The sequence below is a fragment of the Alginatibacterium sediminis genome, from assembly GCF_003610775.1.
GTDB classification, from domain to species: Bacteria; Pseudomonadota; Gammaproteobacteria; order Enterobacterales; family Celerinatantimonadaceae; genus Alginatibacterium; species Alginatibacterium sediminis.
In genome coordinates this window covers 1-115,343 of sequence record NZ_RAQO01000006.1, presented here as the reverse complement: position 1 = coordinate 115,343, position 115,343 = coordinate 1, and the positions used below count along the sequence as shown (strand labels likewise).

Annotated in this window: 91 protein-coding genes, 2 rRNA genes and 3 pseudogenes (1 of these 96 running past the window's edge); 30 read left to right on the top strand and 66 right to left on the bottom strand. The window is 41.6% G+C overall.

All coding sequences use genetic code 11. From position 1 onward, the window contains the following. On the top strand, positions 1-114 hold the final stretch of the coding sequence (gene fur / locus DBZ36_RS11335; RefSeq protein WP_120355070.1) for a ferric iron uptake transcriptional regulator. It extends 315 nt beyond the left edge of the window; only the last 114 of its 429 coding nucleotides appear in the window; the start codon falls outside the window, past its left edge; its stop codon occupies positions 112-114. A 65-nt stretch (positions 115-179) separates the two neighbouring features. Here the strand turns inward: fur and DBZ36_RS11330 are convergent, their stop codons facing one another. After that, positions 180-797, bottom strand: a complete 618-nt coding sequence (locus DBZ36_RS11330) for a flavin prenyltransferase UbiX (RefSeq protein ID WP_120355069.1) — start codon at positions 795-797, stop codon at positions 180-182. A 139-nt stretch (positions 798-936) separates the two neighbouring features. Here DBZ36_RS11330 and DBZ36_RS11325 point away from each other — a divergent pair, with 139 nt between their 5' ends. After that, positions 937-2,163: an HD-GYP domain-containing protein gene (locus DBZ36_RS11325; RefSeq protein ID WP_120355068.1), complete on the top strand. Its 1,227-nt coding sequence runs from the start codon at positions 937-939 to the stop codon at positions 2,161-2,163. Here DBZ36_RS11325 and DBZ36_RS11320 read toward each other — a convergent pair. Continuing rightward, positions 2,153-3,211, bottom strand: a complete 1,059-nt coding sequence (locus DBZ36_RS11320) for a galactose-1-epimerase (RefSeq protein ID WP_120355067.1) — start codon at positions 3,209-3,211, stop codon at positions 2,153-2,155. The two genes, DBZ36_RS11325 and DBZ36_RS11320, sit on opposite strands and share 11 nt — an antisense overlap. Before the next feature lie 441 nt (positions 3,212-3,652). Between DBZ36_RS11320 and DBZ36_RS11315 the strand changes: the two genes are divergently transcribed. Together DBZ36_RS11315 and malZ are read left to right on the top strand one after the other, a co-directional pair. Beyond that, a complete protein-coding gene (locus tag DBZ36_RS11315) occupies positions 3,653-4,369 on the top strand; it encodes a pseudouridine synthase (protein ID WP_158589085.1) in 717 nt (238 codons plus the stop codon). 9 nt (positions 4,370-4,378) lie between these two features. Further along, positions 4,379-6,208 carry a maltodextrin glucosidase gene (gene malZ / locus DBZ36_RS11310; protein ID WP_120355065.1) on the top strand — a complete coding sequence of 610 codons (1,830 nt, stop codon included), beginning with the start codon at positions 4,379-4,381 and terminating at the stop codon, positions 6,206-6,208. A gap of 10 nt (positions 6,209-6,218) precedes the next feature. On the opposite strand, the gene rmuC is transcribed toward malZ, so the two are convergent. Continuing rightward, positions 6,219-7,733, bottom strand: coding sequence for a DNA recombination protein RmuC (rmuC, locus tag DBZ36_RS11305; RefSeq protein WP_120355064.1), 1,515 nt, complete (start codon positions 7,731-7,733; stop codon positions 6,219-6,221). Between the two features lie 69 nt (positions 7,734-7,802). Between rmuC and DBZ36_RS11300 the strand changes: the two genes are divergently transcribed. Both DBZ36_RS11300 and DBZ36_RS11295 read left to right on the top strand, forming a co-directional pair. Then, positions 7,803-8,087, top strand: coding sequence for an HlyU family transcriptional regulator (locus DBZ36_RS11300; protein ID WP_120355063.1), 285 nt, complete (start codon positions 7,803-7,805; stop codon positions 8,085-8,087). An 8-nt stretch (positions 8,088-8,095) separates the two neighbouring features. Continuing rightward, positions 8,096-8,779, top strand: a complete 684-nt coding sequence (locus tag DBZ36_RS11295; RefSeq protein WP_120355062.1) for a fumarylacetoacetate hydrolase family protein — start codon at positions 8,096-8,098, stop codon at positions 8,777-8,779. 68 nt (positions 8,780-8,847) lie between these two features. Here the strand turns inward: DBZ36_RS11295 and DBZ36_RS11290 are convergent, their stop codons facing one another. Then, positions 8,848-9,639: a response regulator gene (locus DBZ36_RS11290; RefSeq protein WP_120355061.1), complete on the bottom strand. Its 792-nt coding sequence runs from the start codon at positions 9,637-9,639 to the stop codon at positions 8,848-8,850. A gap of 164 nt (positions 9,640-9,803) precedes the next feature. Between DBZ36_RS11290 and DBZ36_RS11285 the strand changes: the two genes are divergently transcribed. Continuing rightward, on the top strand, positions 9,804-10,652 hold the full coding sequence (locus DBZ36_RS11285) for a tetratricopeptide repeat protein (protein WP_120355060.1): 849 nt from the start codon (positions 9,804-9,806) through the stop codon (positions 10,650-10,652). A gap of 99 nt (positions 10,653-10,751) precedes the next feature. Here the strand turns inward: DBZ36_RS11285 and DBZ36_RS11280 are convergent, their stop codons facing one another. The 3 genes from DBZ36_RS11280 to DBZ36_RS11270 are packed head-to-tail and all read right to left on the bottom strand — an operon-like array spanning position 10,752 to position 17,296. Continuing rightward, positions 10,752-11,678: a hypothetical protein gene (locus tag DBZ36_RS11280; RefSeq protein ID WP_120355059.1), complete on the bottom strand. Its 927-nt coding sequence runs from the start codon at positions 11,676-11,678 to the stop codon at positions 10,752-10,754. Between the two features lie 48 nt (positions 11,679-11,726). After that, on the bottom strand, positions 11,727-15,605 hold the full coding sequence (gene tamB, locus DBZ36_RS11275) for an autotransporter assembly complex protein TamB (protein WP_158589084.1): 3,879 nt from the start codon (positions 15,603-15,605) through the stop codon (positions 11,727-11,729). Continuing rightward, positions 15,602-17,296, bottom strand: coding sequence for an autotransporter assembly complex protein TamA (locus tag DBZ36_RS11270; protein ID WP_147395022.1), 1,695 nt, complete (start codon positions 17,294-17,296; stop codon positions 15,602-15,604). Before DBZ36_RS11270 ends, tamB begins: the two co-directional genes overlap by 4 nt. 213 nt (positions 17,297-17,509) lie before the next feature. On the opposite strand from DBZ36_RS11270, the gene DBZ36_RS11265 reads away from it, so the two are divergent. The 4 genes and pseudogenes from DBZ36_RS11265 (at position 17,510) to DBZ36_RS11250 (ending at position 23,098) form a co-directional block, all read left to right on the top strand. Then, entirely contained in the window at positions 17,510-19,648 is a 2,139-nt protein-coding gene (locus DBZ36_RS11265; protein WP_120355057.1) for an FAD-dependent oxidoreductase, read from the top strand. Positions 19,649-19,981: 333 nt separating this feature from the next. Then, positions 19,982-20,683: a hypothetical protein gene (locus DBZ36_RS11260; protein ID WP_120355056.1), complete on the top strand. Its 702-nt coding sequence runs from the start codon at positions 19,982-19,984 to the stop codon at positions 20,681-20,683. 161 nt (positions 20,684-20,844) lie between these two features. Further along, positions 20,845-21,894, top strand: coding sequence for a UDP-N-acetylglucosamine--undecaprenyl-phosphate N-acetylglucosaminephosphotransferase (gene wecA, locus DBZ36_RS11255; protein WP_120355055.1), 1,050 nt, complete (start codon positions 20,845-20,847; stop codon positions 21,892-21,894). Between the two features lie 138 nt (positions 21,895-22,032). After that, positions 22,033-23,098, top strand: a pseudogene (locus tag DBZ36_RS11250) (IS3 family transposase). A gap of 312 nt (positions 23,099-23,410) precedes the next feature. Here the strand turns inward: DBZ36_RS11250 and DBZ36_RS11245 are convergent. The 34 genes from DBZ36_RS11245 to msbA form a co-directional block, all read right to left on the bottom strand. After that, complete coding sequence (locus DBZ36_RS11245) at positions 23,411-24,544, bottom strand: SDR family NAD(P)-dependent oxidoreductase (RefSeq protein WP_120355054.1); 1,134 nt, start codon at positions 24,542-24,544, stop codon at positions 23,411-23,413. 239 nt (positions 24,545-24,783) lie between these two features. Continuing rightward, positions 24,784-25,794, bottom strand: a complete 1,011-nt coding sequence (locus DBZ36_RS11240; RefSeq protein WP_120355053.1) for a lipopolysaccharide biosynthesis protein — start codon at positions 25,792-25,794, stop codon at positions 24,784-24,786. 43 nt (positions 25,795-25,837) lie between these two features. After that, on the bottom strand, positions 25,838-26,392 hold the full coding sequence (locus DBZ36_RS11235) for an acyltransferase (RefSeq protein ID WP_199711839.1): 555 nt from the start codon (positions 26,390-26,392) through the stop codon (positions 25,838-25,840). After that, a complete protein-coding gene (locus DBZ36_RS11230; protein WP_120355052.1) occupies positions 26,385-27,584 on the bottom strand; it encodes a hypothetical protein in 1,200 nt (399 codons plus the stop codon). Before DBZ36_RS11230 ends, DBZ36_RS11235 begins: the two co-directional genes overlap by 8 nt. Further along, a complete protein-coding gene (locus DBZ36_RS11225; RefSeq protein ID WP_120355051.1) occupies positions 27,577-28,920 on the bottom strand; it encodes an O-antigen polymerase in 1,344 nt (447 codons plus the stop codon). Before DBZ36_RS11225 ends, DBZ36_RS11230 begins: the two co-directional genes overlap by 8 nt. Then, positions 28,913-29,785 (bottom strand): TIGR00180 family glycosyltransferase, encoded by an 873-nt coding sequence (locus tag DBZ36_RS11220; protein WP_120355050.1) that lies wholly within the window; start codon positions 29,783-29,785, stop codon positions 28,913-28,915. The genes DBZ36_RS11225 and DBZ36_RS11220 overlap by 8 nt, the downstream gene beginning before the upstream one ends. Further along, positions 29,782-31,167 (bottom strand): lipopolysaccharide biosynthesis protein, encoded by a 1,386-nt coding sequence (locus tag DBZ36_RS11215; RefSeq protein WP_120355049.1) that lies wholly within the window; start codon positions 31,165-31,167, stop codon positions 29,782-29,784. Before DBZ36_RS11215 ends, DBZ36_RS11220 begins: the two co-directional genes overlap by 4 nt. Further along, a complete protein-coding gene (locus tag DBZ36_RS11210) occupies positions 31,157-32,431 on the bottom strand; it encodes a protoporphyrinogen/coproporphyrinogen oxidase (RefSeq protein WP_158589083.1) in 1,275 nt (424 codons plus the stop codon). Before DBZ36_RS11210 ends, DBZ36_RS11215 begins: the two co-directional genes overlap by 11 nt. After that, complete coding sequence (locus DBZ36_RS11205) at positions 32,419-33,309, bottom strand: NAD-dependent epimerase/dehydratase family protein (protein ID WP_120355047.1); 891 nt, start codon at positions 33,307-33,309, stop codon at positions 32,419-32,421. Before DBZ36_RS11205 ends, DBZ36_RS11210 begins: the two co-directional genes overlap by 13 nt. Beyond that, positions 33,306-33,848, bottom strand: a complete 543-nt coding sequence (locus tag DBZ36_RS11200) for a dTDP-4-dehydrorhamnose 3,5-epimerase family protein (RefSeq protein ID WP_120355046.1) — start codon at positions 33,846-33,848, stop codon at positions 33,306-33,308. Before DBZ36_RS11200 ends, DBZ36_RS11205 begins: the two co-directional genes overlap by 4 nt. Before the next feature lie 62 nt (positions 33,849-33,910). Continuing rightward, positions 33,911-35,224 (bottom strand): lipopolysaccharide biosynthesis protein RfbH, encoded by a 1,314-nt coding sequence (rfbH, locus tag DBZ36_RS11195; RefSeq protein ID WP_120355045.1) that lies wholly within the window; start codon positions 35,222-35,224, stop codon positions 33,911-33,913. Positions 35,225-35,227: 3 nt separating this feature from the next. After that, the gene (rfbG, locus tag DBZ36_RS11190; RefSeq protein WP_158589082.1) at positions 35,228-36,316 is read right to left on the bottom strand and encodes a CDP-glucose 4,6-dehydratase; all 1,089 of its coding nucleotides are present in this window, start codon (positions 36,314-36,316) and stop codon (positions 35,228-35,230) included. After that, a complete protein-coding gene (rfbF, locus tag DBZ36_RS11185) occupies positions 36,317-37,090 on the bottom strand; it encodes a glucose-1-phosphate cytidylyltransferase (RefSeq protein ID WP_120355044.1) in 774 nt (257 codons plus the stop codon). 12 nt (positions 37,091-37,102) lie between these two features. After that, the gene (locus DBZ36_RS11180) at positions 37,103-38,044 is read right to left on the bottom strand and encodes an FAD-binding oxidoreductase (RefSeq protein ID WP_120355043.1); all 942 of its coding nucleotides are present in this window, start codon (positions 38,042-38,044) and stop codon (positions 37,103-37,105) included. Between the two features lie 32 nt (positions 38,045-38,076). Further along, complete coding sequence (locus DBZ36_RS11175; protein ID WP_120355042.1) at positions 38,077-39,018, bottom strand: Gfo/Idh/MocA family oxidoreductase; 942 nt, start codon at positions 39,016-39,018, stop codon at positions 38,077-38,079. Positions 39,019-39,025: 7 nt separating this feature from the next. Continuing rightward, positions 39,026-40,009, bottom strand: coding sequence for a Rossmann-fold NAD(P)-binding domain-containing protein (locus DBZ36_RS11170; RefSeq protein WP_120355041.1), 984 nt, complete (start codon positions 40,007-40,009; stop codon positions 39,026-39,028). Between the two features lie 68 nt (positions 40,010-40,077). Continuing rightward, complete coding sequence (locus DBZ36_RS11165; RefSeq protein ID WP_120355040.1) at positions 40,078-40,848, bottom strand: oxidoreductase; 771 nt, start codon at positions 40,846-40,848, stop codon at positions 40,078-40,080. Further along, complete coding sequence (locus DBZ36_RS11160; protein ID WP_120355039.1) at positions 40,845-41,537, bottom strand: acylneuraminate cytidylyltransferase family protein; 693 nt, start codon at positions 41,535-41,537, stop codon at positions 40,845-40,847. Before DBZ36_RS11160 ends, DBZ36_RS11165 begins: the two co-directional genes overlap by 4 nt. Positions 41,538-41,546: 9 nt before the next feature. After that, complete coding sequence (locus DBZ36_RS11155; RefSeq protein WP_120355038.1) at positions 41,547-42,518, bottom strand: Gfo/Idh/MocA family protein; 972 nt, start codon at positions 42,516-42,518, stop codon at positions 41,547-41,549. Continuing rightward, positions 42,518-43,579: a nucleotidyltransferase family protein gene (locus tag DBZ36_RS11150; protein ID WP_120355037.1), complete on the bottom strand. Its 1,062-nt coding sequence runs from the start codon at positions 43,577-43,579 to the stop codon at positions 42,518-42,520. The genes DBZ36_RS11155 and DBZ36_RS11150 overlap by 1 nt, the downstream gene beginning before the upstream one ends. 6 nt (positions 43,580-43,585) lie before the next feature. Continuing rightward, the gene (locus tag DBZ36_RS11145; protein WP_120355036.1) at positions 43,586-44,236 is read right to left on the bottom strand and encodes an acetyltransferase; all 651 of its coding nucleotides are present in this window, start codon (positions 44,234-44,236) and stop codon (positions 43,586-43,588) included. Continuing rightward, positions 44,229-45,302, bottom strand: coding sequence for an N-acetylneuraminate synthase (neuB, locus tag DBZ36_RS11140; RefSeq protein ID WP_120355035.1), 1,074 nt, complete (start codon positions 45,300-45,302; stop codon positions 44,229-44,231). The genes DBZ36_RS11145 and neuB overlap by 8 nt, the downstream gene beginning before the upstream one ends. Before the next feature lie 5 nt (positions 45,303-45,307). Further along, complete coding sequence (neuC, locus tag DBZ36_RS11135) at positions 45,308-46,462, bottom strand: UDP-N-acetylglucosamine 2-epimerase (protein WP_120355034.1); 1,155 nt, start codon at positions 46,460-46,462, stop codon at positions 45,308-45,310. A 42-nt stretch (positions 46,463-46,504) separates the two neighbouring features. Then, positions 46,505-47,650: a LegC family aminotransferase gene (locus DBZ36_RS11130; RefSeq protein ID WP_120355033.1), complete on the bottom strand. Its 1,146-nt coding sequence runs from the start codon at positions 47,648-47,650 to the stop codon at positions 46,505-46,507. 52 nt (positions 47,651-47,702) lie between these two features. Continuing rightward, on the bottom strand, positions 47,703-48,893 hold the full coding sequence (locus DBZ36_RS11125) for a UDP-N-acetylglucosamine 4,6-dehydratase (RefSeq protein WP_120355032.1): 1,191 nt from the start codon (positions 48,891-48,893) through the stop codon (positions 47,703-47,705). A 498-nt stretch (positions 48,894-49,391) separates the two neighbouring features. After that, positions 49,392-50,258 (bottom strand): aldo/keto reductase, encoded by an 867-nt coding sequence (locus DBZ36_RS11120; RefSeq protein ID WP_158589081.1) that lies wholly within the window; start codon positions 50,256-50,258, stop codon positions 49,392-49,394. 10 nt (positions 50,259-50,268) lie between these two features. After that, positions 50,269-50,985 (bottom strand): glycosyltransferase, encoded by a 717-nt coding sequence (locus tag DBZ36_RS11115; RefSeq protein WP_120355030.1) that lies wholly within the window; start codon positions 50,983-50,985, stop codon positions 50,269-50,271. Next, positions 50,982-51,965 (bottom strand): glycosyltransferase family protein, encoded by a 984-nt coding sequence (locus tag DBZ36_RS11110; protein WP_120355029.1) that lies wholly within the window; start codon positions 51,963-51,965, stop codon positions 50,982-50,984. The genes DBZ36_RS11115 and DBZ36_RS11110 overlap by 4 nt, the downstream gene beginning before the upstream one ends. 40 nt (positions 51,966-52,005) lie before the next feature. Beyond that, complete coding sequence (locus tag DBZ36_RS11105) at positions 52,006-53,106, bottom strand: FAD-dependent oxidoreductase (protein WP_120355028.1); 1,101 nt, start codon at positions 53,104-53,106, stop codon at positions 52,006-52,008. 10 nt (positions 53,107-53,116) lie between these two features. Continuing rightward, entirely contained in the window at positions 53,117-54,538 is a 1,422-nt protein-coding gene (locus tag DBZ36_RS11100; protein WP_147395021.1) for a hypothetical protein, read from the bottom strand. A 323-nt stretch (positions 54,539-54,861) separates the two neighbouring features. Beyond that, complete coding sequence (gene kdsB, locus DBZ36_RS11095) at positions 54,862-55,605, bottom strand: 3-deoxy-manno-octulosonate cytidylyltransferase (protein ID WP_120355026.1); 744 nt, start codon at positions 55,603-55,605, stop codon at positions 54,862-54,864. Continuing rightward, on the bottom strand, positions 55,602-55,790 hold the full coding sequence (locus DBZ36_RS11090; RefSeq protein WP_407641487.1) for a Trm112 family protein: 189 nt from the start codon (positions 55,788-55,790) through the stop codon (positions 55,602-55,604). Before DBZ36_RS11090 ends, kdsB begins: the two co-directional genes overlap by 4 nt. Beyond that, positions 55,790-56,824: a tetraacyldisaccharide 4'-kinase gene (gene lpxK / locus DBZ36_RS11085; RefSeq protein WP_120355025.1), complete on the bottom strand. Its 1,035-nt coding sequence runs from the start codon at positions 56,822-56,824 to the stop codon at positions 55,790-55,792. The genes DBZ36_RS11090 and lpxK overlap by 1 nt, the downstream gene beginning before the upstream one ends. Before the next feature lie 3 nt (positions 56,825-56,827). Continuing rightward, on the bottom strand, positions 56,828-58,639 hold the full coding sequence (gene msbA, locus DBZ36_RS11080; protein WP_120355024.1) for a lipid A export permease/ATP-binding protein MsbA: 1,812 nt from the start codon (positions 58,637-58,639) through the stop codon (positions 56,828-56,830). Positions 58,640-59,131: 492 nt separating this feature from the next. Here msbA and DBZ36_RS11075 point away from each other — a divergent pair. Further along, a pseudogene (locus DBZ36_RS11075) lies at positions 59,132-60,324 on the top strand (IS3 family transposase). A 50-nt stretch (positions 60,325-60,374) separates the two neighbouring features. Here DBZ36_RS11075 and fcl read toward each other — a convergent pair. The 4 genes from fcl to DBZ36_RS11055 all read right to left on the bottom strand — a co-directional run bounded on the left by fcl (position 60,375) and on the right by DBZ36_RS11055 (position 67,058). Then, complete coding sequence (gene fcl, locus DBZ36_RS11070) at positions 60,375-61,340, bottom strand: GDP-L-fucose synthase (RefSeq protein WP_120355370.1); 966 nt, start codon at positions 61,338-61,340, stop codon at positions 60,375-60,377. Between the two features lie 11 nt (positions 61,341-61,351). After that, positions 61,352-62,485, bottom strand: a complete 1,134-nt coding sequence (gene gmd, locus DBZ36_RS11065) for a GDP-mannose 4,6-dehydratase (RefSeq protein ID WP_120355023.1) — start codon at positions 62,483-62,485, stop codon at positions 61,352-61,354. Between the two features lie 346 nt (positions 62,486-62,831). Beyond that, positions 62,832-64,280 (bottom strand): mannose-1-phosphate guanylyltransferase/mannose-6-phosphate isomerase, encoded by a 1,449-nt coding sequence (locus tag DBZ36_RS11060; RefSeq protein ID WP_120355022.1) that lies wholly within the window; start codon positions 64,278-64,280, stop codon positions 62,832-62,834. Between the two features lie 483 nt (positions 64,281-64,763). Continuing rightward, entirely contained in the window at positions 64,764-67,058 is a 2,295-nt protein-coding gene (locus DBZ36_RS11055; RefSeq protein WP_120355021.1) for a DNA internalization-related competence protein ComEC/Rec2, read from the bottom strand. A gap of 37 nt (positions 67,059-67,095) precedes the next feature. Between DBZ36_RS11055 and DBZ36_RS11050 the strand changes: the two genes are divergently transcribed. From DBZ36_RS11050 to DBZ36_RS11005, 8 genes are all read left to right on the top strand, one after another. Beyond that, complete coding sequence (locus tag DBZ36_RS11050; RefSeq protein ID WP_120355020.1) at positions 67,096-67,608, top strand: DUF2062 domain-containing protein; 513 nt, start codon at positions 67,096-67,098, stop codon at positions 67,606-67,608. A 90-nt stretch (positions 67,609-67,698) separates the two neighbouring features. Further along, positions 67,699-68,811 (top strand): hypothetical protein, encoded by a 1,113-nt coding sequence (locus DBZ36_RS11045; RefSeq protein ID WP_120355019.1) that lies wholly within the window; start codon positions 67,699-67,701, stop codon positions 68,809-68,811. Next, complete coding sequence (locus DBZ36_RS11040) at positions 68,801-69,145, top strand: hypothetical protein (protein WP_120355018.1); 345 nt, start codon at positions 68,801-68,803, stop codon at positions 69,143-69,145. The genes DBZ36_RS11045 and DBZ36_RS11040 overlap by 11 nt, the downstream gene beginning before the upstream one ends. Further along, positions 69,138-69,584, top strand: coding sequence for a toxin-activating lysine-acyltransferase (locus DBZ36_RS11035; protein ID WP_120355017.1), 447 nt, complete (start codon positions 69,138-69,140; stop codon positions 69,582-69,584). The genes DBZ36_RS11040 and DBZ36_RS11035 overlap by 8 nt, the downstream gene beginning before the upstream one ends. Before the next feature lie 152 nt (positions 69,585-69,736). After that, positions 69,737-70,042: a hypothetical protein gene (locus DBZ36_RS11030; protein WP_120355016.1), complete on the top strand. Its 306-nt coding sequence runs from the start codon at positions 69,737-69,739 to the stop codon at positions 70,040-70,042. A 947-nt stretch (positions 70,043-70,989) separates the two neighbouring features. Next, positions 70,990-72,699, top strand: a complete 1,710-nt coding sequence (locus DBZ36_RS11015; protein ID WP_120355013.1) for a peptidase domain-containing ABC transporter — start codon at positions 70,990-70,992, stop codon at positions 72,697-72,699. Further along, positions 72,687-73,997 carry an HlyD family type I secretion periplasmic adaptor subunit gene (locus tag DBZ36_RS11010; protein WP_120355012.1) on the top strand — a complete coding sequence of 437 codons (1,311 nt, stop codon included), beginning with the start codon at positions 72,687-72,689 and terminating at the stop codon, positions 73,995-73,997. The genes DBZ36_RS11015 and DBZ36_RS11010 overlap by 13 nt, the downstream gene beginning before the upstream one ends. 43 nt (positions 73,998-74,040) lie before the next feature. Then, a complete protein-coding gene (locus tag DBZ36_RS11005; RefSeq protein ID WP_120355011.1) occupies positions 74,041-75,138 on the top strand; it encodes a cupin-like domain-containing protein in 1,098 nt (365 codons plus the stop codon). Between the two features lie 88 nt (positions 75,139-75,226). Here the strand turns inward: DBZ36_RS11005 and DBZ36_RS11000 are convergent, their stop codons facing one another. Continuing rightward, complete coding sequence (locus DBZ36_RS11000; protein WP_120355010.1) at positions 75,227-75,688, bottom strand: YHS domain-containing (seleno)protein; 462 nt, start codon at positions 75,686-75,688, stop codon at positions 75,227-75,229. Between the two features lie 490 nt (positions 75,689-76,178). Between DBZ36_RS11000 and DBZ36_RS10995 the strand changes: the two genes are divergently transcribed. Further along, positions 76,179-77,045, top strand: a complete 867-nt coding sequence (locus DBZ36_RS10995; RefSeq protein WP_158589080.1) for a glycosyltransferase family 2 protein — start codon at positions 76,179-76,181, stop codon at positions 77,043-77,045. Between the two features lie 19 nt (positions 77,046-77,064). Here the strand turns inward: DBZ36_RS10995 and yegS are convergent, their stop codons facing one another. Together yegS and DBZ36_RS10985 are read right to left on the bottom strand one after the other, a co-directional pair. Beyond that, complete coding sequence (gene yegS, locus DBZ36_RS10990) at positions 77,065-77,973, bottom strand: lipid kinase YegS (protein WP_120355008.1); 909 nt, start codon at positions 77,971-77,973, stop codon at positions 77,065-77,067. 36 nt (positions 77,974-78,009) lie between these two features. Next, positions 78,010-78,732 carry a Crp/Fnr family transcriptional regulator gene (locus tag DBZ36_RS10985; RefSeq protein ID WP_120355007.1) on the bottom strand — a complete coding sequence of 241 codons (723 nt, stop codon included), beginning with the start codon at positions 78,730-78,732 and terminating at the stop codon, positions 78,010-78,012. A 376-nt stretch (positions 78,733-79,108) separates the two neighbouring features. On the opposite strand from DBZ36_RS10985, the gene DBZ36_RS10980 reads away from it, so the two are divergent. After that, positions 79,109-80,290: a 3-phenylpropionate MFS transporter gene (locus DBZ36_RS10980; RefSeq protein WP_120355006.1), complete on the top strand. Its 1,182-nt coding sequence runs from the start codon at positions 79,109-79,111 to the stop codon at positions 80,288-80,290. Positions 80,291-80,329: 39 nt separating this feature from the next. On the opposite strand, the gene glgC is transcribed toward DBZ36_RS10980, so the two are convergent. The 6 genes from glgC to DBZ36_RS10950 all read right to left on the bottom strand — a co-directional run bounded on the left by glgC (position 80,330) and on the right by DBZ36_RS10950 (position 87,488). Further along, positions 80,330-81,631 (bottom strand): glucose-1-phosphate adenylyltransferase, encoded by a 1,302-nt coding sequence (glgC, locus tag DBZ36_RS10975; RefSeq protein ID WP_120355005.1) that lies wholly within the window; start codon positions 81,629-81,631, stop codon positions 80,330-80,332. 300 nt (positions 81,632-81,931) lie between these two features. Next, entirely contained in the window at positions 81,932-82,921 is a 990-nt protein-coding gene (gene oppF, locus DBZ36_RS10970; protein WP_120355004.1) for a murein tripeptide/oligopeptide ABC transporter ATP binding protein OppF, read from the bottom strand. Further along, a complete protein-coding gene (gene oppD / locus DBZ36_RS10965) occupies positions 82,918-83,892 on the bottom strand; it encodes an ABC transporter ATP-binding protein (protein WP_120355003.1) in 975 nt (324 codons plus the stop codon). Before oppD ends, oppF begins: the two co-directional genes overlap by 4 nt. A gap of 30 nt (positions 83,893-83,922) precedes the next feature. Beyond that, positions 83,923-84,831, bottom strand: coding sequence for an oligopeptide ABC transporter permease OppC (gene oppC, locus DBZ36_RS10960; RefSeq protein WP_120355002.1), 909 nt, complete (start codon positions 84,829-84,831; stop codon positions 83,923-83,925). Between the two features lie 12 nt (positions 84,832-84,843). Next, complete coding sequence (gene oppB, locus DBZ36_RS10955; protein ID WP_120355001.1) at positions 84,844-85,764, bottom strand: oligopeptide ABC transporter permease OppB; 921 nt, start codon at positions 85,762-85,764, stop codon at positions 84,844-84,846. 95 nt (positions 85,765-85,859) lie between these two features. Continuing rightward, positions 85,860-87,488 carry an ABC transporter substrate-binding protein gene (locus DBZ36_RS10950; RefSeq protein ID WP_120355000.1) on the bottom strand — a complete coding sequence of 543 codons (1,629 nt, stop codon included), beginning with the start codon at positions 87,486-87,488 and terminating at the stop codon, positions 85,860-85,862. Positions 87,489-88,142: 654 nt separating this feature from the next. Here DBZ36_RS10950 and adhE point away from each other — a divergent pair. The 5 genes and pseudogenes from adhE to DBZ36_RS10925 all read left to right on the top strand — a co-directional run bounded on the left by adhE (position 88,143) and on the right by DBZ36_RS10925 (position 94,595). After that, positions 88,143-90,794 carry a bifunctional acetaldehyde-CoA/alcohol dehydrogenase gene (adhE, locus tag DBZ36_RS10945; RefSeq protein WP_120354999.1) on the top strand — a complete coding sequence of 884 codons (2,652 nt, stop codon included), beginning with the start codon at positions 88,143-88,145 and terminating at the stop codon, positions 90,792-90,794. A gap of 240 nt (positions 90,795-91,034) precedes the next feature. Beyond that, positions 91,035-91,772, top strand: a complete 738-nt coding sequence (locus DBZ36_RS10940; protein ID WP_120354998.1) for a DUF3108 domain-containing protein — start codon at positions 91,035-91,037, stop codon at positions 91,770-91,772. Between the two features lie 21 nt (positions 91,773-91,793). Next, positions 91,794-92,435: pseudogene (locus tag DBZ36_RS10935) on the top strand (PilZ domain-containing protein); the annotation flags it as partial. Positions 92,436-92,505: 70 nt separating this feature from the next. Beyond that, positions 92,506-93,087, top strand: coding sequence for a DNA endonuclease SmrA (gene smrA / locus DBZ36_RS10930; protein WP_120354996.1), 582 nt, complete (start codon positions 92,506-92,508; stop codon positions 93,085-93,087). A 20-nt stretch (positions 93,088-93,107) separates the two neighbouring features. Continuing rightward, positions 93,108-94,595 carry a carboxypeptidase M32 gene (locus DBZ36_RS10925; protein ID WP_120354995.1) on the top strand — a complete coding sequence of 496 codons (1,488 nt, stop codon included), beginning with the start codon at positions 93,108-93,110 and terminating at the stop codon, positions 94,593-94,595. A 140-nt stretch (positions 94,596-94,735) separates the two neighbouring features. On the opposite strand, the gene DBZ36_RS10920 is transcribed toward DBZ36_RS10925, so the two are convergent. The 4 genes from DBZ36_RS10920 to DBZ36_RS10905 form a co-directional block, all read right to left on the bottom strand. Further along, the gene (locus DBZ36_RS10920; protein ID WP_233558127.1) at positions 94,736-95,167 is read right to left on the bottom strand and encodes a copper chaperone PCu(A)C; all 432 of its coding nucleotides are present in this window, start codon (positions 95,165-95,167) and stop codon (positions 94,736-94,738) included. Positions 95,168-95,275: 108 nt separating this feature from the next. Beyond that, positions 95,276-96,142 carry a universal stress protein gene (locus DBZ36_RS10915; protein ID WP_120354994.1) on the bottom strand — a complete coding sequence of 289 codons (867 nt, stop codon included), beginning with the start codon at positions 96,140-96,142 and terminating at the stop codon, positions 95,276-95,278. After that, complete coding sequence (locus DBZ36_RS10910; protein WP_120354993.1) at positions 96,142-97,626, bottom strand: SulP family inorganic anion transporter; 1,485 nt, start codon at positions 97,624-97,626, stop codon at positions 96,142-96,144. Before DBZ36_RS10910 ends, DBZ36_RS10915 begins: the two co-directional genes overlap by 1 nt. Before the next feature lie 340 nt (positions 97,627-97,966). Beyond that, a complete protein-coding gene (locus tag DBZ36_RS10905) occupies positions 97,967-99,745 on the bottom strand; it encodes a sodium:solute symporter family protein (RefSeq protein ID WP_120354992.1) in 1,779 nt (592 codons plus the stop codon). 250 nt (positions 99,746-99,995) lie between these two features. Here DBZ36_RS10905 and DBZ36_RS10900 point away from each other — a divergent pair, with 250 nt between their 5' ends. Beyond that, a complete protein-coding gene (locus DBZ36_RS10900; RefSeq protein WP_407641486.1) occupies positions 99,996-101,312 on the top strand; it encodes an anti-phage deoxyguanosine triphosphatase in 1,317 nt (438 codons plus the stop codon). Positions 101,313-101,362: 50 nt separating this feature from the next. Here the strand turns inward: DBZ36_RS10900 and DBZ36_RS10895 are convergent, their stop codons facing one another. Then, complete coding sequence (locus tag DBZ36_RS10895) at positions 101,363-102,256, bottom strand: Dyp-type peroxidase (RefSeq protein ID WP_120354991.1); 894 nt, start codon at positions 102,254-102,256, stop codon at positions 101,363-101,365. Positions 102,257-102,425: 169 nt separating this feature from the next. Between DBZ36_RS10895 and DBZ36_RS10890 the strand changes: the two genes are divergently transcribed. Beyond that, entirely contained in the window at positions 102,426-103,772 is a 1,347-nt protein-coding gene (locus tag DBZ36_RS10890) for an MATE family efflux transporter (RefSeq protein ID WP_233558126.1), read from the top strand. A 61-nt stretch (positions 103,773-103,833) separates the two neighbouring features. On the opposite strand, the gene DBZ36_RS10885 is transcribed toward DBZ36_RS10890, so the two are convergent. Next, positions 103,834-105,579, bottom strand: a complete 1,746-nt coding sequence (locus DBZ36_RS10885) for a methyl-accepting chemotaxis protein (RefSeq protein WP_120354989.1) — start codon at positions 105,577-105,579, stop codon at positions 103,834-103,836. 193 nt (positions 105,580-105,772) lie between these two features. Beyond that, positions 105,773-106,747, bottom strand: coding sequence for a PstS family phosphate ABC transporter substrate-binding protein (locus DBZ36_RS10880; protein WP_120354988.1), 975 nt, complete (start codon positions 106,745-106,747; stop codon positions 105,773-105,775). A gap of 430 nt (positions 106,748-107,177) precedes the next feature. Here DBZ36_RS10880 and DBZ36_RS10875 point away from each other — a divergent pair, with 430 nt between their 5' ends. Further along, positions 107,178-107,801 carry an SGNH/GDSL hydrolase family protein gene (locus DBZ36_RS10875; RefSeq protein ID WP_120354987.1) on the top strand — a complete coding sequence of 208 codons (624 nt, stop codon included), beginning with the start codon at positions 107,178-107,180 and terminating at the stop codon, positions 107,799-107,801. A 173-nt stretch (positions 107,802-107,974) separates the two neighbouring features. Here DBZ36_RS10875 and DBZ36_RS10870 read toward each other — a convergent pair whose 3' ends face one another. The 5 genes from DBZ36_RS10870 to rrf (DBZ36_RS10850) all read right to left on the bottom strand — a co-directional run bounded on the left by DBZ36_RS10870 (position 107,975) and on the right by rrf (DBZ36_RS10850) (position 115,191). Further along, positions 107,975-110,098 (bottom strand): sensor domain-containing diguanylate cyclase, encoded by a 2,124-nt coding sequence (locus tag DBZ36_RS10870; RefSeq protein ID WP_147395020.1) that lies wholly within the window; start codon positions 110,096-110,098, stop codon positions 107,975-107,977. 184 nt (positions 110,099-110,282) lie between these two features. Continuing rightward, positions 110,283-112,400 (bottom strand): diguanylate cyclase domain-containing protein, encoded by a 2,118-nt coding sequence (locus tag DBZ36_RS10865; protein WP_120354985.1) that lies wholly within the window; start codon positions 112,398-112,400, stop codon positions 110,283-110,285. A 75-nt stretch (positions 112,401-112,475) separates the two neighbouring features. Beyond that, complete coding sequence (locus DBZ36_RS10860; protein ID WP_158589079.1) at positions 112,476-113,954, bottom strand: MltF family protein; 1,479 nt, start codon at positions 113,952-113,954, stop codon at positions 112,476-112,478. Between the two features lie 791 nt (positions 113,955-114,745). After that, positions 114,746-114,861, bottom strand: a 5S ribosomal RNA gene (gene rrf / locus DBZ36_RS10855). Between the two features lie 214 nt (positions 114,862-115,075). Continuing rightward, positions 115,076-115,191: ribosomal RNA gene (gene rrf, locus DBZ36_RS10850) — 5S ribosomal RNA — on the bottom strand. Positions 115,192-115,343 lie beyond the last annotated feature (152 nt).

Sequence of the window (115,343 nt, the reverse complement as noted above, 5' to 3'; positions counted from 1 at the left end):
GTGATAGAACAGCGTCAGTTAGATATCGCTAAGTCGCACGGCATCACCTTAACCAACCATAGTCTTTATCTATATGGTCACTGTGATAATGCTAACTGCGCTGATAACGCCTAAACGTTGCGATAACAATTAACACCAAAAAAAAGCTGGCATAGCCAGCTTTTTTTGTACCTATCATTTTAGTTTTCAGGTCGATAACCCCATGGCGTGAATAAGGTTTGTTTGACATCAATATGATCCAGAATACGAGCCACTACGTGGTCAACTAAATCTGAAATTGATTTGGGTTGATGATAAAAACCCGGCGAGGCTGGTAAAATTGTAGCCCCCAAACGCGACAATTTGAGCATGTTTTCTAAGTGAAGACTTGAGTACGGCATCTCTCGCGGCACAATCACTAACTTACCACGTTCTTTCAATACCACATCAGCAGCTCGTTCAATCAAATTGTCCGATAGACCGTGCGCAATCGAAGCCAAAGTTCCCATACTGCAGGGACAAATCAACATCGTTTTTGGTGCGGATGAACCAGATGCAACTACCGAAAACCAATCTTGTTTTCCTGGTAATAATATTTGACCATGTCTAGCGGAAAATCGTTGCTCAAAAAATTCAGGTGTATTTTGCCAGGGTTCATCAAGTTCGGTTTTAAAGACAACTTTTGCCGCACTCGACATCAATACATGAATTTGATAGTTCGCACTAACCAGCTGTTCAAGTAGCCGTAGAGCATACGGAGCACCGGATGCCCCCGTAATTGCGAGAGTAATTTGATCAGCAAACTGAGCTTGAGGCATAGTAACCAATGTATAAACAGAAATTGTCTCAAGAATAAGCTAAACTTAAAGCTTAGCGCAAGCGCTGAAACTACTTGCAGCAATTCACAAATAATTTATTATTTAAACAATAACTTACGGATTTCCATTTAGGACAAGTATGTCGAAAGCCCAGCTGAAACCAAACGACTTAGAAATTGGTCACTTTGTAGTGCTTCCGATGGGCTGGGTTGACCATCCATTTATGCGAAATCAATTTGTCATTTCAACTCCTGAACAGCTCAAAATATTAAAGCACTTAAAAGTCAGTAGCATTGATGTGGACTTAAAGCGCAGTACCCTTAAAAAACCCAAAGTGGATAATACCGAGACGGCTAAAGTTAGTACTAAAAAGTCCGAGCCTAGTCCTGAAGAGTTATGGCAGCAAAAACAACGTAGTAACATGAGAGATCTTGAACAAGACCTTGAGTTACAAGAGGAACTGTTCAAACTTGCAGTAACTCAACTTGCAATGTCTCCTACTGAGTCCTTGCAAAGTTTCAAGAACATCCTTGGCCCTGCATTAGAAAAAGTATATGACCAAGAAGGTCCACTAGTGTTAAGTGCTATCGTTGCAGAGCGAGAGTCTGAAGATGTGTTCGCGCATAGTTTAAACTGTTTACACCTAGGTTTAGTTTTAGCCAAACAAATTAAGCTTAGTCGTCAACATGCCGAAGTTTTTGGGCTCGCTTGCTTGTGCCACGATCTGGGGATGCTGAAAATACCTCAAAATATTAAACGCACTACTCAGGAACTCACTAAACAAGAGCAAAGTCACTACCGAACACACCCTACTTATTCTCAAGAAATGTTGCGTAAAGCAGCTGTATTTCCGAAAGCAATACTACCTTTATCAGCCAATCACCAAGAGTTTCTTGATGGTTCTGGCTTTCCTAAAGGCCTTAAGCAGGACAAGATCTCCCAGTTGACTCAACTGTTAAGCGTTGTGGTCTACTTCGACCAATGGGTCAATCCCTTACCTAGTCAGCGCGCGTTTACCGCACAACAAGCATTGGCTAGAGTTTTTAAGTTGGGTGGGAAGAAGCTTAATCAGAACTATTCCAAGGCTTTATTGCAGACCTTAGGCGTATATCCACCCGGAAGCTTCGTCAAACTAGATGATGACCGTATAGCCATGGTAGTTTCGACTAATCCCAGCGCTCTGATGCAGCCTCTGACACAAATTTTGGAGTCAGGTAAAAGCTTAGCCATGGCACCATTTGTCGATTTACAAGCTGAAGGGCTAAAGATTAAAGAGAGTTTTGCTAAAGAGGAATTACCCTCGACACTTCAGACACGTTTGCCTGCATTGCCAAGGGCGATACTACAATTACAAATTAACGAGTGATGAATTCGTAGCAGGTTTGGTGCCGATAAGCTTGACCCGGCTTGAGCCAAACATCGCCATGCCATTGAGGATTTGCAGGGCTATCCGGTAAAAATTGCGTTTCAAGGCAAAAACCATCACGATTTTGATAGCGAAGTCCTTTATGACCCATCGTCCCTTGCAGATACTGCCCCGTGTATAATTGAACTGCTGGTTTAGTGGTATACACTTTCATTTCAACTAAATTATCGCTAGAGACCGCGTGTGCAAACGGTTTAGTGATACTAGGTTGGTTCAAAATGTAACTGTGATCATAGCCTCTATGGGTTAAATCATCGCTAACTTCACGCCAGTTACTACGAATGTCCTTCATAGTACGAAAATCAAAGGCGGTATCACTTAAGTCGACAGGCTCTGATTCTGGTAAGCCTTGAGCATTGACCGGTAAATATTGGTCAGCATCGATACTAAGGCTATGGTGGCCAATATCGCCAGCGATACCATCTAAATTAAAGTAGCTATGATTGGTTAAGTTTACTGGGCATTCTTGATCAACGCTTGCATGATAATCTAAGGTCAATTGGTCTTTTTCGCTAATACGGTAGGTAAGCTTCACCTTACATTCGCCAGGAAAACCTTGATCCCCATCACTAGATACAAGCTCTAATGTAAGCGACTCGCTCGACTGATGAGTGACTGTCCAACGTTTTTTATCAAAACCTTGTGCACCACCATGTAAGCAGTTGTCGCCTTCATTTGCATTTAAGGTATAGGTTTTTCCGGCGCGCTCTAAACTTGCACCAGCGATTCTATTTGCAAAACGCCCAACCGTCGCACCTAAAAAGCTGCTTTGATTAAGGTAATCTTCAAGTTGATCACAGCCAAGCACTACTTCGCGTAATTCTCCGTCTGCTAAGACTAACTGCAAAGACAATAGGGTCGCACCATAATCACAAATTCTGGCCGTAGAGCCACCTTGGTTACGGATCGTAAATACGCGAGCAGGAGCGCCATCGGGGGCGAATTGCCAAGATTGGTAATCAAGCTCAGGGGCGCTTGAGTCGGACATGTAGGACTCCTCAGTAAAACCATACTCAGCGATTATTTATCACCGAGACTAAATCTGAAAATAATGTTGCCTATGATACCTATATTTAAGAGTGATCCGAGCAATAAATAGCAAAAAGGCTATGAAAAAGCTCATATCTTGAAGCAACTCTCAAACTTAAGCACTGGAGCAAGAGATCGTTATTGGATTGTTGAGTCCCTTTGCTTAACTTGCAATCAATCAATCACGAAAAATGAATAACTTAACGACCCTTGTCATGAATTTATACCGTTAACAAGCTCATATAGTATTGTACAGTTTATATACATATCTTTATGACTCGATACAGTCTTAAACCTGAAAAGGATTTCAAAATAAGTTGGTCAGACAAAAGGTGTTTTTGTTCTGTACTTCCCGTTTCAGATGGCTAGACTGAATCCAAATTGAACTATTGGTAACGCTGTGTTTTCTCTACCCTGTCGACTCGACAAATATTTGTGCCACAATTTGGTGCTTACACGCAGCCAAGTCAAAACTTTGCTGAAATCTAGCGAAATTTTACTCGACGGTGACGTTTGTAAGTTTGGTAAACAGATTATCACTCAAGAGCAAGTAGTGACCTATCAAGGCAAACATATTACGCATCGTGGTCATCGCTACTATCAGTTGAACAAACCGAAAGGCTGGGTATGTGACCGGGACAATCCGCATTATCCTTGTGCCATTGACCTTATCAGTGATCCAGTAGCCGATGAACTTCAAGTTGTTGGCCGACTAGATGCCGATACTACCGGGCTGTTGCTCATTAGTAGTGATGGTAAATGGAGTCAACTGGTACGCTCTCCGAACCAAAACAAATTTAAAACCTATCAAGTCGAGCTATCCCAATCCATTAGTGACGCACAAATAGCGCAACTAGAGCAAGGTGTTGAGCTTAACGCTGAACCCAAACCAACACTCCCAGCCCATTGCAAACGACTAAATGACAACCAAATCGAAATATCGATACAAGAGGGGCGATATCATCAGGTAAAGCGTATGTTCGCTGCGGTAGGAAATAAAGTTATTAGCTTACACCGTTGCCAAATAGCGCACATACCTCTCGACCCCAATTTAAAGCCTTCAGAAAGCCGCTTACTCAATGAAGCAGAAATCCAAGGCATACCGACAAGTAAATAGGATTACCCAATGTCTAGCTTACTATTTCACCCTCAGACTCTCGTCAATGAGGGACCGGAACTAGAAATTAAACTTTATACGCTTGCATCTCTTGAGTGCGAGCAGGTTATTTTACGTATTGAACCCGACCACGAAGAAGAACTTCGAAGCATGGAGTTCGTTGAACAACAACACGGCTGGAAACTATGGCGCGTTAAACTTAGCGCGAGCGAGCATAGTGACTTGACGCTGTATTGCTTTAAAGTCATTCATCAAAATTCTCAAACATGGTTGCATGCGAGTGGAGAGTCATCACGGTTGCCGCAAAAAACACAAATGTTTCGCATTCATCAACAACAACCGCCACTGTGGGTTCGCGACCAGGTTTTTTATCAAATATTTCCAGAACGCTTTGCTAATGGTGACGACAGCATAAGCACCAGAGCTGAAAACTATCGATTTGATACAAGCCGAAAAACGATCGTATCAAAACAATGGCATGAAGAAGTATCTAGTTCACACGCTCACACCGGAGGGTCAGAATTTTTTGGTGGCGATCTTAAAGGAATAACTCAGAACCTCGATTACTTACAGGATCTAGGCGTTACCGCGTTATATCTGAACCCCATTTTTACAGCACCAAGTAACCACAAATATGACACAGCTGACTACTTTGAAGTCGATCCTTGTTTTGGTGGAAATGAAGCCTTAATTGAACTGCGAGAGCATACGGCAGAGCGAAACATGAAGATCATGCTTGATGCTGTGGTGAACCACACCTCAAATCAGCATCCTTGGATGGACGTTTATCATCAGCATAGTAATGGAGCCGCTCGCGGTGAAGCATCCCCTCATCGCAACTGGTTTACCTTCGATGACAACGGAAGTTACTATGGATGGAAAGGGCTTCACAGCCTACCTAAGTTAAATTTTGCAAACCCTGAGGTTCAACATGTAGTTTATTCCGGTGAGAACGCTATCCTAAAACACTGGCTTAAAGCTCCTTATTCAATTGACGCGTGGCGTTTTGACGTTGTGCATATGTTAGGCGAGCACCATAATGCCCAGAACAACGCTCACTATGTACGTGAGTTCAGGAACGCTATAAAACAAACCAATCCCAACGCATATATGATAGGTGAGCATTTTTCTGAAGCAACACAATGGTTACAGGGCGACCAAGAAGACGGTGCTATGAACTATTATGGCTTCTCCCTACCGGTAAGAGCATTTCTAGTTGGCAAAGACATTGCCTTACAACCTAACCATATTTCAGCTGAAGACCTCGCCTTATGGTTGGCTCAAAGCCGTGGCTCAATACCATTTGCTAACCAATTGGCACAATTTAATTTACTTGATAGCCATGATACCGAACGCTTTCTTACTTTAGCTGGCGGCAATAGCGCTATCTTGTCGCTCGCAGCAACGCTAATGTTTACCTACATTGGGGTTCCAAGTATTTATTATGGAGACGAAATTGGACTTGAAGGTGGTGCGGATCCAGACTGCCGCCGTCCGTTTCCCTGGGATGAAAACCAATGGGATCAGCCATTACGCGCTAAGTATCAGGCATTAGCCAAGCTACGTAGTCAGCGCGAAGAGATGCGTAGCGGTGATGTGATTGACTTACACGCTAAAGGTGATGTTTATGTCTTTGCTCGTTGGACACAACAAAGCCATAGCATCGTTATCGTAAATCGTGGCGAGGCTTGTGACCTTAATTTAAGCCTTGCGGCTTTACCTGGTGCTTGCGCAACTTACCTATTTGCCAACCAGCAACAAAAGGTTACCGTTCAACAGGGTCATCTAAAGCTACAACTTAGCGCACAGCGCGCAGTTGTATTGTGCTCGGAAGGTTAAACTACGCTCTTCAAGTTTTAGTACCGATGTTGCCGCCAGACGTGAAGTCGAGCGCGGCAATATTACTGATTTGATCTTGCTCGTCTTGGGCACGCTTACTTTCGGGCTTGGCTTCAGACTCCTTCTGATTGTCGCTCACCGGCAGCGTTTTTTTAACCGGAACATGCAGTGCTTGCAGTTGCTGAGCCTGGCGAATCAAATTGCCTGGGCCGGAATTTAACTTACGAGTTGCGGCTTCATAACTTTCGCTGGCTTTTTTTAATGAGTGTCCATGTAATTCTAAATCTTCATTAAAAAGCACAAATTTATCAAGAAGCTTACTCGCCCGTTCGACAATTTTTTGCGCGTTTTGTTGTTGGTATTGCTGCTGCCACAACTGATGGATAGTTCGCAACGCGATAAGTAAGCTACTAGGGCTAACTAACAATACTTGAGCATCAACTCCCTCACGTAACAAGGCCGGTTGCTCTTGGACAGCGGCCAAAAATGCGGCTTCAATGGGAACAAACATCAGTACGAACTCAGGCTGTGTTTTACCGTGGAAGCTCTGATAACGTTTCTTAGACAAGCCTTTAAGATGACCGCGCATCGAACGCAGGTGATCTTGTATTGCAAGCTTGCGAGCAGTTTCATCGTCGCTGGCAAAATAGCGCTCATAGGCGACCAAGCTGAGTTTTGCATCAATAATGACAAAGCGCTGATCGGGTAACTCAACAATCACATCCGGTTGAATCAGCTGTTGGCTTTCATTGCGACCACTCACTTGTGTATGGTATTCATGGCCTTTACGCAGCCCTGCATCGCTTAAGACTTGCTCTAAAACTAGCTCACCCCAATTCCCTGCTTGTTTATTATCACCCTTTAAAGCTTGGGTTAATCGTTGCGCATCTTCGCTCATCTGCACATTTAGCTTTTGCAGTTCGAGCACCTGCTCTTTGAGCGCAAAACGCTGTTTGGACTCGTTTTCATAGACATGCTGGACCTGCCCTTTGAACTGTTCAAGCTGCTGGCGCATTGGGCTTAGCAATTGATTTATGTTCGATTCTGACTGTTGGCTAAAGCGTTGAGTATTTTGTTCTAAGATTTGTCGCGATAAGTTCTCAAATTGTTGAGTAAACCGTTGTTCGTTTTGTTGTAGGAACTCAATACGTTTAGTTAGAGCACTTTCTTCAACTTCAAAATCTTGAAGGCGACGGGATTGCGTTTTAAATTCGGCTTGCAGCGCTTGGTAGTTTTGTAAAGTAATTTGAGATTGCTTTAGCTTTTCGCTATCGACTCCGGCTTGAATTCGTAAATCTTGTAATTGCTGCTGACTATATTCAACTTGATCACGCAAAGCATCAGTTTCATGCAATTGTTGCTCTAAAACTTGCTGCTGCCGAGCCTCTAGGTCAACATTTGCCAACTCCGCTAATTTACGAGCGCGCCCCTGCCAAGACGCCCAAAAAATAGCCAGCAAGGTAATCATTGATAGTAATGATGCGACTAATAACGGATTGCGTTCAATTTCTTGCAGTATTTCCATTGCAGGCCCCTCTATGCTGCGGCTATTATCAAGCTCAATCGATTCAATTCAACTGCTTTAGGAGTCACTATGGGCATTCTATCATCCTTAAAATCGTTATTTTCAGGTTCGGGCGCTAGTGCCAAGGCTTATCCAAGCGAAAGCCATAAACAGTTTACCATCACCCCGGCCCCTATTGCTGCAAATGGGCAATATCGTATTGCCGGTACTATAAGCAAAGGCGAAGGAGATTCCCAACAAGTTCATCAATTTATCCGCTCCGATACTTGTGGCAGTGCCGATCAGGCAGCAGAGCTTATGTTAATGAAAAGCAAAGTGTTTATCGACCAAATGGGCGACGATGTATTTAACTAGGCACGTGTATGAGTGAATATGTTAACCATGTACCAACGCCTAGCTTAAAAATATACAACTGTACCCAGCGCTTTGCGCTACGCAGAGTCTATTGCATTGGTAGGAACTACGCAGAACACGCTCTTGAAATGGGGCATGACCCTGACAGAGAGCCTCCGTTTTACTTTCAGAAAAGTCCGGATAACCTTGACCAAACGGGTCAATTTGTTATGCCAGTCAAAAGTAATAACGTGCAACACGAAGTTGAACTTGTGGTGGCCTTAAAAAGCGGTGGTCGTAATATCAGAGTTGAAGACGCCCACCAGCATATTTTTGGCTTTGCATTAGGCCTGGATATGACGAGGCGCGATCTACAAACACAAATGAAATCCTTAGGCCGTCCATGGGAGATAGGTAAGTCGTTTGAAGGCTCTGCACCGATAGGGTTGCTGCAAACAATTGACGATTGTCCAGTACTCGACAACAGTGAAATTAAACTAACGGTGAATGGGGAGCTACGTCAGCAAGGCAATATCAATCAAATGTTGTGGAATGTTAACGAAATAATTGCTTATCTATCACAATATACTCAGCTCGACAGCGGAGACCTTATTATGACTGGCACGCCTGCAGGGGTTGGTCCAGTGGTGGCTGGCGATCAACTCGTGGCAAGCATCGGTGGTCTTTCCAACTTGGAAGTTAGCGTTACTTAAACCGCCAGATAGTTTAAACCGCCGTATTATCAATAGTCTGCCAAGCAGACTATTGATAAACCTAAAAATCAATCGAACACATGCCCTAAAATAGAACGAACAGCTTCCATGTCGAATGGCTTATCGACCAAAGCCGAAACGCCACTTTGTCGCACGCCGTCAAGTTTGGCGCCATCTCGCTCCGAGGTCACCATTAGCACAGGAATATCTTTCCACTGTTCTTTTAGTCGTAAGGCTTCAATAAAAGCTGCTCCATCCATGACTGGCATATTATAGTCGGTCACAATGAGATCAAAACTCTGACGTTCTAGAATGTCTAAAGCCTCTTGGCCATTTTCAGCGAAGCTAATATCTTTGATTCCTAAGTTTTCAATGACTCGCGAAATATGACGGCGGGCTGTAGCGCTATCATCAACGATCAAGGTGCTCAGAGATAATGTAGAAAGATCGGTCTCGATGTTGTCCGGATCGATGTAGTTAACCGTTGCATGTAAGGCATTGAGTAAATCAGTGTAAACAAAAGGCTTGGGTAGGATCGCAATAACCCCAGCCTGTTTAATCGCATCCAAGGTGTGGTGGCAGGCTTCGCTAGAAATAAGCATGAACGGCGTGTCACTGATCATTGTGCTCGCTCGCATACGTTGTACCAATTCTGTTGCAGTGCCATCTTCAAAGTACATGGCACTAACGACAAGATCTGGGCTACTGGTCTCGGCAGCTTCAAACGCTTGCTGTGCATTCTCTGCCATAAGGAAATTATCCACGCCAGCCTCATGCATCCGCGCCCTAATAATATTTCTTTGTGTCCGAGATGGTTCAACCAACAAAATGGTTAAATCTGCAAGCGTTAACGCGTCCATGGTACTTCCTTTTCATGTCATATCTAACAAGAGATCGTATTATCGGGTTACTAAACTATTTTGCACTGGTATGATCAACCTTATGATTGTTTCACCGTGCGCAGCTTCGGCTATTATAGCCAGCTAGCCGCGCATTAAAACACCTTCAAGGAAAAACTACTACCATGTCGCATGCTATTGAAATAACTTTCGAAAATGCTCAACAAGTCCTCATCGAGCAGTCATTTGAAAAGCCAATTATTGCTCAATTTTATCAAGTTGGTAGCGCTGCCTGTGAACAGTTACAACAACAGATCGAAACTATTGTTCAGCGTTATCCTGAACACTTAGTATACGCGAAAGTTAATATGGCGGAACTAGCACAGTTAGCAGGCCAACTTGGGGTTACTCAAGCACCCGCTATGATCATTTTGCGCGAAGGTCGTCCAACCGATGGTTTTGCAGAACTTCCTAGTCCCCAAGAAGTCCAAGCGATGTTAGAACGTGCCTTACCGGATCCTTCTGTGCTCAAATTAGCCGACGTACAAACAGCCATGCAACAAGAACAATATATGCTAGCTATAACATTGTGCCGAGAAATTCTAGAAGAGGACCCGAAACAAAGCCAAGCTCGTTTTGCGTTAATTAAAGCACTCATTGAGACCAAGCAAGCTAGTGATGCACAAAGCCAGCTTGAGCGCGTGCCACTTGAAGATCAGCAATCAGACTTTCAAGCTTTAGTCAGCCAATTACAACTACTCATCGAAGCATCTGACTCACCTGAAATACGAGAACTAGAATCGGCGCTTCAAGCAAATCCGGACGATCTAGATGTTTTGCAAAAGCTCGCTGTCCAATATGCTCAAGCCGGTCGTAACCAAGAAGCATTGAATTTGTTATTAGAACAGCTTAAAAGCAATGTTAATGCAGCCGATGGAGCCCTTAAAGCGAGTTTTCTGGACATACTAAACACGCTTCAAGGTGATCCGATTGCCAGTAACTATCGCCGCAGCTTTTTTAGCTTGTTGTATTAATAGGTAAATAATACTTATGAGTATAGACAGAATATGGCGAGCGGCTTAACTCGCTTGCTATATTTTCTGGATTACGATTAATAAAGCTTACAAAGCGGTTTAAAGGCACTCGCTGACACACGAAGCCTGGTAACTAATCCAATCTTCATGCCCTGGAGGCGTCAGGTTTCTAATTTTTTCAATAGGCCACTGCTGATAATCTTTGTCTAGAAGTTGCCCTAATGGAACACAGTCATAACTAGTATTACTCAATACTAGCTCCAATTGCTTAGCTAACTCCGAGGCTTTATCGCATTGTTCACGGCAGCAAAGATCTTCGACTCGCAAGGCCAATACATTTAGTTGCTGAGGTTTAATGCGCTTAGACAAATGATTGGCGTATTGCTCGATTGCAATACCTTCACATGAAAGCGCCATTTTTGGACTTGGTAACGTCACCGGAATTTGGGGCGCCATGCCTAGGGCAGGAACAAAAATCGACTCGCCATAGCAATCACTATTATAACGAAAACTAAATTGCTCTTTGGCACACAAAGCCTGATCGCTAGAACGGGCACCCACGGCTGCTGAGCACTCTAAATCCCGACCTAAAACTTTACTTAGACTTAGGTGCGCTTTTTGCAATTGTTGTTCAATTTCAACGCCACTCATCGAACCAATTCGATTAAGCCATAGGTGCTGATCCCAGGCTAAAACACCTATTTCATGATTAGATTCAGTAATATCGTGAAAAGCGTTGTTTAGGGCTTCACCTATCAGTGGGCCATCGCCAATCAAACCGCAACGTAATTTATCTGCGGTATAATTAATCGGTGGTGTATCAGAGCTTTTAATACGCTTAATAAGGTTACTTGGCCGCAGTTGCTGCCATATCTTTCGACCGGAATTATCGGGTCCGGTGCAAAAAAACAAACTAGCTCGAACCTGATATTTGGATAATAGACGCGTTAAGATCGGAAGGCCGTAGCTGGCACTGCTAACGCTGTCTATATCAAATCTAAGCCCTAGTTTGATTGCGTTACTCATGTTTGTTCACCTGCATAGCAGATCAACAACACCCATAGCGTATGAGTTTTAATCAGTTGTAAATTCATAATAAACATCCAAAGCCGAATCTAGGCCTGAGAAGGCCTCAATAAACAGACGCGGCATGACTTCATAGCGAATTGTAAGTTCATTGATGGGTTCAAATACTCCCATCCCGTACTTAACTTGTACACCCGGCAGTACATAAGCACTAACTTCCACCTGGGTGTCATTACCCGCCCCGGCTGCGCCTACAGACATGTCCTGTAGGCCTAGAGTATCACCGACTTTACCGACAACACCAGAACCTTGATTGAGTCCTGCAGTAATTAACATAGATGCAAAAGCGTTATCATCTGAGCCAGAATCTAAACCCCGCCCTCGTAGTAAATAAGAAAGCATCTCATTTTGAGACATTGATGGTTCAGAAAACAGTTCCGTTTTTGCATCGCTAGCTGAGCCTAACACTTTAATACCAGCCGTGACATTGTCTTCAATCATGTTCGGATTACGAATAGCTCGCACGTCAAGGTAGGGCTCTTCCAAAGGTCCCGAAAAGGTCAATTGGCCCTTTTCAATGACTAAGCTTTGTCCATATGCTGCAAAGGTTCCATCTTCTAGGTCTATCTGACCACTAGCCACCATGGCTTTTCCTGGTGGCTGTGTAACATTAATACTACCTGTGAGTTGCGTATCGAGGCCTAAAGCCAGCAATGAAAGGTCATCACCTAAATTTACAGTAATATCCAGTGCCGTGAGTTGGCTGGTTGATTGACCTTCAATTTCTTCTTCGATAACAATGACATCACTAGATGACTGCAGTGCAGATTGTGGTACGTTCTTAACTTGGATTTTGCCGCTATTCACTAAAACTTCGCCGCGTATATCGAGCACGCGTTCTCCAAAGCCTACAGAAATATCTGGGCTAACGACTAGACTTACCATCGGCGGAATGAGTAGCTCTAGCTTATCCGCGTCAAAAGTCACCGACCCTAAAGGTTTACCTGTGCTCCAATCAATTTCACCTAACCATTTTGCTGGTTGATTAGACGAGGTAAAACCGCCTTCAATATTGGCCTTTTGTTCACTAAATTTGATTTGTGTGGACAAATTGTCGATATCTAAAGGAAGTTGGTCACCAGCGACAAAAGTATCTTTGAGTTCTACAAGTCCATTGAGCTTAGGTTTAAGCAAGCTACCAGCAATAGCAATTTTAGCCTCTAGCAAGCCTTCTAGTCTGCTAAGTTCTGGGGCTAATGGTGCGAACTTTTGTAGCTGGATAGGAAGTATTTCCAACTCGCCACGTAAGGTTTTGGTTTTGGCTACTATCGGTGTTTCTATCCACGCTTTTAGCTCGCCAACTTCTGCGGTTTCAAACTCTAAATCGGCCCTAAGTTGATCGTTTTTCACCTTTGCTACAAGGTCAAGCTGATCATAGGTGAAGGTTTGTTTTTCATCAAATTCGTTACTTAGACTCACCTGCCCTTTTGGCATTAGAAATTTTAACTCAGCACTTGTAACCTTTGAGCCGGCAATCGTTGCAACAACAGTTGCATCAGCGGTGGCGTCAAACTCAAGGTCTTGGTCTATCAACGCTTGTAGTATTTCAAAGTCAAAGTTACGAAGCGAAGCTTTAACATCTAAAGATTCTGCAATGCTCAAGCTTTGATCAAGGCATAATTTACTGCGCTTTTGAACCCAGCAGTGTGCCCCTATATTTGGCACCCCATTTTCTAACTGTAATGCCATGGCTTGTTCGAGCTGCCAAAGACCAAGTTCTGCGTCCAAACTTGCGCTTTCCAATTGCCCCTTCCAATTGCTAGCATCCCCACTGCCGTTCAGTTTAGCGCTAACGCTGCGTTTACTTTGTTTAAGGTCAAGACTTAAGCTCTGTTGCTTAGCTTTACTTTGATAGGCCAGCTCAGCACTTTTTATTTGTTCTCCGGCGACCTTTATATTGTTTATATTGGTGTTGATGCTTCCACTAAAAGCTTGGTCTAGTTTTAGTGACGCTTGACTGGTAAATTTGTCAATAGTTACCTGGTAAGCGCTTAACCCTAGAGCACTAAGATCCCATTCAATATCAGGCTGTTGGTAGTTACCACTTACCGCAAAATCTCCACTCACTTGACCTTTATCGACCCAAGGTAATTGCTCTAATTGTTTAGCATCAATACTCCCCTTTAAGTCCATTTTTTGCGGGCTTAAAGCCCCTTTGGCGACAATGTGATTGTCTGCAAGTTGCAGCTTCAGGTCCAAGCTATTAATAATACCAGCAAGTGTTCCTTCACCAGTTGTTTTTAACTTAATGGGTAGCGCTAACCAATCGCCGTTTACTTCTATGTTATTGGCTTTCCAATTGTCGCCTATTAAGGAGACATCAAGCGCTCCATCAAGAATTGGTAGGGGCTCATCAGGTAATGAGGCGAATGGAGCCAACCATGGTTTTAAGTCGATATGATCGAAATTACCCTGAACGGCTAAAGCTATTGCATCCTTCCACGCCACATTTCCCGAAAGCTCGAGGCGTTGCGCTGTTTCTCGTGGTGTTTGAAGGCTATTGTCGACACTTTCAAGCTTAAGTTTAAATTGTGAAATGGCCTCAAGACTGGTCTTGCCTTCGACTTCGAGTAATATCTCTTCAAGCCACGAAGCAACCGCTTTTAGCTCAAAGTCCAATTCATATAAATCACCCTCACTATTAAGTGAAACAGTCTTCGGTTTAAGCTCACTAAGGCTCTCTGGCATCAAAAACCATTGCTTAAGTTGACTAAGTTCGACTTTGGACAGATCTAGCGACATATTATGTTTAAGCTTAAGATCGCTCCAATCTAGCACTCCATTTAGCGAAATTTGCGCAAGCCCCGCGGAATCCAAAGCCAATTGAGTTTGGTCTTGCGGTCCATTTAGACTTAGGTCAAGCGATTGTTTTATTCCTTGATAATTTAGCTTTGTCGCTAGCTTTAAGTTAGTGAGGTAATTGCCACTAAGGCTTTGTTCTCCATTCAATTCAAGTGAAACAGCGTCTTGCTTATAAGCAGCCTCAATACTTAAGTCGGCTAAGCTAAGTTGACTTTCAAACCACTGACCTTGTAGATGAATCTGTTCCAACTCGAATCGCTCATTACCAGCAATAATTTCGCCATTTGTTAATCTAAGCTCCAAAATGTTTAACGCATATGGAGTAGTAATTGTTGGTAAGACAATTTGCGTTTCCCGAAAATCGACATCTTCAGTTTCAATAAGCTCTGGCTGTTGCACATCCTTAGTTTGGGTAGCCACGCCGTTTATTTGGGCTACTTCACTCCCATTAACGGATGCCTGTTCATCGATTGCAACTTCATCTTGTCCCAGATCGACTTTCCATCTCTGGACGATCAACTTATCTACATCGATTTTATCTGCTTTCCATTGCCCAGCAAAATCTAAAGCATCGAGTTCTACGCCAATGCCATCAACGCTTAAAACAAAAGCTTCGAGCTTAAATTCACTAATAAGTAGTGGCCAAGGAGGGGTCCATAATTCGTTAGAATCAGTTGCGACATCACTTTGCGGTTGCTTGCTTGAACTCTCAGCTAATTTAATGGTGTCGACACTGACAATAACGTTGTCGCTTCTCAAGCTTTCAACGTGCAATAATTTGCGATCTATACCCGCCCAGTCAATCTGGGCATAGGTATTTTCTAAATCTAGCTCTAAACCATCTTGAATCCATTGAAGCTTTTCTATTGATACGCCTTGCCATAACTGACCGCGTACATTCTCAATAACTAGTCCAGAGACATTGTCACTCACCAAATCGGCAACAAAACGCAAACCCCGTTCGGTACCAACAATCATGGTCACGATGAGTAAACTGACCAAAACGCCAAATACGATAAGGCGAATCAACCACTTTAAACTTCTTAATAACACCTTTTTGATCATAAGTCGGGCCCTATTGAGAAGTGAATTTGCCATGGCGAATCAGGATTCTGATGCCCATAGGCAAAATCCAAGCGCAGCGGCCCCACAGGTGTAATCCAGCGCACACCAACACCGGTACCAATACTGATAGGGTCGGTGAAGTCATTGGTTGCAGTCCCAGCATCAACAAATATAGCTGCACGCCATTTATCCAAAAATTGATAATTATATTCAATTGTCGAAGTCGCTAAATAACTGGCTCCTAACAACTGACCTGATTCATCTAGTGGTGAAATTGTCTTATGCCCATACCCACGTATGCTTTGATCACCTCCAGCAAAAAATCGCATCGATGCCGGAATATCTTCAATGGGATCACCAAAAATACCACCCAGCTCAAGTCGTCCGACAAAACGATGTTTATTCGTAGATCTAAGTATCTTATTTACGGTGGTAAGACGCACGAAATCGACATCGGAAGCCCAAAGACTATTAGAAAACTCAGCACTGGCTTGAATGTTGTCACCCCAGTTTGGGTCTAAGCCGCCTCTGGAACGCAGTCTTGATATGTTTCCCCCCGGAATGATGAGATCTTTACTGTCAGAGGTCGAACCTTGAATATAATCTTCTCGTTGAAAGCGCAAAAATAGCGAGGGGTACCAGTCACCGTCCCAACGCCAATTGCGCGTGCCTGATGCAACATATTTTGTACTTTTGGTGTCGTTTTTATCTTCGCGCACATAACCAATTTGTAAATCGGTGAAATCATCAATTGGGTTTTCATGGGGAATTCGATATGAAGCATAAACTTGCTGCTTGGGTAAGGACAGTTCAAGCTCACTGGTTATACTGTGACCATTTGAATTGACGATTGGACGGGTCCACTTCGCGCTAGCTCGAACACCAACATCGGTTGACACACCAGCACCCAATTCGTAGCTATTTTTTTCTTTACGTACCAGGCCAACTTCAATATCAACCTTTTGCTGCTCTCGAGATTCCATTAACGGACGCACACTAATCGATTTAAAATAGTCAGTTTCGCTAATTTGTTGGCTAAACTCACCTAGCTTAACTGAATCGAAAGCGTCACCGGTCTTAAACTCTGCTAAATCGAGGATCATAGCTGGATTAACGTCTTCAGTTTGAACTTCAATGTTGCCAAAGGTGTAACGCTCGCCAGTTAAATACACCAAGTTTATATCAGCCGTATTGCGTGCCAAACTAACTTTAACCTCACTGACCTCAAAGCCCGCATCAAAATAACCATAGCGTACTGATAAACGGCTGAGTTCAGACTTAAGCTTGTCATACGCTTGGTGTGAAAATAGCTGGTTTGGCTCCAGCTGATTATTTTGTAGAATTGATAACACCTCTGGTGCTTGTGCTCCTGCTCCTTTGACAATGACGTTGGATTCACCAATAAGCAGTGGCTCTCCTAAGTCAACATTCACCACCAAACGTTGTTTGTCATCTTCTTCAAACTTAATGGTACTTTTGTAATACCCCATAGCGCGCAAAGCGTTAGTTGTTTGTTCACGGGATTCTCGACGGATCCGCCGTTGGCGGGTATTTTCACTGAAAGTTTGAGCTTGTAAATACTGCTCTACGTTATTGCGAATAGCTTTGTCATCAATATTGACCACATATTCAATTGCGTTGGCGAATGTTGGAGTCAAAAGCGCAAGGGCAAAGATAAGGATTCGAAACAAAGTAGGCAGTCCCTGCAAAATATTTTCTCATTCAGGTGAAAGAAAGCCGCGGTTAAACGGTCATATCATGTAACATCAAAACTAACAGATGAAGTTTAGCCAACAACTGATAACCGTACCTTGTCAAATCGATTGATAGTACAAGGCACCCATCAAGGTTAAAGAATCATTATTGTAAAGGATTGCAATCCTAGTTGTCTCTGGAAAATGTCTATGAATACACCAAAAAAAATATTAGTCCTGGTACTGGTCGCATTAATTTTTAGCTTCTGGGCCTTTGACTTAGGCCAATTACTTACATTTGATAGCATTAAAGGCTATCAACAACAGCTAAGTGGCTTTGTCAGCGAAAACTTCGCACTTAGCTTCGCATCATATCTAGCCATATATGTACTCGCTACCGCTGTCTCATTTCCTGGAGCTGCGCTACTCACATTGCTGGCAGGTGCCGTTTTTGGGTTATGGTGGGGTGCACTGTTGGTCTCATTTGCGAGCAGCATTGGCGCAACCTGTGCATTCTTAGTCGCTCGATTCTTACTACGAGACACTATTCAAAGCCGCTATGGTGACAAACTAGCCGCCATTAACAATGGGCTGGAGCGAGATGGAGCCCGTTATTTGTTTACCTTGCGCTTAATCCCTATCTTCCCATTTTTCTTAATTAATTTGGTGATGGCTTTAACTAAACTAAAAACCACCACCTTTTATTGGGTTAGTCAGCTAGGTATGTTGCCTGCAACGCTAATCTACGTAAATGCAGGGACTCAGCTTGCGAGCCTCGATAGCTTGCAAGGCATTTTATCGCCCAGCATGCTTGGAGCGTTTGTTCTTCTTGGCCTTTTACCGATAGTGAGTAAATTTGTTGTGAATTATTTCGAAAACAAGAAGCGTTATGCACCGTACACCAAACCGACGAGTTTTGATCAGAACATGGTTGTGGTTGGGGCTGGCTCAGGTGGGCTAGTAAGTGCTTACATTGCTGCGGCGGTAAAAGCCGAAGTCACCCTAATCGAAAAACATTTGATGGGCGGTGATTGCCTAAATACGGGTTGTGTACCGTCAAAGGCGCTTATTCGCAGCGCAAAATTCGCATACGAAGCAAAAAATGCCCATGAACTAGGCTACAAGAATGCCAGTGCTGATGTAGATTTTTCAGCTGTAATGCAACGCATCCATGGCGTTATTGCAGAAATCGAACCTCATGATTCGGTAGAACGTTACAGTAAGCTAGGTGTTAACTGCGTGCAGGGTGAAGCAAAAATTCTTAGCCCGTGGGAAGTTGAAGTTAACGGTAAGACAATTACCACCCGTAATATTGTAATCGCTACCGGCGCGCGGCCTTTAGTTCCCGGGATCCCTGGTCTGGATCAAGTGGAATATCTGACTTCAGATGATTTGTGGCAACTAAAAGAACAACCTGAACGGCTGCTCGTATTGGGTGGCGGCCCCATTGGTTGTGAATTAGCGCAGAGCTTCCAACGTTTAGGCTCTAAAGTTAGCCTGGTTGAAATGGCACCTAAGCTATTGATTCGAGAAGACGAAGCCGTAAGTAAGATAATTGAAGAGCAGTTCATTAAAGAAGGGTTAGACCTAAACCTCGGTACTAAGGCTGTTAGCTTTGGGCGAGACCAACAAGGTCAGTTTGTTAATCTCGAAGAGAATGACAAACAACGTAAAGTTTACTTCGACAAAGCAATACTAGCTCTTGGGCGCGTTGCCAACATCAAAGGGTTTGGGCTTGAAGAGCTTGGTGTAGAAATTGCTGAGCGTGGTACGGTTAAAGTTAATGACTATTTACAAACTAACTTCCCTAACATCTTTGCTGTTGGAGATGTTGCCGGACCTTATCAATTCACTCACTTTGCTGCACACCAAGCTTGGTATGCAAGCGTTAATGCACTGTTTGGCGCTTTCAAAAAATTCCGTGCCGACTATAGCGTTATTCCAGCCGCTACCTACACCTCACCTGAGGTTGCACGTGTTGGCTTGAACGAAAGTGACGCAAAAGCCCAAGGTATTGCGTATGAAGTTACCGAGTTTGATATTGCCGAACTCGACCGCGCTATTGCCGACGGCACTGCTCAAGGATTTGTCCGGGTGCTTACCGTACCCGGTAAAGACAAAATCCTAGGCGCAACCATTGTTGCCGCTGGTGCTGGAGAGTTACTTGCTGAATTTACCTTAGCGATGCGTCATAAACTGGGTCTAAACAAAATCCTTGGTACTATCCACGCCTATCCCACAATGATGGAAAGCAATAAATACGTAGCCGGCGAATGGAAGCGAAATCACGCTCCAGAAAAATTGTTAACGTGGGTTGCTAAGTTCCACAAAAAAATGCGTGGTGCTTAAAGCCTAGCAGTTTAATCAGTTAATTATCCTACGGCTCCCTTCGGAGCCGTTTTTATATCCAATGCCAAACGCCACACATCATATCGAGTAAACCTTTACCAAATCCTTAGCACTACAAGTACGCCTCTGAATTGAAAAGTAATTATTCAATATTTTACAGCTACTTAGAGGCAACAAAACACTTGTGGAGCATTTCAGTCGTACAACTAATATCTAAACACGAAATGTGACCGCGGCCTCACTAATGACAAATTTGTTAATTTTTAGTTAAACAATAAGGGATAAGTGATAATTGCCTCCTATACTCCAGTAAACCCAAAAAAGGAAAGCGCAATGATTCAAGATCAACAGTCACAACCTTTCATGCTTAACACATTACTGTATAAATCGAATCCCCCTTCTACAGCTGGTAAACCAGAAACCAATAGCGACCAAGTATGCGATGCACAACCGCATCAGCTTTATCAAGCTTATAGCGTCGAAAACTTCGCCAACACATTTGAGCAACTTGGTCTGTTTCACCAAGAACAACTCTATATCCTTTGCACTGGGACTGTTTTCCCTAGCGAACTCGCAATTGCGGCCATGTGTTACGGCCTGCAAGTAGTATTGATTGACGAACAACACATCAAGCACTGGTTGAACACTCAAAGCCATACTGACCGGTATGTTATAGCTTCGGCTGACTATCTTTATCAAGACCAAGAGTTGAGTACGCGCCTGTTGCAACACGACAGTCTTAGACTTGTGGTTTGGGATTACGGCCAGTCAATGAAGTGGGAATCAAGTGAACGACTTAACCAGTTGCTAAAGGCATCTAGTAGTAATTACAAGTTTGCATCTTTTGCATCGGGTAGTGCTGCGCTCAAAGTCTATGACTGCGCTGATAGTGGCGTTCTTGAGCTAAATCAAGAACAACTGTGTGCACTGCTTATTAACCAGAACTATGAACACAAGCGCAAAAACACTTACGTAGGTGAATACCTTGATATTATTTTTGACGGCTTGAAGGAACGGTTGAATCAACAAAACTGATATAGCAACGGCAATATCTTTTAACCCAGCAGAGTCCGAATGGCGGGGATAACTCTCTGTTCGGACCTTAATCTATCGTCAACAGTTCCTTAGGGAAATAGCCATCAGCAATCCAAAAAGCTATACTCTGTAAGCAATTAGGCAGCCAACGTAGGATACTCGTGTTCAGTGTATTTTTAGATATCGGATTTCAGTTCTTTTTTTCCCTTACCACATTGTTTTTCTTACGAAAAATAGCACAGCGAGTAGGTTTAGTTGATCGGCCAAATCAAAGAAAACTCCATAATGGAGAAATTCCACTTGTGGGCGGTCTCTCTATTTGTATTTCCATTTTGTCATTCATCTACTATCAAAAAATGGATGTTCCGCATCAAAATCTATATGCAATAAGTATTAGCATACTAGTATTTGTTGGTGTAATAGACGATAAGTACGACCTAAGTGTCAAAATCAGACTATTAGTTCAGACCTGCTTATCGATAGCAATGATGTATTTCGCGGATCTACAACTCACTCACTTGGGGAATATGTTTGGAATTGGACAAATTGATTTAGGTTGGTTAGGTTCATTAGTAACAATCATTGCTGTAATCGGTGCTATTAATGCGTTCAATATGGTCGATGGAATTGATGGTCTACTTGGTGGGCTGGCAACAGTGACTTTTACAAGTCTTGCTATAATTTTTTCGTTACATGGCGAAAGTTTACTAGCTTATCTATGCATGATGCTAGTCGTGATAATTCTACCTTACATTTTGCTCAACTTAGGGTTTCTGGGGCGTAAACATAAGGTCTTTATGGGGGATGCTGGAAGCATGCTCATCGGATTCACTGTAATTTGGCTACTTTTAGCTGGTACTCAAGCTCCTGGAAATGGTCCGATACGCCCTGTAGCTGCATTGTGGTTCATCGCTGTACCGTTAATGGATATGGCTGCAATTATGATTCGAAGAATTAGGCGTGGTGATTCACCATTCAAACCCGATAGAGAGCACTTACACCACATCTGCCAACGCTTAGGCTTTAATTCAGGACAAACACTGTGCATAATATGCTTAGTTGCTAGCCTATTTGCGGGCTTTGGAATCATAGGAGAGCAGCTGCATATACCGGAATCCGTCATGTTTATGTCTTTTATCATTATCTTTGCTTGCTATATTGCATTGCTAAATAAAATTTGGGTAATAACGGCTTGGTTACGTTCAAAATAATACTCACGAAGCTATGTTGTCAAAGTCCACAATTCTCTCCTCATAACGACACCGTTCGAGAACCTGACCTTTCCCCCAAAAGTAAAACCATGAACCCGATGAGATTTCCAACTATCCTAAAGAAATGAGGATCTCTCTATGAAAAAACGGTACACCGTAGAACAGATTATTCGAGCAATCAAACAGCATGAAGCGGGCTCAAAAGTTGATGATATTTGCCGCGACATGGGGATATCTTCCGGGACCTTTTAAAATTGGAAAGTAAGTTTGCAGGGCTTGAAGCCAAGCGCCTTCGAAAGCTAGAAGTTGAATATGGAAAGCTTAAACGATTACTTGCCGAGAAGTTGCTTGAGGTCGAAGCCATGAAGGACATCGTGTCAAAAAAGTGGTAAAGCCTGCGGGTCGAAAGCAAGTCGCTTTGTACTTGATTGAACAGTTCAACATCAGCGAGAGAAGCGCCTGTAGGTTAGCAAGTATTAGTCGTACTGCGTATCGCTATGTTGCTAAGCCCGCCACTGATAATGCGCTAAGAGAACGCCTCAAGAAGCTTGCGGCACACTACTCTCGATATGGCTACTTAATGCTTCATGGACTGTTGAAACGCGAAAAGTTAGTTAAAAACCGTAAGCACACATATTGCCTTTATATCGAAGAAGGCCTTCAAGTCCGAACCAAGACGCGTAGAAAAAATTCAACGTCAACGCTTCCCGATGGAGTTACCTAGTCGAGCAGATGAGCGGTGGTCCATGGACTTTGTCGCTGATCAATTGAGTAATGCCCGGCGCTTTCGCGTTTTTAATGTTGTCGATGACTTTACTCGTGAAATGGTGGGTCAATTGGTGTCTATATCTATTAATGGTTCGATGGTCGCGCGATTTTAGAGTCAGTTAACAGAGCAACGCTCTAAACCGATACCATCATTTGTGATAATGGACCGGAGTCTACGAGCAAAGCTATGTTCTTCTGGTCCAACGAAAACAAGGTCAAGCTTGGGTTTATTCAACCAGGTAAGCCTACTCAAAATGCATTTATAGAAAGCCTAAATAGTAAATTCAGAAATGAATGTTTGAACCAACATTGGTTCAGAACTTTAGAAGAAGCGCGTTACGAGATTGGGTAATGGAAGGAGCATTACAATCATGTTTGGCCTCATAGTTCGTTGAACTATAGGTCGCCTGTTGAATTTGCAAGTCAGGCTGCCTAATATTAATTATCTCATCGTGAGAATGGCACTAAACTCGGGGAAAGGTCAAACCTTTTAACTTTTAGGTATACTTGTGCGCAATGCCTATTCAAAACGACTGCGAAGCTAGCGCACTCCGATTTCCAGATCTAAAATGAAACAACTAACTTTAATGTCGATTTGTTTGTTTCAATAAATATAATAAAGATTCACAAATTTACAATACTAGCAGCCACCGTAATGCGCAAGTGACCATTATATCACTACCTGTCTACTCGGAAGTCAACTGAGGTTTAATCAAATATTAAGGATGAGATTGCCCCAAGACTAGAATTATTTTTTATACAACCCTTTCTTCTTCATTTCATTTATGCTGCTTTCATATTTATCTTCAACAACTTCCTGTTGATTTACCCAGCTTACAAATTTCGAAATACCTTCTTCAAAGCTTACTTTTGGTTCGAACCCAAGTTTATTTTTTATCTTTACCAAACTAGCATAATTGGATCTTATATCGCCTAATCTATAACTTCCAGTAACAGTGATCTGCGACTGACTTTTATATTCACGAACTAAAGCATTTGCTACCTTTAATACTTCTATTGGTTCTCCTAAACCTACATTGAAGACTTCATAATTAGCGTGCTCATTTTCTATACCAAGAATCGTCGCGTCTACCACATCATCTATATAAACAAAATCACGACTTTCTTCACCATCTTCGAATATGGTTATATCATTTCCATTTTTAATTATAGTTGAGAAAATGGACAATATTCCTGTGTAAGGATTTGATAACGACTGACCTGCACCATAAACGTTTTGATATCTAAGTGCTACTGAAGGAATCCCCAACGACTTCCCCATAATCATAAACATTTGCTCTTGCACTTGTTTTGTAACACCATATATAGAACTAGGGTGTATCTTACTATCTTCGTCAGTAGACATAATTTGAGCATTTTCATTACAAACCGGGCATTTAACCAGAAAGTCGCCTTTAGACATGTCTGAATCAAGTCTTTCGTGAGGATACACCAAACCATCCTTAACACATTTATACCGACCTTCACCGTATATCGACCTGGACGAAGCAATAATCATTTTCCTTACTGTATGCTCTTCATTAGCCAATATATCGAGAAAAATAGAAGTACCTTTTACGTTCACATCTGTATACTTCTGAACTTCATACATCGACTGGCCGGTACCAGTTTCAGCCGCTAGGTGTACAACTACATCAATGCCTTCCAAGGCAAGTTTCCAATCATTATAATTAAGTACGCTACCTTTAATAAATTTTACCTTGTCCTTTATCGAATTATATAGAGGCGATACCTGACTATGCACTTGTGGAGACAAGTTATCCAACACAGTAACAGCATAGCCTTTTTCGACAAGCTTATGTGCTAGATTTGAGCCAATAAATCCTGCTCCTCCTGTTATAAGTATTCGCTGTTGTTTCATTTTCATTTTCCTGAGTTACGTTCTAATTAGGATATTTTAAGGATAACAATCAAGTTATTTTGGCTCTTTCACTGATGTTAAATTTTCGACGAAAACATATCTACTCTCGCATGCAAGACGCAAATACATCGTGCATCACCAGCTTGAATCTTTAGACCTGCGAACATCAACTCCAAAATCAGAGTCATTTACTGAAGAAGCGGTCTAATTCATGAATTCAATGAAGATTTAAACCAACATCACTTGCTATTGTCACTAAAAATTGTCGATATCCAGTTGTTTAATGAGTATTTCTCGTAAATCGAAATATCTAGAGGCTCATAATCTGTATCAAAAAAATCATCTTCAATGTTGACATTAGATCGGTCTATAACAAGTATATTATTTGTGTTGTAGAAATCATATTTGAGAACATTTTTATTTGTCGTAATCAACTTACGCTTTGCACCTAGCATTTCAATAGTCCGCATTGTCAAACCGGTTTGAGACGGGTGCTCTATATCCAAAATAGCCTTTGAATTAGTTATCTGTTCACAAAGCCAATCAGGACTAGCAGATTTGAAAGAAACTTCACTATAGCTTTTAGGTTGACTATTTTTAGAGAAAACTTTTCGCCCAAAGTATAGAATTCTGCTCGGGCAGAAGAGAAAAATAGAAACAATCCTTCCTTTTCGTAAAAGTTGTTTCTTAACTTCACTTACCAAAGCGTAACGATCACTGTGAATCGTACCGACAAACAAAACATCGATACTCCTAGAATTGCTAACCTCGGAGATTCTGGCGTAGTCTTGCGTATAAAACAAAGGCAAAAATTTGACCCTAGAGTCTCGAATAACATCATTTGAATCAAATGAATAAAAACTATCACTGATCTCAATCAATTTACTTGAATTTTTCTTATTAACTATTGAATCCCACATATACGTAAGGACTGTAATACTCGGATGCTGATTTTTAAAGGATGTGATAATATCTTTATTAATTGCTTCAGGATTAACCAGGAATAAATAATCAAAAGAAGTATCCTTCGTTTCATTCAAGATGCTATCGTAATAGCTATAAATATGTTTTCGAATGACAAAAGATAGACGTAAACGAATACATGATTTCACAAAAAAGCTATTTTTTGGTCGTTCATTATACAAACTGACATTTGCACCAAATTGTTCCAAAGCCTTTTTAATACTCATTTCGTATCCAAAAAAACTTGGCGCTAACACTAACACATTTTTATCTTCTAAAGACTTCATAAACTAATACCTAAGGGAGTACCAAACGGGAAACAAACATCTTTCATTTATCCATCGTTTTCCAAACTTGAGTTGAAGAGTCGTATAATTTTATAATTTTTGCAGGTACGCCCGCTATGACACACCGCTCAGGAAATACACCTTTTACGACAGAGTTAGCACCAACTACACAGTTACTCCCTAAGCAAGTGCCCGCTTGTAAAACAGAACCTACACCTAAAAAACAATTATCACCTACAGTAGTTTCTTTAACGATCAGAGATTGAGACATCACACTACTAGAGACATCCGCATAAGAATGATCCACATTAGTTATTAAAACATTGGCTGAAATTGTAGTACCGGTACCAATATGTAAACTAGCACCAGAAATCACGTGAAAGTTTTGGCCAATTGAAACGTTATCGTGGATTACAATTGACGAGTTACTATCAAGAACTTCCATTCTAAAGTGCGGAAATATTCTGACCTTGTTACCAATAAAAATGCGTTTAGGGTTTGATAGGAACAAAGGTTTCCCCATGTAACACAGACGCCCTACTTTCCCCATCAGTAATTTGTACTGCAATGCGCGAATAGCCCAGAAAAATTTAATCATTATGTAAATGGTCCTTTTGTACCTCAAAACTTGAAATCTTTCTCACCATGTTACTTCGCTCTTCAATTGAAGAGCCTTCCAAGAAAAAAACACGAATTCCTAGGCTTTCATATTCGAAACCCAAAAACGAGTTAAAAGTAACCATCACATCACAAAGCGGGAAGGATTTATTGTCCAATAGAAATAGCCGGTTATCGTCAAAATCATGGAAGGCGTTGCCTGGATACTTGTATTTAGGATGCTTTTTAAAAAGAACACAAATATTATTATCAAGGCACTCTTGAACAAATTGTTGTTCCAATTCGATCGAAACCGGGGAAGACGCCAAGAAAACTTTAGGAGTTAAACCATCTGATTCCAAGTGATTTTGCAGCGTAAGAGCCGATTTGACAATGACAAATCTGCCAACCTTGTAGATTCGTAAAAATAATTCTCGAAATCTCTCGGACAATATCCAGGCCGTACCAATCTCGCCAAAGGCATGCTTGAATTGAACAGATGCGTCAAGGTAACCATGCTGTACTAAATTTGAGCGCTTATATTCCACGGTGTGGCTGATCAAATAAGCCCAACGTTGAATATGTTGATCAAAATATATATTTGGGTCATTTTTGCTTAGTTTCTGTATTACAAGTAAAAATGCGGCGATCTCAACTAAGTCCACACAGTGGAGTTTCAGCTCAAAGTAAGACAGCCGTTCCAAATTCTCTGACCTTTTTTTAAGAAGGTCATTGGTTTCATATACAAGCTTTAATAAAGACCCAATTTCTTTTAATTCCAAAAAGCTACAAACATTTTTCAAGTCTTTATAAAGAACAACATTGTTGTTATCAAAAGAAAATTTGTCATTCACTACCTTGAAGTTCTTTAGGCTCAACAACGTATCGGTGATATAAAAATTTTGTTCTTTGAGTATCTTTGTGTTTTTCTTACTACTTAATATATAAAAACTACATTGTAGAGCTTTGAAAAAAAATATCAAAGGGAGGAGATTTGATACGAGAAGAAAACATAACCTCAGTGCTCTAATTCTATTGGTGTGTGAAACGAATACCTTCAAAAGCTTGTAACGGGGTAACTGATGCTTTCTAACTAAATTCTTGTCGACTAATCCAATATCTATTGACCATTGTTCAATACAGATTTCGTTCTCGTACGCTTCAATAATTCGATTGGATGAAGCCTTATGCATTATTAACCTTCCTAGTAAATGCAATCATAAAAAAACAAGTGCATATATAAAAAATGAGAACTAAAGGTAATGTCCAAGGAAGCATGCTCCCTCGAAGGGTTGAAAATATTCGAATAAACTCAGCGATGAAAATGAAGCTCAATATGTGACTCCCTAAATAAGCTCGGTTATACAAATAAGAAATTAGAACTGAAATCAACAACACTGGTAATACAAAAAATTGCAAGCCTCCAAAGTTGAAGTATAACTCCATTTCCAGAGGCCACTGTTGAGTAGCGTTTCTCTCCCAAGTCTCTGGGAAGTAAACATCCGTCAACCAATAGCTAATATCCAGGTATTCTCCATTTGATTCATACCCTAAGGCTTGAGTATATTTTTGGGACGAAAACCACAATGTTCGCATATAGTCTGAAGGAAAATCGTTCATGGTTGTATCTAATAAAATGTAGGTATTAAAATAGGACAACAAGTATTCAACTAATTTTGGAAAAGAATCATAAAATCCGTTAGAGCGAAAATACATAGAGACCATAAAAAAAGATATGAATGCCAAGAATAAAACTACACCGTTAAACATTTTTAATCGAGAATTAATCAATACTGGAAAAAGAAAAAACAAAGCTAATATAGGTACTCGGCTTTTAATCCCTTGAAAATAACAAACGACTACAACTGAAAATATCAGTAGAAAGATTAACAGCTGTCTTCTAACTCCCTTAATGCCATGTTTCGAAAAAAGAGCTATGCCACAAATAAAGAAAACGAAATGAGCATAGTTTATCAACAGAAAATTAAGCCATCCGACTCCCGATTTACCTGATACGTACGTATTTGAGTAATCAGATAACCAAAGGCCGATGCCGCCCGTTTTTGATACAAACAAGGCCATACCAAATATCAATATCACAATCAAGCTGATACATATGCTGTACGGAACATAAATATTGTTGATACCGGTGTGCTTGTTCAACCTTGGTTTGTCCTGGTTAAAAAATATAAGCGACAAAAAAAGCAAAGAAAAGGTACAAAAGACAAGAGCAAACGCATTAGGCGAAACTTGATCCCAGTTACTTATTCTCCCCCATGGCAATATATATTCCCACGAAATAAACTCCAAAACATAGAACAAGCAAATAGGCAATATTAGGTACATAGCATAGAATGCAAACACCATGTTCGAAGGATGGAGCAAGCGCTGGTCTCTGTTTATAAAAAAAATGACTAAAACACCAGTAGCTACAAGTAAAGCTGATTCGTTAAGGACAAAAACACCTCCCAGAACTAAAATTAGAACAAATAAATTTAAACAGATTTTTAACAGTACCAGTTTATTCATGGGCTTTATTTAAAATAGATAGAATTTCACTAAGGGTGTAGTCGATAGAACCGTGTGAAATTGGTTTCCTGAATCGACTTATTCTATGCCTTACTTTCCGTGATAACGATTTTGACAAATAGTGCTCAAGGGCGACTTGGCACAATTTTTTCTCAAAATCATTTTCTCCGCTATCGATGAACTTTGTAAATTCGAGGGGATCGTTTTTTGAAATCGCTTTGTGTCTTGATCCCCAATGTTCGCCTAAAGCTCTTTCGCGAACCCCCCAAAAACTATTTGTATGATTGACAGTTCCTTTTGAAAAAGCTGTAGTCGCTATTGTTAGTTCAATAAAATTATCGTTTACGTAGTCGGCTTTTGCTACTTTTTTAAACGCACTCAACAAGGTTTCTTTACGGTACAAGGACCACAACAGTTGCTCAAAGTTTGCTACAAAGTGTTTCAGTTTGCTTTCTGCGTTTGCCACCCCATGATAATAATCAGGATTTCTATTCAAAACAGGAATTGGCTCCAGCGAACTAACATTCCCTTCATTGAAACTGAGGAAGTAACCAAAACTAATCGATATCTCTTCCGCCTGCTTCATTCTTGTTACAGCTTTAAATAACGGTTTTTCCAAAATAAAATCATCATCTGCTACCAGAGCAACTAGCTCGTTATCACAATCTCGAACAGCCGTTAAAATTTTCTCCGCGAAGTTCAATGTTGGTTTATACAAATACCTAACATTAGATGGGTAATTTCTCTCATAAATAACTTCAGATGAGTCAACAACGATAATTTGAGAATCAAATTCACTGTAGTAATTAATAGCTCTGTCGAGCTTTTCATGCCTATTGTGCGTAGGAATAATTATTGTGATCATATAATCTTCTTAATAAGAAACATGCGTTTGGATATAAAAGCTAACGCGATAATTGCTATTGTTAATTTTAAAACTATTGTTTCGATGGATAACGGTATTTGATGCACAAAAATTCCATATGAAATAGCTGACAACAAGCCTAGAAAATGTCTTCTCCATTGAAGTTGCAAGTAGAAGCCTTGCTTTGAGTAGTAGCATTGAAAAATAGACAGCAAAAAAGTTGCGATCAACAACGATGCCGCAGCACCATATACTCCATATTTCGGAATCAATGAATAGTTAAGTACAACAGAAACTAACGCCGAAACGATACTCGCGGCTAGATTGAGAATAGAACGTTTGCTTTGCAATATATACAATACAAATGTAAAACTATTAAACACAGAAACATAACAAGCAATCGATATAATAAAAACTAGTCCACCGATCGAACTATACTTTGTGTCTAGAAAATAATGAATTATCTCAGCATTAAAAGTAAGAAAACCAATCAAAAGAGCAAGCAAAAAATATAGAATAGTATTAGAAGTGTTTTCAAGAGATTTCTCCTCGGAGTCCCCTAGCGCAGCATTTCTATAAAAGTACGGTGTATATGCCATGTTTATTGCAGCCCCAATAACTAGAATTACTGATGATAACTTGTACGCCATCGAGTAAACACCAACGTCAGCGATGTCACCATAGAACTCTAAGAATATGCGACTGGACAGCACAATCACCCAAGAGATGAGTAATGTTGGTACAAAGGGAAGCGCAAATTTCAAACCTTGTTGTAGATACTTATATTGGAAGTTTATACCAAAAAATCTTATCGCAATAAGAAAATGTATAAAAAAAGCTATACCAGAAACTACTGCATCAGAAGCTAATTTTGTCTCTGCAGTTGCGGAATAGAAATACAGAGTATAAGAGATTAACGCGACATTACTAAGTACTGTAGTCAATTTAATCGCAGCATAGGCGATGGGTTTTTCTGAAAATTGGAAAAACTGAGTACTAATCAGTCCATTTACGGTGAAGAAGCAAAATAGTGTTGCATATATAAGTGCACCAGAAGACCTTTCCGGGTAAAAGGATAACACCAAGAAAAAAAAGAGCATCGAGCAAGTAGAGAAAGCAAGAACTGAAAAATATAACGTGGACAGAACGTTCTTTCGTTCTTGATCCGAATGATCAAAGAAAAGCCTTTGAGCCGCTCTATCTAAACAAAGTGAAAAGAAGACCGCTATAATAAATGTGTAAATTTCGTACTTGGCTACAAGCCCATATTCTGCTTTGGTTAAAATGAAACTATAAAGCGGTAGAAGTAAAAAAACACCGCCTTGGCTTACGATGTTTGTGATTCCATATATTAAAGAAGCGCGAACCAGCTTATCCTTCATCTAATGATTCTGCTGCATTTTTTCCACTCATGAAACTTTGATCGCTCCAAAGATAAGCCCATTCACCGAACCTACCGCAACTCTTGATATTCTGGGAGTCCAAATAATCAAGCACAATGTCTCGCCGATCTTCCATACCATGATCGTAAACTACATTCCCAAACGGAAGATGTTTGTGGTCCATAAACAAAATGTCACTTTCTTCACACACATTCATTTCAAGTAGTGTTGTCTTTAAATTCTCTATAAGTGCTTTAGAGGTTAGCCTTTCCTTAGTCGATAGATTATAAATCTCAAACTGCAAGGATGAATGGCCTTCCGGAGCATTGTTTGGAGATTTCCAAGAAGGAGAATATCCCCTAGAGGCTACTTTGTCCTCATCATAGATGTAAAACCACAAATACGGGGGAACTTTTTCCTTGTTAAATCCTATAGAAACCAGATCAACTGTAGTCCATAACAGGCTTTTAGTTGCATTGAGAACACGCTCTGGTACCTTAGGAGAAATTAAGGGAATCAGAGAAGGTAAAGGTAAAGTATTAATCAGTTGATCATATTCCGCGGTCGATCCATCCTTGAAAGTGATTTCTTTCTTTTCAACGTCAACAATTACAACTTCTTTATTGACTTGTATCGGGCAGCTTTCAGCCATACTTCTAACAAATTCAAAATAGCCACCTTGTTTTGGGTATCTCATTTCATTTGCGTAATAATGGTTCTCCTCTCGGGGCTCCATAGCTCCAGCTAGTATTTCGTCTATCTCCGCTCGACGCACACGATTTCCAATCCATGTTGTGGATAGCTTTTCTGCCTCGCATCCCCAATACTTCAAGGTATACTTTTTGGGATACCTTTGTGCAATCGCATCTCCGTATTGATGATCAAGCCACTGAGAATAGTCTTCAGGCAACTTAGATGGCCGCTGCGTGAATGATCTAATCAAAGCAACTTTCTCTTCAGTTTCTAGAGGATACAAATTGTTTTGAACAGGATGCTTTAGCCATTTCCCGTTTTCAAGACAATAGGCATTTGGAGAGTGTGTATAGGACTCAGTTTGATTGAAGAGTTCTTTGACCACCGGCTCTTTGGAAAAAGATAAGTGGATAGCATTGTCAAAGCGAAAGCCTTGAATTTCAAAGTTTGAGATCAATCCACCTACATGTGTTGACTTCTCATAGCAGTTAACGTCATAACCTTTAATCTGAGCATAATAAGTCGCAGATATCCCAGTAATACCAGCTCCAAGAACGACTACTTTGTCCATTGCTTTTTGCACCCAACCATATCGACAACAAACTCTTTTAGGCATTCTCTGCGTGGCTGATATAAACTGTTAGTGTTACTTACACTAAGCGCATAGTTCCCAGGAACCCGTTTTCCGCAGACTCGTACTTTCACATTCTTATCAAACTCTTCATTAACGATCCCACCGATTCGGTGAGCGAAATCCTCAATGCTAGTGTTCAATTCTCCGTAACAATTAATAATTTCTTCACTTCCAACAAATTTTAAACAATCAACAACTTCTTTCACAGATACAAAGTTTCGATATTGTTGACCGCTACTATTGATGACAATTTCGTTAGTCATTAACGCTTGTTCCAGGAATTGAAATGGAACCAAGCTTTTTCGATTAAAAGATGATATGTCACTAGGCCTGCCATATATATTGGTGGGCCTAAGAATCAAAAAATCAATACCATTTCTCCCACAAGAAACTCTCACAATTTCTTCTGATAAATAATGGGTTAGGCCATAATCATTTATTGGATGCATCTTATTCTTTTCGGTAATTTCACCACAAGAAGTCCCATATACGTGAAAAGTGCTGACATAAATAAAACTACTCACACTTAACTTGACAGCCATTTCGATTAACAAACGTGTTAACACCACATTGACATTATAGGTGTTAACAATATCTTTTGCGATTTCGACTTCATTTATGGCTGCACAATGTACAACTAAATCAATTTTAACCAAAACATTTATGAGTTTTGTAATATTAAAATTGGTAATATCCAAGTTGATATCGTTCTTTGGGCTGCGCCCCAAAGTAACGACATCATGCCCCTGGGATCTATAGTGATTAGTTAACTCTTGTCCTAAATAACCAGTTGCACCGCAAACTAAAACTTTCATATAAAATCACTTTCAAATTCACTAAGTGAAATAAATGCCTTGTCTCTTTCCGAAACAATAAAATCATCATTAGGCAAAGTCAAACCGATGCTAGACCAAAGAATGCCACTATCGTTTTCTGGAGAGTAAACACTGTCTGTCTTATAAAGTAGAGTCGCCGACTTCGAGATAGTTAGAAACCCATGTGCTATTCCTTTCGGTAGAAACAGTAATTGCGGTGTTTCGCTATCGAGCTCCATGGAAATATGCTTTTTGTAGCTAGGTGATGAAGCTCTTAAATCAAGACAGAAATCCAATACCTTCCCATCAATACACGACACTACTTTTGAGTGGGCTGCCGGGTTATTTTGAAAATGTAAGCCACGAAGCACATTTTTTTTTGATATCGTGTAGAACTCTTCTTGAAGGTCAAATTCATAAAGTTCCGTGTTAGCAAAGAGTTCCTTGTTAAAGGTTTTAACAAAGTGCCCTCTCTCATCGATAGAATGTGGAAGAGATATCAACTGGCACCCCTCTAATGCTAAGTCTTTAATATTCATAATAATTTAACCAACAATAGTTCGTTCACAAATGGGCGTGTATTTCGAATTTTTCAATTTCACTAAAAACTTAAACCAAAAAACTCTTCGAATTTCTCAATCACAAAATCTAAATGTTGTTTTGTCAAACCGGGATAGACGCCAATCCAAAATGTATTATTCATAATAAGGTCGGTATTAGTTAATTCTCCGACAACACGATATTTAACATCTTTAAAGTAAGGTTGTCGCGTCAAGTTACCCGCAAATAATAAACGGGTACCTATTTTAAACTCATCCATAAACTTAAGCAGTTCGACACGATTTATCCCAGACTCGGGCTTTAAAGTAATTGGAAAGCCAAACCACGAAGGATTTGAGTTTTTGGTTGCTTCAGGAAGAATCAAAAACTCATTGCACGACGCTAGGCCCTGTTTAAGGTGCGCATAATTTTCCTTACGGATTTGTACCAACTCTTCCAAGCGGTCCATTTGAGCTAAACCACAAGCGGCCTGCATATCCGTGATCTTTAGATTATAACCCAAATGAGAATAGGTGTATTTGTGATCATAGCCTTGCGGTAACGATCCAAGTTGCTGGTCAAAACGTTTATTACAAGTATTATCGCAACCAGGGGCACAATAGCAGTCCCGCCCCCAATCTCTGAAGGACTCAATGATTTTTCTTAAATCGTTGTTTTTTGTAAAGACGGCCCCACCCTCTCCCATTGTTATGTGATGTGCGGGGTAGAAACTAACCGTAGAGATGTCTCCAAAGGTCCCAACCATTTGGTCATTGTAAGTTGAACCAAGAGCGTCACAACAGTCTTCAATTAACCAAAGATCATATTTATCGGCAACACGGCGAGCTTCACTTAAATCGAAAACGTTTCCTAAAGTATGAGCGACCATAATCGCTTTGGTTTTGTCCGAAATTGCAGCTTCAATCATATCGGGTTTAATTTGGTAGGTAGGTATATCAACATCAACAAAAACCGGAACAAGCCCATTTTGTATTGTTGGGTTAACTGTCGTTGGGAAGCCGGCTGCTACCGTGATGACTTCGTCGCCGGGCTTTAGTTGTCTATTCCCAAGTTTAGGAGATGTTAAAGCTGTTAGGGCGAGAAGGTTTGCAGAGGATCCTGAAGTTGTTGTAAGCACATAAGGAACACCTAAGTAGTCACCTAAACGCTTCTCGAATGCATCGTTAAATCGACCGGTTGTGAGCCAACCGTCTAGTGAGGCTTCAACCATCATCTTGAGTTCGTTCGCACCAAGAACTTTACCTGAAGGCGGTACCACACTTTCGCCGGCAACAAATGTTTTAGGTGCATATTCTAACTCGGCGTATTGCTCAACAAGCTTTGCTATTTGACTTCTTAGTTGTTCTTTCGACATTATTTACTTCCTACTCTTAGCTCTTGCGGCCATGTAATCTTTAATTTCACAAATCGTATATTGGTTCATGTCTTGGTTTTCAAGCCACGCTTTTTGCCAGTTTACAATTTTCTCTAATGTTGTACTTAAGTCCCAAACAGGCTGCCAGTTCAAGCGCATATTTGCTTTCGAACAATCTAGCTTTAAGTAGTGGGCTTCGTGAGGGTGTTCACCATCACTTAAACACCACTGAGCTCCTTTCCCCCAAATCGATGCTAGTTTTTCAACAATCCACTCGACCGACTTTGCATCATCGTCTTTAGGTCCAAAGTTCCATCCTTCAGCAAAATCAGGCCCCAAAATATACAGCTTTTCGGCGATGGTGATATAACCAGAAAGAGGTTCTAATACGTGCTGCCATGGCCGTATGGCATTAGGGCTTCGTATTTCTACTGGCTTTTGGCCCGAAAATGCTTTTAACATATCTGGAATCAATCTATCAGCAGCCCAGTCTCCCCCGCCAATAACATTACCCGCTCGAACTGAAGCTAAGGCACAACCATGTTGTGCGTGTTCACTTGCGTTAAAAAACGATTGTCGAAAGGAAGCTGCAACGAGTTCTGCACACCCTTTACTATTGCTATAGGGGTCATACCCTCCCATAGGTTCGTTTTCACGGTAGCCCCACGCCCACTCTCGATTCTCGTAACACTTATCAGACGTTATATTTACGATTGCCTTAACGCCGCCTACCTGTCTTATCACTTCGAGTAAATGGACCGTACCCATGACATTTGTTGAGTAAGTCTCTATCGGGTCATCATATGATAATCGGACTAAGGGCTGCGCCGCCATATGAAATACAATTTCTGGTCTGAAAATATGAAATTCTTTAAGAAGATGATCGAAATCTCGAATATCTCCTTCAACACTATCCATGTCAGCGGCAATGTTCGCAATTTCAAATAAACTAGGACTGGTTGGGGCTGATAGTGAATAGCCTTTGACTATTGCTCCCATTTCTTTAAGCCATAGCGATAACCAGCTGCCTTTAAAGCCGGAGTGCCCAGTCAGAAAAACTTTTTTTCCTTTCCAAAAACTTGCATCCATCATTTATATCCACGTTTTCCATGGCGCATTACCCTGCTGCCAAAGCTCTTCTAAGTATATTTTGTCTCGAAGAGTATCCATCGGTTGCCAGAATCCGTGATGCTCATAAGCCATTAATTCCCCACTTTCTGCAAGTTGATTAAGAGGGTACTGTTCCCAAGTACTACTATCATCATCGATGTATCGCAAGACTTTTGGCGACAACACAAAAAAGCCACCGTTAATCATTGCACCGTCACCTTTCGGTTTTTCTTTAAAGCTATGGACTTGACCCGACCGAATGTCTAAGGCGCCAAAACGCCCAGGAGGATAAGTGGCAGTTAAAGTAGCTTCTTTCCCATGAGACTTGTGAAATGCAATCGTCGCGGCTATATCAATATCGCTCACACCATCACCGTAGGTAAAACAAAATGCTTCTTCACCTTCAAGGTAATTAGCTACGCGCTTTAGCCTGCCTCCGGTCATGGACTTCTCTCCAGTATCGACCAAAGTAACAGTCCAAGGCTCCGCGCGCTTTTGATGTACTTTCATCTCATTTTGCTTCATGTCGAATGTTACATCCGACATATGCAGAAAGTAATTAGCGAAGTACTCCTTGATAATATACCCTTTGTAACCACAGCAGATGATGAAATCAGTAATTCCATGTGAGGAATATTGCTTCATGATGTGCCATAAAATTGGTTTACCACCAATCTCAACCATCGGTTTAGGCTTGACTGTGGTTTCTTCGCTAAGTCTAGTACCTAGTCCGCCAGCAAGGATTACTGCTTTCATTAATATCTCCAGCTAAGTCTGTAATTGTTTCGCAGGTAAAAACGCATCTGAATGAAATGCTTTGTGCTTTAGACATTTTACATAAAACTTCTCTCGCGCATCATCAATCATTTTTAATGAACCGCAGGCATAAACATCAAATCGTTCCAACGAATCAAAATGTTTACAAACAATATCTTGAACGTAACCTGAGTAACCATTTTCATTCTCTTCTTGCGAAGTCACGCTGAAAAAATGAAGCTGTTTTAATTGCTTCGAGAGAATCTGAAAATATTCATCATAAATTTCGTTAGCGTAGCGCATTCCCCAAAAAATATATATTTCTCTAGGATCCGCAGTTGCCACTAGCTTTTCTACCATCGCCTTGATTGGTGCTATCCCAGTACCGGTGGCTAAGAACAATAAAGGTTTTTCACCTTCTCTGACAAAAAAGGTACCTTTCGGACCTTCTAAGCGCATTAATTGATCGGTTTTAACGTTCTCAAAAATAAGATTCGACATCTTTCCGGAATGAACTCGTCGTATATGAAACTCTAGTTCCTTTGTCGCATTTTTAGCATTCGCGATTGAATAACTACGAACAACTCCCTTAAAACTTAAATCAACATACTGACCAGGGAGATAATTAAAATTTGACGATGGTGGGAGCCTAAACTTGAGAGCTACAATATCTTTTGTAAGATAAGTAACTTTAGAAACCTTGCAAGGTACTGTTTGCTTTCTCAGCGCATCTAGTTCAGGGTAATAATTTGCACTGACAACCACATTCGATAGCGCTTTCGATTGGCATGCGAGAACATGTCCCTGTGTTACAACTTGTCTGTTTTCATTCATGACCGAACCAGATAACACTTCACATTTACAAACACCACAATCGCCGGTCTTACAGCTATGCTCCAAGCTAATATTTTGAGTTAATGCATCTTCAAGTAAATTTGCTTCTGAGTTATACATAATCCCTGCGGGTTCGATTCGAACGTTGTACACTACGAATAACCAGCAATTTTGCTGTACACTTTCGCATTCTCATTTTGCGCGGCTAAGGTACATAGATTTTGCTTCTCATTTCGCAAAAATGATTCAACTTGCTTGTATAAACCCGCCTTATAATCTTTGTCTATTTGATCATCAATTTTAGTAAATTCTTGCGCAACACTTCCAATACTCTGAATTTGCAACTGCTCCATAGGGCGGAAAATCAGTCGATGCTGGCTCGTCAATATTTCTACACTCCATCTTCCTGGAGCCCCCCAATTACCGTGGTAAGCAAATAAGGCTCCACTGTCTGAAATTCCTGCCCCCGCAAAATTCGATGATCGTGAATGCCAGGGAGTACAACCCGTAGTAAAACTGCTCAGTTGTTTTGGGAATCCACCTAAAAAAAATGCTAAATCTACAACATGAGTGGTATTTCCCATGAACCAGTTTTCTTTAACCCCTTCGGCTTTCGGGATACCAGCTATGACATGACCCCACTCTGTTAATTCAAAGTTAAAGCTTTGAACTCCGCCGTCTTGTTCAATAATCTCTATAGCCTTTTGCACAGAAGCGTAAAAGCGACGGTTATAAGCTACGAAAACCTCAGCAGCATGCTCTTGAGCAAACGAGGTGAGCGCATCAATCTGTTTGGCATCGATTCCGCCAGGCTTTTCAATCAGAAGTTGCTTAACTCCGTTCTCGATCAATAACCGAGTAGTTTCTGCGAGTTGTTCAACACCAGTGGTTACTATCGCTTTGGAGTAATTAGCTAATTCATTGCTATTGCAAAAGTTTTTTAAGCCTCCAACATACACTGTTTGCCCGGAGGCAAGTTCAAACTCATCAGCAGAAGCTTGACTTCGACCGATAACTCTAAAGCTCTGCTTTTGTGCTTGTAGTACTTTTGCGTACTCTTGCGCCATTGGACCGGCACCAATTAATAAAATCATTATATCCTCACGTAATTGGAGCGATCTTATGCTCAATACCAGTTTGACTTGTGAATTGTTTACACGTTTTATCTAAAAACTCTCTATGGAGCATTGCGGAGTCTGTCAAAGTTGTTAATTGGCATCGTCCAGTTTCAATCATTGAAAGAACGACTTTGTCGGTAGTTTGGCTCTGATACAAGATTTGCAACGGGATTGTACTCTCAATTTCCCCGCACTCATCTAACCATCTAATTTGACCTTCACTTTCTAAAAACTCTACTACTTGTTCATCAAAACAGGCTTTAATCGATAACGACGGTACTTTATCTTCTGTTAAATTACACGTCAACTTCAAGCGGTGCTTACCGTCGTTTGAAGATGCATTGAGGCTACCTACAAGTTCTTGATACCCAGGTCTTTTACTGCTAACTACTTTAGTATCTGGTTCATAGTCAATCTGGTAACTAGTAAAACCAGCGAATTGATGCCACAAATCAAGAAAATGAATCGCGTTGCAGGCAAGTCCCCAATTCGAGCCATCGACTTCAATGGAAATACTGCTACATCCTTGATATCTCAGAGCAAGTTGTTGATATGCAGTAAACAATCTTCGCGGACAATTTACCCATGTTGTAATACCCGCTTTTGAAATTATTTCCTGAGCATTTATTAACTGCTCAGTCGACTGAAATAAAACTTTTTCAAGTAGTAGAAACTCTAGTTCCAACTGCTCAGAAATCGTGCGAATAATTTCGAACCTAATATCAGCATTGCTCGCGATTATAGCCACTTTAAAAGTCTTAATACTTAAACTATGAATGGTTTGCTCATAGTGGACAATTGGGGAATGCTCATGTTTAACTTCTAAGTATCTTTGTTCCGCAGTACTCAGAGATGCAGTACTCGGATCAACTACATATATGTCAAAACTTTCGTTGAGGCTAGCTAGGGCTTGTAAATGCCTACTTCCAAGCTGCCCAGCTCCAACAATTAGGATATTTGTTTGCATTGAATTTCCTGAATTCCATTAGTCTGAAATGAATAACTTTTGTATTTATCAACCGTTCATTCGATAACTTACAAGCAAAAACCATCATCAATAATTAGGTTTTGACCAGTAACAAAAAGAGATTGCGGACTAATTAGATAAAGCACTGGTCCAACAACATCGTCCACATCTAACATCCCAGTTCCATTGGTATTAGATTTGTAAGCCTCTAAGAATGGCTCTGGTTGATTATCCAAAATCCCGCCAGGACTAACACTATTGACACGAAAACGGCTGTCATTGATATAGCGTGCGACATATTTGTTGAGATGTAATATAGCTGACTTAATAGCGGCATACTCTACTGGAGTTGTCATCGATGTATTCTGATAAATCTCAAATTTAGGTGCAACCACGCCATAAATAGATGAAATATTGACTAAGGAAAAAGCTTGTTGATTACGAGTGAAATAAGCAGCACATTGTTGCGTTACTAGAAACGCACTACCTAAATGCAAAGCCAAATTTTCATTGAAACTTTCGAGAGTTACATCGAGAAAATGGGTTCCGTAGGACTTATTACGAGGGTAGGTACAATTTACAGCAGCTGTTATCCCGCTTTGAGTATGGAAAAATGATTTCACTGCTTGTTCAGAAGTAACATCCAACTCGAACAAGGACACATTAGAATCATCGAGATCAATTCCCTGTCGGTGCAGTCTAACCTGTAAATCCTCTATTTTTAAATCAACCGCGATAACTTGCGCGCCCTGCTCTAAAGCTTTTTTAGTTATTTTACTACCTAGAAACCCTCCGGCTCCCAAGACCAACACTTTTTGTGCACTCAGTAAATTGTTCATTCTTCGTTTGCCTGTAAAATTGCTTCGGCCAATTTAAAATCATATATGTCATCAATATCCACAGCTCGTTCTTTAGGAACTTCTATGCTAGTAACCTTACCCGAGAATAATCCGTATCGATTTAGCACAAAATTCGGACTAATTACGTAAATTACTGTCGTTATGTCAAAAACCTTCGGAGCATCTTGCCGACGAATAATGTCCGAAACAGGACTATTAACTAGTTCAACCAAATCTTCGCCCAGGTATTTCACCATGTTAAAATATGGGCTTCGACTAGCAGGCGAAATCGAAATGCAAATATCTGCATCGACAACCTTGAGCCTTGAAATAGCACTTTCCACATCTTCAACGCTACGGAGCGGACTGGTGGCTGGTAGGCTAACAAAGCCATCAAATGTCCCATAGTGCTCATTGACCCACTCGATAGCATGACGCCATGATAGCCATTCAGGGCTTGTATCTGTTGCAAGTTCGGAAGGTCTATCGATAACAACAACGCCAGCGTCGTTTGCTACTTTCGCGATATCAAAATCGTCAGTTGAGACAAATACTCTATCGATTGAAGGCGAATTGAGTGCGGTATCAATTGAATATCGAATTAAAGGTTTTCCTGCCAAAGGTTTAATGTTCTTCCCAGGGAGACCTTTCGAACCTCCGCGAGCAAAAATAAACGCATAGTTTTTCATTAGTATTCTCTATAAATATACTGCTTTGCTCTTAATTTCATCGATCAAAAACACCGTAGCATTGGCCTCTTCAACTAGAACGCAGTTATGTCCGTTTCCTTGGATTTGTTTTACAAAGTCGGTCACCATTGCTAAGTACATTTTATTTTTATCCCATTCAGGATCATGATATATCGTCTTTACTTCTGCTGCAGTGGTTAAAACAAGTTGATTTTGAATAAGATCCCAGTCAATTCTACCTTCGCTACCTATAAAGCTGCACTTTCGATGGGCTTTTTGTTGCAGAAAGTCTAAGTGTATAGTCGCAACTTCATTATTTTTGCCAATCGCAATGATGTCTGCAATATCTTCAACTTCCAATCCCAATTCTTGTGAAGAGCGCAGAGTTGCATGTTGAAAGCGTAAGGGCCCAAGTAACCACTGCGTATAGTCTAGCTCATGACTCAATTCGTACAACGCGCCCCCCCCTAAGCTCTGTCTAGCGGAGACACAATCTCGATAGTCTTTATTCGGACGCCACTGGGGCAAGTACTGACCAATTTCGACAAATGCATTGTAAACTACCCCAATCGTTTGCTGTTGGAGTAGCTTTCTTAGCTTTTGAGCTGACGGCAAGTATCTCAAACAATAACCAACTGCTACAGGAGTACGATATTTGTTAATAGCACTTTGAATGCGTTTCGCATCGCAAACAGAGGTTGTGACCGGTTTTTCGATCAGTGTTGGTATGCCAGCTTCAATCAATTTAATTGCATGCCTAGCATGGAAAGGAGCAGGAGACGCAACGATTACTAGCTCAATTTGTTCAACGATGAGCTCATCAATACTTGAGACTACCTGATCGCAATTGCAAACAATCTCAACAGGCAATCTACCGCTAGCAGACATCGCATACAATTTCGAGGATGGAAACAGCTGCTTAAGATTACGTCGATGGCGGATAGCAATATTTCCTAATCCAACAACAGCAACTCTTTTCATCAACCTAGACCCAAAGTTTGAATGTCATTTTGGGCACGATTGAAGTCATCCATACGACCGATATCAAGCCAATACTCATGGATTGGAAACATAAGAATATTTTCGCGTTCAACCATATGCTTTTCAAGTAACGTTGGCATATCAATAGAGTGATTTTCAGGAACAGATCTAATTACCCGAGGAGAGACTACATAAATTCCAGCGTTTACGAAAAAGCGCTGAATCGGCTTCTCAACCATACTTTTGACTTTACTGGCGACACCAGTTACAACACCATAAGGAATTTGATATTCATATTCTCGGACACACATAGTTGCATCAGGTTTATTTTCATTATGGAAGTCCAACAGACGACGAAAATCAACTTTTGTAAGTACATCGCCGTTCATCATTATAAGAGGAAGATTCTTGGGCAAGTCTTTCGGCAGTAGTCCTAGAGCGCCTCCTGTACCCAACGGTTTATCTTCATGGACATAGGCAATTTTCACACCGAAGCTAGCCCCATCACCAAAATAACTCTTAATCTGGTCGGGCATATAATGAGTAGAAATATAAAAGTTAACAAAACCTGCTTCAATGAATCGAAGAAGCACGGTTTCAAGAATAGGCTTGTCACCTATGACTAACATTGGTTTCGGACATGTATCTGTTAACGGTTTTAATCGAGTACCGAAACCACCCGCCATAATGAAAACGGGGTTCTGATAGTTTGGACGATCGTTCAGAGCACCATGCAAAGTTTCCAAACCAACTAGAACCTTCCCATCCAACAAAGGGATAAATAGCAAATCAAGCCGATTCATTTTCTCGATTAGAACATCACGTTGTGTGCCAACGGATGCGATAACTGGAGAGGAATTCATCACATCTTCAACATTCGTATTTAGGCCTTTATCACTAAGCAATGCACGGCGTATGTCTCCATCAGTAACGACTCCCTTTAAGTGACCAATTTCGTCAACAATTAATGCCACCCTTAACGCTTCGGAATCAATAATCAACAATGCGTCCTTTATGGTAGCTGACGGTGGTAAAATTGCGTTTTCCCAACTATTTATCATTAATGATCAACTTTTCTCTATATGACTATTTGACGAAAATGCTACAACGTCCCTATTTATGTTTCTCACTATTGTAGCTCCTGCTCCAATTACACAGTTTTGTGCAAGACAAACGCTTTGGATGACTGTTGCGCCAGCACCAACGAAAACATTTTCTTCAGTCAAAACTTGCCCACACAAAGTCGCTCGAGGTCCAATATGATTGTAATCTCCAACAACACAATCATGCTCAACTATGCTCCCAGTGTTAGCAATGGTGTGAGCTCCGACTACCGCACCAGTCTGTATAATAGCGCCTGAAAGTATTTGTGCCCCTTTATCTATTCTAGCGAAGGGAGAAACATATGCATTGTCCGCAACTACCGTCTCGAACTGATACCCAAGTGACAGATAATATTGGTTTACTCTACGTCTTAGTAAATTTTTGGGTAACATACCGATACCATTAACAAGATTGACTTCTTTGCAATCGTACGAATGTATATCTATATCATTTGATAAACGCTTGAATTCTTCGAAAATACTTCGCTCGCCATTTTTTTCTGGAGAAATAATAGCGATTATAGTTCTCTGTTGAGATAATAAAATGTCAACTAGAACACTTGCGTGGCCTCCCCCACCAATAATGACGAGAGGCTTTAGCTCCAAATTACTCAATTATCAACTCACCAGACTGGTATGATTTCGTAGATTTCTGATTCATCAAACTCCAAAATAAGGAGGGTGTCATTCCGGAACCAGGACGCATAATTGCTACATTACTCTTGTTAAAAACTTCACCAGCTTTTATGGGCTGCTTAGCAACTAAACTTTTGCGAGCCACAACTATATTTTTCGCTTCCGAAACCGTTGGGCTTTTTACTCCAGTACCCAAAGCAACTTCAACTTGCCGTATAGCGCGTATCATCGAAGAAAGCTCATTCGGATCGAGTGATGCTTTATGGTCTGGACCTTCCATATTGCGATCCAGTGTAAAGTGTTTTTCTATGATTACAGCTCCTCGAGCTACTGCTGCTATAGGGATAACTATACCTTCGCTATGGTCTGAATATCCCGCTGGTAACTCAAATGCTTTCCCAAGAGTATCCATCGCTCTAAGATTTATCTCAGGCATTGGAGCTGGATATTCCGTGGTACAGTGTAGGATAGTCACTTTTTCTTTTAAAGCTTTCTGCCCCTCTTTAGAGGCATAAGCTTGCTGAAAAGCTATTTCACATGGCTTTTCCGTTTTATCGGTGGTGTATCCAAAAGCTATAACTCCTAGTACAGCTTCGACTTCGGCCAATGTAGCCATCCCAGTAGAAACTATTAAATTGCAATTTGTGCGAGCGTGCTCTAACACTAATGGTGCGTTAGTGATCTCTCCTGAAGGTATTTTTAATCGATTTAGACCTAAATCATTCACCAAAAAATTTAGGCTTTCAGAGTCAAAAGCGGTCGACAAAAACTCGATACCAATTGACTCACAATGCTTAACAAGTTGGTGGTGAAATTCATAAGAAAGCTCCAAACGCTTAAGCATCGATAATTGCGTCTCTTGTTTTTGAGTATTAGCGACTTGGTAGTCTGCTTGCTCTGCAGTTTCCGAAGCTAGGTTTTTTGCTTTAAACGTTTGAAACTTGATAATATCGGCTCCAGCTTCTCTTGCAGCATCAATCAAGGCGAACGCTGTCTTTTCGTTTCCGTTATGGTTCACACCAGCTTCTGCAATAATTAAGGTCATTATATTTACTCTAAATCGTAAAATTGTTTACTTGGCGTAAAATCGAGTTCTTTTATCATCGATATTATTTGCGAACTCGCATCGCCTTTGCCGTAGGGGTTTTCTACTATACTTCCGCTAGCTTTATAGTTTTTCGAGACTGCTACAGAAATCGCATCTGCAATGGCTTCTCTATCAGCATTACAGTCGATGACACTTTTTGCTGCCAAACGGCCTTTTTGTCTCTCACCAATATTGACCGTTGGTATGTTAAACGAAGGTACCTCGATAATTCCGCTAGAAGAGTTTCCAATCACTGCCGTCGCATGGCTTACAGCGCTTAGATATCGAACTTGCCCAAGGGATGCAACTGCTAAAACTCGCTTGGGATTTCTGTGCGCGTATTGTTCAAGTAGCTGGATAATACTTCTCCCACCATCATCCGCATTAGGATACGTTATAATAACTTGGTATTCGGGGAAGTCATCTAAGGCATCAAGAAGACTCTGAAAACTATCCAAAGGAACTTCATTTCCTAATGTCACAGGATGGTAAGTCACAACAAAGAAATCACGTTCGAGTGTAAATTCAAGTGTTTCTGATAGTTCGTTAATGCTCAAAAAGTTTGCACGACTTAAATGATCTAGACCAACTGCCCCAACATTTTTGACACGGTTGGGATCTTCCCCTAGCTGAATAACGCGTTTGCGATATTCTTCAGTAGACGTAGCATGCAAGTAACTAAGTTTAGTAATTGCATGTCGTATTGCATCGTCATATGCACCCTCGGTAATCTCTCCACCATGTAAATGAACGATTGGAATACGCATGATCATTGCCGTTTGAGCTGCAGCCAATGCTTCAAAACGGTCACCAAGGATAACCAGCACATCCGGTTGCAAGCGTGCAAGTGCATCAGAGAACCCTAACACTCCAAGCCCCATGCTTTTGGCTATTCCTACTGCAGAATCCGACGAAAGAAGAATTTCTATTCTTTCATCGATAACAAAACCATCAGCTTCTATCTGTTGGTAGGTTGCTCCAAACTCTGGCGATAAATGCATACCAGTGACTAATAATTGCAATTGGAGTTCTGGATCATTTTGAATGTCTTTTAAAAGCCAAAAGAGCAAACCATACTCTGCTCTGGTGCCAGTAAAAACCGCAATTTTTTTGCTCATATTAAGTCAGTCATCCGGAATGAGTATTTATTTGACACACCATTAAGGAGCAATGGGACTACTTGGTAAGTTAATCAAGTGGGCTTCAATATGCTCCGACTGAGTTAAGTCACCTCGAGGTGCGTTTTTGAACATAGGTAAGCGATGCATCAGCTGCCAGATTGGTCGTATCATTACACCAGTATCATTCCCTTGCTTTAGCAATTCATCACGGGCTTCTACGGATGGACAAATTACAGCATTAAGCCAGTAGTTCGACTTCGCGTATTCAGGTTCAATCATAAATTGATAGTCACTTTTATCAAAGAACTCTTGGTAACGGTTTGCCAAAACTCGCTTGGCTTCTAAGTATTGCTCAAGAACTTCCATTTGAGCACAACCTAATGCTGCATTCAGATTTGGCATTCGATAATTAAAGCCGGGTTCATCGTGAAAAAATTCATAAGGATGTGGAACCTTAGCAGTTGTCGTAACGTGTTTGGTCCGAGCGCCCAGCTTTTCCGTTTTGCATAAAACCATCCCACCTCCACCAGTGGTGATGATCTTATTCCCATTAAAACTTAAGGCTGAGAATTTGCCTAATGTGCCTGTGTGTTTGCCTTTATAAAATGAGCCCAAGCTTTCAGCAGCATCTTCAACTAAGGTCAAATTCCACTTGCTACAGACTACAATCAGCTCATCCAGTTCTACAGGGTGCCCGAAAGTATGCATAGGAACAACAGCACGAATCCGTCTCTTCGTTTGTTTATGTATGCAGCCTGCCTCAGTTACATGCGCATGTTGAGTTAAATACTCATCAACAGCTTTGGGACAAAGACCTAAACTAACAGGAGAAACATCAACAAAAATTGGCTCAGCCCCCATATGGTACAAAGCGTTACAAGTTGCCACGAAAGTAAGAGCCTGAGTAATAACGAAATCACCTCGTTCAACACCGCCCATATATAGCGCAGCATGAAGTGCTGCTGTACCATTGACTGTAGCAACAGCTTTTTCAGTCCCTGTATAAGTCTCAACTGCTTTTTCAAAGTCGTCAACAAATTTACCGACGCTAGATACAAACGTACTTTTAATCGTTTCTAGTACATACTTTTGCTCATTGCCATCAAATGTTGGTGCATGCAATGGAATGAAATCATTTGTTTGGTATACATCGCGAACAAACTTAATGATTGATGGCTGACTCATGGTTTATTTCTCTATTTTATATGGGATAGCTATTTCAATAATGCGCGCTTTACTACATCTTACTATCAAGGTACTTACCAGTCTCTTTGTGGCCAAAATCAGGGAGCATGGTGAAAAAGAGAGCCACCAAGTCTTCTTTAGACCATTCCAGATTAGATTTCATTTGACCAATTTTTTGTTCGAACATCTTTAACAATTCTTGTTGGTATAGCGCTTCGTTTTTGATGATACCCAAGTTTTCAAACCGACTCATATCAAGCACCTCATTATCAGTAAAAAACTCTTCAAAGTCTTTTTCACCGGTGGTATCGCTTGATGTAAAGAGGCATGGCCATTTACCTTGTGCAGGAAGTGTTTTCACTAATTCACGAGCTTCATCTTCACTTTGGCATAAGAAGGGTTCAAAGCCACTTTGCTCAAGGTATTTTACCGCAATATCTGCAAAGGAAATCAGATGTAGAGCCTCACTTAGCTTTGGAAAAAATATATCGCGATTTTCACCAAACACACATGACATTAAGCACAGTTCACCTGACTCTTGCGGTGTCACAAAGTAACGCTTGATATCATTTGGGGCGACAATTGGCTGGTTCTTTTGAATTCGTTGGTTAAATCCATGTAGTAGTGAACCGTCTGAGAACGCTACATTCGCAAACCTCGCTGTTGAAATCGCCATTTGTTCGCTTCTACGCATCAAGAACATTTCCATGATACGTTTCGATGCTCCCATCATATTTACTGGATTCGCGGCCTTATCGGTTGAAACACAGAAGTACTTCTTTGCCCCTGAGTCGATAGACTGTTGAATGGTTTTATCTGTGTTGAATACATTCACATCTATCATTCGCATCAGTGTAAATGGATCTTTTTCACTGCGTACATGCTTGAGTGCCGAGAGATTTAAAACATAATCGTATCGACCATCGGCCTTGATAAAAGCATCGTATTCGGTAGAGCCAATATCTAACGCGAAAGTTTGGAAATCACCGGCAATATATCCAAACGAACTGCGAATGTCGCGAACGAGTTCCACCATGTTGTTTTCGCTAATATCAACAACATGCAGCTTCTTAGGATTACGTTTGAACACTTCTTTCGTTACAGCTTGCCCAATAGAGCCAGCACCACCGAGAACAAGAAACCTTGATTCAAATACAATCCGAGCCAATGCGCTATTCGAACGTTCAATATCATCAGAGAAAAGCTCATTTTTTCTACCAATTAGCGACAATAAATTATTCATACAATTCCGTTAAAAGTTAAATTAAACAGGCTTTAGACAGTCAACACTACGATTACAAGCATAACGACTAAAAGTCAGTTTTCCGTATACATAACACCGCTCATACAACACGGTTAAGTTCAAAGGCTTTGAGTTCCTATCGATAAATCACATTAGTAAAGCGATTACTTAAATATGAATTTGTAAATAAAAAAGCTAAAGCAACTAATAATAACCATACTAAGAACTTGCGCTATAGGAATAGGATAGCCGAGATTGGTATAAAACAACTCTATCAGTAACCGGTTTAAACCTAGCATTGCGATGTTCGTGAGCAAAAAAAACCAAAACTACCATGTGCGTTCTTAAATACAAAGCTTCTATTTAACAAAATAGCTAACTAACATCGCCCAACTATAAGAACAAATCAAAGCAATTGTAATGTTATCTGTAAGCCCGTTAACTATTAAAAAACACAAATAGGAATTCAGGCCATTGAAAATACCAACGAAAATAAATCTAGCTATTCTCACTGTTTACACTTAGACAATTATTCCAACGAGATCTAAATTCACATATTTTCTTCATTTGATTACTACTACTAGGTGCAACTATATAACCAAAAAACCTCTCATCCTTCTCTTTGACAAGCATCGAATACTCATACAAGTTATCGACTAAGTTACTATTTTCTATAAACTCTCGTACTAAATCCACATTAACGCGTCTAAACTGCTCGGAATGAAAACTCGCAGGTCTTACTAATTTCACATAGCTATCACGTCGATACTCTGTCTCATCAAGCTTTAACCCGCTTCCGGATATTCCATATGCCCACAACCGACAACTTGAAAACGAAAAAGAATCCACGTCATCCATCAAAAAAGAATGCTTGACTTGATGATCAATATCTATCAGCTTAAGATCTACCAAAGCCGTTTGATATAGAGATATTTCTTTTATACCGGACAAACCAACTCGAAAAGAGAACTGTGAGCTAATATTTTTTAATTTGTCTAGCGTAGAACTAATTTCACTTCGATTCTTGCGGTCATCCCAATGAATCATCATAGAGTAAATATTGCCACCGAAACGATTATTGGCAAACTCATACATGGATTCGATGTAACTTTCAGTCAAATTTGGCGGCGTTCCCAAACTGTTATCGACACTTCCGAACTTGAATATGACTTTGAGATCAGCAACTTTGCGGGTGCGTAACCAGCAAGAAATCAATTTTGAGGAAAACGATAGCTTGCGAGGGTCCGTATTAATAGGATAGTTAAATGCTGTGTCGATATATCTACCACCGGCTGAATAAAAAATATCTAATATTTTAAGAGCTTCAGCTTCATCTACACTCCAGCCCCACATCGCTGTACCCAAACACATCTCTTTAAGCATTGCGTTTTAAAACCCTCATCGCCTTCAAGTACTCAATAGCTAGCGGGACAATCTTAACCTTGCTTTCACTGTCATCCGTCCAAGCAACGGGCAACTCAGCTACATTTAAATTCAGTCTCTCTGCGACTACCAATAACTCCGTACAAAAAAACCATCCGTCACTACTAGCCCCATTTCGAATAATGTCATCGACATAACTTTTATGAAGGAATTTAAATCCACACATGCCATCACTAAACCTGGAACCGATATAAGTCTTTAAGATCAGATTAAAAACTCTGCTTGAAAATTCCCGTTTTAAAGTTCGCCCAATAACTACAGACTCCGGATGTAAACGAGTGCCATATACGAAATTCGCGGTGGAGCTTTCAAACAAATTGATCACTTCATCTAAATGCTTTAGATCTGTTGCCAAGTCCAGATCCATATAGCCAACAACGGAGGCTGCGCTCGTTCGCCAAGCTTGCTTTAAGGCTAACCCGACTCCCCTTCTCCCTACAGAGACAAACCGTAATAATTTAGGGTTTTGTGCAACAAGTGATTCTGCAATAGCTCTCGTTCTATCAACCGAACCATTATCAGCGATAACTACAGATATGCTTCGTCCCTTAGACTCTAGACTCTTTATACGACACATTACCGTATTAATTTGTTGTTCCAATGTTGCTTCTTCATTGAGAACAGGTATAGCTATTTCGTACAATATCATTGCGAGCGTTCCATTACGTTATATCGGTCTTCGTCAACCATGACCTTGCTGTGTAATTCATTCACAATCCAGTAAGGCCTTCCTTTATTAGTTTCATCTAACATCCGTGACATGTACTCAGCCATAAAGCTCAGTATAATAAAGAGGATCGTGAACAGTAGTGAAATCAGCATAATTGTTGAGGTCCAACCCTCGACAGTTTCACTATCAAAAAACTTCATTAAAAAGCTATACGAAGCAAATAAAAGGCTAAATGCGCTTGCTGTAGCACCAAGTGCCGCCATGTACTTCAAAGGCTTCACAGAATTAAATATCAGCATGTTAAATGCAAGCGGAACAGCATTTAAAACTGTCTTGCGAGTATAATTACATTGTTGACCTTGACTATATACAATGCTGGTCATTTCGAAGAAGCACTGTCCTATTTTGACACGTAGATTATACTTTTTACTACTTGCTAACGTAATCGTATTAGCTGCATTCCTTGAAAGACAATAGAAATCTGTTGAGTTTTTTTCATGGTGAGAACCGATGAGAACAAGTATTTTGTTAATTAGAGGCCTTACTATCTTGTAGAAAATAGAACTATTAGGTGTGCTGTTAACACCAGTCACAACATCATACCCTTCTTCGTTCCTTTCTACACCTTGTTCAATTAATTCCAATGGGTCGACTGAAGGATTTATAAGAACTACATGATCCCCAATTGCATTCTCTAAACCTACAGAAAAGGCAAGCTCGCGATCCAACTGATTTGAAACTTGAATCACTCTTATTGAAGGCAAGTTCAAGAGTAAATTCTTCCATATAACTCGATGACTATTAGAGCTGCCTTCTTGAATAATCAAAATCTCATAATCAGAATATCGACTAGAGAGATAAACGCTAGTACTTTCTATACAACTTTCAAGCTGACCGTTCTCAATGTCTTTTTCGACAATAACAACGGATACAAAGGATATTTTTTTAAGACAACTCATATAAACGTTCTACCCAAGACAATAATAAAAATAGTTATCACTAGACAACCATACCGTATTCTTCTATCAGTTTTATAACATCATAGATATTGTCAATTTTCCCCCCCATTAGGCAATGATAACCGTCAATACCATAATTAGGTTTGAACAAAATAGGTCGACTATCATCATGGTCGCTAGCAGGTAAAATTGTTTTTGTTTCCCAAAGTGAACTCTGGTATTCACAAGAGCTTAATACAGGCATATAGCGCTTGGCATCTTGAATGATTTTCTGCCAATTCGACGAGTGCTTAGCATTTAGAACCTTGTTCGAATGTATAAGTGTTGTATTATCAGCATCTGTCCAATCAAAATGTGGAGTGTACCGGACATGAGACAAAGTGCTATAAGGTGTTGATGGAAAAGGCATGATCGAAAAAAATGGGCCACACATAATAGTAAAGGAGAGATGATTTATCTCTTCAGGCAACTTTACAAGGCACATTTCTGTTAGTTCATGACGCAATGGTATCAAGTCTATATTGGATTTTTTGTTGATCACATTTATATTGGAATAGGTACAATTAAACACTTGGTTAGCACTGTGCGATTCGCCATCAGCTGTAATAACAACAAGTTCCCCAGAGTGGTGACTCTCAACCTTAGATACTTGAGTGTTTTCACGTAATTTCACACCTGCCTCTAACGCTCTGCTGATCATTACTTGTTTTAACACCACGGCATCAAAAGCAATTTCCTCGGCTTCATAAATTGCAGAGATATATTGTCGATTAACAAGAGATTGAATCTGGTTATCAACGACCTTAAGTGGTGCTTTTATTCGTCTGCAAAACTGTTCGAATTGATAGTTAGATATCTTGCCTAGAGGTTGTCCAATCATATAGTACTTTGTGAACTCATCGTAGATAGCTTCTTTGAACTCGTTCTTAAAAATTGGGTATGACATCCTAGACCTAAGCGCTGTTAATGTGCTCCTAGGATAATGATACCCATTATGGACTCTGGCTTGATTGTTTAATGAAGCCCTTTGCATGAAGTCACTCCTCTCTTCAAAGAGAATTACCTCATGATTGTTTTTAGCTAAAAACTCAGAGATATATAGACCATAAAAACCGCCACCAATTATGATAGTTTTCTTCATTTAACCCTCTCTAACGTATACTTAAGGAGTATGAATACTGATCATTAAGCAATATCTCATGCATCGCTAAACGGTAAGTTTCTGATGTGTATGTTACCTTGTTTAAACAATCAGGTTTAGTTATGGATTGAATGTACTTATCGCGATATATGGGCTCTTTAAATATTCCACCAGGCCCATTATCACTAGCGTAGGTGTAATGCCTTTGATTAAACGACTTCCAAGCAATATAATTTAACTCATAAGTAGACAATGCCCTATACTCCGGAGGAAGAGACACCTCTAACTCTATACCACAGGCTTCCAGCTTCGATTTGTAGGCTTTGAACAGCTCTACCATCTCAGTTTTTAAAGCAATCGACTTAACTTTGACCTCGGTTGAAAGGTAGTATCGATAGGTGACAAAAACCAAGCTGCATATAATCGACACATAGGCAACTTGGTTCCAAACTCTTTTACTAAAGCTGTCTGATACTTGCCATAGATAGCCAAAGATTATTGCAACAATTACCGTGATAGTTATTGACTGTCGTTGGTTCCAGCCCCCAACAATATCTAGATGAGACTCAGCAGTTGTTTTGCCCACAAGTATGAATGGAATAGCGTTCATAACGATAAGCATCATAAAAGCAAAAACACACTTTCTTTGATCTTTTGATTTGACAAAGACAATTCCTAACAACAGTAAAACTGCAGGATAAACTTTGACAATGTAATCTAGGTATGACGAGTACAAGTGAGATTTAAACAAATTGGTCAAACTAATATTATTATAACCCGCATATAGACCGTGCGCTGGGAATAGGTAGCTAGTTAACGTAAAATATCCAATTGCGCAAACAAAGTAAGCAGCTGCATACTTAGACTTACGCGGTTCAAACTTCATGAATAGCATAAATATAATAATTGAAAAAATTAGCGGAGGCATAGACGCTTGTTGAAAGGTAACAAAACTCAATAAAGAACAAAGAACGAAACTGCTTAATTTGAACTGTAACATTTTGTTTAAACAAAATAGAGCAAGAGCTAGAGTAATAGAATGCATCAGGAATACAGAGGAGAAGTATATATTCCAGATTGGGTTTAGTGCAAAAAAACAACAGCAGATCAATGATGAGCTATCGCTGAAGTTAAAGTGCTCTCTAGATAGAACTCTGACTTGACGAATAGAGAAAAGATGCGAAAACAAGAATAATATATGAAGACTAAAAGGGAAGTAGTCTCTACCTATGTAGTAAAACACATCATAGAATAACGGAGTTAGAAACCACCCTGACTCACTAAACCAATTCCAGTAGATGTCTCTGTTTTCGCTCTCAAATGCATGAGCTATAATAACACCATCCCAAAGATCGCTATTTAACATAAATAGCGGAATAAAAAACAATACCACCATAAAAATCAAGATATTATTATATTTAGTTATACCCATACAGTTTTAATAGTTCCCAATGTGAATTGGTGCTTATCCTTTTCATTTCAGTTTCAGTCGATACATACAGATCGACCTTTAATAAATGTCATCACGGTTCGCTCTAATCACGAACAGTTTACAGCACACATATTGTAAGAAAGCTGACTTCTGCTCACAGTACTTTTCGAATCAAATAATTTAGATTAATCAGAAAGTGAAACTCTCTTTTGATTTAACTATAAATCATCTCCAACTCTCAAAGAGGTTTAATACGGCTTTAGTATTGATCCTAAATTTCTTCATAAGCTTTGAATGCTGATTAGGATTGCTCCAAAGCTTCACTAACGATGTGTTTTAAACCAAGACCTGACCTTATCTAAATCAGCTTGCGTATCAACACCATGTGCTGGTGATTGAACAGCCCTAGCGATTTTAATGACATAGCCGTTGGAAAGCGCCCGTAGCTGTTCGAGTTTTTCGAGTTGCTCTAAGCTCGATTGCGTCAACTTCGGATATTTGCTAACAAAGCCCGCTCGATATGCATAGATCCCAATGTGCCGTTGATAGCTTTCAACCTTTGGCTCCGAGTCTCGCATGAAAGGAATTGCGGCGCGACTGAAATAGAGCGCGTTATGATAATGATCGCTCACTACCTTTACAACATTCGAGTCATTAATCTCACTAATATCAGTTAAATCTGTGCTCAAAGTCGCCATAGGCGCATTAGAATCATCTACCAGCAGTTTGGCTACTTGATCAATAATCACAGGGGGGATTAGCGGCTCATCCCCTTGGATATTAACGATTATTTCTTGCTCCGCAAAACCTAGCTTCTCAACAACCTCCGCGAGGCGCTCTGTACCACTTTGATGTTCACTACTGGTCATAATCACTTGCGCGCCAAAATTCTCCGCTGCGCTTTGAATACGTCCATCGTCAGTGGCAATCAGCACACGCGTGGCTTTTGACAAACAAGCCTGCTCGTATACATGTTGCAGCATCGGCTTGCCTGCAATATCAAGCAAAGCTTTGGCGGGTAAGCGGGTACTTTGATAGCGTGCTGGGATTATGACGGTGAATTTCATCGGCTAAGTTCTTCACCAACTAATTCGCGAGCTTTATCGCTCAATAATACCGGAATACCATCATCAATTGCGTACGCCAATTTGTCTACTTTGCAGATAAGTTCTTGATTATCTTTATCGTAATGCAATTTGCCTTTACACAATGGGCAAGCAATGATTTCTAATAATTTATGGTCCAATGACATTACAAGTCCTTTAGATTTGTTGGTGATTTACAGTTAGCCAACTTAGTCGATAGTAATTGATAGAACTCAGCGGAAAGCTTGGCGTTTACAGGAAGATAATACCAATGTTCACCCGCATATTCGGGGTATTTCATCGCATCTTTTTCTGTCATCAAAAGCATTTGTTCGGTTAGCTTTAACAACTGTTCTTGTGTTAAAGCGCTATGATCCCCAAGCTCAATAAAGTCCTGAACATCTAAGCCTTGAGCAGCTAAGGTTTGATAAAAACGTTTGGGATTTCCGATTCCAGCCATTGCTGTTGGTTTCGACGTTGAAGCGTTTAACACATCCGACATCGATACTGAAATAGGTGCTAGTGACCGAACTTTGCACCAAGAACCTGGCTCTAGCTTCATTGCAAAGGACTTGTGGTCATCTTTCTCGATACTCGCAGCTGCGCCATTAAAAACCAAGAGATCAACTGAATCCAAGCGACTTGGTTTTTCACGAAGAGGACCGGCTGGTAAAAGCTCACCATTTCCGAGCAAACGCTGTTGATCTTGAACAACAATTTCGATATCACGCTGCATTGCGTAGTGTTGTAGGCCGTCATCGCTGACAATGCAATCAACATTGTCATTATCAAGCAATCGTTGAATAGCACGGCTACGATTGGGATCAACCATAACCGGAATACGGCATCGTTGGTAAATCAGTAAAGGTTCATCGCCACTTTCGATGCTAGATGAGTTAGAGTTCACAACATAAGGGTAATGTTCTGATTTACCACCATAACCACGGCTTACAACACCAGGTGAATAGCCTTGTTGCTTAAGATATTCAACAATGGCTATTACTGTAGGCGTTTTCCCAGTACCGCCTACGTTAATATTACCAACGACAATAACCGGGACCGGTGCTCGATAGCTTTTCATGATGCCATTTTTGTATAGCCAACGACGCAGCGCACTAACGCCACTAAACACTATCGCTAATGGAGCTAATAATATCGATTTTAGTTTAGCGGCATTGTCGCTTTGGTACCAAAAGTCCATGTTCTAGCTTAGCTCATTAGTTTTAGACGCGAAGATAGCATCCTGCGATTCGTCATCTCGGTTCTCATCAGTTTGTCCAAACTGTTTTTGATGCAGCTGATAGTAGGCTCCTGTTAGCGCCATTAATTGACTATGCGAACCACGCTCAACAATTAGTCCTTCGTCAACCACTAGGATCTCATCTGCTTTTTCAATTGTTGATAAGCGGTGGGCGATCACGATTGCTGTTCGATCTTGAACAACATGGTCAATAGCTTGTTGGATTTTACGCTCAGACTCAGTATCCAGTGCGGAGGTTGCTTCATCAAGTATAAGCACCGGCGCATCACGAAGTAGCGCCCTTGCGATAGCAACACGTTGCCGTTGACCGCCGGATAGCATTACTCCGCGCTCGCCAATTTCAGTATCAAGACCGTTTTCCATAGTTTTAGCAAACTCCATGACATTAGCCATGCGCGCTGCCTTTTCTATATCTTCGCGTTTCGCTTCAGGAAAGGCATAAGCAATATTGTCTGCAACGCTGCCATTGAACAAATGTACCCCTTGTGAAACCTGTGCAAACTGCTTACGTAGCGACGTAAGTTTGTACTCACTAAGCTCAATGCCATCAAGCAGTATTTTGCCGTGTTGTACATCGTAAAATCGCGGTAGCAGGCTGGCAATTGTGCTTTTACCACTTCCTGAGCGGCCAACTAAGGCTATTGTTTGCCCAGTCTTAATCTCAAAACTAATGTCTTTTAGTACATTGTCTTCTTTACCAGGATAGTGAAAACTGACGTCTTCAAACTTGATATTACCTTTGGCGCGAGTAACGTCGCGGATACCGGTATCTTTTTCGGTATCCATATCCAAAATCGTGAACAAGCTGGTACAAGCGGCTAGCGCTTTTTGAATCTCGTTGTTCACACTGGTAATCGAACGCAGAGGCTTCATTAACATCATCATTGAAGTAACAATAATAGTGAATGTGCCCGGAGTCATTTCTTCCATGATTGCAGGCTTGGAGGCAATAAAAAGTACCACTGCAAGCGCAATCGAAGCGATAAATTGTATTGCTGGATTAGCAATAGCCGATGCTGAAGCTAGTTTCATTTGATGACGCCGAATCATATTCGACGCACCTTCAAAACGCTGATTTTCTATAACGTGTCCACCAAAACTAAGGACTTCACGGTGACCATTCAACATTTGTTCTGAAGTCGTCGTCACATCCCCCATCGCGTTTTGCAAATTGGTACTAATTTTCCTAAATCGCTTACTGACAACACGGATAGCGACAGCAACAATGGGGCCAACAATGAAAAATATAAGCGAGAGCTGCCAAGAGTGATAAAACATCATTGCCAACAGGCCAATAATCGTTGCTGATTCTCGAACAAGAGTGACTAAAGAAGATGTAGCTGCGCCGCTAACTTGGTTAGTGTCATAGGTGATCTTAGACAACAATGTACCAGTATTATGTTCATCAAAAAATGACACCGGCATATACATTAGTTTGCTGAAAATCTCGCGCTGTAAGCGCATCACCAAATGCCCGCCAGCCCAAGCCATACCATAGCTTGTGGCAAAAGAACAAATACCACGGACAAACACAACTCCAAGAACGAATATTGGCATGTATTTTAGAACACTGGGGTTATTTCCCGTTAGGCCTTCGTCCACTAAGGGTTTAATCGAATACACAAACAAAGTGTCGATTATCCCATACCCAATCATACCTAGGATGGCGCCGAACAATCCCAGCTTCAGGTCTTTAACATAGCCAAGTAGGCGTTTGAAATTAGCCTTAGAATCGGTGGCTGTTTCTGAAATCATAAATCACACTTTATAGTAAAACTGGCGCTATTCTAGCAAACATCCGCTAAGCCTCCATGAAAACTTACTTCGCTTCGGCATTTTTCGGTTAAAACTAGTATTTCAGTTGGACATAGTCTTTATACTAATCCTAATAGGTTTTTTATTACGAACACCAGAAACCTCGAGGTCGTCTGGAAAGAACTCGACCTCTAACGCCCCGTCAACACCGGTGTTCCACTGCCTTGAATGACTTTCTCCATTAGATACTTCGTCTTTTTGAAACATTCAGAGATTATCGCTATGAATTACCTTCTACGCTGCACAAATGTTGTCTAACAAATTTTTGCAACATATATCAAACGGCTATGGGTAGCACAGCGATCAATGGGACATTTAAAGGCTTTAATGTTGTGTTACATAAAAAATTCAAACTACAACTTGCTTTTCTTAGAAGAACTATAACCCGTCCTTAATAAGGTGACACTTTCCATCCGCAATATGGAGAGTGTTATGAAACCAGTAACTAAGAAAACTCGCCGCGACCATTCTCTCGCTTTTAAATTGGCCGTCGTAGACGAAGTAGAAAAAGGAGAACTGACTTACAAACAAGCGCAGGACAAGTATGGCATTCAAGGATTTTCTACTGTTTTGGTTTGGCTTCGTAAGCATGGTCGACTAGATTGGTCTAAATGAACACCCAAATTTATGCGTAAAGGTGAGTCTATGGCCGAGTACAATTCCCCTCCCACTCCTGAACAACGTATTAAGCTGCTCGAAAAACAACTTAAGGATGTGCAACTCAAAGCTGACTTTTTTGAAGCTATCATCAACGTCATGTAACGTGACTGCGGAGTTCGCGTGATAAAAAGCACAAAGAAGCATTGTCCAAGAGAAAACCATAGCCCGATTAACAGTGACGAGGTTTGCCAACTCGTAAATATAACCAAGCAAGTCTTCTATAAACAGTGCCAGGTTGAGATTAACCGTACTCAACAATCCAATGCAGTGCTCCGCTTTGTCCGTGACGTCAGAGTCAAACAAACTCGAAAAGGTACTCGAAAGCTGCAATACCTCGCACTACAACAAGGGCTTACTATTGGCCGAGATAAGCTTTTTGACCTACTCCGAGTGATTCGACTTCTAGTCCAGAGTCGGCGCGCATATCATCGCACGGCTAAAAGCAATAATCGATACTACTGTCATCCCAACAGTGTAAAAGAAGGACTAACCCCAACCAAACCAGAGCAGTTGTGGGTGGCTGACATCACCTATCTTCCAACACGGAGTGACGAAAGCAACATCAGTTTAGTGACAGATGCGTATTCAAGGAAAATTGTTGGGAACTATGTAGACTAAAACATGAGAACGTAATCGGTGAAGAAAGCTTTTATATCAGCACTGAAATAACGCCAGAGTACTGGGTTTGTTAATCACTCAGATAGAGGGACATAATATAGCTCGAAAGCCTACCAAGATATCCACCAAAAGCATCATGCTCAATGACTGATGGATACGACTGCTATCAAAATGCACTCGCTGAGCGTATCAATGGGATATTGAAGATGGAGCTCTTGTTGAGCAAGCCTAATGATTTAGAGGAGGCACGAAAAATGGTTGCAGAGTCAGTCAAGATCTATAATCAAATGAGGCCGCATACGTTCTTAAAGTACAAAACGCCCGATGAAGTTCATCGAGCATTTTAACTAGAAGTGTCAACCCGTATCAGGACGGGTCAACTATTTAAAATAAAATTCTAAACCTGTCTAACTTCGAGAGCATGCTTAATAAACCACTGATAAGTCATACTTAAACCTGCTTCTAATTTGACTGATGAGCGCCACCCCAAATTTCCGAGCCTATCGACATCCATTAGTTTTCTGGGTGCTCCATCAGGCTTGCTTGAATCAAATCTGATCTTGCCTGTAAAACCGACAACTTTAGCCACTGTTTCAACCAATTCTCTAATAGTACAGTCTGTTCCAGTACCCACATTTATGTGGCTCAGCATCGGTTCCGTATTATCAATATACTCCTCGACTGATAGATTCATAACGTAAATAGATGCCGCTGCCATGTCATCTACATGTAAAAACTCTCGCTTGGGCTTACCGCTCCCCCAGGCTATTACTTCTTTGGTTCCATTTATTTTTGCCTCATGAAAACGCCGAAGTAATGCAGGTAGAACGTGGCTATTATCAGGATGAAAATTATCATTTGGTCCATACAAATTGGTTGGCATCACACTTCGGTAATCTCGAGCATATTGACGATTGTAACTCTCACATAACTTAATGCCTGCAATCTTTGCTATCGCATAAGGTTCATTGGTTTTTTCCAAATATCCAGTCAATAGAGCGGACTCTTTCATTGGTTGAGAAGCTAGCTTTGGATAAATACACGAAGATCCTAGAAATAGAAGCTTCTGAACATTATGGATATGAGCGCTGTGGATGATATTGGATTGAATCATCAAGTTCTCATATATGAATTCCGCCGGGTAAGTATTGTTTGCCACAATTCCACCAACTTTAGCTGCAGCCAAATAGACATGATCGATATCTTCCAACTCAAAAAACTTAGCTACTGACTTTTGGCATGTTAAGTCTAATTCACTCCTCGTACGCGTAATAATGTTTGTATAACCACTTGCTTCAAGATTACGGATAATTGCGGAACCGACCATTCCATGATGTCCTGCAACATAAATTTTGGGTCTGATATCCGCCACGTCTAACCTCGATTGTCAATAGCAATTGAAACTTCATGACCATGAGCTTTTAGCAACGCTTGTTGTTTCGCTTTACTTAGATCATGCTGTACCATTTCGGCACACAATTGCTCAACAGTTATTTGTGATTCCCACCCAAGCTTCTCTTTGGCTTTAGAAGAGTCCCCTACTAGCGTTGCTACTTCCGCAGGTCGAAAATATCGAGGATCAACACGAACTATAACATCACCTATACTTAGTGCAGGCGCATCATGACCTACTATAGATTTAATCGTGCCGACCTCTTGCGTGCCGTTACCAGAAAATTCGAGCTCAATACCTGCTTCTATTGCCGATAAAGTTACAAACTCTCGCACACTAATTTGTTTACCTGTTGCGATAACAAAATCTTCAGCTTGCTCTTGCTGCAACATCATCCACTGCATACGCACATAGTCTTTGGCATGCCCCCAATCACGTAACGCATCCATATTACCTAAATATAGGCATTTCTCTAAACCTTGAGAAATGTTAGAAATGCCTCGGGTGATCTTACGTGTGACAAAGGTTTCTCCTCGACGCGGCGACTCATGGTTAAACAATATACCATTACATGCATACATTCCGTAAGACTCACGGTAATTAACAACGATCCAGTAAGCATACATTTTGGCGACCGCATACGGAGAGCGCGGATGAAATGGAGTCGTTTCTTTTTGCGGAATTTCTTGAACTTGCCCATACAATTCAGAAGTTGAAGCTTGGTAAAATTTGGTTTGCTTTTCTAAACCCAAAAATCGTATCGCCTCTAATAGCCGCAAAGTTCCCATTGCATCAACATCAGCTGTGTACTCAGGACACTCAAAAGAAACAGCAACATGAGACTGCGCCCCTAAGTTATAAACTTCATCTGGCTGCACATTCTTAATAATGCGAGTTAAATTTGACGAGTCAGTGAGATCCCCATAGTGTAAAAAAAATCGCTTATCCTGCTCATGAATGTCTTGGTAGATATGATCGACTCGCTCAGTATTCAAAGAAGAAGATCGTCGCTTTATGCCGTGCACTTCATAACCTTTTTCTAGTAACAATTCAGCTAAGTAAGAACCATCTTGCCCTGTAATACCTGTTATTAGTGCTACTTTGGTCTTTGACATTTCGCTTTCCAATTCGATAGTGTCCTATTTTTGTTCGGGCTGTCTACGTACTATTGATTAATACTCAGACTACGCCAAACCTGATATATTCTGAAACAATTCGGTGTACAAAAACGTCTCGAAACTTCGCTAATCGATAGCTGCAAACACAAGCGGTGAATGCTAAACATGTAGTTAATACGGTAAGGTACTTCTATGTTGCGAACCTCATTAGCTAATGTACTCAGCACTATAAAATTCTGTCCAGAATAAATGAGAGCAAACAAAGTCAATGTTCCGATAGCGTTTACGTTTTTCGACTTATACATTTACATAGCAATCTTTAAATAGTTTGGAGTGAATTACTTCATTGATTTAGACGGCCATAACGGTCTTCAAATCGAACAATATCGTCTTCTCCGAGATAGCTCCCTGATTGCACTTCAATCATCTCTAATGGCACTTTACCTGGGTTTTCTAAAGAGTGAATGGCTCCCACGGGGATATACGTCGATTGATTCTCAGTTAACAAACTTTCCTCTCCACTATTCGTAACTTTCGCAGTACCAGAAACAATGATCCAATGTTCGGCACGATGGTGATGCATTTGTACGCTTAGCTTAGCTCCAGGTTTAACGGTAATTCGTTTGACTTGAAAACGGCCACCAGTATCGATAGTGTCAAATTTTCCCCAAGGACGGTAAACCTCTCGATGGTGTTGCCACTGACTCCTTTCGTCAGATTTGAGCTTTTCAACAATTTTTTTCACCTCTTGCACTTCGGGCATAGCTGATACCAAAACCGCATCTTTTGTTTCGACAACCACCACATTATCCAATCCGATTACAGTCACGAGTTTCTCACTTGCATGAACATATGAGTTATTAGTGTTTACATACATAACATCGCCAAAGAATGCGTTACCGTATGCATCTTTGTCTTTAACTTCCCATAAAGAAGACCAACTACCAACATCACTCCACCCACAATCCATTGGGATTACCATGACGTTGCAAGGACCAGACTCTTTGCAAAGAGGTTCCATGACTGCATAATCGATAGAGTTACTCGGACAGGATTCAAACGCATCTTTATCCACTCGAATAAAGTCGTCGTCAGTTTGGGCTAGCTCAATTGAACGTTTACATGATGTAACAATTTCCGGGCAATATTTTGAGAGGACTTCAATATATCGACTAGCTTTAAACAGGAACATCCCGCTATTCCAGAAGTATTCTCCACTATTCAAATAGGACTCAGCTGTAACCAAGTCAGGTTTTTCTACAAACTCATCGACATTATATCCAGGATCGAAAGATGCTTCTTCCGTTGTTTTTTTCTCACCTCTCCGAATATAACCGTAACCTGTTTCTGGTGACGCCGGAACGATTCCGAAAGTAACCAGTTTGTCGTTTTCTGCTAAGTTTTCGGCGTTGATAACGGCACTACAAAACTTTTTCTCGTCTTTAATAATATGGTCTGCGGCTAACACCAGTAGCAATGGGTCAGTGCCATTTCTTAATGCGGTTAAGGCCGCGAGCGCAATTGCAGGAGCAGTATTTCGCCCCGCAGGCTCTAGGATTATACCGCTGTTCTCCAAGTTATTAGCTCTGAATTGCTCTGCTACGGTAAACCTGTGAACCTCGTTGCAAATTACAAGAGGAGCTAAATGTTCGATTCCACTTAAACGTTGCACGGTGCTTTGTAACATTGAGTCACTACCATCAAGAGTTAAAAATTGCTTCGGAAATTGTTGACGTGACAACGGCCACAAACGAGACCCAGATCCCCCAGCCATAATTACTGGTAATATCATTTATATTTCCCTTTAAAAAGCTTCAAACCATGAGTAGTCAAAACTGAATGAGTATGTATTAGTTTGAAAGTCACACTTTCAAAAATTCCGACTTCGGAAATACCTAGTTTAAATCTAGATCAAGCTCACAATTAAGATGGCTTGAAAGCAAAAACTGAGAACCGAATTAATCTCTTTTGCTACTACTTCCGGATACTATCGCATATCATATTGCTTTTAGTAAACTAAGCTTCGAAATCCACCTACTTCCACAAACTTTTGTCTGCGGTCGTTTCGTGATGTTTGCGATATAAACCCCTTAAGGGAAAGCAACCTATTAACAAAAAACTTTTCAAATTTTCATGCGTCAAATTCAACTAACAACACTATTGCAACCTAGCTATATACCAAAACATAGCCATTCGGAATTCACATGAATAAACAACATTATTTTCAACTGCTCGCTCATAAAATCCAGTAAGTCATTAATACGTAAACGTAAAACTAGTAACTCAATTCAACTAGATCTAGGTACCATGCGGAATTTGCTTTACCGCGCACGCTAGAAACCTTCAGGCTATTCTGATAGAACTCGACCTCAATTGCGCCGTCGACACCGGTTACCCACTGCATTGAATCGCTATAGTTAGCGACCACATGCAGATTGGGAAACTTATAGCGATTATAGCTACCGGCGCTATGAATAACCTGCTGGGGAGCCACCGCATTTATGAACTGCTTACTCGACGAGCTTTTGCTTCCATGGTGGGGGGAAAGCAATATATCGCTAGCCTTAAAAGCGCTTTGATCTAATAAAAACTGTTCAGCGGCTATCTCTATATCGCCGGTGAGTAAAACAGAATGTTTGCCAGAGCTTATGCGCAAAACACAGGACTGATTGTTAGTTTTTTTAAGCCAAGCAGGTTTCGCAGGCCCATGGCCAAACTTCTCTTCAAACAAATTTGGAGGGCTTACAAACTCCAGTGTTAAGTCTAGCCAAGAATGAGTTCCCATGCACGCGCGTTGACTGGTGTTCAGCTTCAGCCCTGTTGGCACAACCGCCTGAGCAATTTTTAACTTTTGATTTAAGTCGCCAACACCGCCGGCATGATCATTGTCTTTATGGCTAATGACCAGCCAATCTAAACTAGAGACACGCTGTTGATCGAAAAAAGGCAGCAAGACACTATTTGCATAGCTATATCCGCCCCGAAATCTAGCACCGGTATCGTAGAGTAAGTAGCTTTCGGCTTGCTTCACCAGTATTGAACTGCCCTGCCCTACATCAAAGGCCAACACGCTCCATATTGGTTGATGTTGATTTAACCTAGCCGTAAATCCAATGCTCGCGATAAACAACACAACGTATTTGGATACCTGTCCAAAACATAGAAAGACAATCAATACTAACAATGAAAGCCACAAGTAGCTTTGCTGCTCAGACGAAACCTGCACACCGAATGGAAATACATCAGCTAACGCAAATAGTAAGCGAAATGAAAAGTCCAAAATTTTATCACAACCCCCTAAAATCAGAACTGTAGCACTCTGGTAAAGAACACTGCACAGCATTGCTAGAATCAACAATGGGACAAGCAACATCGAGAACAGGGGGATAAACACTAGATTTAAAACCAGACCAACAATTGGAAAGTACGAGAACACCGCCAATTGCAAAGGCAACATTCCGAATCCAATGCTAAATTGAACCGCTACAATCTGCCGCCAGCCTTGAAGACTCCAACACCATAAGCTCCACAGCACCAACGAGAACGCAGTAAAACTAAGCCAAAATCCTATAGCGTAAACACTCATGGGCCAAATTAGGCAAATGACACTAGCACTAACAAGAACGATATTTGTATTTGATAATCGAATATCACTGACCTTTGCAAGCAACACAATTAACAACACAACATATGCGCGAAAAGCCGAAATAGGCCAGCCGATAAACCAACAAAAACCGCCACATAGTATAAGTGTCACAACACCAGTAGCGCGCAGCGAAACACTTGGAAGTACGAACCGGAGTGCATACCAAGAAAAACTTGCCAATAGTCCAATATGTAAACCAGACACAACAAACAGATGACTCAAGCCACTATCTTGTAAGATCTGAGTCTGTTCCGCGGGCATCGTTGTTCTATCTGCAGCTATCAACGCCAATAAGGCGGCTTTATGTGGCAGACCCTCTAGTTGCTCGTCTAAGTTATCTCGAAGCTGTAAACGAAACTTTGTAAGGCTATCTTTCAAACTGTCATCGTCATCAAGTAAGCTCCACGATTTAACGCTGCCAGTACCAACGACACCTTGTGCAACCAACCATTTAGATTTGTTAAACCCTGCAGGATTAGCTAGCGATCGCGCTGGTTTTAGGCGCGCTAGAACTGAAATGCAGTCTCCTTGTATCAAATTCGATGTATTTATGCTCAAGTCGTCAGCTTTTCGGTAAAGATAAAGTGACAAGTTGCTGGCTTTAAGATAGATTTTTTGCGAATTAAATTTTTGTAGCTTCACCTTTAAGTGTTGGTAGTTATCGTGCTCCCTAAGCTCAACAATACACGCCTCTAGTTGATGCTCAGCTTTACTTGCAATGTTGGTTTGCCAGTCGCGGTAATGTGACATGTGCAGGTATATCCAAAACAAAGCGCAAACTACCACGATTGCACTCGACTTTGAGTACCAAAATAAACCGATTGCGGCTAGTATGGTGCATGCTAAAAACGCCAAGCTTGGAATTGCTGGCCAGAAAGGTGAGCTGCCGATAACAGAAAGCCAAAGGATACAGTAGCGGTTCATAGCCACCTAATAACAAAAGAGTCAATTAGTAAACTATATGCCAAAAAAAACACTCTTGCGTATTATGCCCAAGCCTGACGCGCTAAAAAATCACAAGCATTTTAAGATTTTTGGCGACTTGCTACATAATCCCAACTTATGGCATCTGAATCGCCGCTCGGCTGCGGGGGCATTTGCAGTTGGACTTTTCGTAACATTCATCCCATTGCCATCTCAAATGATTATCGCAGCAGCTTTTGCTATGTTGTTTCGTGTTAATCTTCCCCTATCCGTAGCTCTAGTTTGGATTTCAAATCCTATTACGCTACCGGCTATATTTTTTCTTTGTTACTTTGTCGGGGCTAAGCTTTTATCCCAGCCCATCATTCACTACCACCTAGACTTCAGCTTAGACGGTACACTTGAGCTTCTTGAAACCCTAGGGCCGGCATTCTTGCTCGGTAGTTTAGTTATGGCCATCATTTGCTCAAGTTTGGGTTATCTCGTTATCAATAACTTGTGGCGTTACAACACCATGCGACGCTACAAAAAGCGCCACTATTTCGATTAACGGCCCGTTACTGATAAAAAACTCAAAATAAATTTGCTTTACCCCAAATAGCTTCTAACCTTAATAACACTTCTGTAATTAAGGTGTCATATGCAAGCTCCTACACATTTAGCGGTACAAGAATTTAATCGCCAATACCTTGGTTTGCTTACCCTACATTCATCAGCAAACATGCTTGAGCAGTGCTTTAACGACTACACGCAAATTGATATTCAGCTGTTCAATCAGTATTTATCTTGCCGTGGCCGCCTACACCAATCCAATACTAAAGATGAAATTTCTAGCCTCGTAGAGAAAATTATCTGGGCCTGGCCAATCTTTCAATTAGCTGACGCAGCGCAGAATATCAGGCCCTTGATTTGCTTTGAGAACAATGCTGGTTTAGCCGAGCACCAGTTACCAAATCAATTGTTGATGAAGATTTGCATCAGTCAAACATCTGAGCTTAAATCTTATGCGCAAAATACAGGCGTGCGTCCAGAATACCCATTGGGTAAGCTAATCTTGAAGCAATTAGTGAATGAGTACTTAAAAAGCAAATCCACAACACAAGCTTACACACCAATTATTTGTCTTTTGTTAAGCCTACATGTACCCCAATTCTACGACTTGTACTTTGGTGAAAACGGCTTAGTAAAGCAATCTGATACGCTAGTATTGAGCTCTAAAACTAAGCGTAGTCGAACTGAAGTTTTGAGTTACGGAGCTGCACCCAAAGTCACAGTCCAACAATCCAATCCCCACCAAGAATGCCTAGAGCTTGCCCATGAAATAGGACATTACACCCACTATTCTTGCGCAATGAAACACCAACACTTTTATGGCTTCGAACCCTGTACTCTGGTCAAAGAAATTCTCGCATTTAGTATTGAATCACTTGGTTTAGTTTTGTTAAGCCATGTACAGCCTTTATTCTCAACTTCATTATTCGAAAACTATATCGCTCAAAGTAAGTATTATTTCCTTCAATCCAGTAGTTCTCGTCTACGTGGCGTTACCACGAACGATAATCCAGTTCCCTCTGTTTTTTCCAACCAAGATGTTTACCCACTCGCTCGTGTCGTTGGACAAAGGCTTGCTATTGGTTTGCTGGACGCAAGAATAAGCACCAGCGAGTATGCCGCTCTATTTTCAAAGGGCGCGCACCTCAGTGTCGAGGAACTAATTAGAATGAGTCAACTCGGAGAAACCAATGTCGAATAACAAATACGATGACTACTACCGCAGTTTAGGTATTAGTGCACAACTGATTTGTGAGTACCCTAATTCTGGGATGAATCTATTTGAGGCCTACTCTATGCTTCGCCATGCAATCAATAAACAGTTATGTTTCATATTGTTAAACGCTAAAGGTGATGGTCTTGGGCTAATAGTTTGGAGCACAGATCAAACACGCCAGCGCAAATACACGATTAATTTATTAGTTGCACCTTATGGAGACCAGTTAGCTTTGCTAGAGAAATGGCAATCACATTTATCAATTTCACAACAAGACTTTGTTATCGACCTTACTTTCCAAGGTGAGTCAAATGAGTGAACTTGATCGCTATCAAATCCAAGGGATATGCCTCGAATTACTAGCTCAGTCGAAGCAACATAAACATGCAAAACTAAGCGAGTATTTAGACTTGGAAATACTACCAGCGATTGAATATAGACAACTTAGAATTTACAAAAACGAAGCTAATCAAGCTATTGGATTTGTAACTTGGGCGTGGCTGAACCAATCAAATCTATCGCAACTTTTGGCAAGCAATAGTGCCCTAAATTTCGCGCAATGGAATAGCGGAGAGATACTGTTTTTTAACGACTTTGTTGCTCCCTATGGCGGAGTACGCTTTATATTGAACGACCTATGTCGCAATGTTTTCCCAAGTTATAAAGCAACCAGTTTTAGCAGAAACCTAAATGGTCAAATAACTAAACAACACTATTGGTTCGGAAAAGAATACCGAAAAAACAAAATGCAAAAATAAGGAGGAGATGAGTTACTAAACAAAATATATTTATGTAAAGAGTTAAGAAATGAACTAGTTTTATAATCATAGGCAAGATAAATAAGCGATGGGCGTCACGCCAATGAAGACCCATCATTTATCTATTTACTAACAGCGAAAAGGAAACTGTTATGTCGAGAGTATACAAAATGATCTGCGAAAAAGACACCAGCACCGGCTTAGCTTTTGGAGGTGGCGGTGGCGGAGGAGGAGGTGGTGCAAGGTATAGCCGTCGAGTGAATCACAACACTCCAGTTGGAGCTCATCGCCGTGGAGAAGATCGAAGCCCCGTGACTGCGCGGATTGAGAACTATCCAGGTGATGGGGGTAAAGCTTTCAAAAAAGTCGCTTGTAAAACCGGAGGAGTCGTTTCTTTCGTCGCTCCAAAGGCAGTTGCCGTACCAGTTGGTGTAACAACTGTCCTTCTCTGTAACTAAAAAAGCGCCGAAAGGCGCTATTCTCTGGAGAGCATGATATTGAAATATATATATAAGTACTTCTTTTTAATTCAAATATCTATGACGCTTTACGCCTTGTACATCGTGAATAAGTACTATGGTACAGACATTTTCCCGCTCATTATGTTCGGCGTTTTATATATTAACTACACGCTCATTTACGATGCGAAGAAGAAACATGATAAAGACAACGAAGTTGAGTAATCGCTAAAAAGTACAACATCGAATTCAGATAACCATCAATAGATATGCAATCATCTGTTTGATGATAATAGTGAAATATGAAGATCATACAAGCAATTGCCAGCTCATAAAACCTCTGTGGGGAATTATGGCGCGTTCATTTTTTCCTTACAAAAATGGAAGACACATCAATCACATACTATCAATAGTAAAGATCATCATTGGAGCTATCCTCATGGCACTTGCTTTAATTTTTGCATTGGATTTCGGAGCCAAATCTGCAACTTTAATATCTATACTACTAGCCGTTTTCTTTTCTGAATTCAATAAACGAAACTAGAGATCTGCTATTCGATATTCGAAGCTAAATTAATTCATATACAGTTAGGCGAACTTTCTGGGTGAGCATGCCTTCTCTACGCTTTCGATAGGCAACTTATGAAACAAGGTCGTGTAGAATTTTCCTATATGCTTGGAATCAAGTTCTAAGGTTTCCCAAAAAAGACCGTAATTCGTCGAATCTAACATTAGTCACTTCGATCGTAAAAAGTAATGTTTCTTACTCACTGTTATTCTCTACAAGATATAGTTCAACAACTATGAATTCGCCGCTTCAATTAATCTATTCCTAGGATCAAAGAAATTACTCCCCTCAACAACATTTCTGTTAAACGAAAACAAAAACTTGTATTGATAGAAAACTCAACTAATCTTTATTTATTGATTATTCCATCAGTATAAATATGATTGCTACCTTATTTGAAATTATCACCCTCAAGTATCAACGGGCCATAATCCTCAGTATGCTTGCTAGTACGCTTGCTTACGTGTTGTCCTTAGCAGTGCCATTGTCGTTTATGGCTGTCATTGATCGTGTTTTAAGCTCTAACGGCTATGCTTCACTTAAGGTTGTCTTTGTAATTTTGATCGTAGTGGCACTTTGCGAATGCTGCATTGGATTTCTCAGTGGACGCTTACTTAATTGGTTGGGATGCTGCCATAGCGCGGAAATAACCGCCCTTTTCTTCGACAAACTATTTTCTCTGGATTTGAGTAAACACAAAGCGCTTTCATCGGGCGAAGCCCTATCGCGTTTGGGTGAAATCGATAGCCTAAAAAGTCAAATCAATGAATGGATATCTCAGTTCAGTCTAGACCTGGTTTTTATGCTTATATTTATATTTGTGGCCTATAGCTTGAGCCCGCAACTAACGCTTCTTATCATTCTCACAACACCGCTACACTTGGTACAATACTTCTTATTCCAACGCAGTATCAAGCGAAAAAGTGATACTCAATTTGAAGCTAGTATTAAGTATCACAACCTGTTCGTTGAAAGCGTACAATCCTTGCCCTTTATCCAGTCGAGTTGTACCCAAGAAAAAGCCAAATCAAAACTATACAACTCGTTTAACACTCAGGCCCAAGCCACATATAGCTTATCGAATACCTCACTAAAATCAGCCCAGCTCAGTCAAGGTATTAGCAGCTTATTAGACGCTCTAATCCTATTCTTTGGTGCAAGTTTAGTCTTAGATCAGAGCCTAAGCCTAGGTGCACTAGTAGCCTTTAACATGATCAAAGATCGCGTTACCGACCCATTGCTTAGAATGGCGTCCATTTGGGAGGAGTGTTTAAGTTTTAGCATCGCCTTATCGAGAGTTAAGCGCCTTATGTCTGCAGGATCTGAAAAACTCTCTGGAACCTCGTTAGAACTGAGGCCCAACTCTGTTGTTGAGCTTAGTAAGCTAAGCTTGAACATTGGCAATCACTCTGTTTTAAGCAATATAAACGCAAAACTAGAGCTCGGGAAAACTTATTGTATTGTCGGCGCATCGGGTGCTGGGAAAAGCTCGCTTATGTCGGTAATTCACGGTGATTACCCTGACTACCAAGGTTCAATTACAGTTGATGGCAAAGAGCTAACAACATTATCGAGGCAGTACTGGCGCAAGCAAATCTCATATGTGCACCAATTTAGCCAACTTTTTAGCATCTCAATTGCAGAGAATATTTTATATAACGCTGCCGATACTAGTTATCAGAGCCTCGTTGAAGCCGCCCAAATGGCAATGATCTATGATGACATACTTGCTATGGAACATGGTTTCGAGACTCTAATCGATGCGCAGCATCCTCAACTTTCGGGAGGGCAGATACAGCGGATAATTTTGGCGCGCGCAATCGCCGAACAAAAACCAATACTTCTACTTGATGAGGCAACCAGCGCATTAGACAAACAATGTGAGTATAAGTTTCTAAGCGGCATACTAACAAGATCTAGAGGACAAACCGTCGTAATCGTTAGCCACCGCCGTGAGTTATGCCAGCTGGCTGACATCGTTTTAGAGCTAGAGAACGGCGCTTTGGTAAACAGTTTGTCTGCAAAAGCACCTAGTAATGCAACTGGGCTTGAACAACTGCATTTTGGGCCCATGCTATGCATGAGATGAGTTTCTCTCCCGATAGTATACAAGCTGCAGCTAAGCCCATTTATCCCTTCCAAAATAATTTTGTTGTTGTTCTGGTTTTGCTTGTGATTCTCGTCGTTTCAATAAGCTGCGTCACTGAAATCGAAATCGTTAGTACCGTCGATGGTAGTATTGCCCCAATATCCAAAAGCCACACAATGCGTAGCGACAGAGAAGCTTTGCTTAAAACATTGCATGCTGAGGAAGGACAACTTGTACGTAAGTCACAACTGCTGCTTGAACTTGATACACAGTCAAATCGTTTTGAGCTCAATGGACTTGAGTTGTTACGCAAAAACAAACAACAAAAATTGCTGGCTCTTGCTGCTCTTCAGCAAACCTTCGTTCCCGAACTAAAAAGCCAAAAACCAGCTTTACTGCAGCTGCCTAACCAAAACCGTTACTCCAAACAAATAGCCTTACGCTTTGAAACGTATCAACATCAGTATCAGGATATTCACGAATCAATTCAGATGCTAAAGGCCGAACAAGCCTTAGAAGCCACGCGACTTGCTCAATCAAAAGCACTACTCCCCTTTAACCAGCTTCGGCTTAAAGCAAGTGAAGCACTAATACAAAAAGGTTACGCGAGCAAACTTGAAACACTAGAGCACCAATCACTATTAGCTCAACAACGCGCACAAATACTTATTTCCCAACAAATTATTAGTAACTATCAACTGAAGATCAAAGCGTTAACTCACGACCAGCTCAGTATTGCTGACAGCTTTAAACTACAACTCGCCGAGCAAATATCAACACTAGAAATGGATGTCGAAGCCCTCACCCAGCAAATCAACTCGCTACAAAACGTAATAGACAAAGCTAAGATCCGGTCTCCAATTAATGGATATGTTCAAGAACTCAGTACGTTAATTCAAGGTACTTATATTGAAGCCGGCCAGGTTCTGCTAAAGATAGTACCTGAGCAGTCCGATATGATCGTTAAAGCTAACGTGCCTAATAATGACCGTGGTTTCATCACTCAAGGGCAAAGTGCCCGAGTAAAAGTCGACGCCTTCCCCTATACCCGTTATGGAAGCCTACCAGCAGAGGTTAAGCTTTTATCTCGTGATAGCACCTTGAATAAAGACGGAGCCCTTGTCTATCCCATCGAGTTTACCCTGCTCCGTAACAGACTGACATTAAATGGGAAACGTCAGCCAATTCGATACGGAATGTCGGTGAAAGTTGACGTAATTACCGGAAGCAGAACACTTATTAGTTATTTTACCGACCCGATCTCGCACACACTCAGCAAATCCTTGGTTGAACGATGAGAAAATCTAAAGCCAGGCTCAAAAACTTATTGATGGAGAACCTATGACATTAACTGTAAACACAGCGAACTCTAATCCAGAACTCCCTCTACTAAAGCTATTAACGCACCAATTTGAAAACCCATTCCGTATGGAATTTTGCTGCGGTTTTAGTTTTAGTGATGAAAACACCCAGTTATCCTATCAAGTGATGAGTGATGGAGATAACTTAAGCCATGCTCCTCTGCTTGCTTCAAATTGCGACTGTGTTATTAAAATGCCTTTGGCGCACGCTTGGTATATTGAAAAGAATATTGCGGATATAGATTTTAGGGATGAAGATATTATCTCATCAATAGAAATACACGGTGATTTTAAGACAGCCAATTTTATTGCTAAAAGCCTGCTCAAACCAAGCGCCTGGATTAAACAACGCTTTGCTGAAACTGAAGCTTCGCATGCAGCTTTGGGCTGTCGTCATTGGCGAAGTCCACGTGTAATCAACAAACCTTCACTTTTTGAAATACTCTTAGCCATGCGGCAACAGCAACCTTGTATACTAAAACAACTAGAATTTACCAAACCTCACGACTATTGGACTTTAGAAAGCTTATGCCAGCGCTTCGGTGAAGCAATAGTGCGTAATAGTCCTGTTGAAGGTATGCAAACGATGCTAAGTTTTGTACACCAGATGTCGCAAACTACTGTCGAGGGTGTTGAAGGGTTTAGCAAATGCTATACCGAAGGCTCAAGGCTTCCAGATCCTATGAAAGCTTTTTTCAAACTACCTTTTTTATACTCTGACGACTTTAGTGAACCACAATTATGGTTAGGGAATGTAAATCTAAATCAGAGTGCAAGTTCGCTACACCGCGACCCTTTAAATAGTTTTCTACACCAAGTTATCGGACGAAAACACCTACGTCTGTATAGCAGTGACCAAGCACCCTTGTTATATCCAATGCAAAATTACAATCTATACCAGCCTTGTTGGGTTGATCCCCAACAAACAAGCTCTATTCATCCGAAGTTTAAATTAGCCCAAGCTATGGAGTTTGTTCTGCAAGCAGGAGATGTGTTGTTAATACCAGCCGGATGGTTCCACGAAGTTTACGCTATCGACAGCCCAACCTTTTCTGTTAGTCACTTCTGGCGCTATTAACGGATCAGTACAAAAAATCTCACATACACGCCGGATAACTCCGGTATGTTGGCTGCAATTATTTGATCAAGATTAACTTAAGCTGCCATCATTTATTAGCGAGCACTGCCCAAGCCTTGTCTGCTTGCTGCTTGTAGGTTTTCCAATCCCCGTTAAGCCAACGCTGCCTTCCCCTTTCTGCATAGAATAGGTGTAATCGGTCATCGAAGAACTCCCAAACAGTGCCATTGGTTCTGATAAGGCCTTCTCCAAGACTTAAGGCATTTGAACAAAAGCCGTTGTATGTAGGTTGGTAGCGTTCGGGGTCTGAAGCAAACTTATCCGCGGACTGCTGTGAAGCGAAATGCCATTTCGCATCCTTCCATTCGACCGTAAATTTACTGTTGCCTACAATTTCCTTATGTGATTTTTGTACTTCTAACTGGTGATAGCTTGTAGTGTCTATACCGCCAATAGCTATCGAATCAAGGTAACTTTTACTCACGGGTTCACCCGCAAAAATTGCACTGCTGCTTATCAGGAGCATTAGGCTTAATAAAACCTTGTTCATAAAAAATGTCCTTATTGTGCTTAGGAGTGAACGCGCAAACTACGATGGAATCGCTCTAACATTAGCACAATATTTATGTCTGGCTGGATACCCAATTAAAGGATTTTCTTAGCAAAAAACTCCATTGGGATATTCGCCACCATTCAGTGCACCATCACCTTCGCTTTTTACATTAGCAAATTTGGCTGTGAATTCACTATGTTTACCGGTTTCAACGTTGTCGACTTTAATGACACCAATAGACTTCCCATAACTACAAAGTTAGCAAAAGTTTAGGTCTTAGAAATCGCTACGATCAAGGGGATGTAGTTAGGCGTAAGCTGCGTGAACAACATCACTTCTGATTCTCCCAACTATCAATGCGATATTGTACGGTGGCAAACATAGCATTGATCGGTTTTAACCGGGTTTGTAAACCGATGCCAAGGCTCGCAAAACCACCGCGATATTGCTAAGGTCAAACTTGCTGGTATTTGCCCAAGGACGCATTTTGTATAGCCTTAGACCCTTAGTTACCATTGTTACGCCATGCTACAACGCGCAGACGAGCATTCAGCGATGCGTAGAAAGCGTGCTTGCTCAAAGCTATCCCCGTTGGGAAATGATATTGGTGAGTGATGACCACCATGACTACCTAACGCAATTAAAGCGCGCTGGCATTAACGATCCTCGTATCCGTCAATATCAAAGCCCTACGGTAAAAACCGGTCCGAATGCGCCACGTAACATCGCGCTGGCCAATGCTAAAGGCGATTATTTTGCTCCCTTAGATGCCGACGATTTCTATTACCCTAAACGTCTTGAGCTGCTACTGCCTGCGGTTAGAGCTTTTGGGATTGCAGCAGATAACACCCTTGTTGTAGACGAGTTAACTGATAAGTTGTTGTATGTTCCCTTTCCGCAAGGCGAGCAGTGGCAACGCATCTCACTGGGTCAGTTTCTTAAGTTATCAACGCCCATCGGGCTGGTGTTTCGAAGAGACTTTATTACTTACGGATGGAACGAAGGTGTTGAATTGGGTGAAGACACTTTGGTTAATCTTCGCGCCATTGCGCGCCTTGGCTATTTGCCGTTTTATAATCAAGGCTTACATGAATATCGGATCCACGACAATTCCATTTGCCACCATAGTGACGCCGCGCAAAAAGCTGAGCGTGCGTATACCTATACCTTGCAAGCACTTGCTGATCCAAATGATGGCATGGGCTTTAATCCTTCGGTGATTAAGGACGCCATAAGCGCAACAATTCGTGCCAAACAAAGTCTAAATAATCGCTACTCTGAACTATGTAACAATGGCTATACTGGCAGTTTTCAGGATTTCATAGCCCAGCGTAGTACGCAAGGCTATGATTAAGCGAGCACTCACTAACGCTCTAGCTGGCTGCCGTTGCAATTAGCGGGCAGTTTTCTGGCACAACCAATCGAACCGCAGCCCGGATAAGCTCTATTTGGGCTTTTCTGGGAGCATAAGGTTCACCATCAAGATTAATAGGCATAATTTCACCGTGGCTTTCAAATTCAAGGCTTGGAACTTGCTCGCGAAAAACAAAGTTACTTTCAATATTTGGGTCGAGTAGCGCACGCACTACATTGGATAGCTCTACCGCTGGAAATTGAACAACACCTACGACATCGAGTAGGCCATCATTAATGTAGGCTTGTGGGGCCAATACTTGTCCGCCACCGGCTTGTCGTCCATTACAAACCCCACCAACGACTACTTCAGTACGGCGCTCTTTACCCGCCATTTTTAAGGTTCCGGTATAAGGGACAAAATCTAAAGCCTGTATCAGGCCTTGTAAGGTATAAGCACCGCCGCCCAAGAAGTTTTTTAATGCAATGGGGGTCTGGGCAGTTACTTTGGCCCCAAAACCAGCGGTGGCAATATTTACAAAATGGCGCTTATTGATTTTGCCTATATCTATAGCTTCGCTGGCTCCGGAGTACGCTAATTGAAGTGCTCCTAAGGGGTCCAGTGCTTGGCCCAAACTAGTTGCAAAGTCGTTGGCTGTACCTAAAGGTAGTATTGCTAGTTCGCAGCGCTCGTCTTTTGGCAAGGTCATAAGAGCATCTACTGCTTCATTAACAGTACCGTCGCCACCACCAGCAATAATACGGTCTACCCCTTGCTGACGCGCTTCTTGTACTAGTCTAAGCACATCGCCAGCTTCCCAAGTACTTCTAACTTCTAAGTCGCAACCTTGATCTCGAATTTGATACACAGCATCTCGTACTGGCTGTAAGCCTGCTTTTTTACCATTAATTATTAATCTAACTTTCATAATAACGCTTCTCGCTCCACTGCTAGGGTTATGTATTTAAAGGTCTGTGTATCGCTTTGCAATTTCAGTTCTGGGGTCTCTGAATTCTAAATTCACATTATCGAGACGTCTGCCTAAGGCATCAATATTCAGAAAGGTAATAGTACCGCGTTGTATTTCAATTTCACCCGCTTTAGCAAGGACTTGAAAAACTTGATTCACCCGCGGGCGGGTAACCCCTACAATTTCGCTTACTTGGCTTTGATTCAATTTAAGTTGAGGCAATGCGCCACTAATTGTCGCGCTAGTACGTAAGTAATCGAATAGAAAATAGACAACTCTAGCTTCTAAGCTGTGCAAATAACTAACCGCTGTTTGCAACACTTTTAGCTGAAGGTTAGCTTGAATCGCACTCAACCATTTATAGAGCTCAAAGTTTTTTTGGAACATCGGAAATAGCTTTGAATGTGGAAAATAAACTAGCTCCAAGTCGCTTAATGCTGTAGCCCCAACATTTGAAGTTTGGTCATTACTAACCATTAATCCGCTTAGCCATTCGCCGGCACCCAATAGGTAACCGGTTGTGGTACGGCCATCACCGGACGGTAATACCATTGAAAACTGACCGCGACGAATATAGACAGCGCCCCGCAGTAGACTGCTATCTGGTCCTATGCCTATATCAACCAAGTTAGATTCTAACTTCGCGATACTTGAGAGTTGTAGTTTGGTTTCTTGGGATAAATCACAAGGCCACTCATTGGAAAAAATCTCTATCACCGTTACTCACTGTTACTAATTGGGGTATTTATTCAAATATCTCTGAATACAATTTATGACAATAGATAAACTTACCGCCTCTATTACATTAACCGCTGCTTATTTTTAAATGTACTCATCAACTTAACTCCAATATCAACCCTAGCACATCACAACGATGTCCCCTAGTTTTCGAAATAAAGTCAAAGTTTCCTTCACCGGAGAACTAATTCAGACGCTATCAGCAGTACAGCAATTTACGCTCTATCATTTTCCTTTAAACAGCACTTAGTACAACAAACAGCGCTGAATTGCTGAGCCGGAATTGAATACGCTTGCAGATCTCAATTATTGCGCGGATAATCGCCGCAATCCCCGCTATTAAGGTCAAGTCGCTGTGCAATTAAAGGCGCCTGTTTGGCTCGCTTCATTTTTTACCATGTTCTTCGCTGTATGGGCTTGTTTCATCCCTTTCTGGTCGTTATGGCTAAGCAAAGAAGGCATGAATGCGAGTGATATCGGTATGCTGCTGAGCTTTGGCATGTTAGCTCGTTTTATTGGCGGTATAGTTATTGTTCCTCGAGTGAAGCAAAACAGCCAACTAATCCCGGTAAGCCGTTGGTTACTGCTCATTTCAATTGTCGCAGTTGCACTAATGTACTTTAAACGCGATTTGTGGGTATTAGTTGCCGTAACCCTATTAATCAATGCCTTGCTAGCCTGTTTAATCCCACTTGGGGATTCAATGGCAACCCGTTGGATCCACAAAATAAAGCTCAATTACGGCCAGGTACGCGTTTGGGGGTCTGCCTCATTCATGGTTATGACCATGGTCATGGGAGTACTGATTAGCAATTGGGGTGAAGATACCATCATCATCGCTGTCATCATCACCTCTATGCTGACTTTGTTTATTACCTATATACCGGCGAGCCCAGCGCTCGATGATGATCCCGACAGCGACCAATCAAACCAAACTGAAACCAAATCAACCAGTTTTTGGCAACTTTTGCAGCGCCCTTCAATCGTAAAATTTATTGTTGTTGTGGCCTTAATTCAAGGTTCACATGCGGCTTACTACGCCTATAGCGCCTTGTATTGGAAGTCCATTGGATTTTCTGAATCAATCATTGGTTACTTGTGGGGCGCAGCAGTAATTTTTGAAATGGGGATGATGGTTTACGGGCAAAAGCTGTTTAGTCGATGGAACCCTGAACGCATGCTTATTTTGGCGGCGATTGGTTGTAGTGTCCGTTGGTTTATCACCGGTATGAGCGATGACCTATGGTTAATCGCGATTGCTCAAAGCTTACATGCCGTAAGCTACGCTGTTGCTCACTTAGCATCAATCAAGTATATAGCCATTGCAACCAAGGGAAGTGAAACTATAGCGCTGCAAGGGTTATATTCTGCGCTTGCTCTAAATTTGGGTACAGCCCTGCTTACCTTTATTTGTGGCTATTTCTATACAGATTTAGGCAATTCAGTCTTTGTAATCATGGCCGTCGTCAGTGCCGCGTCCTTACTATTACTGTTAATTAAGCCTAAACCGGTTCAACCTCCCGCAGCCCAAGCTTAAGTTTGCTCTAAAAGCCCTGAACCAACAGGGCTATTTCGACTACTTTGCGTGTACAGCTCGCTCAGAAGTTACGTTTAAATTGGGACTTACTATTGGCCGTGATGCTTGCTTGCTCGGTGCTTGTTCAAATACGTAGCCTTCTGGAACAACTACAACTCCATCAGGTGAAATGGTGAATAGAGCGGCATCAGTTTTTTTATCAAATCCTATTTTAGTACCTGCGGGAATCACCACATCTTTATCAATAATACACCGGCGTAGCTGGGCATTTTTACCTACAACAACCCTATCGAGTAAAACAGACTCGTTTACCATGGCTTCGTCTTCGACTCTTACTTTTGCAAACAAAATAGAATTTTGTACGCATGCTCCAGCCACCACAACGCCACTTGCGGTAATTGAATTAATACTGATACCTTCGTTACCTGAACTACCCGGCACCGTACGCGCAGGCGGATATTGTTTCTCATAGGTGCGGATCTGCCAGTCTTCTTGGTACAAATCTAGTGGGGGAACAGGCTTAAGCAAATCCATATTTGCTTGATAGTAGGCGTCAATTGTCCCGACATCACGCCAATAACAATCTTGACTAACACGCCCTTGTGAACCGCCAAAGCCATGGGCAAAAACTCGTTTATTTGCGATCAACTTTGGAATAATGTCTTTACCAAAATCATGCTCTGATTGCTCACGCCCTGCATCGCCTTTCAATGCTGTGATCAAACTCGACATTTTGAAAATGTATACCCCCATTGACGCCAGCGAGCGCCCCGGTTGATTCGGCAGTTCACTGGGTTCATCTGGTTTTTCTGCAAAGTCCAAAATCTGCTGATGAGCGTCAACTTGCATCACGCCGAATTCTTTAGCCTCATCCTTTGATACTTCCATACAGGCGATGGTTAGGTCGGCATTATTGTTAATATGCCCCTCTAGCATGGCTGCATAGTCCATGCGGTAGATATGATCGCCAGACAGAACCACAACGTATTTAGCTTTACTGCGCTCTAGTAAGTACAAATTTTGATAGATTGCGTCGGCTGTTCCGCCGTACCATTTTTCGCCATGCATTTGCTGTGGAGGAACGGTGGTGACATATTCACTGAGTTCAGGGTTGAAAATAGACCAACCATCACGGATATGTTTGTGAAGCGAGTGAGATTTGTACTGGGTTAAAACCAGTATTCGGCGTAATCCTGAGTACAAACAATTACTTAATGTGAAGTCAATAATCCGGTACTTACCACCAAATGGTACGGCCGGCTTGGCGCGATGTTGCGTTAATGGAGCGAGTCGAGAACCGACACCGCCAGCTAGAACTATGGTTAGGGTTTCACTTATCATTTGCATCTCCTGCTTATCGTTTTATGAAAACGCTTGCAAGCTATACGCCACGGCAAATTAAATTGACTTCAAAGAAAAGTTGTTTTCATCCTAAAGTGTTGTAACTGAACACTTATTAATCCAAATAATTGTATGAACTGTTAAAATTTCTATCCCCACTGACAGCATTTAAGTATTACTGCCTCACTAATCAGATACTTCATGGTGAATGCTGCACCAAATGGGTGCATTTAACGAAATAGTTAGACATAAAAAAACCCCGGCATGCCGAGGTCTTTTTCTAACTTGAACAACATGCTTCTATACTGAAACTTTTAAACAGCTCACCTGATGCTCAATTTTTCCTTCAAGTTTGGGTTTTGTTTTCGCACATTGTTCATCAGCGATTGGGCAACGAGTTCTAAATACACAACCGGATGGCGGCGAGATAGGCGACGGTAGGTCCCCTTCCAAAATCTCAATTTTCTTATTCCGTTCGACTTTAGGATCTGGCACTGGTACTGCCGACATTAGCGCTTTGGTATACGGGTGACTCGGGTTAGCAAACATGTCCTTCGACTCTGCAAGCTCTACGGCGTTCCCCAAGTACATAACCAACACACGGTCAGAGATGTGTTTTACCACCGACAAGTCATGGGCAATAAAGATAAGGCTTAAGCCCATTTCTTTTTGTAGTTCCATCAACAAGTTGACCACTTGCGCCTGAATCGATACATCCAACGCCGATACCGGTTCGTCACAGATAATCATTTTTGGTTCTAAAATCAAGGCGCGCGCAATACCAATTCGTTGGCATTGGCCGCCAGAAAATTCGTGAGGGTAGCGGTTAATTACGTTTGGTAACAAACCAACCTTTGTCATCATCGCTCGAACTTTTTCTTTAACTTGCGTTTTAGAAAGCTCAGGATAGAAGGTTTGTAGTGGCTCCGCGATAATATCGCCAATGGTCATACGCGGATTCAATGAAGCAAGTGGATCTTGGAAAATCATTTGCATGTCTTTGCGGGTATCACGCAAAGCTTTGTGGTCTAACTTCGTTAGATCACTACCAAGCCAAAGCACCTTACCGGCTTCGGCTTTTACCAAGCCAATAACAGCACGCGCAAAGGTCGACTTACCGCAGCCAGACTCACCAACAACGCCAAGTGTTTCACCTTCGTATAACTTCAATGAAACGCCATCAACGGCTTTAAGCGTATGCGAGGGCGTCCAAGGCATAGCGCCACTATCTTTAATCTGAAAGTAGACTTTTAAATCATCGATATCGAGTAATAAAGGCTTGTTGCTCATGAAGCGTTCTCCAAGTACCAATCAGAGTGACAGGCGCGTTTACGCTCCGAATCAAAATCTACCAACGGCGGCGCTTCCGAGAAGCAACGATCACTGGCGCGATGGCAGCGGTCTTGGAACGGACAGCCCGGTGGCAGTTTAAGCAAGTTAGGTGGATTACCGGCAATTGTTGGAAGAATCTCTCCCTCGGTATCCAAACGCGGAATCGCTTTTAGCAGACCTTCAGTGTATGGATGTGAAGGCTTGTAGAAAACTTCGTCAGCCGTACCATATTCCATGGTACGTCCGGCATACATCACCAGTACTTTCTCACAACTACCAGCAACCACTCCTAAATCGTGAGTAATCAATATGATAGAGGTGTTAAACTCTTGTTTAAGCTCGTTCAATAGCAACATTATTTGCGCTTGTACGGTTACATCGAGTGCGGTAGTTGGTTCGTCTGCTATCAGCAATTCTGGACGGCACAAAAGCGCCATCGCAATCATCACACGCTGACGCATACCACCTGAAAACTCATGCGGGTACATGTGCATACGCTTGCGAGCTTCCGGGATCTTAACTGCATCGAGCATTTTAACTGATTCTTCAAAGGCGTCTTTGTCGCTCATGCCTTTATGCAGTTTAAGTACTTCTTTAAGCTGAGCGCCTACACGCATATACGGATTTAAGCTGGTCATTGGGTCTTGGAAAATCATGGCGATTTTCTCAGCTCGTATTTTATTCAGCTTTTTCTCTGGAAGATTTAAAATCTCACTATCACGAAACTTGGCACTACCGGTAATTGTACCGTTAGATGCAAGCAAGCCCATCAATGCGAAAGCAGTTTGACTTTTCCCTGATCCCGACTCACCAACAATCCCGAGCGTTTGCCCAAGCTCTAAATCAAAATTCAAATCATTAACGGCAGTCACACTGCCATCGGGGGTTGAAAACTCAACCCGGAGGTCTTTAACGTCTAATAAACTCATATTCTTTCCTAACTCAGCTTTTCGCTTGGTCTAACGGTCTTTGGGATCAAGCGCATCACGCAAGCCATCGCCGACATAGTTAAAGCAAAATAGGGTCACAATCATAAATGTGCCAGGCACCATTAATTGCCATAATGCTACTTCCATAGTATTCGCACCGTCTTGCAGCAAGGCACCCCAGCTGGTACTTGGCTCTTGAACACCAAGACCAAGGAAACTTAGGAACGATTCAAGCAAGATCATACCGGGTACTAACAAGGTCGCATAAACCGCAACAATGCCAAGCACGTTAGGAACAATATGTTTGGTGATGATATTCCAACGCGAAACCCCACACACCTCAGCGGCTTCAATAAACTCTTTATTACGTAAACTTAGAGTCTGTCCCCGAACAACACGCGCCATGTCCAACCAAGACACGGCTCCAATAGCTACAAAAATGAGCAAGATGTCGCGTCCAAAGAAAGTCACCAACAAAATGACTAAGAACATAAATGGGATTGAGTACAAAATCTCAAGGATACGCATCATGACACGGTCGGTACGTCCACCAATAAATCCTGATGTAGCGCCATAAAGTGTTCCGATTACAACAGCAACCAAGGCCCCAAGCACACCAACCATCAGTGAGATACGCCCCCCCAGTAAGGTGCGCATGTATAAATCGCGCCCTAGCGAGTCGGTGCCAAAGTAGTGACCGTTTTCAATTGAAGGAGGTGAATGCATCGCTCCCCAGTCGGCTTCATCAAATTCGTAATTGCCAAACATGGGACCAAAGATTATAAAAACAACGATGAGTAGAAGGATAAACATACTGGTCATTGCTGCGCGGTTGCGACTAAAACGTCGCATCGCGTCTTGCCAAAGACTACGACCTTCAACTTCTAAGTTTTCTGCAAACGTTTCAACGGATTTGCGATTTTCTTGTGCATCTATCATTAGCGCAGCCCCCTAGTAACGAATTTTCGGATCAATCACTGCCAACAAAATGTCGACAATTGCATTGAAAATAATAGTTAGGCTACCAACAACAATGGTAACTCCTAGCACCAAGGAATAATCGCGGTTTAACGCGCCATTCACAAACAAGCGCCCTACTCCGGGTAGTCCAAAAATTGTTTCGATAACCACCGAACCGGTGATAATCCCAACAAATGCAGGTCCCATATACGAAACAACTGGAAGCATTGCAGGACGAAGCGCGTGACGCATAATAATATGGCGGTAAGGTAAGCCTTTAGCTTTCGCGGTGCGGATAAAGTTAGAGTGCAATACTTCGATCATGCTGCCACGTGTAATACGTGCGAAGGTTGCTACATATAACAGCGACATACCTAAAGTTGGCAATACCACATATTGGATTTGCCCCCCATTCCAGCCACCAGCCGGAAACCAATGTAACTTCAAGGCGAATATATAGACGAGGACGGGCGCTAAAACAAAGGAAGGCATCACCACCCCGGCCATGGCCGTCGACATTACTGTGTAATCTACCCAGGTGTTTTGCCGCAAGGCCGCGAGCGTACCAACTCCGACCCCCATAATTACTGTAAATACAAAGGCGGAGAATCCGATTTTTGCTGAAACCGGAAGCGCTGCACCAACAAGTTCGGTGACGCTTTTATCTTTGTATTTGAAAGAAGGACCTAAATCGCCTTGAAGCATGTTCTTCATGTAGTTGAAGTATTGCTCTGTCAAAGGCTTATCAAGACCGTATTTTGCATTCAAGTTGGCTTCAACTTCTGGTGGCAAAACACGTTCACTAGAGAAAGGGTTTCCTGGTGCAAAGCGCATCATAAAAAACGATACGGTAATCAGGATTAATAAGGTTGGGATCGCTTCAAGCGTCCGTTTTAATATAAAATTTAACATATACTCGTCTCGTAAATCGAGAACACTATCGACAATAAATAATAAGGGCTAGCTTAAGCTAGCCCAGAACTTAGTACACTTGCCATCCAAATGGATTAGTCAGCAATAATGTACATATCTTTAGAGTAGATTTGGTCTTCTGCGTTGTTTTCCGCATATCCACCTAGTTTAGGGTTAACTAAACGAGTCTGGACGTAGTGGTAAATCGGTGCAATTGGAACATCTTTAGCCAGCAACTCTTCTGCTTCTACGTAAAGTTGGTTACGTTCAGCTTCAGAATCAACTTCTAAAGTTTTAGCCATTTTGCCGTCATAGTCAGCACTGTTATAAAAAGCAGTGTTAGAACTATTGTTAGATTGCATCAAGCTTAGGAATGTTGAAGCTTCGTTGTAGTCACCACACCAACCGGCACGGCTAACTTCATGTCCACCTTCACGCTTGGTTGAAAGATAGGTTTTCCACTCTTGGTTTTCAAGGTTAACCTTAACACCCAAGTTCTTCTTCCAGTTTTGGCTAACTGCAAGTGCAATTTTCTTGTGGTTCTCTGAAGTGTTATACAACAAAGTAAACTCAAGTTGATTGTCTGGACCAAAACCAGCTTCAGCTAGTAGAGCCTTAGCTTTTTCGTTACGCTCATCTTGGGTCATTTGACCCGCAGCGCTTACCGGTGGCGAGAAGCCTTCGATAATTGACGGCGTAAAGCTATATGCAGACACTTGGCCTTGGCCTAAAACTTTTTCGGTTACAATATCACGATCAATTGCATAAGAAAGTGCACTACGGACGCGAACATCATCAAAAGGTGCTTTGTTGTTGTTAAACTCGTAGTAGTAAGAACACAAGTTACCTTTAATGTTCAAAGAATCAGCGTGGTCTTTCTTAAGACGTTTGAAGTGCTCTAAAGGAACTTCGTTGGTCAAGTCGATTTCGCCAGCCAAGAAACGGTTCATTTCTGCAACTTGGTTTTCAATCGGTAAGTAAGTTACTTTATTGATAACAGTTTTTTCGTTATCCCAGTAGCTTTCGTTACGAACCATTTCGATGCGCTCGTTTACAACCCACTTAGACAACACGTAAGCACCGTTTGAAACATAGTTTTCAGGTGCAGTCCATTTGTCGCCAAATTTTTCAACAGTTGCCTTGTGTACAGGCTTAACTGTAGTGTGCGCCATCATTTTTACAAAATATGGCACAGCAGAATCGAGGGTGATTTTTAGCGTGTAGTCATCAAGAGCTTCAACACCTAAAGAATCTGGTTTTGCGTTACCGGCAATAATCTCACCAGCATTTTGCATTGTGGTCATTTCGAGATACCACGAATATGGACTTGCTGTTGCAGGCGTTACCGCACGTTGCAAGCTATATACGAAATCGTGGGCAGTGACGGGGTCACCATTTGACCATTTAGCATCTTTACGAAGGTTAAAGGTATAAACCTTGTTGCCTTCTGTTGTCCATGTCTCAGCAACACCAGGAACAATTTTACCGTCAGCGTCTTGGTTAACAAGACCTTCAAATAAATCACGAAGGATGTGGGACTCTGGAACACCTTCTGTTTTGTGTGGGTCAAGAGAAGCTGGTTCAGTACCGTTACCGCGTACAAGTTCTTGTACTTCGGCTAATGTTGTACCCGCTGGAACTTCTGCGGCTAGGGCTGTGTTTGCGACGCCCGTTAAAAGTGCGATAGAAATCGCGGCGCTTAGGACAGTTTTTGCTGATCTCATTATTATCTCCATATTATTCAACAAGTTTCCTTGTGCTCAATAAACGCTATGGTTTATTAAACTGAATTGCATCGTGTAAAACCGATCAAAACAGGCAAGATTCATACCTCTTTTGCAGTAGTCTTATTACAATCATTCAGCAGTGGATACTACACACGAATTATCGATTCGACAAATATAAATCTCATTTTGGCCTCGGATACCGAGCAAAATCAAACTTTGATCAAGTTTTATTAGAAAGTTCTGCTTTTTCATCCATTATCGCTAGTTTTATCAACAGGAGTATTAGCAAAGCCGCAAGCTATAAGGATGACAAATCCAAATGCTGGTCTAAACTTTACTCCAATATAGAACGTAATTATGCTTATTCACCTATATATGGCACTGAGCTCTTGTTTATTTTGAGCCCGAAAGCGTAGAAAACGAGATCTTGCTCACAAAGAAGTCTAAAGCAACAAACAGTCTTTGTTATTTTCTTACATTTGTAATTTAATTTCATTTTGAACTTGATCTAGATCAATCTTGCTTTCTACCACAATCCTATAATCATGGTGAAAGTAAGTTCATAAACCAATTTGAGCTCTACCAACACAGAGCACAAAAAGTAGTTGATTTACCAATTTACTTTTTAAACTTTAAATCTAGGAGAAAACAATGCCGGTAAGTAACGTTACTGAATTGGACGAGATGGTTGCTCGCGTTAAAGCTGCACAGCAAGAATTTTCTAGCTACTCACAAGAACAAGTAGACAAAATCTTTCGCGCAGCTTCATTAGCCGCATCTACGGCTCGTATTCAGCTTGCGAAAATGGCAGCTGAAGAATCAGGCATGGGCATCATGGAAGACAAAGTAATCAAGAACCACTTTGCTTCTGAGTTTATTTATAACAAATATAAAGATGATTTGACTTGTGGCGTTATCGCACGTGACGAAGCTGGCGGTACAATAACTGTCGCTGAACCCGTTGGTATCGTTTGTGCAATTGTCCCAACAACCAACCCAACTTCAACAGCAATATTTAAGGCGCTGATTTGTCTTAAAACTCGTAATGGCTGTATTTTTTCTCCGCACCCACGAGCAAAAAATGCAACCAACTACGCAGCTAAACTAGTACTAGATGCTGCTGTTGCAGCCGGTGCTCCAAAAGATATTATCGGTTGGATTGATGTCCCATCAGTTGAGCTTTCAAACAAATTAATGAAACATGATGACATTAACCTTATCCTTGCCACCGGTGGCCCAGGTATGGTTAAAGCAGCATATTCTTCAGGTAAACCTGCAATTGGTGTTGGCGCCGGTAACACCCCAGTTGTTATCGACGAAACTGCTGATATCAAACGTGCTGTTTCTTCTATTCTTATGTCTAAGACATTTGATAACGGTGTTATTTGTGCATCAGAACAAGCGGCAATTATTGTTGAGTCAGTTTATGACGAAGTCATGGCTCGTTTCGCAAAATATGGCGCTGCTGTTCTAAGCAAAGCCGATGCAAACAAAGTACGTAAAGTATTGTTAATCGACGGTGCTTTGAACGCAAAAATCGTAGGTCAGCCAGCTTATAAAATTGCAGAACTTGCAGGCGTAACCGTTCCAGTTTCTACCAAAATCCTAATCGGTGAAGGCTTAGAAGCATCTTTTGATGACGAATTTGCACATGAGAAACTTTCGCCAACTCTAGGTGTATTTAAAGCTAAAGACTTTGAAGATGCCGTTCGTCAAGCAGGTATCGTTCTGGATATCGGTGGTGTTGGTCATACATCTGTGCTTTATACAGATCAAGATGCCAACCAAGATCGCATTGCCTTATTTGGCGATAAAATGAAGACAGCTCGTATCTTAATCAATACGCCTTCTTCACATGGTGGTATTGGTGATCTGTATAACTTCAACTTAGCTCCGTCTTTGACTCTGGGCTGTGGTTCGTGGGGTGGTAACGCGATTTCTGAGAACGTTGGACCTAAGCACCTTATCAACAAAAAAACTGTAGCATTGAGAGCTGAAAATATGTTGTGGCATAAATTACCTAAATCAATCTACTTCCGTCGTGGTTGCTTGCCGGTTGCAATGACAGATCTTCAAGGCAAAAAACGTGCTCTTATCGTAACTGACCGTTTCTTATTTAATAATGGCTACATTGACGACCTACGCTCAATTTTGAAAGACCAAGGCATGGAAGTTGAAGTCTTCCATGAGGTTGAAGCCGACCCAACACTTACTATTGTGAAGAAAGGTGCTGAAGCATGTCTTAGCTTCGAACCTGATGTCATCCTAGCGGTTGGTGGTGGTTCACCAATGGACGCTGCGAAAATCATGTGGGTAATGTACGAGCACCCTGAAACAGATTTCGAAGATCTTTCAATGCGCTTTATGGATATTCGTAAACGTATTTACAAGTTCCCTAAAATGGGCAGCAAAGCCGAATTGGTCTGTATTACAACGACTTCAGGTACCGGTTCAGAAGTTACACCTTTCGCTGTTGTAACCGATGATGCTACGGGTGCTAAGTACCCACTAGCTGATTATGAGCTAACGCCTAACATGGCAGTTGTTGATGCTAACCTTGTTATGGATATGCCAAAATCATTATGTGCGTTTGGTGGTTATGATGCGGTAACTCACGCAATGGAAGCTTATGTTTCTGTACTTGCGAACGAGTACTCAGATGGCCATGCACTGCAAGCACTAAAACTGCTTAAAGAATACCTGCCAAGCTCTTATGCTAATGGTAAGAAAGACCCAGTAGCACGCGAAAAAGTACACAATGCGGCAACGATTGCAGGTATGTCTTTTGCGAATGCATTCTTGGGTGTTTGTCACTCAATGGCCCACAAGCTAGGTGCTGAGTTCCATATTCCGCACGGTTTGGCGAATGCATTATTGATTTCGAATACCATTCGTTACAACGCAACGAATAACCCAACCAAGCAAACTGCATTCTCACAATACGACCGTCCGAAAGCACGCGCTCGTTATGCTGAAGTTGCAGCGCACCTTGGCTTCACACAAGGCAATACTGAAGATAAAATCAATGCCTTGTTGAATTGGTTAGACGAACTAAAAGCTGACTTGAATATTCCAATGTCTATTCAAGATGCTGGTGTTAGCGAAGCAGACTTCCTAGCTAAAGTTGATAACATTGCTGAAGACGCATTTGATGACCAATGTACTGGTGCTAACCCGCGCTACCCATTGATTAGCGAGCTTAAGCAGGTATTGCTAGCAAGTTTTTACGGTACAGCTTACGTTGAAGGTGAAGTAACTACTGCACCAGTAGCAGCACCAAAACGCGCTAAAAAAACAAAATAAACTAGACTGTTCTACAGCTTACTAATATAAATAGAACCCTGCGCATTTTGCTCAGGGTTTTTTTTTTGGCATAATGCAGCTAGTTTTACTCGGGTAGCGGCTTCATTTCCCGAGATAGAAAACCTTTGGTGACGTTGAAATAGGGATTGGAACGTACATTTATCTTCAGAAATAATCAATTATTTCGGACTAAAGACAAAGCGTTTTATTCACTTTTAACAAGGGTACTGGGCAATTGATATGATTGAAGCCACAATTAGATATTTAGCTTTGTTGGCTGTTTGCGTGACATTCTCGGCAACAGCTAGCTCTAGTGTTCAGCCTTTCAAAGCTGAATACACAGGCTACTTTGGTGGCCTACCTATCGGTAGTGCAAGCCGCGAGCTTTTGAAAGTTAGTGACAATTTTTATCGCCTACAGAGCAAAGCTAGTGCTCTGGGTTTGGGCATGAGTTACTCAGACATCAGTCGTTTTAGTATTCAAGATAATCAGGTCATTCTAAGCAGTTTTGAATTTAGTAGCCGAGAGCTACTTAAGAAAAGCTACAGTACCGGTCGTCCTAATGCTAAGGGACAACTGCAGATTGATATCGATGGCACCCCCTATGACTTCAGCTCTCCCGACACGGCTCGATCAGTACTTAATGCGGCTACATTTTCAATTCAATTTCAACTTGATTTGAAACAACGCGAGTTGCTACCAATGTACTACTACGCAGCTGCAGATGAACTCAAAGATGATAGCTTTGAGTTAGTTGGCGAAGAAATTTTGGATAGTGATATTGGCAAATACCAAACCTTAAAAATTCTAAATCGAAGCAGCGGAACCCGCGAAACCGTTATTTGGGTGGCTCCTGAGCTCGATTACCAACTGTTGCGAGCGCAAATAAACCGCAACGGAAAAACCTGGGCAACACTTGAGCTAAAAAAGCTACAGTTTGTCGACAATGCCGAAAATGGCTTAAGCCAGCATAGATAGAAAAACGGATAGAATGGATTCATGACAAATCGAGATGCACTTAAGAGAGTGCCAAATAACATCACTCTAGGAGTCAATGTAACGACCCGCTACAAACAGGAAGTTGAATTTGAAGCGCGTTGGATTGGTTGTGATGAAACTGACTTTATCATTCTTCGGATCACCGGTCTCAAGTCAGAGTCAGGCTTAAATTTGGTTTCGGCGGGTTGCCCGGTCCGAGTTCGCGTGAACATCAATGGAAAGCTGTTAGCTTTTTCAAGCGAAATCAGTAGCCTACTTAATGAGCCTAAACGTTGGATGATAATCAAGTACCCGATAGACTTGATGGAAATGCCGCTTCGTAAACAAACCCGTTTCGAATCGTACATGTATGCCACGCTTCATTTGGACTCAAAGTATGTGATCAAAGGGATACTTAAAGATTTGTCTCTCAAAGGGTGTAAGTTTGTTCCCTCTGGCGTCGAAAAATTTAATATTAACCTGCTTAAAAAGAAAACGCTGCAACTTCAAACCCGTTTCCCTGAGCACCAAGAAGACACAATCATTAAAATTCAAGTACGCAATACGCCCAAAGATCGTAAAGAGTTTGCTCTGGGCTTAATGTTTATGGGAGATACAAGCGTTGTTCGACAACAGATCAAACGCCAACTTGTTAATCAAAGTGTGCTAGAGGCTGAGAAAGACTAGCGTTGTCTATGCGAGTACATAAATCTATTTGAGCTTAGGAGATAACATGACTGAAGATGATACCGCGCTTTTTCACGAGCAATTCTCAGACGTAAAACCTTTAGCTCAGAATCAAGCACAGCTTTCAACAAAACCTAGCGGCCCGAGCTTAGCTCAACAAGCTCGCCGCCTAGCAGCCAGCGAAATGAGTAGTGGTAATACTGAATACCTGTCGCTCGATCACGTCAATTTAATTCACCCTGACGACTTTGTCGCATACAAAAAAGATGGCGTACAAGATGGGGTATTTAAGAAAATGCGTCTGGGTAAATATGCACTCGATGCGCGCTTAGATTTGCATCAACACCGTCTTGAGCAGGCTCGCATTGAATTACTACGCTTTGTAGAAGAGTGCCAACGCCTTAGTTTACGCTGTCTGCTGATCGTGCATGGCAAAGGTCATAAATCTAAACCGCCAGCTTTACTTAAAAGCTATGTCAGTCAATGGCTACCTCAACTTTCACAAGTGCTCGCTATCCATAGCGCACAAGCTCAAGACGGCGGAACCGGTGCTTTGTATGTGTTACTGAAAAAAAGTGACAGCAAAAAACTTGAAAACCGAGAGCGACATGCCCGCCGCCTTGCCTGAACTTCTTTAAAGGATTTTTAATGAACCACGCTTTCACTGAACTTGAAGCTCACTTCAAAACAATTAGTCATTTTAAACATTTAGGTTCGATTTGTGGCTGGGACCAAGCCGCCGTGATGCCAAGTGGAGGAAACACGGCTCGTAGCGAAGCTATGGCTGAACTCTCTCTACATATTCACAAGCTGTCATGTGCAGATAAACTTGGCGATTTATTTGACGCTGTTGACACATCAAAGCTAGAGACTTTCGAGCGTGCGTCATTTCGAGAAATGAAGCGCAGCTGGAACTTATCCACTGTTCTTCCCGCTGATCTGGTGCAAGCAAAGTCGCTTGCGGGCAGTAAATGTGAGCACGCATGGCGAACACAACGCAAACACAATGATTGGGAAGGATTTAGTAAGAACTTTGCCGAAGTTGTGTCGCTATCACGTCAAGAAGCTCAAATCCGAGCTGAAGACTCTGGTCTTAGTGCATATGACGCTATGCTCGACATATATGAGCCAGGTGTTAGCTCAGCTCAAGTTGAAACCACGTTTAATGACTTAATGACTTGGTTGCCTCAATTGCGTGCTGAAGTCGTAGAAAAACAACGATCGCAGTCTTATTTGGTTCCTAGTGAACGCTATTCTACTGCCGAGCAAAATGCCTTGGGTTTAGAGGTTATGAAACTTCTAGAATTCGATTTTGAACACGGCCGGCTCGACATTAGCTCCCACCCTTTTTGTGGCGGGGTACCGCAAGACGTTCGGATAACCACACGTTACGACGAAGATGACTTTGTTCAATCGTTGATGGGGATTGTTCACGAAACAGGCCATGCTCGCTATGAGCAGGGCTTACCGCAAGGCCTTGCTGGATTGCCTGCTGGTGAAGCGCGTTCTATGGGTATTCACGAGTCACAATCACTATTTTTCGAAATGCAGCTTGGACGAAGCCCTGAATTCATTGAGTTATTGTCACCATTAGCGATACGTCATTTTTCTGAAAACAATCCAGCTATTTTTGAACCTCAAAACCTAAAAACCATATACTCGCGAGTGAATCCAGGCTTAATCCGGGTTGATGCCGACGAGCTAAGCTACCCCGCTCATGTTGTACTGCGCTTTGAGATTGAACGCGACTTAATTAACGGCGTAATTACCTACCAAGATATTCCTGAACTTTGGGATAGTAAAATGCAATCATATTTAGGGTTATCCACCGCAGGCAATTATCGTGATGGTTGTATGCAAGATATTCACTGGACCGATGGCAGTTTTGGCTATTTTCCAAGTTATACCTTGGGTGCCATGTACGCAGCTCAGTTTATGGCGGCAATGAAACGAGACTTAGACGTAGTCGAGCTGATCAAGGCTAAGGATTTAAGCCCTATTTTTACATGGTTAGGATCTAAGATCTGGAGTCAGGCTAGTTTACTAGGAACCAATGACCTTGTCTTAAGTGCAACTGGTGAGGCGCTCAATCCAAGCTACTTTCAAGAGCACCTCAAGCAGCGATACTTAGGCTAGGCCTAGTCTTCGATTTTTGTAGCAAAAAAACTCCAGTTTCACTCAAAATCTGCAACGTAACCTCCAAAAAAGCCAAGCGAAGACGCTTGGCTTTTTAACTAAAAGTGTCAACCCTTATCAGGACGGGTCAGTAAGCGACGTTAATGCATCATTTTTACTTTTTGCACTGGTAGTTCCAACATTTGGAAAGAGCCATCGGAAAACTCAAGTTGCAGCTTCTGGCTTTCACCTTCGACCAATGGCGATTCGAGTCCAAAAAACATCACGTGTAGGCCGCCAGGCTTTAATTGCACCGTACTTTGTGCTGACACGTCTATGCTTTCAAGCTTACGCATTTGCATCACATCACCATCCATAGTCATGGTGTGTAATTCAGTCGTTTTTGCAATTGGACTCGAAGCAGAAAGCAGAGAAATTGTTTGATCAGACGTATTTTTTAGATTTAGAAATGCGGCACTATTGGGTGCACCTGGAGGTGTAGCGCGAAAATACCCATCGCTAACCTCTATTGCAGCGAAGCTACTTATACTCATCGTTATTAACGCAGCGCTTAACAATCCTCTTAAAATCACAGTGTTGTTCCATATATCAATAATTAGTGAATTAAGATTACCCAATTATCAGCTATAAAAAAAGCGCTGCTTTAACACTAAGCAGCGCTTTATACTAAAAGCTAAGCTTTAGCGTAATAGAAACATCGGCTTATTGGTAGCTGCAAGCATTTTAGTGGTAAAGCTACCGAGCAATAAGTCATGAATACGGGTATGACCGAATGCCCCCATCACCATCAAGTCAATATCGTGTTGGTTTTGGTATTGACACAAAACCTCATCAGCTCGTCCAGTTAATTGAGCAACCTGCACAGCAATACCCGCCTCTACTAGGCGCGCTTTAGCACTTTCAATTAGCGCACTGTGCTCGCCTTCGTTGCGAGCAACATTGACTAAGTGGCACGGCATATCTTTGAAAAGAGGGCTCAAGCACACCATTTCTAAGGCTTTTTGAGAAGCATCGCTGCCATCGTAAGCTAACATGATGTTTTTAGGACTGCTGAACTCTTGATTGACCACCAAGATTGGACGATGCAGCGCCCGCACCACAGATTCGATTTGAGCCCCAATGTGCTTAGGGTCATCTTGGTGTGCTTCGCCACGCAAGCCCAAAACCAAAACCCGAATGGTATCTTCACAGCGAATTAAAGAGTCAGACAAGCTGCCGTGACGCTGCTTGGTTTCAGGCTGTTCAATACCGTTACTTTGAGCCCGCTCGATAGCGGCCGCTAGTAATAGTTTACCCTGCTTTACCAACAGTTTATTTCGTTGATGCTCTAGATCTGCTAACTCACCCATTAGTTTTTCATGTACGCCTGGGGTCAAACTACCCGATAGATCGCTGTGCGCTCCAGGAATAGCGTGTTCAATATTGTGAAGTAGGCGCAAAGGTGCTTTAACCTTGTTCGCAACCCAAGCAGCGTAATCGACAACTGCATGGCTCAGTGGCGATCCATCAACACAGGCAATAATTTTGTCACCAAGGATAAGAGTCATTAGTGTCCTCCTAGGACTTTGTCGATTTCTTCTGGTTTGTCGTGGACGCCAAATCTGTCCACAATGGTTTCGCTCGCTTGATTTAAGCCTGTCACTTCTACCTCGGCGCCTTCACGGCGGAAGCGAAGCACAACCTTATCAAGAGCAGCTACCGCTGATATATCCCAAAAGTGTGCGCGTGATACGTCGATCACAACTTTTTCGACAACTTCTTTAAAATCAAAACTTTCGTTGAACTTGGTTGATGAAACAAAGAACACTTGGCCAACTACATCGTAGCTACGCAGGTTTTGATCTTCACTAAGTTTAGAATCAACGTACATAAAGTGGCTAACTTTGTTTGCAAAGAATAGACCTGCTAACAAAACACCAACCAACACACCAATTGCCAAGTTATGAGTCCATACCACAACCACAACAGTTGCTATCATGACAATATTTGTCGAAAGTGGATAACGCTTAATGTCTCGGATTGAAGACCAGCTGAAGGTACCGATAGACACCATAATCATCACCGCAACTAATGCTGCCATCGGAATGACTGATACGTAGTCACTAAGGAATACCACCATCAACAACAATACAAAACCTGCAACGAAGGTTGACAGGCGACCACGGCCGCCAGATTTAACGTTAATAACGGATTGACCGATCATCGCACAACCAGCCATACCACCAAAACAACCCGCTATGAAGTTGGAGATACCCTGTCCCTTACACTCGCGGTTTTTATCACTGCCAGTATCGGTGAGGTCATCAACAATAGTGGCTGTCATCAAGGACTCCAAAAGACCCACAACAGCTAACGCCACTGAATACGGCAAAATTATCATGAAAGTTTCGAAGTTTAGAGGAACATCTGGCCACAAGAAGATGGGTAAGGTATCAGGTAAGTCCCCCATGTCTCCAACGGTGCGGATATCTAAATCCATAAGGTATGCAATGGCGGTTAGTACCACGATGGTTACCAAAGGCGATGGAATGGTTTTGTTAATCAAAGGAAATAGATAAATAATTCCGAGACCAGCAGCAGTCATTGCGTACACTTCCCAGCCAACATTTGTTAGTTCCGGTAGCTGCGCCATAAAGATTAGAATAGCCAAGGCATTAACAAAACCGGTCATGACTGAATTTGAAATAAAGCGCATCAAGGTGCCTAATTTCAAATAACCTGCAATAAGTTGTAAAACACCGGTGAGCAAGGTTGCTGCAAGTAGGTATTCAAGCCCATGATCTTTGACTAGATCCACCATGACTAGTGCCATAGCGCCAGTAGCCGCAGAAATCATTCCTGGACGACCACCAATAAAAGCAATCACAACAGCGATACAGAACGAGGCATATAATCCGACTTTTGGATCAACGCCCGCAATGATAGAAAAGGCAATTGCCTCGGGTATTAGCGCCAACGCAACCACAATACCGGCGAGAACATCACCACGTATATTGCCTAGCCAGTCTTGTTTGGTAGATAGAAGTAGCATGAAACTCCTTGTTGTATGATTAGAGCCTAGTTTCCATTCGTAAGTAATCGTGCACTCGAACAAATCGGCGCAGACCAGTGCTAGCGAAATAAGTTAAGAGTACTGCTACAAAGCAGTAAAAAAGGCATGTATTTTTATGGCTAGGAATTGTACGAGTCCATTAGCAATTGTCAATGAAAATGCCAGATAGATCACGTTTTAGGGCAATAAAAATGAGGCCTAAAATCGAAGACTATAAACCCAATAAGTAGATATCTTAGAATATCGGAAATACAGGTACAAAAAAGCCGCAGAATATGCGGCTTTAATAATACAAATGGATGTTATTTTGAGCAGTTATCTAGGATTTTTGCTCCGCGTGTTGTTCTTCGATTATGTCTTCTTCAACATCTTGAACTGCTTTCATCAACAACAAACCAACTAAGAAGACGATGAATCCACATAGAATAAACACCATTCGACCCCAAAGTTCGTTTGGTAGTGCACACATCGCCATCACACCAATACCAGCAATTGCAATTAAGCGACCTAGCATTTCACGTTGACGATTGTCTAAGTGCTGCTGCTCTGAGCTCTCGCTAACGATCGGCGTTGCAAGGTTGTTGAAGAACTTATCAACATTTTGCTGACGCTCTGCACTTAGTGGCTTGTAGAACAAGGTACTAAGCATGAAGAAGCCGCCAGTTAAGCTGATATGCGCGATTAGGCCGATAGCAACTTTAAGATCACTCCACTCACGTCCAGTTAGCTCTTGCTCTAAACCAAAGACATTTTGGACCATTTGAGCATCGATAACAAAACCGACGAAGTAAGAAACACCCGCGCCAACCACTAAGGTACCCCAACCTGCCCAATCAGGGGTTTTCTTAATAAAGAAACCAAGGAAAGCTGGAATAGTCATTGGGAAGCCAATCAAGGCACCAACATACATCATGGTGTCGAATAAACTTAATCCTTTCAGCGAGTTGATAAACATTGCCACAAGGATAATAACGATACCAAAGAAGGTTGAGGTTAGTTTTGAAACCAAAACCAATTCTTTTTCGTCAGCTTTTGGACGTAAAATCGGCTCGTAGAAGTTCTTAACAAAAATTCCTGAGTTACGGTTTAGACCTGAATCCATAGACGACATTGTTGCGGCAAACATTGCTGCAACAAGTAGCCCTACCATGCCCGCTGGCATATAGATTTCAACAAATGATAAGTAGGCAAAGTCAGCTGCCTTTTTTCCCGCTTCTGGGTACATCATTGCTAAATCAATGCCCTGACCAGCCATAAACCAGCTAGGAAGGAACCAAATGAATGGACCCATGGTCATTAGTACGCAAGCTAGTAGCGCTGCTTTACGTGCATTCTTGGAATCTTTTGCTGCTAAATAGCGATACGAATTTAGCATGTTATTGGTGATGCTAAATTGCTTGATGAAGATGAACACGCCCCATAACGCAAATATGCTGACATAGTTGATGTTGCCGCCAACTAAAAAGTCGTTCGGGAATTGTTCAACAATGTTAGATATACCACCGCCTTTAACCAAAGCAACCACGGCACAAGTAACGGTAACCGCCATGATGATGACCATTTGCATAAAGTCAGAGGCAATAACAGCCCATGAGCCACCTGTAACTGACATCAGCAAAACCACTAGCCCGGTAGCTAGGATGGTGGTGTTCATGTCGAAACCGAAAATACCTGATGCGATTATCGCCAAACCGTTGAGCCAAATACCAGCTGAAATAACACTGTTGGGCATACTCGACCAAGTAAAGACTTGCTCGTTGGTTTTACCAAAGCGCATCCGGATTGCTTCAATGACGGTAACTACGCGCAATTGGCGGAACTTAGGAGCGAAGTAGGCATAGTTCATGAAGTAGCCAAACGCATTGGCAATAAAGATAAAGGCTACAGCAAAACCATCATTAAACGCTTTACCAGCGGCACCGGTAAATGTCCAAGCGGAGAACTGAGTCATGAATGCAGTTGCACCCACCATCCACCACAACATTTTACCGCCCCCACGGAAGTAGTCGCTGGTATTAGTTGTGAATTTTCTGAACATCCAACCGATGGCGATAAGAAATAGAAAATATATTCCTATCGTGAGTGTGTTTAGATCCATGTAAACGATTCCTATTATGTTGATACAAAATTAACTTACGCGCACTATAAGTATTAGTATTATAGTTTTGTATTACTAATATAAGAAAATGCTAACTAGATCTCACTCATTTACTTTTCTTGGGAAAAATGAGGCTTATAGGTGTTCAGGATAATGCGCATAGCTGAATATTATGATATGCCAAACCTCGACTTGATTTTGAAGCGTGTCTAACAGACACTAAGTTTACTAACTATCAATAGGTTACCGTATGCAAAGCAAGGAACGGCTTAACAACGGTCTAAACGGCTCGATGGGAGCTGCACGCAAGGCTCAAGAATTACATCCTCGAGAGAATGACCCGCGCAGCCCTTGGCAGCGCGATAGGGCTAGAATTTTACATTCGGCTGCGTTTCGTCGACTGCAAAATAAAACCCAAGTGCTAGGGGTCGGTCACAATGATTTCTATCGCACTCGGCTAACTCATTCGCTTGAAGTTTCACAAATTGGAACCGGAATTCTCGGTCAGCTGGCCCAGAGGCAACCCGAGCTTGAGTTTCTATATCCAGAACCGGCATTGATTGAAAGTGCGTGTTTGTCCCACGATATTGGACATCCCCCTTTCGGCCACGGCGGCGAAGTTGCGCTAAATTATATGATGCGTGATCACGGCGGTTTTGAAGGAAACGCACAAACCTTTCGAATTTTGACACGTTTGGAACCCTATACGCGTACAGATGGTATGAATTTGTGCCGCAGAACCTTGCTTTCGATCATGAAGTACCCGGCCTTGATTGGCCAACTAAGTAACTATAATTCACCACAAATTCCGGATAATTTTCGACAACTCAAGGTCTCCGACTGGACACCTGCTAAAGGGGTCTATGATGATGATATGGAGCTTTATAACTGGTGCTTAGATAGTTTTAGCGACCATGATAGAACCCACATCAGCTCTTTCATTTCGCGTGAAAAATATCACCATAAAACCAAGTACAAAAGCTTTGACTGCTCGATTATGGAATTGGCTGATGACATTGCCTATGGGGTACATGATTTAGAAGATGCTATCGTCTTAGGATTAGTGAGTCGTCACGATTGGCAGGAACAAGTTGCGTCGGTTATCGCTGATATTAAAGATTGTTGGTTAGCAAATCACATTGGTGAACTGAGTCAGCAATTGTTTAGTCAGCACCACTACGATCAAAAAAATGCCATCGGAATGCTTGTGAACGCCTTTATCACGGCAATTGGGGTTGAGCGTTACCACAGTTGCGAGGACGAATTGTTAGACCACTATGCTCAATTAGATGAACCGATGCAAAAAGCCCTCGATGCCTTGAAGCGTTTTGTGCTCAATTATGTGATTCATTTGCCCACAACTGAAATTGTTCGCTATAAGGGACAACAAATCGTTATGGAATTGTTTCAAGCCTTTAGTAGTGATCCGGAACGTCTGTTACCAATAAATACTCGCAAACGGTTTATAGACGCTCAAAAAACCGGTGGGGAACAGCGTGTTATAGCGGATTATATTGCAGGAATGACAGACGATTATGCCCAACGCTTGTATCAAAACATGTTCTAGGTACTAACGAGCCTTTAAGGCTCGCTAATACCTTTGAGAAACAAACGCTTTTAAATAAGCGCACTTAAATCAAGCTGGCCATCTATTTGTGCGGGGCACCAATAATAGCTTCCGTTTACTGGGCGACTAAATTGATAGAGTCCATCTTCAATACCGTCGTCACAACCCATCATACGCTGTAACTGCGCTTCAAATGGATAAAACGAATTAGCGAAACAAACAAAATTCAAACCGCAATCGCGGCCTTCGCTCCAAGGTAATGAACGACGTAGCATGAACGCTTCAGGGCTAAATTGCTCTTGAGCTGTGCGTTTGACATGTGCTGATTTTGGCGCATCGTCTAGTTCAAGATTATCACTTTCACGTCGTCCAATAACATGGTCTTGTTCTGTTTGCGTCTTAGCTTTTAACACCGAAAGTTGATGATGCCACTTTTGAACCGCAAGAAAAGTAGACCCATAAACCCCAGGTTGCTGCTTATCGACCATTACCACAGAGCGGGCTCGATCTTCCGGATTCTCGGTTCCGTCGACATAACCGCTTAAATCACGACCTTCACGGTGCATATAACCATCGACTTGCTCAACGAGAATACAATGGGGACTTAGCGCATCTAACATCGCTTGGGACTTAAGCATACATTGACCAGGATCGATTGCATTTACCCGCAACCAAAAATCGTGTTGTAACACTGGATTGCTGCGAAGAGGTCCTTGGAAAACCCGCGCACTCGAAAGACCGGGTATATGCTTACCTAACATGTTGACGACATCATAGCCAATGCCTAGAACCATTGATTCGCCGTCAAAGAAATCGGCGATCACGCGTAAACACTTTTTTATATCGGCTTGAGCGCGCAAATTAAAACTATAAAAAGTGGCGTGCGCTATGTTTGCAGCCAAAACTTGGGTTTGTACATTGGCGCGAGATTCAAGATTTGCCATACGGATCCTATTGGTAACGTTTGGTTATAGTGTATGAGGCATTTACTAACTTTTAAATGATCCTAGACAAAATATATTGATAGCAATCAGTATCCTTTTTATAAATATACTTCACAATGCTCGGCCAAGCTTAGTAACTACGCGCTTTAACGACAACAGGTCTATGCGAATGCCAAACTCTACAATCACCAAACGAATGAGCATTGTTGCTTTGACGTGGCCAATTTTCATCGAAACCGCACTGCGCATGGGGCTAAGTACCGCTGACATTTTCATGCTCAGCGCTTATTCGGATAAGGCTGTTGCGGCGGTTGGATTAATCACCCAAGTGATGTTTCTGCTGATCATCATGTCAATGATGGTAAGTACCGGCGCCGGAATTCTAATCAGCCAATACAATGGGGCGGAAAAGCCAGCGCGCGCCAGTGAAGTGTCTGTCGTTGCAATCTATATGACCTTGGCACTTGGTGTGTTTTTAGGTGCAGTAATGTACTTCGGTGCAGACTTGTTTTTGTCCTGGTTTGAATTAGAACCAGCTGTCAGCCAATTTGGATTTGATTACTTGGTAGTTACCGGAAGCTGCGCTTTAAGCTTAGCGATGGGTGTTACTTTATCGACTATATTGCGAGCCAATGGTTACTCTCGCTCACCAATGGTGGTTAATCTAATCGCTGGTGGCATCAACATTATAGGCAACTACTTTGCCTTATTCGGTCCATTTGGTTTGCCTATCTATGGTGTGACTGGCGTTGCCATTGCAACCGTGTTTAGCCAGGTGTTCTCGGCCGCTGTATTAGGCTGGGTTATCTACCGTAAAGGCATTCATGTACCTTTACATCGCGTTGCACAAATACCCAAACATATGTACTTTCGTGTTTTTCGTATCGGCGCATTAAACGCAGGTGAAATGCTGTCCTATAATTTGGCTCAAATGACCATCATCTACTTTATCAGTCAAATGGGTACCGCCTCTCTTACGGCATACACCTACGCGCAGAATATTGGACGTCTCACCTTCACTTTCTCTTTAGCGCTTGGACAAGGTACTCAAATTCAAACGGGTTATTATGTTGGTAAATCTTGGCTCAACGAGATTTCTGTGCGAGTACAACGATACTTCTTCATCGGCTTTGCGGTATCACTTACCATCGTGCTGCTTTTTGTTTGGCAACGATTCAATATCGCGCAACTGTTTACCGATAATGCCGAAATAGTTGAGTTAACCGCCTTACTGCTTGTAGGTTCAGTTTTCTTAGAAACAGGGCGGGTCTTCAATCTAGTATTTATCTCGGGTCTAAAAGGAGCCGGTGATGTAGCATATCCCGTCAAAGTAGGTTTAATTTGTATGTGGGGCGTTGGAGTCGGCTTGGCTTGGTTTCTTGGGTTACACCTTGGCTGGGGCGTTATTGGAGCTTGGTTAGCCATTGGGGCAGATGAATGGGTACGGGGTTTAATCATGACCAAACGTTGGCGAAGCGGCGAATGGCGTAAGTTCGCATTTACTGGACTATCGTAAGCAAAAAACCGTAGCGAATACTACGGTTTTTTATACTAACGAGATTTAAAATGAGGCATGTTTAATCAAGTACAAACCGCGCAACCAACGCATTTAATTGGGAGTTCGTATCCGTTAACTTTTCAGTACTCTTAACCGTTTGCTGGCTATTACCTTCTAAGTTGTGTGCCATCTGTTGAATCGCATTCATGTTCTGATTAATTTCGTTACTCACATGGCTTTGCTGTTCAGCAGCCGTAGCAATGTGTTCACTAATCTCACTTATTTTTCCTATCGAGGTGCTGACAGTATCAAGTGATAGCGTTACATTTGCAGTTTTCTCAGCAGTCAATTTGCAGCTCTCTTTTGTGGTTTGCATACCTTTGACGACAGAATTACTTCCTTGCTCTAAACGACCCAGCATTTCGCTAATTTGAGTTGTACTTTCCTGAGTGCGTGCCGCTAAGGCTCTTACTTCATCGGCAACCACCGCAAAACCGCGACCTTGTTCTCCTGCCCTAGCTGCTTCAATAGCTGCGTTTAATGCTAGTAAGTTGGTTTGCTCTGCAATACCTCCGATAACACTTAGTATGGACGCAATTTGCTCTACGTCTTCCACCATGGTTTGCACTGACGTCGACATAGCGTCAACTTCCCCTACTAGTTTTTCAACACTACCAACCGCTTCATGGACAACTTGTCGGCTTTGCTCTGCACCTCCGTCAGCACTTTGGGTAAGTTGCGCTGCACCATTGGCATTCTCAGCAACAGAATCGGCCGTTACACTCATTTCTGTAATTGCTGTTACGGCTTGCTCGGTTTCTAACTGATGGTTACCAATCATCTCGCGATTGGTATTGGCTTGTAATTGAAGAGCCTCAATGCCCTGTGTTATTTCATGATTAGATCGTTGAATTTTAAGTAGCATTGCCTGAATGCCCTCAACAAAAGTATTAATACCTTGTGAGATCTGACCTATATCATCATTACTGTTGACTTCGAGTCGACGGGTTAAATCAGCTTCACCACTGGCAAGTTCAAGAACCAATTTTTTTAAAGCTGTAATAGGTTGATAAGCTAAATTAATAAAGAAAGTTCCAAACAAAACAATCAACACACCACTTACGAGCAGTGCTATTGTTATTTTATTGTTTAGGTCGCTCGTGTGTTGCTGAATAAAAGCATTATCAACATAGCCAATCAAACTCCAAACTTGATCGGCAAATTCGATTTCATACTCGTAAGCGCTTAAATCCCCATCGACTTTGTTACTAAACACAATCGAGTTCTCACTATCCAACAATTCGATAAAACTACCTTCACTGTTGAGTAAATCTAAACGGTTTTGGATAACGCCAAGATCTATTTCAAAAATGTCGTGTCCACCCATTCCGCTTGCCGGACGAATGATCGAAAACAATGATTTACCGTCTTTTTGATAAACTGGGCTGATTTGCATTTGCTCGCCTGCAGCATTTGCCATATCACTAAAAATTTGTTCTTGCTCGGCGCTTAAATTCTCATAGCTCGGTGCAAACACCGATCCTGAGAATACTTTAACGATGCTGTAGAAACCCGTTTCTTCAACCACGCTTGGAATATTACTAAGGCTAATCTTAAGGCTTGATGCCATACGGATAGTTGAATCAAGTTCTGATTGAATCTGATTAGAAATAAGAACTATTTTTTCATTAATGTTTTTAGTATCACTATCTGATAATTCTTGTTTTACGAAGTACTGAACACTGAGATATGACGTTGCTATGGAAATGACAAGTAATAAAGTAATGACCGCAAATATTTTGGTCTTAAACGCAATTGATTTCATTAAAGTTACCGCCTATTAGTACAGGTTCCATTTGTAGTGAATAGAATACGAAGTAACATAGTAACTAGCGATAAGTGTTTCGATTAGTAAATATTCAATAAAGTGTGAAGTGAATGATATTTATATATGAGAAAGCCCACTTAGCGATAAAGTGGGCCCAAACGTCTCATGTATTTAAGCTTAGGCTTAATTATTAAAGCTTAATTCCTAGAGCTTCAAGATCTTGCATAACAACTTTTGATGGCAATGGAATATAACCGTCTTTAGCTACAATTTCTTGACCACTGCGCGAAAGAACCATTTTCAAAAATTCACGGTCCATCGGAGCTAGCTCTTTGTTTGGGTGCTTATTTACATAAACATATAGGAATCGAGATAGAGGATATTTACCTGCAGCGGCGTTATCTAGCGACGCTTCAACATAGTCAGTTCCTTTTTTTGCTAAAGCAACTGCACGCACACCAGAGGTCTTATAACCGATACCTGAGTATCCAATAGCATTGAGTGAGGATGACACTGACTGTACAACTGAAGCCGAGCCAGGTTGCTCATTAACTGTGTTCTTAAAGTCACCTTTACACAAGGCTTTATCTTTAAAGTAACCGTAAGTGCCTGAAACTGAGTTACGACCAAATAACTGAATGTCTTTGTCAGCCCAGCTATCACTAAGACCGACATCTGCCCAACGAACAGCCTGTGAGTCTTCGCCACACTTAAGAGTTGTTGAGAAAATTGCATCAACTTGAGCCAAGCTCAAACCTTCAATTGGATTGTCTTTGTGCACAAACACAGCTAAAGCATCGATAGCAACGCGCACTGGAGTAGGTTTGTAACCATATTTCTTTTCAAAAGCTTCAATCTCTTTCGACTTCATCATACGGCTCATAGGTCCAAACTGAGAGGTACCTTCGGTCAAAGCAGGAGGAGCAGTTGATGAGCCAGCAGCTTGAATTTGAACATTAACGTTAGGATATTCACGCTTAAATTCTTCAGCCCATAAGGTCATCATGTTGGCTAAAGTATCAGAACCTACTGATGATAGGTTGCCAGATACACCGGTAGTTTTTGTGTACTCTGGTAGGTTTGGATCTAGGCCAGCAGCCATTACTGAAGTAGCAGCCATGGTCGCGGTCAATGCTAAAGCGCTAACAAGTTTATTCAAAGTCATCATTGTCTCCATTCGGACTCTCATTGCTCACAACCCTAATTGGTTGGAATGAGCTCATCATAGAGTTCTAATGTGACACTATTATTTCAACAGCAGTCTTTTTTGATGACACCAAGGGTAGCGACTTATATTACGACGCTTAGGTAAACGGTAGGGCTCTACTCAATCAACCAACATAAAACATTTTTAAGCTGCGTTTAGCGAGTTTGGATAGTCACATCATTGCGCTCAAAGATCACAATGTTTACACCATTTTCCAACGCAACTGCTCAGTCACTCTGAACCGCTTTGACGGGTATCCCTTCATGTAGACAAAAATAAAAACCATCAAGGCTTAACTAGCAGTCTTTACATATCAAATTCAAAGAACAAACTCGACTGTATTATATTATAATAACTTTTATTATTTAGAGTATGAGTTGGGCAAATAATGAAAAAAATACTATGTTTTGGAGACTCAAACACGTGGGGTTGTTCTCCAGATTTACCCCGTCGTTACAACGAACATGAACGCTGGACAATGTTACTTCAGACACGGCTAAGGTCTAACTACCGCATCATAGAAGAAGGTCAAAATAGTCGTACAACCGTTTTAGACGATCCATACGAACCAGGTAAGAATGGTTTAGATTACTTACTGCCTTGCCTTGAAAGTCACCATCCCGACCTAGTTGTGATCCTTCTTGGAACCAATGACCTTAAATCTAGATTTAATCTAACTGCAAGCGACATTTCTAAAGGGGCAGCGCGATTAGTCAAAGTCGTACAAGGCTTTAAGCATGACTTTATGCCCAAACCAGCGAAAGTGTTGTTGGTATCACCTGCTCTTGTCCTAGAGATCGATCCATTAAAAGAAGGTTTTGAACAAGCAGAACAAAAGTCTAAACAATTAGCTCATTTCTACGGACTACGGGCAAAGGAACTTGGCTGCCATTTTCTAAATGCGGCAGATTTTATCAAACCATGTGAACGTGAGGGCATACATTGGCAAGTTGACCAACACGTTAAATTTGCGGATAAATTGGCCGAGTTAATCCCAGAGATCCTTGCTTAACCAGAAGTAAGCATTGCTATTATCTAGACGAGGTACCGAAGTTAGTACCACAGATGAACTTCAGGTAACTTGTGGTAGAAATTGTTGCCACAAGACTACCTTTTTGAACACAATAAGTTCGGCAAAAAGTGAGGTAAGTTTAACGCCAAACAACATGATGAAATAGTCAGTTTTTAGTCGGCTTTTCGCCTAGCTTTACCTTGGTACATATCCAGGTCTGCGACATGCAACAGGCTATCAAATGACTCTCCATCTTCTGGATAACAACTTAATCCTATACTAGCTGAAACAGCAATAGTTTTAGACTCAAGAAGGAATGGTCTTTCGATTTCCAGTTGTAAACGAGAAATCAATTGGTCAATCTCGTCTCGAGGGCTGTGACCAGAGAGTAGAATTACGAACTCATCACCACCAATTCGCGACAATAAATCTGCACTACGTAAGAATTTTCTAACGCGCTCGGCGAACGAAATAAGTAATTTATCACCCATCGAATGACCATAGAGATCGTTTACCGGCTTAAATCGATTAAGATCCAAATAGAGTAGATAGAAGTTTTCACTACGCAGTCTCGCTTCGTAAATTCTAGCTTTCACACAATCAAGCAACATACGTCTATTGGGCAGTTGAGTTAAACCATCATGCAGCGCTAAATACTCGATCTCAGTTTTCGCCAATTCTATTTCATCTTTCTCTTGCTGAAGACTGTCTCGTAGCTCCAACAATTGCGCATGGCTAATACCATTTCGAATAGCAATACTTAAATAGTCTGAAATACTATTGAGTATGCTTATTACATTTTCTTGTTGGAAGACCCCTTCATGGCTACTTTGCAACGTTAAGACCCCAAGACGCTCATCGGCGATACTCAAAGGCATATAAATACCCGACTTCATCTTAACCTTCGCATCACCTTGCATGACTGTATTCACGAAGTCTGTGCTATCAACCAGCATAACTTTTTGGGTTTTAAAACACTTAACATTAAGACTGGTTTTTTCGTTTAGTGGGATCTGGAAACGTTCCATCTTTTCGTCAAATTCAATTGCATGCTCAAAGTCCAAGCAATCTTGGTTGACATCATACAAACCGATGGCGACAGCATCGACTTCAACAGCATCTTTCATTGATTGGTAGAAGCGACTGACTATTTCGGGCAAATCGAGACTTGATGCTAATTGGCGACCAATTTTCTCGATCATTAACAGACCCCGATGCAGGGTTTCCAACTTCAAGCGCATTTTACGTTCGCTCTGCGCTTCTCGCTCCAATCTACTCACTTTTTCTTGGGCATGGTGTAGCAACAGTTGTTGTTGTGCTTCAGCACCACTCATGCTTTCTTTGGCTTTATTGACGAGCAGTATATTGTCAAGAGCCAGCTTGTATTCACCAATTTGGGAATAGCAATCGCTCAGTTCCTGCTGTATCCGGATTAAGGGTACCAATTGTTGAACAGCCCCGCTATCACCCAAAGAACGTTCAAAAGTGTCAATAGCAGCGCTTACATTATTATTGGCTAAGTGCAGTAAACCTTGCTCAAACGCAGCATAGTGGTAGTGGCTACCCACACTGTCAGCTTTAAAGTTACGAACGATTTCATCAAGCTCTTGTTGAGCAAGTTGATATTTACCACTTAAACGATTTAGACGACTTAGCCCTATTAATGCAGTACAGCTGGCGAAATCGCTATTCGCATGTCTAGCGTACTCTAGACTTTTAGTATAGTGCTCTAGCGCTGCAGAAAATTTCCCTTCGAGAAGATATACATCTGCTGTTAGGCTCTGATAAATACTTAAATTGTCTTCATCAGCGCCATAATGCGTAATTAGACGGTCTAATTCTTTAAGAGTTTCTTTAGAAGAACCTAGGTTTTCTAGCTCGGTATAAATAAGTAGAATATTGAGATATACGGGCACGCTTTGCTTTTGAAAACCTTCAGTTTTACAGTGGCTCAACGCTTCATTGAATGCTGTTATCGCGGATTGAAACAGACTCACCTCGGCGTACGAACTGCCTAAGCCGTTATAAGCTTTAATCAATAAAGAAAGATTATCCAAGCCATGGTACAAATCGATACACTGTAAAAAAAAGTTACTCGCATCTTTTGGCCTAGCGCTATACATTTCGCACCAACCAAGGTGCAAGTTGCACTCGGCTTGCTTGCCTATACTAAGACCATCTGAAGCCAATAGATCTTCGATAATAAGGCGAGATGATTCTGGACTGGTTTGCATAACATCCCAGCTTTCATTTAACATTTGTCTCGCATCGAGTTGTGAAACTCTTTCTGATGACACTTAAATCCCCATTGATAGATTTGTTAGGCTAAATCCAATAAGCTTGTTTTACAGTAAACACTTAATTATACATTGCTATAGCAATAACGATCTCATTTTAAAGTCACAATTTCACCGCAGTAATTAATCCTAAGCTGCAGATTCAGTGTTACACGAAGAATAGAGTCGAGTTAAATGGTTAGACTTAGCCTTGCAGAGCTTTAGTTCTGTACATTTGAATATCAGCTGCATGTAACAAACGGTCGAAAGAATGTCCGTCCTGTGGATAGGTGCTTACGCCAATACTCGCAGATATACTCAAATTGATTTCGTCAATTAAGAAAGGCTGTTCGATTTCATGGTTTAGTCGCGCCAAGAGTTCGCTAATCCCACGATCGGTACTTTGACCAGTCACCAATACGACAAATTCATCGCCTCCGATTCTAGCTAGTAGATCCGCACTGCGTAAAAAATTTCGTACTCGCTGTGAAAACGCAATCAACAGTTGATCACCAACTGAGTGACCATAAGTATCATTAACCGGCTTAAACTCATTTAGATCGAGGTATAACAAATAAAAGTTTTCGTTTCGTAATCGGGCCTCAAAGATCCGAGCCTTAACACAATCAATCAACATTCGGCGATTCGGTAAAGAAGTTAAACCGTCATGTAAGGCTTGATACTCGACCTCGGACTTAGCTATTTCAATTTGGTCCTTCTCAACGAGCAACTTATCCTTCATCTGTTTTAACTGGGCATGACTAAGACCATTGCGAACAGCTATACATAGGTAGTCTGAGACACTTTTAAGCACATTAATAACGGCTGAATCCTGAAATATTCCATCAACAGTGCTTTGCAGGGTTAATACCCCAATTTTGTCCTGAGCAATATTTAAAGGGATATAGATCCCTGAAAGCATCTGTTTTTCGGTATTTCCTATTGTCTCAGCTTTGGAAAAGGTCTTAGCGTCTGCAACCAGCATACCTTGCGTCAAAAAGCATTCAGCATTGAGACTCATAGGGTCATCAATAGCTATCTGAAACGGTTCCATATAGCGGTCGAACTCGATGGCAAAATCAAATTCTAGGGAGTTTTCCAGTTCGTTGAAGGTTCCTATGGCAACGGCATCAACGCCTAGTTCATGCTTCATCGAGCGGTAAAAATGCCGCACAATTTCTGAAAGATCTAAACTCGAAGACAGATCACGGCCAATTTTTTCTATTAAGGTGAGACGTTGATGGAGCTCTTCGAGTTCAAGGCGCATTTTCCTCTCACTTTTAGCTTCTTGCTGTAAGCGTTGAAAGTTCTCGTTTGCTTGGTACAAAATGAGCTGTTGTTGTGCTTCCGAGCCTGCGATTTGCTCTTTGGATTTAAAAACCAAATGTAAACTTGAGAATGCTGACTCATAGTCACCTTGCATGGCATAGAAGTCACTGAGCTTTTCTTGGGCCTTTATCACCGGAAGTAGTTTAAGACTGCCTTGCTCTTGGGCTATAGTTTTTTCTAAGAGCTTTATAGCGCCATCAACATCTTTGTCGCCACATAACAATAAGGCTTGTTCTATGCTTAAATAATAAAAGGAGTTACCGGCACTTCTGAGATCAAAATCTGTTTGTAATTGATCTAAGATTTGTCGGGCAATTTGAGTGTTACCTTGTAATCGAGCAACACGACACATTCCAAGCTTAGCATCAAACGTTGCGAACTGACTCTCACTTTGCTCAGCGTAAGCTAGCCCTTCGCAATAAAATGATTGAGCCCGCTCTAGCTCAGATTCAAGTAAACAAATATCGCCTTTTAAAATCTGTTCAATACAGGTGTTTTCAGGTGAAGTTCCAAATGCTGAAATTAATCGCTCAATTTCGCAAACAGTTTGTTTAGCAGCGACTAGATCTTCGATTTCGACATAGATTGTAAGAACGTTTAAATGCGTTGGAATGCTTTGCTTTCGTTGCGCTTCGCTTTGGCAATAGGCTAGGGCTTGATTAAAAGCAACAATAGCAGCCTTGAATAAGCCTTGCTCTGTATATGAACTGCCTAAGCCGTTATAAGCCTTAATTAAGATTGATACTTCCTTGATATCGAACTCTAGTTCTATACAGTTCAAAAAATGTTGACTTGCTTGTTGTGCTTGTCCGGAATAAAGATCACACCAACCTAAATGCATATAGCATTCACCCTTTCGAATATCACTGAGGGTGTCTTCACGAAGTAGCGACTGAATGATTGTGCGCGCAATGGCTGGGTCGGAGACCATCACGTCCCAACTTTTGGACAACGATTCTTCAATAAGCTGCTCGTGCTTATCTAGTATAGACATTTAACTTCCTATTCTGAGCATAATCAGGCGAAGCAACTTACGTAATCAGTGTTCAGGTCAGTTGGGACTTCAGCTTTAGTTCTCGGCTAGTTCTTGCGTACTCTCTGACTTTTGTTGTTCAAGTTCTAAGATGAAACGATACGCCGCATAATATTTAAAATTGTTAGCCACATACTTCACGGTTTCTTGACCAATGATCTGAGCGGTTGCCAGTTCAACATTACCAAACCATTTAGTTGGATCTAATCCCAGCTCTTCAGTTTTTTTCAAAATAGTTTTTAGGCGACCAGGGCCGGCATTATATATAGCCCAGTTGAATGCTAGCTGCTCGTTTGGTGCAAGTTCATAATCAGATAGATGATACTCTCTTAACCAAGACATGTATTTAGCGCCAGCCTTAATATTTTGATCGACGTTGCTTAAATCCTTGATTCCCATCTCAGCACCGGTAGATGGCAGTAACTGCATAACCCCAACCGCACCTCGGTCACTGACCAAGTCATTATTTAAACCCGATTCTTGATAAGCCTGTGCAACTAACACTAAGGGATCAAAGTTGTATTGCTGTGCATACTTTTCAAAAATAGGCATTAAGCGATTAAGTCGATCGCGCTCGCTACTGCTAATCGCCTTTTTTACCCAAGAAGTACTTTCATAGTAACGCTTAATTAGCATATTACCGAGCAACGATCCCGGCTTCACTTCCGACTGAATGAAGGCTTCTATTTTCTCTTTAAGCTCGATTGACTCCTGGCGAACAGCCCAACCTAGACTATTGCCCTTGCTCAGAAAAATATCGGGGTGTAATTGAATATTTGGTAATACTTTTTGCCACAGTTCTGCTTTGTAGCTATCGATGACCGTAAAATCAATAATGCCTTCGTTAACGAACTCTAGTAAATCCTCAGAAGCAAACTCGGAATCTCCTTCCCTCATTTTTATTTTGTCAAAAGACCAGAAACCGAGATCCTTGTTAACACGTTCAATATTCTCCGCGTAACTACTGTTCTTGAGAACCACAATTTCTTTTCCTTTAAGGCTATCCCAAGTTGTGACTTCTGTATTAGAGGAATGGCTTACAAGTATTTCGTCGACATCATTAATTAGTCCTGGGATCAACGAAACCAATTTCGCTCGTTCCGGCGTCGGACTTAAAAACGCAGCCGCAATGTCTCCCCGACCATCTTGCAAGGCTGGGATAAGTTGATCAAAAGTTACTGGAATATACTTAATTCTAACTCTGTCTCGAGTTGCTTTACCTTTATTAATAAATGTTTCAAAGTGACCAAGCAACTCTACTTGCAGACCCGTCATATGGCCTTGATCCATGAAAAAATCGGCGCGACCAAAAACCACTAATGCTCTGATCATTTGCCGCTCTTCCATTTGAGCATAATCGCCAAAAGAGGGCTGAGTTATAAAGTCTGGAAGTAGCGGGTCTTCTATCTCGAGTTCAGAACTGTCATTACCTTGCACGTAGCGGCTACCGAGCAAAGCCATTATTAAAAGCAAGCCCAAACCAAGAGTCCAAAAAACTGTTTTATTCCTAAGCATGATTACATCCATTTAATAGCTAACTTGACTCTACTGTTTTTTGCTTATAAATCAAACATGTTTCTGTGAAGAGGGAAGTGCGCAGCAAAGCTGCTGTAAGTTACAAGGGCGCTACTGCGTAGCTGCAAGTGTAAAGCAAGAGAAGTTAATAGTGTGCAGCAAGGCTGCTGCAAGTTACAAGGGCGCTACTGCGTAGCTGCAAGTGTAAAGCAAGAGAAGTGAAAAGTGCGCAGCAAGGCTGCTGCAAGTTACAAGGGCGCTACTGCGTGCTGAAAGTGTAAAGTAACATACAAGGTACATCTTAAGTCATTCTAGAACAGGGGCAAATATTCAGCTCGTTTTCTGAGATAAATGTTTAGGAAGATATCAACTGGACGCTGAACGACCAGCTTCATCACCGAGCTTAGGAATCTCACTTATGATACTTAACGGCTACTTTCACAGTGAGCATGGGTATTCGAGAAGCCTAGCTTCGAGCCTTGCGAGCGGGTTCTTCGTGTATTTAGAGCCTGCGCAGGCGATATGGGGATTTCGAGAAGCATTGCTTCGAGCCCATTGAGCTGGCCGAGCTCTGCGAGTCCCTGAAGGGTTATAAAAAATACCCAGTAACGAATCCTCGATGCTAAAGGTTTTCTAACCGCGGAGAGCTTTCACACCTATGTGAGCTTGTCATGTGGGTTTCTGCGCTGCCAACAGGGATGTCGGTAGTAGAGCAATGCAGGAGCATATTGCCGAGTTGCTGAAACAAAAAAAGCCCATCCGTTAGGATGGGCTTTCTCGTTTTAATAAGAGCCTAGCAGTGACCTACTTTCACATGGGGAAACCCCACACTATCATCGGCGCAATTGCGTTTCACTTCTGAGTTCGGCATGGGATCAGGTGGGGCCACAATGCTATGGCCGCTAGGCAAAAACTGTTTTCATTCTCTTGGAATGAAAAGACAAGTTGTTAAAACTTATCTTTAAATTTGGAGCCTGGCAGTGAACAGGTGCGCATCATAGATGCTTCCGCTACGGCCTGAGCAAGAATACTTGCTCCTGGCGACCTTCGCCCTACTTTCACGTAGGACTCTCAACTAGTTGTAACATTAACCGAAGAAACTAATCGAGTTTAAATTTGGAGCCTGGCAGTGACCTACTTTCACATGGGGAAACCCCACACTATCATCGGCGCAATTGCGTTTCACTTCTGAGTTCGGCATGGGATCAGGTGGGGCCACAATGCTATGGCCGCCAGGCAAAAAACGTGTTGTCTTAAAAAGTCTGGAAAAATCTGAAAAAGGCTCAAGGCTTGAGTTAAACAAGCGTTCTTATATTCTAAAACTAAGGCAATTCTACAACCCTACTCAGGGTTGTATGGTTAAGCCTCACGGGTCATTAGTACAGGTTA

Coding starts and splice junctions, on each gene's coding strand:
- DBZ36_RS11330 (WP_120355069.1), bottom strand. CDS start 797: ATGCCTCAAGCTCAGTTTGCTGATCAAATTACTCTCGCAATTACGGGG.
- DBZ36_RS11325 (WP_120355068.1), top strand. CDS start 937: ATGTCGAAAGCCCAGCTGAAACCAAACGACTTAGAAATTGGTCACTTT.
- DBZ36_RS11320 (WP_120355067.1), bottom strand. CDS start 3,211: ATGTCCGACTCAAGCGCCCCTGAGCTTGATTACCAATCTTGGCAATTC.
- malZ (WP_120355065.1), top strand. CDS start 4,379: ATGTCTAGCTTACTATTTCACCCTCAGACTCTCGTCAATGAGGGACCG.
- rmuC (WP_120355064.1), bottom strand. CDS start 7,733: ATGGAAATACTGCAAGAAATTGAACGCAATCCGTTATTAGTCGCATCA.
- DBZ36_RS11300 (WP_120355063.1), top strand. CDS start 7,803: ATGGGCATTCTATCATCCTTAAAATCGTTATTTTCAGGTTCGGGCGCT.
- DBZ36_RS11295 (WP_120355062.1), top strand. CDS start 8,096: ATGAGTGAATATGTTAACCATGTACCAACGCCTAGCTTAAAAATATAC.
- DBZ36_RS11290 (WP_120355061.1), bottom strand. CDS start 9,639: ATGGACGCGTTAACGCTTGCAGATTTAACCATTTTGTTGGTTGAACCA.
- DBZ36_RS11285 (WP_120355060.1), top strand. CDS start 9,804: ATGTCGCATGCTATTGAAATAACTTTCGAAAATGCTCAACAAGTCCTC.
- DBZ36_RS11280 (WP_120355059.1), bottom strand. CDS start 11,678: ATGAGTAACGCAATCAAACTAGGGCTTAGATTTGATATAGACAGCGTT.
- tamB (WP_158589084.1), bottom strand. CDS start 15,605: ATGATCAAAAAGGTGTTATTAAGAAGTTTAAAGTGGTTGATTCGCCTT.
- DBZ36_RS11265 (WP_120355057.1), top strand. CDS start 17,510: ATGAATACACCAAAAAAAATATTAGTCCTGGTACTGGTCGCATTAATT.
- DBZ36_RS11260 (WP_120355056.1), top strand. CDS start 19,982: ATGATTCAAGATCAACAGTCACAACCTTTCATGCTTAACACATTACTG.
- DBZ36_RS11245 (WP_120355054.1), bottom strand. CDS start 24,544: ATGAAACAACAGCGAATACTTATAACAGGAGGAGCAGGATTTATTGGC.
- DBZ36_RS11240 (WP_120355053.1), bottom strand. CDS start 25,794: ATGAAGTCTTTAGAAGATAAAAATGTGTTAGTGTTAGCGCCAAGTTTT.
- DBZ36_RS11235 (WP_199711839.1), bottom strand. CDS start 26,392: ATGATTAAATTTTTCTGGGCTATTCGCGCATTGCAGTACAAATTACTG.
- DBZ36_RS11230 (WP_120355052.1), bottom strand. CDS start 27,584: ATGCATAAGGCTTCATCCAATCGAATTATTGAAGCGTACGAGAACGAA.
- DBZ36_RS11225 (WP_120355051.1), bottom strand. CDS start 28,920: ATGAATAAACTGGTACTGTTAAAAATCTGTTTAAATTTATTTGTTCTA.
- DBZ36_RS11220 (WP_120355050.1), bottom strand. CDS start 29,785: ATGATCACAATAATTATTCCTACGCACAATAGGCATGAAAAGCTCGAC.
- DBZ36_RS11215 (WP_120355049.1), bottom strand. CDS start 31,167: ATGAAGGATAAGCTGGTTCGCGCTTCTTTAATATATGGAATCACAAAC.
- DBZ36_RS11210 (WP_158589083.1), bottom strand. CDS start 32,431: ATGGACAAAGTAGTCGTTCTTGGAGCTGGTATTACTGGGATATCTGCG.
- DBZ36_RS11205 (WP_120355047.1), bottom strand. CDS start 33,309: ATGAAAGTTTTAGTTTGCGGTGCAACTGGTTATTTAGGACAAGAGTTA.
- DBZ36_RS11200 (WP_120355046.1), bottom strand. CDS start 33,848: ATGAATATTAAAGACTTAGCATTAGAGGGGTGCCAGTTGATATCTCTT.
- rfbH (WP_120355045.1), bottom strand. CDS start 35,224: ATGTCGAAAGAACAACTAAGAAGTCAAATAGCAAAGCTTGTTGAGCAA.
- rfbG (WP_158589082.1), bottom strand. CDS start 36,316: ATGATGGATGCAAGTTTTTGGAAAGGAAAAAAAGTTTTTCTGACTGGG.
- rfbF (WP_120355044.1), bottom strand. CDS start 37,090: ATGAAAGCAGTAATCCTTGCTGGCGGACTAGGTACTAGACTTAGCGAA.
- DBZ36_RS11180 (WP_120355043.1), bottom strand. CDS start 38,044: ATGTATAACTCAGAAGCAAATTTACTTGAAGATGCATTAACTCAAAAT.
- DBZ36_RS11175 (WP_120355042.1), bottom strand. CDS start 39,018: ATGATTTTATTAATTGGTGCCGGTCCAATGGCGCAAGAGTACGCAAAA.
- DBZ36_RS11170 (WP_120355041.1), bottom strand. CDS start 40,009: ATGCAAACAAATATCCTAATTGTTGGAGCTGGGCAGCTTGGAAGTAGG.
- DBZ36_RS11165 (WP_120355040.1), bottom strand. CDS start 40,848: ATGAACAATTTACTGAGTGCACAAAAAGTGTTGGTCTTGGGAGCCGGA.
- DBZ36_RS11160 (WP_120355039.1), bottom strand. CDS start 41,537: ATGAAAAACTATGCGTTTATTTTTGCTCGCGGAGGTTCGAAAGGTCTC.
- DBZ36_RS11155 (WP_120355038.1), bottom strand. CDS start 42,518: ATGAAAAGAGTTGCTGTTGTTGGATTAGGAAATATTGCTATCCGCCAT.
- DBZ36_RS11150 (WP_120355037.1), bottom strand. CDS start 43,579: ATGATAAATAGTTGGGAAAACGCAATTTTACCACCGTCAGCTACCATA.
- neuB (WP_120355035.1), bottom strand. CDS start 45,302: ATGACCTTAATTATTGCAGAAGCTGGTGTGAACCATAACGGAAACGAA.
- neuC (WP_120355034.1), bottom strand. CDS start 46,462: ATGAGCAAAAAAATTGCGGTTTTTACTGGCACCAGAGCAGAGTATGGT.
- DBZ36_RS11130 (WP_120355033.1), bottom strand. CDS start 47,650: ATGAGTCAGCCATCAATCATTAAGTTTGTTCGCGATGTATACCAAACA.
- DBZ36_RS11125 (WP_120355032.1), bottom strand. CDS start 48,893: ATGAATAATTTATTGTCGCTAATTGGTAGAAAAAATGAGCTTTTCTCT.
- DBZ36_RS11115 (WP_120355030.1), bottom strand. CDS start 50,985: ATGATATTGTACGAAATAGCTATACCTGTTCTCAATGAAGAAGCAACA.
- DBZ36_RS11110 (WP_120355029.1), bottom strand. CDS start 51,965: ATGAGTTGTCTTAAAAAAATATCCTTTGTATCCGTTGTTATTGTCGAA.
- DBZ36_RS11105 (WP_120355028.1), bottom strand. CDS start 53,106: ATGAAGAAAACTATCATAATTGGTGGCGGTTTTTATGGTCTATATATC.
- DBZ36_RS11100 (WP_147395021.1), bottom strand. CDS start 54,538: ATGGGTATAACTAAATATAATAATATCTTGATTTTTATGGTGGTATTG.
- kdsB (WP_120355026.1), bottom strand. CDS start 55,605: ATGAAATTCACCGTCATAATCCCAGCACGCTATCAAAGTACCCGCTTA.
- DBZ36_RS11090 (WP_407641487.1), bottom strand. CDS start 55,790: ATGTCATTGGACCATAAATTATTAGAAATCATTGCTTGCCCATTGTGT.
- lpxK (WP_120355025.1), bottom strand. CDS start 56,824: ATGGACTTTTGGTACCAAAGCGACAATGCCGCTAAACTAAAATCGATA.
- msbA (WP_120355024.1), bottom strand. CDS start 58,639: ATGATTTCAGAAACAGCCACCGATTCTAAGGCTAATTTCAAACGCCTA.
- gmd (WP_120355023.1), bottom strand. CDS start 62,485: ATGTCAAAGACCAAAGTAGCACTAATAACAGGTATTACAGGGCAAGAT.
- DBZ36_RS11060 (WP_120355022.1), bottom strand. CDS start 64,280: ATGATATTACCAGTAATTATGGCTGGGGGATCTGGGTCTCGTTTGTGG.
- DBZ36_RS11055 (WP_120355021.1), bottom strand. CDS start 67,058: ATGAACCGCTACTGTATCCTTTGGCTTTCTGTTATCGGCAGCTCACCT.
- DBZ36_RS11050 (WP_120355020.1), top strand. CDS start 67,096: ATGCCAAAAAAAACACTCTTGCGTATTATGCCCAAGCCTGACGCGCTA.
- DBZ36_RS11045 (WP_120355019.1), top strand. CDS start 67,699: ATGCAAGCTCCTACACATTTAGCGGTACAAGAATTTAATCGCCAATAC.
- DBZ36_RS11040 (WP_120355018.1), top strand. CDS start 68,801: ATGTCGAATAACAAATACGATGACTACTACCGCAGTTTAGGTATTAGT.
- DBZ36_RS11035 (WP_120355017.1), top strand. CDS start 69,138: ATGAGTGAACTTGATCGCTATCAAATCCAAGGGATATGCCTCGAATTA.
- DBZ36_RS11030 (WP_120355016.1), top strand. CDS start 69,737: ATGTCGAGAGTATACAAAATGATCTGCGAAAAAGACACCAGCACCGGC.
- DBZ36_RS11015 (WP_120355013.1), top strand. CDS start 70,990: ATGATTGCTACCTTATTTGAAATTATCACCCTCAAGTATCAACGGGCC.
- DBZ36_RS11010 (WP_120355012.1), top strand. CDS start 72,687: ATGCATGAGATGAGTTTCTCTCCCGATAGTATACAAGCTGCAGCTAAG.
- DBZ36_RS11005 (WP_120355011.1), top strand. CDS start 74,041: ATGACATTAACTGTAAACACAGCGAACTCTAATCCAGAACTCCCTCTA.
- DBZ36_RS11000 (WP_120355010.1), bottom strand. CDS start 75,688: ATGAACAAGGTTTTATTAAGCCTAATGCTCCTGATAAGCAGCAGTGCA.
- yegS (WP_120355008.1), bottom strand. CDS start 77,973: ATGAAAGTTAGATTAATAATTAATGGTAAAAAAGCAGGCTTACAGCCA.
- glgC (WP_120355005.1), bottom strand. CDS start 81,631: ATGATAAGTGAAACCCTAACCATAGTTCTAGCTGGCGGTGTCGGTTCT.
- oppF (WP_120355004.1), bottom strand. CDS start 82,921: ATGAGCAACAAGCCTTTATTACTCGATATCGATGATTTAAAAGTCTAC.
- oppD (WP_120355003.1), bottom strand. CDS start 83,892: ATGAGTTTATTAGACGTTAAAGACCTCCGGGTTGAGTTTTCAACCCCC.
- oppC (WP_120355002.1), bottom strand. CDS start 84,831: ATGATAGATGCACAAGAAAATCGCAAATCCGTTGAAACGTTTGCAGAA.
- oppB (WP_120355001.1), bottom strand. CDS start 85,764: ATGTTAAATTTTATATTAAAACGGACGCTTGAAGCGATCCCAACCTTA.
- DBZ36_RS10950 (WP_120355000.1), bottom strand. CDS start 87,488: ATGAGATCAGCAAAAACTGTCCTAAGCGCCGCGATTTCTATCGCACTT.
- adhE (WP_120354999.1), top strand. CDS start 88,143: ATGCCGGTAAGTAACGTTACTGAATTGGACGAGATGGTTGCTCGCGTT.
- DBZ36_RS10940 (WP_120354998.1), top strand. CDS start 91,035: ATGATTGAAGCCACAATTAGATATTTAGCTTTGTTGGCTGTTTGCGTG.
- smrA (WP_120354996.1), top strand. CDS start 92,506: ATGACTGAAGATGATACCGCGCTTTTTCACGAGCAATTCTCAGACGTA.
- DBZ36_RS10925 (WP_120354995.1), top strand. CDS start 93,108: ATGAACCACGCTTTCACTGAACTTGAAGCTCACTTCAAAACAATTAGT.
- DBZ36_RS10915 (WP_120354994.1), bottom strand. CDS start 96,142: ATGACTCTTATCCTTGGTGACAAAATTATTGCCTGTGTTGATGGATCG.
- DBZ36_RS10910 (WP_120354993.1), bottom strand. CDS start 97,626: ATGCTACTTCTATCTACCAAACAAGACTGGCTAGGCAATATACGTGGT.
- DBZ36_RS10905 (WP_120354992.1), bottom strand. CDS start 99,745: ATGGATCTAAACACACTCACGATAGGAATATATTTTCTATTTCTTATC.
- DBZ36_RS10900 (WP_407641486.1), top strand. CDS start 99,996: ATGCAAAGCAAGGAACGGCTTAACAACGGTCTAAACGGCTCGATGGGA.
- DBZ36_RS10895 (WP_120354991.1), bottom strand. CDS start 102,256: ATGGCAAATCTTGAATCTCGCGCCAATGTACAAACCCAAGTTTTGGCT.
- DBZ36_RS10890 (WP_233558126.1), top strand. CDS start 102,426: ATGCCAAACTCTACAATCACCAAACGAATGAGCATTGTTGCTTTGACG.
- DBZ36_RS10885 (WP_120354989.1), bottom strand. CDS start 105,579: ATGAAATCAATTGCGTTTAAGACCAAAATATTTGCGGTCATTACTTTA.
- DBZ36_RS10880 (WP_120354988.1), bottom strand. CDS start 106,747: ATGACTTTGAATAAACTTGTTAGCGCTTTAGCATTGACCGCGACCATG.
- DBZ36_RS10875 (WP_120354987.1), top strand. CDS start 107,178: ATGAAAAAAATACTATGTTTTGGAGACTCAAACACGTGGGGTTGTTCT.
- DBZ36_RS10865 (WP_120354985.1), bottom strand. CDS start 112,400: ATGTCTATACTAGATAAGCACGAGCAGCTTATTGAAGAATCGTTGTCC.
- DBZ36_RS10860 (WP_158589079.1), bottom strand. CDS start 113,954: ATGCTTAGGAATAAAACAGTTTTTTGGACTCTTGGTTTGGGCTTGCTT.